A 112,797-nucleotide genomic window follows, 5' to 3' on the forward strand; every position below is an offset into this window, starting at 1 on the left:
GCGATCGCAGCCGTCAGGGTCGTCTTGCCATGGTCCACGTGACCGATGGTGCCGACGTTGACGTGCGGCTTGGTGCGTTCAAACTTGCTTTTTGCCATTTCTGCGCTCCTGAGAAGGACTCGATCAGACTAGAAGAAGAAAAGAGGTGGTGCCCATGACGCGGATCGAACGCGTGACCTCTCCCTTACCAAGGGAGTGCTCTACCACTGAGCCACATGGGCATCGGCACAGGTTTGCAGGCAAAACAACCAACAAACCGGTAACGACACTACCAACAACACTGCGCCTTCCGCCGCTTCGCACCCAACACTGGAGCGGGAAACGGGAATCGAACCCGTGTCATTAGCTTGGAAGGCTAAGGTTCTACCATTGAACTACTCCCGCCCGGGAGCCTTGCGACCTTGCTTGAGATCGAGCTGCCGGACCAGCCGACAGCTCGAATCAAGAAAAGTTTTGCCTTGGTGGAGGAGGCTGGATTCGAACCAGCGTACGCGTAAGCGGGCAGATTTACAGTCTGCTGCCTTTAACCACTCGGCCACCCCTCCGAGGCAAGCCTGCTACTGTAGCACAGCATTTTTCACTCGCCAAGAACTTTTCTGGAATTTGAGACATCCAGCTCCTTTTGGTGAGCCACGGGCCGTGGCCGCACCATCTCGTCCCGCCACCGCTTGGTACCCAACCCTTAAGTACCAATAGATCAAAGACGAAGAGAACTCTCCATCCAATGCACCGAAGTCAATGCCACCCCGCCTGCCCTAGGTGAGATTCAGACAAGGACTCGATGGGCCACCAGGCCTATCTCACTGGCGAATTGAAACGCACCCCACCTTAGCCACCCCAGTCAATACCAATGTGCTACCAAGAGCTGCCGCCATCGTCGCCCCCGTACGACAGTCGACAGTCGCTCTGAAGCCCATTTACAGAAGCAACACAAGTGCCCCAAAACATGGTGGCAACATCGCCACAGCAGGGAAAACACGAACCGAAAAGTGGTAGCAAAGTGGCACTACCGAGCCGTATAGTGGCATGGCATTGGTTGCATTCGTACGTCATAGGAGGCACCAGACACATGCCAATTTGCAGATTGGCATTGCACTGGTTCCGCGTCGTAACAGGCCGACTCATCCATTCCGGCCAATATCGAGGAGCAGTTATGAAGGTCAAGAAGAATCCCGTCGCCGCGGCAGTCGCGCTGACGCTGTTGAGCGCGGCCATTTCGGCGCAGGCTCAGCAAGCCGCCCCGAAGCAGGACACCTCCCAATTGGAGCAGGTGGTCGTGACCGGTATCCGCGCATCGCTGGAGACCGCAGTCAACATCAAGAAGAACGCCAGCGCCGTCGTGGACGCTGTGTCCGCAGAAGACGTGGGCAAGCTGCCTGACTCTGACGTTGGCGAATCCCTGGGACGCCTGCCCGGCATCACCGTGGGCCGCGCTTTCGGCCAAGGTGCCTCCGTGTCGGTCCGCGGTTCTGATCCGCAGATGACCTACACCACCTTGAATGGTCAGACCGTCGCTTCGACCGGCTGGTATGACCAGTCCACCGTGGATCGCTCTTTCAACTACTCCCTGCTGCCCTCCGAGCTGATCGGCGGCATGGAGGTCTACAAGTCCTCGCAGGCTGACCTGACCGAAGGCGGCATCGGTGGCACGGTGATCGTCAAGACACGCAAGCCGCTGGACCTGAAGGCCAACACCATCTTCGGCAGCGTGAAGCTGGGCAAGGGCACTGTCAGCACCGACCTTTCCAAGGACGTTGCTGGCCTGTACAGCTGGCGCAATGACAGCAAGACCTTCGGTGTCTTGATCGCTGGCGCCAAGGAAGACAGCCAGTACATCCGTCGCGGCATCGAGTCAGACGCAGGCTGGGCCGGCGATGTGGCTCCTGCTACCTTTGTGCAGGACCGCAAGCGCAGCTCGATCAACCTGACGGTGCAGGCCAAGCCCACCAGCAATGTCGAACTGGGCCTGAACTACCTGAGCCTGGACCTGACGGGCGATAACACGAACAGCAACCTCTACCTGTTCACCGGCCAGAACGACCCGAACCCCGACCAACCCAATGCGGTGACAAACTGCGTGCTGAAGAACGCAGCGGGCCTGTGCGTGAAGGCGGAAGCCGGCGCTAAGAACCCGGTCAATACCTTCATGCAAACCTGGGCTCGCCAGGGCAAGATGTCCTCGGACAGCCTGGTCCTGAATGGCTCGGTCAAGGGTGACAGCTTCAAGCTGGAAGCCGTGGTTGGCGAAACCAAGGCCAAGGGCGGCACCTCGCACACCATGAACTATGGCGTGGGCTGGTGGGACGCGGGTCAAAGCCTGCCGAAGTTCCAGGGAACGATCGACGGCACCGGCAAGCAGATCGCGATCACGCCGAGCGTGCCCATGGACGTGTCCGTGTCCAATCTGCCCAAGCAACTCGCCCCGACGGGCTGGGCCACCGACCAGCAACAGCCGAACTCTGACAAAGAGCGCTTCGCTCAAGCAGACGCAACGTTTGATCTGGACTGGAACGGCCTGACTTCGTTCAAGGCCGGCGTGCGCAGCACCAGCCACAAGTACGAGCAAAGCGCCTTGCGCGGCAAGTTCTCGAGCACCGTGGTCGTGGGTAACACCAGCGACCTGTACAGCGGCTCCATCAAGATGGGCCCGAATGGCTGGGCCTTCCCGGAAGCCAATCTGAGCGGAATGGCCGCCCTGTACGACAAGAACACGGCTTCCTGGACACCGCAACGTTCGAGCTATGCCGCGATCGATGAAGACAATACCGCGGCCTACGGCATGTTCGAGTTCGAGCAAGGTGGCTGGCGCGGCAATTTCGGCCTGCGCTATGTGCACACCAAGGTGACCGGCAAGGGCTATCTGTTTGACGGTACCCCGCTTGCTGCCAACGATGTTCCCAACAACGACGGCTGGAGTAACAAGATCCGCGAAGAGAACTCGAGCTACAGCGACTGGCTGCCCAGCCTGAACGCCGCTTACAAGCTCGACCGAAACACGGTGCTGCGTGTGGCCGCTTCCAAGGCCATCACCCGCCCCAACTTCGAGTACATGTTCCTGACCAAGCAAGCCGGCTACAACGACGACCGCGTGGGCAACGAGTCCATCACCTTCGGTACCGTGGGCCTGAAGCCCCAGTCGTCCAAGCAGTTTGATCTGGGCATCGAGTACTACTACGGTCGCGGCAATATGGTGTCGGCTGCGTTCTTCCACAAGACGATCGACAACTTCGTGACTGCCAACGTCAAGACCAATCAAAAGGTCGGCGTGGTGGATCCGCTGAGCAAGGTCGACAACTGGACGATCAACAACTACGTCAACGCGGGCGGCGGCAAGATCAACGGCCTGGAAACCCAGATCAACCACAGTCTGGACAACGGCTTCGGTGTTGCAGCGAGCTACACCTACGCGGATGCCAAGGCTCCGGCCTCCAGCTACCCCGACAACCTGGCCCTGTTCACGCAGTCGTCCAAGCACACCCTCAACCTGGTGGGCTTCTACGAAACTGAGAACTACTCGGCTCGCGTGGCTTACAACTGGCGCTCGAAGTACATGATTCGTGAAACGGGCTACTACAGCTACCGTATGCACGATCCCTACGGTTCGCTGGATTTCAGCGCAGGCTGGAACATCAACAAGAACCTGCGCCTGAGCTTCGAAGCCATCAATCTGCTGAAGCAAGACGACATCCAGTACGGCGCCGCAGACGCCAAGAACGCCAACGTCAAGCCCAGCATGCGCGTCGGCTATCCTGCCTGGTCCTTCATGGGCGAGACGACCTATCGTTTCGGCCTGAGCGCCAAGTTCTGATCGAGCATCAAGCTCACAGCAAGACAAAAGCCCGGCTCTGCCGGGCTTTTTTTGTGCGCCAAACGTCCTGGCGCCGATCACCCGGCGAGCAAATCAGGCGGGCTGAGTGCCTCTCGCAGCAGCCGCGCGCAAGCCCTCAAGCCAGGCTCGGTGCCCGGGAAGCTCGCGGATCAAGGCCTGCGTGGCCGCGTCAACATGAGCCAAACGCTGGCGTCCATCCTTGTGCTCGGCTGCCGAGATCGGGAACCCACGGGTCGGATAACGCATGCCGTTCAAAACGTACAGATAGTTCTCCACACTGAACAGATCGAAGCGGCTGAAGAAATCCGTCTGATGCGGATGACCGGCCGACCATTTGGCGAGGCGTCCGCGCAGCACATCCGACAGATGGCAAGCCTGGCGGTTGTCACGCCAGAACTCGGAGTCGCTGCGATCGGAGATGTGATAGTGCAGCTGCACGAAATCGATGATGCGCTCCCAGGCATAGGTCAGCGCATCATTGACATGATCCCGCAAGGGCGGGGCGTCGCTGCCGAAACGTGGGAAGTTGCGCGCAAGAAGCCCCGCGGCAAAGTCGGTCAGCAGAATCGAAGTCGCCTCCAGCGGTTCGACAAAACCCTGGGCCAGGCCCAAAGCCATGCAGTTCTGTGTCCAGCTCTGTTTGCGATAGCCGATCTTCATGGCTATCTGGCGCGGTGCAAAGCTGTCAGCGGGCACGCCAAGATAGCGGGCGAAGGACGTGACCGCCTCCTCATGGCTCATATAGGCACTGGCGTAGACAAAGCCTGTGCCGCGACGCTCAGTGACGGGGATGTCCCAGATCCAGCCGGCCGCATGCGCGGTAGCCAGGGTGTACGGGGGAATCTCAGCACCGGCTTTCAGCGGCACCTGCTGCACAAGCGCCGTGTCAGTCAGTATCTGGTGAGACTTGTCCACGAAGGGCACCTTCAGCGCCCCCTGTGTCAGCAAGGACGCGAAGCCGCTGCAGTCGACAAAAAAATCAAAGACCAAGCGTTCACCGGACTTGGTGATCAGCACTTCGATATCGCCATCGGGGGCGCGCTCGGCACCCACCACAGTGGCGCGAAGATGTTGAACCCCAAAGCGCTGCATGGCATTGCGAGACAGCAGGGCGGCGAACTTGTGCGCGTTGACGTGATAGGCGTAGTCCACCGCGCCCTCGTAGGCAGGCGATTCGATCCGCTTGGGTGAGCGCATCGCCTCCGCCAGGCGGGTGCTGCTCGACACATCAGAGAACGGGCGAACCGGTTCCGACAGCCAATGCGGCGTGACATCCACGCCGCCCGGATACGGTGAAGCGAAGGGGTGGTAATAGAAATGCTCCGCGCCAGGCTTGCCGGCATCCATCCAGTTCTGAAACTTGATGCCGTACTTGAACGTGGTCTCGCAAGACAAGATCAAATCGGCTTCGCTGATGCCGAACTTCTGCATCGAGGTCTTGATGAAAGGCACCGTGCCCTCCCCCACCCCAATGATGGGCACATCTTCCGATTCGATCAGCGTGATCTCAATCTCGGGATCGGCCTGCAACTCACGGCCGAGATGGTTGGCGGCCAACCATCCGGCCGTGCCGCCGCCGATGATGGCAATTCTCTTGTTCTTCATGACACATACCCTTGTTGCTCAACGCAAGCGCAACGAAATCAAGGCCCACAGAAAAACTCATGGCCGTCACCTCATAAGGGTCGCCAGCGATTTCCTGCGATTGCCGATTTCGCCACTTTTTCGAGACTGCCATGATAGGGCGAGCTGAGCTGCCAAAGGGCTGAGGCAAAGCATTTCCAGGGGTTTCTCCTCGCCATGTTTCATCCCGCGCAAGCACACCAACGGCTCCCGGTCAAAACTACATGTTCGCACCCCGCTCAACGCCATAGGAGAAGCGCTCGAGCGCGCCCAGCGCAAGGTGACTCTCAATACTCTCGCAAGCAAGCACAACACTGGTTTTTAATTGGTTTTATCGAGTGTTTTGAGCAAGCGGGGCGCGAGCGGAATACCAAGATCAGCCAGGTCAATGACAGCTAGTACGCCATTCATGGAGGATTCATTCAAACCCGAGAAAATCTGGGCGCGCGCATGATTTCGCGCGCGAAGCAGCGAATACCAGTACTTAGCAAGCAGTATCGGTCAGGCCTGCCGCAAAGAGTATTTCAATACCTATGATCAGGACTTCGGTCGCAGCAGTTTTCGGCCATCTGACATGCTTTCAGAGAAAACCATGAAATTTGCATCCATGGCGATGGCACTGCTGCCTCTGCTGCTGACGGCAGGCTGTTCCACTCTTCCTTCCGGCGCGGGCCATGGTTTGGGCGTCGAGTCTCAGGATATTGAAGCTTGCAAAGCCTACAGCCTCGAAATGGTGAAGCCCCAAATGCGGGTGATCACGCCAGCACTGACCACGCCGGGCCGCACCGTCTGCACTTCAGGTTCGTCGCCGGGGTCGACCAATTGCTCCTACATTCCCGGCATCATTTACCCCGCCGTCGAAGAAGACGTCAGCATCGAAGCGCGCATACAGGTTCTCGCCGAATGCTTGTTGGCAAAACAAGAAACCGCACGCATCGCGCGACTGGCGGCTCAAGGCGAAGCGACCAAACCGGACAAGTCTCAGAACACACCCGAGGCGGTTGCCGCCCGCTCTGCGCAGGCCGAAGCCCTTGCTCGCCAGTTGCTCACGGACAAATCGGGCCCGCCGCCCTCTTCGACCGTAAAGTCGGCGCAGGCCAGCAAAGACTGCGAGTTCTGCCCAGCGATGATCAAGGTGCCAGGCGGCAGCTTCAAGATGGGCAGCAACAACCACTCGTCAGAGCAGCCCATCCGCACGGTCTCCGTCCCCAGCTTCTTGCTGGGCAAGTACGAGGTGACTCAGGGCGAATGGAAGGCCGTCATGGGCAGCAACCCCAGCGCCAACACCTCTTGCGGCAATCATTGCCCCGTGGAGCGCATCAGCTGGAACGATGCCAAAACCTTTGTTCATCGGCTCAACGAAAAGACCGGACTGAAGTTTCGACTCCCCAGCGAAGCTGAATGGGAGTACGCCGCACAACTCAGCAGCAGCGGCCCCAGCAACCCCGAGGCCGAATTGGAGCGGCTCCACCGCAGCGCTTGGTTCAGCAAGAACAGCCGGGGCCAGGTTCACGCCGTGGGACTCAAGGCACCGAATCGGTTCGGTCTGCACGACATGCAGGGCAATGTCTGGGAATGGGTCGAGGACGCCTTTCACGAGAGCTACCAAGGGGCCGCCTTCGACGCCCGAGCGCGGTCGAGCGGCGCGGAACCGGTCAAGCGTGTGCTCCGCGGCGGCTCCTGGTTCAATGAACAGAAGCAGCTGCGCCCCCAGCACCGCAACTCCGAAATGCCGGAGGCCAGCTATGTGTTCTTTGGCCTGCGATTGGCGCGTGATCTGAACTCCGAGGAGCCGGCACCGAGAGCAGATTCCACCGCCTCCGCCATCAAGCCGGCAAGGTCTGCTGAGGCTTCAGGCCTCATCCCTTGACCATAGCCTTGCTCCTGCGCCGATCCAACTCGCTCACCAGGACGAGACCCAAGGCTGCAAGAGCGACGGCGAATGCCAGCCAGGATCTCAAGTGCTCGGTTCACCACGGGTCGCCTTCGAGTTAGCCGGCCGCGCGCGCGACGGGGCGAACGCTCCACACCCATGGATCGAGCAATCAGCGCCCGCTCCGGCCGTAACAGGCGACCGCACTAGCGCAAGACAGGCAGCTTCTGCGGCTGCAGCTCAATCACGCGCCCCGCCATGGCGATGGTCTCTTGGCGATGCGCGATCACCACCCGCGTCAGCTGGAGCGCACGGATTGAGTCATTGACCTCCTGCTCGCGCTTGGCATCGAGGTGGCTGGTCGCCTCGTCAAGAAACAGGATTCGAGGTTGCTTGTACAAGGCGCGCGCCAACAAAAGGCGCTGCTTCTGCCCGCCGGAAATCGCCGCCCCCATGTCGCCGATCAGGGTTTGCCAAGCCATGGGCATGGCCAGCACATCTTCATCCACGGCCGCCATGCGGGCACACAGTCGCACTCGCTCCATATCGACATCAGCGGCCCCAAACGCGATGTTCTCAGCGATCGTGCCGGCAAACAGTTGATCGTCCTGCATGACCGCACCGAGACAATCGCGCCAGGCTCGCAGGCCGATGGCCGAGAGCGGCCGACCCATCACCAGAATCTCGCCCTCGGTCGGCGTCAGCAGACCCAGCATGATCTTCAGCAGGGTGGTCTTGCCGCAGCCCGAGGGGCCCACAATAGCCACCGACTCGCCGGCGGCAACGCGAAGACTGATGCCATCCAGCACCCAGGGCTCATTGGCACCGTAGCGGAATCGCACCTCACGCAGTTCGATATCGGGCACGGTCGCTGCAGGCAGACCACTGCCGCCCGAAAGTTCCGGTTCGCTGAGCACAATGTCAGCCAGTCGCTCACGCTGGATGCGCAGCATGCGCACCTGGAAGGCCAGATCGACCAAGGCGCTGATGCGGCCGCTGAACTGCAGCTTGTAGGCGGCATAGGCAAAGCTCATGCCTATGGACAACTCTCCGCGCATCACCAGCTTCGCACCGAGGTAGATCACCGCGATGTTCTCGACGCCGAACACCAGCGCATTGGCGGATTGGTACAGCGTCGTCAGCCGCTGAGTCGCAAGTTCCCGGTTGCTGGTGTTGACCAACAGGTTCAGCCAGTGGGCGCGCCGCTCGTCCTCGCGATTGAAAAGCTTGATCGACTGCACGCCGCGCACCGACTCGAGCAGATGGCTGTCTTGACGCGCCGCATGAACAATTTGCTCTTCGTTGGCCCGCCGAAATGGCGCATAGGAAAGCACGCGAATCAGCACATAGATGAGCAAGGCGCTCAAGGTCACCAGCGCCAGCTGGACGCTGTAGACCAACATCATCGCGAAAGCCACGCCGGCCATCAGCCCGTCCAGTGCGGCATTCAAAGCGGCCGCTGTCAGGGTCTGACGGATGTTTTGAATGGCGCCGAAACGCGACATCACATCGCCCAGATGACGCCGCATGAAGTAGTCCATGGGCAGGCGCAGCAACTTGCTCAGCACACCAGATGCCCACTGCAAGTTCAGCTGGGTGGAGAAGTAGATAACCATCCAGCTGCGCATGGTGCTGATCAAGAGCTGCAGCACCATCAGCAGGAAGAAGCCGAGCGCAAGCACCTGCAACAGATCCATGTCCTGCTGGACGATCACGCCGTCCAGCACCCATTGCTGGAAGAACGGCGTCACCACGGCCAAGAGCTCCAGGGCCAGGGACAACATCAGCACCTGGGCCAGCGAACGCTTGAGCCCAGTGACTTGCCCGACCAACTGGCCCAAGCCGACTGCCGGCTTGGGCTCGTTGCGCTCGAAGCTGGGCATGGGCGAGAGCTCCAGCGCCACGCCGGTGAAATGCCGAGAGGCCTCGGCCAGACTCAGCTGGCGCACGCCATAGGCCGGGTCGTGGACCGCGAGGCGGCGCGCGCCGACCCGGCGCAGCACCACGAAATGGTTCATGTCCCAATGCAAGATGCAAGGCATCTGCAGCTGCCCGAGATCCTCCAGTTCCAACTGCACCGCCCGCGCTGCGAAACCCAGTTCGTCTGCGAAGCCGATCAGCTGTTTCAGCGTCATGCCCTTGGCCGAGGCCTGGAGACGCTGGCGCAGATCGGGCAGCTCCTGCCATTGCCCGTGGTAGCTGCTGATCATGGCGAGGCAGGCCAGACCACACTCAGCCGTCTCCGTCTGTTGCACCATGGGCAGACGCGCCCCGAAGCCGAACTGCAAACCTTGCATCAGGCTCATAGCCGCCCTTTCAGCGCCAACATGGGCTCGAAGATCCATTCGATCAGACGCCGCTCGCTGAGCATCACGTCGGCCTCCACCTGCATATCGGCTTGCAAGGCCACCGGCTGGCCATAGGCCATCACGGTCTGACTCAAGGGTCGAACCAGCACGCGGTAGCTGCGCTCACCCGCACTGCTGCTGCCCACTTGAGCCAGCAGGGCCGCCCGCGAAACCTCCTGCACCACGCCCTCATGCTGGCCAAACTTTTGATACGGGAAGGCCGCATAGCGCAGGGCCACTTTTTGCCCGGGCCGCACGAAAGCCGCCGCACTTGATGGCAGCTGCAGCTGCGCCTGCAGTGCAGCGCCAGCCGGCAACAAGAGTGCCAACACCTGGCCGGCCACCACTGTCTGTCCGGCATGGGCCTGCAGCGAGGTCAGCACGCCGTCCACCGGCGCACGCAGCTGCCATTCATGCCGTCCCTGGGCTTCGGCCAGCTCCTGTTGCAAAGCCGCCAGCTGACGCTCAACCAAAGCTCGTGGGCTGCCATCGCGCAGCCCCTGGGCGCGCAGTTCCGACTCCACGGCCACCAGCTGCTTGCGAATTTCACGTTCATTGCGTTCCAAGGCAGCCAAGCGAGCCTGCTGATCCAGCACCTCGTCGGCACGCTGCTGCACCTGCAGACCCGACGCGAAGCCCGTGCCCTGCAAGGCCTCAAAGCGCGCCAGGGCTTCTTGCGCCGACTGAAGGCGGCGCCGCAGCAGCAATTGTTCAGCCTGAGCGCGCGGCAACTCCGCCATGAGTTCGCGGCGCTTCTGGCGCAAGGCTTCACCCTGGGTGACGGCCAATGCATCCAGGCGAAGCAGCTCAGCCTGCAGGCTGCCACGCTGCTGCTCCAGGCTGCGCACCGCGCCCTGTGCCAGGTCGCCGGCCTCGGCCGGACGCTCGACACGCAGACGAAACAAGGCCTGGCCCCGGCGCACCGCCGCGCCCTCGCCCACCAAGGCCTCGGCCACCAATCCCGGCTGCAAAGCGGCGAGGTTGACCAGACCTCGGTCCGGCACCAGATGGCCACTGACCCGAGCTCGCTGGGTGTAGCTGACGAAAAACAGCATCAGCAACACGCCCAGCCCCAGGGCCAGAGAAGCCATCGAGATCAACCAAAAGCTGCGTGGGCTGCGCAGCAAAACACGCCCCTGACCATGGCCATGACGCTGATGATCCAAAGCGGCTTGACGGAACTGCATGCGAATCACTCCGGCAAGGTTCAAAGCCCGAAAGGACAGAACCTTTCGGGCCGACCTCGCAGGTCCGGGGCGACTCAGCGCCGCCGCCGGACCCGCGCGATCAGGGCTTCAGCACAGATCGCTGTTGGCGCCACCACAACGCGGCGTGCGGGACGCCGGCGGGCAGGCATTGCTGACGCAATTCGCGCTGGCCGGCGGGCAGCCCTGCGTCTGTGGCACGCCGGTTGGGCAGCCAGTCGCGGCATTGACCGTGATGCAGGGGCGGTTGGTCGGATCGTCGCCACAGGCAGCGATCGAGGTGTAGCCGCCAGCCACATCGCTGAGCTCGGCTTGGCTGAGCTGACGCACCGAGGTGGTGGCCAGATGGAGTTTGTCGATTTTCTTCATGGTCTTGATGGGATTGCTTGTTGAGCGGCCGGCTGGCCGCCCGGGTTACAGGTCGCCAAGGCAGGCCTCGTCAAGAGACCCGCACTCACTCACACGCACCAGCCTTTGGTGGCCCAAGGTGGGCAAGCCGTCGTGTGCGCCGGAGGGCAGGTGGCCGAGACCGGCGGCGGGCAGGTGTTGGTCCGGCACGGATCGTTGCTCGGGCACGGGCCGCAGTAGGCGTTGGACAGCGAGGTGTTGCCCGTCGGGCCGCCATCAGCGCCGACCACCTGGTCGACTTCGGCGGGCGACAGACTGCGCACCGAGGTGGTGCTCAGCTTCAGTCGATCTGATTTGCTCATGGAGTTTCCTTGTCGAGTTGGAATGCGGCCGGCATTGGCCGCAAACGAAGTGCAGGGCTGTTCACGGCAACCCCAAGGCGGCTCCTCTTCGCGCCCCGGGCTCCGTGCAGCCCCGGTCGCGGCCAAGGCCGCCGTCGCTGCTGCACCGTCAGGCCCGGCCGAGCCATCGGGTGCATCAGACGAATTCAAGTCATTGCTGTGTCTGGCTCAGCCACGGCCGGGTCCCACGCTCGGGCGTCACCGATCCACAAAGCCCTTTGGCCGGCCAGAAAGGGCAGGCTCCAGGGCAGCGCCAATGGACCGCTGCCTTGCTCCGCGAGGACCAGGGCAAGACCGGCATAGCCCTCCAGCAGACTGAGATTGGGGTCAGGATCCTGTTCCAGCAGCGTCAACAGACCGGCTTCACCGTCCAGCGGATGACACTGCTCGAAGCGGCCCGCCAACTCCTCTTGGCCCGGCGCCAGCTGGCGCAGCAACCAGGCTGAACCCACGCTGCCATGGCAGAGCCAGGCGTCGACAAAGCCCAGGCCCAACAAGGGCCGCTGGCTCAGGGTCTGCAGCAGGCGCTGGGCCCAGGCTTCCAGCGCGGGTTCGTCGAGGGCCAAGGCGGACAGTTGCAAGGCCGCCGCCGTGCCCAGATCGCCATAGCACCAGGCGCAGCGGGTCAAGCCCGGGGCTTCGACCGCGGCGCCGAAATGTGAGCGCCCGTCTTGTGACTCATGACGGCGCAGGTGGCGCAGTGCGCCATGCAGCAAACCTCGCGCTTCGCCCTGTCCGCTGCGGCCACTGGCCAGTGCAAAAGCCAATGCCGCCAGCACACCCGCCTGGCCGTGGGCCAGGCCCAGATCGGTACAGCCGGTCGGATGCGCGTCACCCATGGGAAAGCCGCGAATCCAGGCCGGCGGGGTGAACCAGAAGACTTCCTCGCCGGCCGCGGTCTGAACACGCGTAGCCCGGCTGCTCAGCCGGGCCAGACAGGCTGCGACCAAAGGCAACCGGCTGCCCTGGCGCTCACGGTAGGCGGCATAGACGAGCAAACCGGCGAGGCCGCTGATGACGTCAAAGTGCTCGGGCAGATCGCGGTCATGTCGCAAACCGTCCAGAAGATGCTCGTCGGCCTCTTGGGCCGCATCCTCGGCCATGCCCAAGCCGTAAGCCCGGTCCAACTCCAGAGCTGCGAAAAGCAGGCCTTGAGCACCCTGGAACAGTCCGTGCGGATAGCGCGGCAGCAACTCCAGCAAACGCATCAACGCCTCGGCCATCCAATCGGCTGCGATGCGTGTATCGGGCGCCGCGCGCGCGTCCAGGGCGGCCAGGCAAAGCAGCTGACCGGCGGCGCCGCAGGCATAGCTGGCATCCGTCCAGGGCTGTTCCAGTCGCTGCAGCAGGCGCGTCCGCAGGGCTGCGATCAGCCGCCCTGATGGGCTCGCTTCGGCCTTCATGCATCGCTCCCTTGCGCCACAGGACGACGCGCCTGACGGGCCCGTTCCAGGCGACGGGCAAAGTCATACAGCAGGGTCTCGTGGCGGCGTGGCTCGCTCGGCGCCAGCCGGTTGCAATGCATATGGAGCAGGCTGTGCATCACGCTCTCACGCTGCACCTCGGGTAGAGCCGACAAGTGCACATTCAGCTCAGCCAAGAGCGCCAGCCGGCGCGGCTCACTGCGCTGCAGCTGCTGCTGCCAGGCGCCCAGGTGGCCCTGGCCCCTCTGCAAACCCTCCAGCTCACGGCGGAACTCGCGGAAGCGTGCGCCGATGGCCACGAGAGCGGCCGAGCGGCCACTGGCACCGGATTGTTCTTCCAGGAACTGACGAGACAAGGTGTCGAGCAGTGCTTCGCGCTGCTGCGGTTCCGGGCTCAGCAATCGGGCATAGGCATCGACCGAGGCCAGAGCGAACAGCCAGCGCGGCGGAGCACCGTCCGGGTCGGTCTCGGTCGCGGCAGCCTCCAGATCGAGCAGGGCCAGAGCATCGTCGGAATCGATGGCGAACAGCTGCTCGCACAGCCGCAGGCCATGCGGGCCGCCATAGCGCTGCGACTCCGGTAGGTAGTCGTCGCCCTGCACGCGCCAGAGCAGGCCCGCACGCTGAGCGTCGGCCAAGCACGCCAGCAATTGCTCGTGCGCCAGGATCAAGGCCGCGCGATCTCGGCCTTGCAGACGCAAGCGCAGGTGCTCGAAACTGTCCTGATAGCGGACGAAGAACCACGTCTTGATCAGCCCTTGCATCTGCAACTGACGCAAGCAGGGCGCCACCCATTCGCGCAACACCCGGTCGGCATAACCGGCACCGGTGTAGAGGCGCAGATAGACCCAGTCCTCCAAGATTGGGCGGCGTTCACCCTCGCCCTGCAGACCGGCACGTTCCGGGTTCCAAGGCTGGGCACGGCGGGTCTTCGCTTGCCGCGGCCGGCGCAGCGGCAGCACCCATTCCTGGCTGCGCTGGCCAAACTCCTGCTGCGCAGCCGCCGTGTTCAGGGCCAGGCATTCATGCAAGGCCACTTGCGGCAATTTGATGATGTCATCGAGCAGCAGGCTGACCGAAGCCGGGTTGTCCAAATCCACCGGCAGATGGTTGTCGTGCTGATCCCAGGTGACAAAGCGGGGCAAATTCAGAGCCTCTCGCCAGGCGCTCAAGCCACCTTCCACCACGGCTTGATTCAAGGCCGCGATCTGCTTGGCATCAAGCAGGCAGCGTGCTCGCGCGAGGATCACACCCTCGAACTCCAAGCGTGGCAGCCACGGCAGGTGTTGGACAGCGGCCGGCCAGGCAAAGCCCAGCCAGGGCCCGTCCTCATCCTGCAATCCAGCCAAAAACTCGTAGGCGCCAAGCTGGCGCGCATGGTAGTTGTGGGCGCTGCTGAGGCGCGGGATGACCCGGCGCCCACTGCGCAGTTCACGCAGCACAAATCGATCACCGAGCAGCTGAATGCTCAGATCCGAGAGCCACAGCTGCTGCTCGCGCGGCCGGTCGCTGCTGCCCGCGAACACCAATTCGTGGCTGGCCAGCGAGGGCCGCCGCAGGATGTTGAGCAGGCGATCCTGCGGGTGGTGGATCAGCTCCGCGTAAATGCAGTCGGGGTTCTCGTCACGATGTTCGCGGGCGTAGTGGGAGGCGGCCTCGCTGAGCTCGGGGCTCAGGTGGCAGAAACGAGCGATCAGCTCCAGGCCATTGCGCCCACCCATGCCGCGCAACTCGAACTGTGGTGCCTGGCCAGGCGCCGTCGGCAACACGCCCAACTGGGCGTAAACGCCCTCAGGCAGGCTCAAGGACGCGGGTTCGCCCAGGCTTTGCAAATCCGCACGCGACAGGGTGATGCAAGCAGCACCCGGCCCCTGGGCAAACAGGCGGCTCAGCACCAGGCGCTCGAAGGCCAGCAGCGGTGCTTGCACGGCGCCGCCTTCGCCGGGACTTGCACCACCCAGGCGCAAGCCCTGCAGCAGTGGCGAAGCCAGGGCACCACGGTTCGGATAAGCAAGGCCCAGCTCCGGATGCAGGGCGAAGGCGAGATTGACCTCGCGATCCTCGAAACGCTCGCGGAACAAGCGCTTGTAGTCCTGCTGCACCGACGAGGGCCTTGCCGTGTGGCGCATCAGCAGTTGCAAGCGCTGCACCAGATCGGCGGCCAGAGCCGGGGCGACCCGGGCCGGGCGCGCATCCAAGGTGTCGATCTGCAGCACGCCGCGACTGAGATCCTCCGGGCCGATCTGACCCTCGATCGTGGCCCGCAAGGCCTGATAGGCCCCGACCAGTGAGGCCGAGCTGTCCGCCTGCGCACGCAGCTCGTGCAGCTGCCGCTGGATCTGGCGCAAGGGCAGCAGGGCAGGATGGTCCGGCGACTGGGCCAGCGCCTGGTCCAGGCTGCAGGCATTGCTGGCCGTCGGCGCCAGCAGGGGCAGGATCAAACGGCGCTCGATCAGCTGATGCAGAAACTCAGCGGCATCGTCGGCGTCGACCTCCAAGCCTAAAGCGAGCTCCTCCCGCAGATCGGCAAAGCTGCGCGGCGACTGAGCCAGCCGCTGCAAAAGCGCCAGTGCTTCGCTGTGAGCCAGTTCTACGGCCCGATAGCTGCGCTGACGATTGGCCTGGTACACCCAGTCGACGTAACTCAGGTGGGCACCGCAGCGGAAGGCCGTGTTGCTGAACTGCCAACGCAGGGCTTCCCGCCAGCTCCGGTCTTGCAAGGCCGCATCGATCAGCCAAGCCTCGACGCCGCTGTCCAGATGAATACCCCGGCGCAGCGCCGGCGCGGCAGGGCCGGAATCGGCGAGCCCGGCCACCTCGGTGCTGATGCGAGCCAGTTGCACCTGAGCAAACAGGCCAAACGGCGTGCAGCGATAGGCCGCTCGGCTCACGAAGCGAGCCAGGCTGGCGATCAGCTTCTTGCGTTCGCTGGCACTTCGGCTGACATCGCCCGTTCCTTGGCGCAGATCCAGCAAGCGCGCATGCAAAGACGGGCTGGACACATACAAGGCTTCGTCCACCAAGGGCAGCGCGCATTGATCCAGGATGTATTGCTCGCGATCCGAGCTCCGGCACCAATCCTCGAACTGCCCCAGTGGCAGCAGCGGATGGCGCAGCAAGGCGAAATCGCCCGGCGCAACGAGTTCTTCCATGGTCTCCCTCCGGCGAATTCGCTCGGTTGCTGGGGTCCATGCCCAAGGGCCGGACCCATCCAGGGCGGCTCAGGGCGCAGACGCGGAACTGCAAAGCTGTACTGCTACTGCTGGAACTGCTACTGCTGGAACTGCTGGAAACGCGGGGCTCGATCGGCCGCGGCAACAAGGCCACGACCGAAGAAAACTTCGGGCGGGACCTGCGCACAAACCTCAATCAAGCGAAGCTGTCGCTCAGGAACGACTTGAATGCCGGGCGAGACCCGACCAGATCTTTCCCCTTTCTGACACTGCATCACGCAAATACCAGGAAGAGTCCAAATCGCTTATTTCGAATACCAATTTAATACCCGATGGGGATTCAGGTAATTGCCGCAAACCCGTAGGCCGAACCGACCGCGTGGTTCTCAGACCCGCCGCCCGGCGACAAGAACAGGCGCTCAGACCTTGATATAGATCCGGCGCGCGTCCAGAACGCGGACGATCAGCGCCCACACCGCCACGAATGCCAGCGCAAACGCCAGTGAGGCGTTGAACGGCCCGGCCAAGCGGCCGATCCAGCCGAAGGCGCCGGCGTAGAGCGGGGCCATCAAGCCGAAACCTTCGAGCACCACCGTGCACATCCAGGCGCCGGCGTATGCGGCGATGGCGTTGACACCAAAGCTGCGACCCAGCGCCGGCCAGCCGGCTTGGTCGATCAGGCGGTGGGCCAGGGCCAGGGCCAGGGCGCCAAGGCCGCCGGTCCAGAGCACGAAGCTCGGGGTCCAGAGTTGCTTGTTGAGCGGCTGGAACTCAGCCACCAACAGGCCCAGACAAGCACTGCCCAGACCAAGCAGCCAGAGGCTTTGCCGCTGGGCGCGGCGCAGGTACTGGCCGGCTTGCAGGCCCAGCAGGCTGGTGGCCAGCGCGCCGAGGGTGCTGACCAAGCCTTCCGGATCGTGACCCAGGCCGGTAGCCGCATTCCACTCATAGCCAAAGCGACCGAACAAGGCGGCGTCCCAGCGCGAGGCGATATTGCCCACCTTGTCGAGGCTGCCGCCCCAGGCCAGCAGCGCGCCATAACCCAGCAGCAGCGCGGCCAAGAGCCACCACAGCTGAGCCTGGCGGCGCAGGTGGAGAACGACCAGGCCCGTCACGGCAAAGCAGATGGCAATGCGCTGCAGCACGCCAGGGATGCGCAGCTCGGGCTTGCCCATCAGCCACCAGGCCAAGAGGTGCAGCACCAGACCCAGGGCCAGGATGCGCAGGGCACGGATCAGCACCGTGCGGCGCAGCGGCGCCAGCGGCGCTTGCGCATCGACACGCGGGCCAAGAGCCAAGGCCAGCGAGACGCCGACGATGAAGAGGAAGAAAGGAAAGATCAGGTCGGTGGGCGTGCAGCCATGCCAAGCCGAATGCTCGAGCGGCGCGTAGACATGACCCCAATCGCCGGGGTTGTTGACCAGCAGCATGGCCGCCACCGCCAGGCCTCGCAAAGCGTCGACCGACCCAAACCGTTGGCTAGCGCTCATCGCGGCCCGCCCTTTCCATCGCATGCAAACAAGAACACAGATTCACTCGACCCAAGAAGCGAACTCGGGCGAACGGTCACGGCGACCGGAATCAGAAATCACACAAGCTGCTCAAGGCCGGCTCGGCCGCCGGCACTGTGTCCAACTGGGCCACGCCGCCGGCGCGCAAACGCTTGACTTCTGCGTCCACCTCGGCCGGGCTCAGCACCTTGTTGCGGGCATGAAAGACCCAGTCCACATCTTGCTCGTACGCACGTGCCTGGCTGCTGGCCGGCAGCAAGCCACCGGGCGAGAACCAGAGGTTGAAGTTGATGGACATCAGCGAGACCGGGTAATTGCGTCCGCCATGCGTGGCCAGCTGCCGGCCATCGAGGAAGAGCTTGACCTGACCGCCCGAGACCTGCATCAAGAGCTGATGCCAGCCGTTCAGGTTCGTGAACTCTTCGTGCGACTGGTTGTAGCTCTTCCAGGGCTCGAGCTGCACAGTCTGCCAGGCAATGCCATAGAGCCGCGTCTTCTCGCTGCCCCAGCCGCCGTTGGGCAGGTACTCCCAGTCGATCTCGCTGAACTCGGGGTCGAAGTCATGGCGCAAGGGCGCCACCACATAAAAGGTCTGGATCACCGGGTCGCCATCGACGCCGCGCACGGGCGCATCGCTGAAGCGCAGGCGGGCCGCATACGTGCCTTCCAGATACTTGCGTTGGTGGCAGATCTGGGCCTGCGCCGTGCCGGCGCCATTGCCGTCGGTGTGTGCGGCCAGACGCAGCAGGCGGTTACCGGCTTGCTGCGGATCATCGACCAGGCTCAGCTGCTCGGCGCTCCAGCGCGCACCCGTCACGCCCGGGTGGCCCGCTTTGCTGCGTGGCGTCCAACCTTGGGCCCAGAGGCCACTCAGTTCGCGGTAGCTGAAGTCATCGAAGAACAGGCCGCCAGGCGCAGGGCTGGCGGCCTGTGCCTGAACCGCGAGCAAACCCGCCACAACACCGGCCAGACCAAGAAAGAACCCGCGCATGACCTCAGCGGCTCGCAGCTGGAGCGGCATCACCCGCCGCTGGGGCAGCCTCTGCCGTTTGCGCGCCCGGGATCTTCACGAAGAACATCAGAACCAAGGCCGGTACGCCGCAAGCAATCGTCCAGAGGAAAAAGCTCTGGTAGCCCATGGCCACCTGGATATCGCCGCTGATGGTCTTGGAAAAAATGAAACCGAGTTGCATGACGCCAGAGCCGAGCGCGTAATGCGCGGTCTGGAACTTGCCCGGCGCGACCGCCTGCATGATGTAGAGAATCATGCCGACAAAACCGAAGCCATAACCGAACATCTCCACGGCCACGGCCGCGCTGATGTGGAACATGTCCTGCGGCAGGCTCACGCTGAGGTAGTAGAAGGTCACATTGGGCACAGCCATCATCAAGATCAGCACCGGCATGGCGCGCTTGAGACTCAGCCAAGACGTGAAGTAACCACCCAGGATGGAGCCGACCAGAAAAGCGGCCGTCCCCACCGTGCCGTAAACGCCGCCAATCTGTTCGGTACTCAGCCCCAAGCCGCCCTTGTCGCGCGCTTCAATCAGGAACAGCGGCCCGATGGTCTGCACCTGCCCCTCGGCAAAGCGGAACAGCACGATGAACAAAATCGCCAGCCAGATGCCAGGCTTGCGCAGGAAGTCGCCGATCACCTCGCGCAAGGTACGTGCCACACCCGCGGCACTGATGTCGGCCGTCTCGGTGTTCAAGGTGCCGGGCAAGGCATAGGCGTTGTAAGCGGCCAGCAGCGCCAGCAGCACCGCCAGCAAGACAAAGATGATGGACCAGGCGTTGAAAACGCCGTAGCGGGTTTCCAGATGCCCGGCCAGAACCAACAAGCCGCCCAAGGTCAGGAACTTGGAGGCATTGAAGAAGGCGCCCTGCCATCCCGCATAGGCGGCCTGCGACTTGGCATCGAGCGCGGCCATATAGAGCCCGTCACAGGCGATGTCGTGGGTGGCCGAGGCATACGCGAGCACGAAGAGCACGCCGATGGAGGCCGCAAACCACATCGGCAACTGCAAGGCCAGCGCCATCAGGCCGAGGCCAGCGGCACCGGTGAACTGCATGGCCACGACGATCAGCTTCTTGCTGCGAGCCAACTCCAGGAACGGGCTCCACAAGGGCTTGATCGCCCAGGCCAGTCCCAGCAAGCCGGTCCAGCGGGCGATCTGGTCGTTGGGCACGCCCATGTTCTTGAACATCAGGCCGGCAATCAGCATGACGACAAAGAACTGCATGCCCTGCACAAAGTACAGGCTGGGAATCCATCGGATCGGGGAACGCCCTGCCGCGGCTGACGACTCTTGGCTCATGGCCGGTCTCCTCATGTGTTGTTCTCAGGCTATCAAGGCGCGCCGGACTCAGGCATCCAGTTGCACAGGCGAAACGGCAACGGCCACATGCTCGCCCTGCAACCATGCCTGCAGGCCGGCCAGAGCGCCATCGGCATAACCCCAGCTCACCACGGTCGGACCCGGCACATCCAGGGCCTGGAAGGGATTCCAGAGCACCAAGTGCAGATCGGGCGTCCAGGCGCGGGCGTTCTGGCCGTAGCGCATGCGGTGGGTCGAGGCAACGATGTTCAGGCGTCCGTCCTGCGGTACCGTGGCCCAGTCCAGGGCCAGGATGTCATCGACGAATTCGATCTGGGCATTCGGGAAGGCGCGGAACAGCTCGACGATCTGCGCGCCCGAGGGGCCGGCTTCCGAGACGCCATCGGTCGGCACTTCGGGTTGCACGTAGACGCGCAGCGCTGCATCGCGAGCCGGCGGCGTGGCGCCGCGCAAGGCGGTCAGGCCGGCAGCCCAGGCCTGGCGCATCAGGCGGTCGTCGGCGGCACGCGGCTCGCCTTGGTAGTCGTCGTGGCGCACCGGGTAGGCGGCGGCCAACTTGTCCAGGCGGGCGGCGGCGATGCGGCCCTGCTCCAGCGTCAGCTCGCCGCGCTCGAAGGCGTCTTTCAAGGCTTGGATGGACCGGCCCTGCTCTTCCAGGTCACCCTGGGCCAGGATCATGTCGGCGCCGGCCTGGATGGCCATCACGGCGGCGCGGGCGTAGCCGTAGCGCTCGAAGATGGCCTTCATCATCAGCGCGTCGGTGATGACCACGCCGTCGTAGCCCCACTCGCGGCGCAGGATGTCGCCCAGGATCTTGGTCGACAAGGTGGCCGGGTGATCGGGGTCGATCTGCGGGTAGACGATGTGGGCGGTCATCACGGCCGGCGCAGCGTCGCGCAAGGCCTTGAAGGGGCGCAGCTCCAGCGCGTCCAGCTCGGCGCGGCTCTTGTCCACCGTCGGCAGGGCCAGGTGCGAGTCCACATGGGTGTCGCCGTGGCCGGGGAAATGCTTGACGCAGCAGGCCACGCCTTCGCGCAGCGAACCGGCCATCCAGGCGCCGGCCAAACGGGTCACATCATCGGCATCTTCGGAGAAGCTGCGCTCGGCGATCACCGGGTTGGCCGGGTTGTTGTTGATGTCCAGCACCGGCGCGAAGTTCCAGTTCACACCGATCGAGGCCAGGCCGCGTGCGACCGCGGCGCCGACCTTCTCGGCCAGGGCCGCATCATCGGCCGCGCCCAGGGCCATGGCCGAAGGCGCTTGCGGCAGGAAGGTGGCGCGCACCACCGAACCGCCTTCCTGGTCGAGGCCGATCAAGGCGCCGGGGCCCATCACCTCGCGCAGATCGCGGGTCAGCTGGCGCACTTCGGCTTCGGTGCCCAGGTTCTTGCGGAACAGGCAGACGGCGCGCACCTGGTTGGCGCGCAGGAACTCGGCGGTGGCCGCGTCCAGGGACTTGCCCTGGATGTCGACCATCACCAGCTGGCCGGGATGAAAAGCAGTCATGACAGCCGGCCCCGATCAGTTCGTCTTGGTGACCTTGGCCAGATGCGGCGGCGCATCCGGGTTGCGGCCGCGGGCGCGGGCCAGGGCTTCCACCATGGGGTAGAAGCTCTGCACCACGGCGATCGGGTCCAGGTCTTCATTGCCGGTGCAGGCCAGGGGCAGCTCGGCGCCGGGCGTACCCACCGGCGCGGCCAGCAGCACGCGGGCACCACGGCCGCGCATTTCCTCGGCCAGAGCGATCAAGCCGGCCTGGGCCGGGCCACGCGGTGCGAACACCAGCATGGGGTAGCCCTCGTCCACCAAGGCCATGGGGCCGTGCTTGACCTCGGCGCCCGAGAAGGCCTCGGCCTGGATGCCGCAGGTTTCTTTGAACTTCAGCGCCGCTTCCATCGCGATGGGCAGGCCCGTGCCACGGCCGATGACGAAGAGCTTGTCTGCGTCCTTGAGCACGTCGACGGCCACATCCCAGCGCTGCTTGGCGGCCTCTTCGAGGGCCGAGGGCAGCTGTTGCAAGGCAGCCTGCAGGTCTTCATCACCGCTCCAGGCGGCCACCACGCGGGCGCCGGCCACCAGCTGGGCGATATAGCTCTTGGTGGCGGCCACGCTCAGCTCGGGGCCCGAGCGCAGCGGGAACACGAATTGCGCGGCATCGGCCAGAGGCGAGCTCTCGGCGTTGACGAAGGCCACGGTGCGGGCACCGCCTTCACGGAAGAATTTCGTCGGTGCGACCAGATCGGGGCTTTGGCCCGATTGCGAGAAGGCCAGGGACACCAGGCCATCGCAGACAATCTTGCTTTGGTACAGCGTTACCAGCGACATCGGCAACGAAGTCACCAGGCGGCCCATGCGCGCCATCATCAGATAGGCCATGTAGTGGGCAGCGTGGTCCGAGCTGCCACGGGCCACGGTCAGCAGGGCCGTGGGCGGCTGCTCGCGCAGGGCCTCGCCGAGCTCGGCGTAGGCATTCTGGTCATGGGCCAGCTGGTTCGCGACAGCGGCGGGGGCACTCAGGGCTTCTTGCAACATGCGCGAGGCATGCACCAACTCAGGCGAGGTCAATTTCTTCTCCTTCAACGACCACGCCTTGCAACTGCAAATCACGGTCCAGTACAACAAAATCCGCCCAAGCACCAGGCTGCAGGCGACCGCGATCTTCCAAACCCATGTAGTCGGCCGCAAAGGTCGACACGCGCCGCGAGGCGTCTTCAATCTCCAGGCCCAGGCCGACCAGATTGCGCAAGGCCTGATCCATGGTCAGGGTGCTGCCGGCCAGGGTGCCATCGGGCAGGCGCACGCCGCCCATGCACTTGGTCACGCGGTGGCGGCCCAAGCTGTATTCGCCATCGGGCATGCCGGCCGCGGCCGTGGAATCGGTGACGCAGAACATGCACGGGATCGAGCGCATGGCCACGCGGATGGCACCGGGGTGCACATGCAGCAGGTCGGGAATGATCTCGGCGTACTTTGCGTGAGCCAAGGCGGCGCCCACCATGCCGGGCTCGCGGTGGTGCAGGCCGGACATGGCATTGAACAGATGGGTGAAGCCGCCTGCTCCATGAGCCAGGGCCTGCACGCCGTCTTCGTAGGTGCCGGCGGTGTGGCCGATCTGCACCTGGAAGCCTTCGGCGCGCAGCTCGCTGATTAGCTCCAGCGTGCCGGGCAGTTCCGGCGCCAGCGTGATCAAACGGATCGGCGCCAGCGCATGCAGGGCGTGGATCTCGGCCAACGTGGCCGGCTTGGCAAAGTCGGGCTGGGCGCCGAGCTTGCCGGGATTGATGTAGGGGCCTTCCAGGTGCACGCCGAGCAGGCGGGCCGAACCCGGTGCGCGCTGAGCGCAAAACGGGCCGAGGGCGCTGAGCGCCGAGCGGATCTCGTCCAGCGGCGCCGTCATGGTGGTGGCCAGCATGGAGGTCGTGCCGTGGCGCACATGCAAACGCGCGATTTCACCGGCGGCGTTGCCGCCTTCCATGGTGTCGTGGCCGCCACCGCCATGGACATGCACATCGATGAAGCCAGGCAGCACGATCTTGCGCGCGCCGGCATCGTGCCGGACCTGGCTTTCTGTGACCGGGCTGCCGTGGATGGCGCTCACGCGCCCTTCCGCGTATTCCAGTCGACCCCGTACAAAGCCTTGCGGCGTGAGGATGTCTGCGTCGATGTGCTGTACTGGGGTCATCCTTCGCCTATCCCTCGCGCCGCATCTCGGCGACAAAGTCGTAGTAATCGCTGCGGCAGTAGGAATGCGTCAGCTCGACGGCATGACCCGATTCCAGATAGCCCACACGGGTGATGAACAAGACGGCCTGCCCCACCGGCACTTCCAGCAGGCTGGCGAGCTTGGTGTCGGCATTGATGGCACGGATGTGCTGCAGCGCACGCACCGGGGCACCGCCGAGCTTGGCCAGGTGTTCATACAAAGAAGCTTGCACCGCGGCCGGGTCCGGCAAGACCGTCTCAGGCAGCACGCTGACCTCATAGGCCATGACCACGGTGTCGGCCAGGCGCAAGCGCTCCAGGCGCGCCACGCGCTCGCCGGTGGACAGGCCCAGGCTCAGCTGCTCGTCCGGCGCGGCCGGCGTGAAGCTGCGGGTCAGCCAGCGCGAGCTGGGCTTGAAGCCGCGTTGCTGCAGCTCTTCCGAGAAGCTGGTCAGGCGCGAGAGCGGCTGCTCCAGCTTGGGCGCGATGTAGTTGCCCGAGCCGCGCTTGCGGATGATCAGGCCTTGCTCCACCAGGCGGTCGATGGCCTTGCGCGCGGTCACGCGCGACAGGTCCAGCGACTCCGACAGCACCCGCTCCGAAGGCAGCGCCTCGTCGGCGTGGTAGACCCCTTCGCGGATGGCCTGCGCCAGCTTGTGGGCCAGCTGCATGTACAGCGGCGAAGCGGCGTCCGGATCGGGCTTGAATTGAAATGCGATGCTCATCACGAAATCCTCAGCGTTGCAGTGCGCTGCGCACCAGGTGCAGCGCACCCTCGGCCGAGTCACCTCGAGGTGACACGCAGCGGGCACGAATGGTGCCTGAGAATTCGGAACTCAAACGCACAGCGATGCTGCCGCACAGCGCCAGAGGCAGTTCAGATTGAGGATCCAGGGCGTGGGCGAGGCGTTCCAGCTCGCTCACGGCGTCGGCCACAAAGCCCGCCGCCACCGGATCGTTCGGGGCGTGATCAAAGACCAGCGGGGCCAGGCTGGCATAACCATGCTGGCCGGCGGCAGCGCACCAGGCCAGGATGGTGGCGCGGTCCTGACCGGCCACAGCCCAGACGGCACGGGCCAGCGCACCAGGCTCGGCGCGGCCGTCCAAGGCCTGCTGGGCGTGGCGCATGGCCTTCAGGCCCAACCAGGCGCCGCTGCCCTCGTCACCGCAAACCCAGCCCCAGCCACTGATGTAGACACGCTCGCCATTGCGGCGCAGGCCTTCACCGACGGTGCCGGTACCGGCCGCGACCACTGCGCCGGGTTCGCCGCCATGGGCGCCCAGCAAGGTCGTGAAACCGTCGTTGTCCAAGGCCACCAGGGCATAGCCGGGCTGCAGGGCAGAGAAGGCCTCGACCTGCGCCTCCACGCCCGTGCCTGACAGGCCCAGACCGATGGCGCAACGCGAAAGGTCCAGCTCACCCAGGCCCGCTTGTGCTGCCGCCGCTTGCACGGCCTGCTGGATGTGGCGCCAGGCTTGCTCCGCGCCTTGTCCCAGGGCCGAGGGGCCGGACTCGCCTTGCCCCAAAAGCACACCGGCCCGGTCGCTCAGGCGCACGCGGGTGCCGGTGCCGCCGCCGTCCACCCCGATCAGGTAGAGCACCGCCGCCGAAAGATCGGAAGCTGTGGCGCCCTGGAGGGCGGGTGAACGAAGGATGACCGTTTTCATATTAATACCAGTTTAGTACCAAAAATGAAGACCCGTCAATTGCTGGAGAACCCTTGTTGCAGCTTTGCGCAAACGCGGCGTCAGAGGTACAAACTGAGGCAGTGTTGAGCGACAACACCATACCAATTTAGAACCAAGCTGGCGACTGGTAGCAGCCCGGAGTGCATGCAAATCTTGAGTCAAGCTTGAGCAGGTCTTGAAGAGGTCTTTAGAGCAAGGCCCTATTGACCGGCAAAACGACAGATTGTCGTTGACGCTGCTTTCGATTCCGGGCGCTTGGCCTCGGGGATAGCCCTGCCCCGAGGCCCTGGAAACTCAGTCCAGCGCCCAGTCCAGAGCGCGGCCGTGCTGCGCCAGAAAGGCCGCCGCAGCGCTGAAATGGCCGCAGCCGATGAAAGGCACAGGCGGCCGCAGGGCCGAGAGCGGCGAGGGATGGTTGGCCTGCAAGACGCAGTGCGGCGCAGCGCCCGGGCCCCGGGCCGCCGCGATCAGCGGCGCCTTGGCCTGCGCGTAGGCGCCCCAGAGCATGAAGACCTTGGGCGCGGGGTCGCGCGCGGCCGCGGCGATCAGGGCGTCGCTCAGGGCTTCCCAGCCCTGCTTGGCGTGGCTGGCGGGCGCGCCGTCTTCCACGGTGAAACAGCTGTTGAGCAGCAACACGCCGCGCCGCGCCCAGGCACCCAGATGCGACGACATGGGCGGCTGCTGGCCCAGGTCGCGCTGCAGCTCCTTGAACAGATTGCGCAGACTGGGCGGCGGCGCGATGCCCTCGGGCACCGAAAACGCCAGGCCCTCGGCTTGGCCAGGCCCGTGGTAAGGGTCCTGGCCCAGGATGAGCACACGGGTCTCGGCCAGGGGCGTGAGGCGCAGGGCACGCAGCGGCTCGGGCGGGTAGATCCGTGCGCCGGCCTCGCGGCGGCGCTGCAAGAAAGTCAGCAGGCGCTGGCCCTCGCCGCTGGCCGCCCAGGCATCGAGCACCGGCTGCCAGCCGGGGTCCACAGGGGCCAGCAGGTCCAGATTCACAGGCCAAAAACAGTCATCAGGCAAACAAGGCGGCCAGCGCCTCACCCGGATCGGGCGCACGCATGAAGGCCTCGCCGACCAGGAAGGCATGCACGTTCGCGGCGCGCATGGTCTGCACATCAGCCGCAGCCAGAATGCCGGACTCGGTCACCAGCAGGCGCTCGGCCGGCACACGGTCCAGCAGGCCCAAGGTCGTATCCAGCGTGACTTCGAACGTGCGCAGATTGCGGTTGTTGATGCCGACCAGCGGGGTCCTGAGGCGCAGGGCTCGGTCCAGCTCGACACCGTCGTGCACCTCGACCAGCACGGCCAGGCCCAGGCTTTGCGCCACTGCCTCCAGATCGGCCATCTGCGCGTCATCGAGGCAGGCGGCGATCAGCAAGATGCAATCGGCCCCCATGGCCCGCGCTTCAAAGACCTGGTACTCGTCAACCATGAAGTCCTTGCGCAGCACCGGCAGCGCGCAAGCCGCGCGGGCCTGCTGCAGGTAGGCGACCGAGCCCTGGAAGAACTGCGCATCGGTCAGCACGCTCAGGCAGGCGGCGCCGTGGCGGGCATAACTCTGCGCGATGGCGGCAGGCTCGAAGTTCGCGCGCAGCACGCCCTTGCTGGGGCTGGCCTTTTTGATCTCGGCGATCACGGCACTTCCCTTCAAGGGATTGCCGGCGACGATCTGGGCGCGCAGCGCCGCTTCGAAGCCGCGCAGGTCAGCGCGGCGCTCGGCGCTCTCTGCCTCCTCGCGCAGGCTGGCCAGCGAGCGCTGGCGGCGCAACACGGCCAGCTCTTCATGTTTGACCGCAACGATGCGGCGGAGGATGTCGGACATGGTGGGAATCGGCAGATGGAAGATGCGAGGGTGCTCAGCTGCGGCCGAGCGATTGAGTCGCCACCACAAACTGGTCGAGCTTGGCGCGGGCCGCGCCGCTGGCAATGGCCGCGCGGGCGCGGGCGATGCCGTCGGCGATCGAGCTGGCCACATTGGCGGCATACAGGGTGGCGCCGGCATTGAGCAGCACGATGTCGCGCGCAGCGCCGTCCTCGTTGGCCAGGGCGCCGAGCAACATCACGCGCGACTCCTCAGGGCCGGCCACGCGCAGGCTGCGGTTGGACACCATGGCCAGGCCAAAGTCCTCGGGGTGGATCTCGTACTCGCGCACCTCGCCGTTCTTCAGCTCACCGACCAGAGTGGCGGCGCCCAGCGAGATCTCGTCCATGCCGTCCTTGCCGTAAACCACCAGCGCATGCTCGGCGCCCAGGCGCTGCATCACGCGCACCTGGATGCCGACCAGATCGGGGTGGAACACGCCCATCAGGATGTTGGGCGCGCCGGCCGGGTTGGTCAGCGGGCCCAGGATGTTGAAGATGGTGCGCACGCCCATCTCCTTGCGCACCGGCGCGATGTTCTTCATCGCCGGATGGTGGTTGGGCGCGAACATGAACCCGATGCCGGTCTGCGCCACGCTCTCGGCCACCTGGGCCGGGCTGAGCATGATGTTGGCGCCCAACTGCTCCAGCACATCGGCGCTGCCGGTCTTGCTGGAGACACTGCGGTTGCCATGCTTGGCCACCTGCGCGCCGGCGGCCGCAGCCACGAACATCGAGCAGGTCGAGATATTGAAGGTGTGGGCGCCATCGCCGCCCGTGCCCACCACATCGACCAGATGCGGGTGCAGGGCAGGCTCCAGCGGCACCTTGTTGGACAGCTCGCGCATCACCTGCGCGGCGGCGGTGATCTCGCCGATGGTTTCCTTTTTCACCCGCAGGCCGGCCAGCAGGGCAGCGGCCATCACGGGCGACATCTCGCCGGCCATGATGCGGCGCATCAGGGTCAGCATTTCGTCGTGGAAGATTTCCCGGTGTTCGATGACGCGGGTCAGGGCTTCGGTGTCGGTGATCGGCATCTCAATTTCCTCTCAAGCGAAGTACTCGCGCACGGCCGCCACAGCGTGGTCCACACCGGCCGCATCCACATCCAAATGGGTCACAAAACGCAGGCGATAGAGGCCGGTGGCCAGCACGCCGCGCGACTTCAGATAAGGCAACAAGCCGGCAGCCCGCTCGCCCTGCGCCACATCCACAAAAACGATATTGGTCTGCGGCGCTTCCACGCTCAAGCCCGCAATGCCTTGAAGGCCTTGGGCCAGGTGCTGAGCCAGGGCATGGTCCTCGGCCAGGCGATGGACGTGATGGTCCAGCGCGTGGTGAGCCGCAGCCGCCAGCACACCGGCTTGCCGCATGCCGCCGCCCAGCATCTTGCGCCAGCGGTGCGCGCGCTGGATCAGCGCCGCCGAGCCGCAGAGCACCGAACCGACCGGCGCACCCAGACCTTTGGAAAAACAGACCGAGACGCTGTCGAAATGACTGCAGATGCGCCGGGCCGCGGCATACGGATCCGCGGCATCCACGGCCACCGCGGCATTGAACAGGCGCGCACCGTCCAGATGGCGCGTCAGCCCATGTTTCTGCGCCAGAGCCGAGGCCGCGGCCAGGTAGTCCAGGGGCAGCACCTTGCCGCCGATGGTGTTCTCCAGCGTCAGCAAGCGGGTGCGGGCGAAGTGAGCGTCATCGGGCTTGATATTGGCCTCGATGTCGGCCAGCGACAGCGAACCATCGGCCTGGTGGGGCAGCGGCTGGGGCTGGATGGAGCCGAGCACGGCCGCACCGCCGCCTTCCCAGCGGTAGGTGTGGGCGAACTGGCCGACGATGTACTCCTCGCCGCGCTGGCAATGCGCCATCAGCGCCGCCAGATTACTCTGCGTGCCGGTGGGCATGAAGAGTGCCGCCTCAAAGCCGAGGCGCTCGGCCAGAGCCTGCTGCAAGGCATTGACCGAGGGGTCATCGCCAAACACATCGTCACCCAATGGAGCCGCCATCATGGCAGCCCGCATCGCGACCGTCGGCTGAGTCACCGTATCACTGCGAAGATCGACAACAGTGCTCATGGTGCTCAAAGGGCCAGTTGGAGAAAGTTCTTGAGCATGGCATGGCCATGCTCGCTGAGGATGGACTCGGGGTGGAACTGCACGCCCTCCATCGGTGTGGCCGTGCCGGCCAGTTCGCGGTGACGCACGCCCATGATCTCGCCGTCCTCGCTGCGGGCGGTGATGTCGAAGACTGCGGGCAGCGTGGCCTCCTCGATCACCAGCGAGTGATAACGGATGACGCTGAAATCACGCGGCAGGCCCTGGAACACGCCCTTCTGATCGGTGCTGATGATGCTGGCCTTGCCATGCATCTGGGTCTTGGCGCGAATGATCTTGCCACCCATGGCCGCCCCCATGCTCTGGTGGCCCAGGCACACGCCCAGGATGGGCAGCTTGCCGGCGAAATGCTGGATGGCCGGCACGCAGATGCCAGCTTCCGCCGGCGAGCACGGCCCGGGCGAGAACACCAGGTGATCGGGACGCAAGGCCTCGATCTCGTTCAGGGTGATCTCGTCATTGCGAACGACTTTGACCTCAGCGCCGAGTTCGCCGAAGTACTGCACCAGGTTGAAGGTGAAGCTGTCGTAGTTGTCGATCATCAGCAGCATTTAGAAGCCCTCCTCAACCAGTTCAGCGGCGCGCAGCAGGGCGCGGGCTTTCGCTTCCGTTTCTTTCCACTCCAGCTCGGGCACCGAGTCGGCCACGATGCCGGCCGCAGCCGAGACGTACAAAGTCTGATCCTGCACGATGCCGGTGCGAATGGCGATGGCCAGGTCCATATCGCCGGCAAAACTCAGGTAGCCGCAGGCGCCGCCGTAGATGCCGCGCTTGACCGGTTCCAGCTCGTCGATGATCTGCATGGCGCGGATCTTGGGCGCGCCCGAGAGCGTGCCGGCCGGGAAGGCAGCGCGGAACACATCCATATTCGACAAGCCCTCGCGCAGCCGGCCTTCGACGTTGCTGACGATGTGCATCACATGCGAGTAGCGCTCCACCGCATAGGCATCGGTCACCTTGACCGAGCCAATCTCGGCGATGCGGCCCAGGTCGTTGCGGGCCAGGTCGATCAGCATCAGATGCTCGGCGCGCTCCTTGGGGTCGGCCTTGAGCTCGGCTTCCAGGGCCAGGTCTTGCTCGGGCGTGCCGCCGCGCGGCCGCGTGCCGGCCAAGGGGCGGATGGTGACCTGCTGGCCCTCGGCCGTGCGCTCATGCCGCACCAGGATCTCGGGCGAGGCGCCGACGATCTGGAAGTCCCCCATGTCGTAGAAATACATATAGGGGCTGGGGTTGAGCGAGCGCAGGGCGCGGTACAGGCTCAGCGGTGACTCGGTGTAGCGCTTGGACAGGCGTTGGCCGAAGACGATCTGCATGCAGTCGCCGGCGGCGATGTAGTCCTTGGCCTTGAGCACGGCCGCTTCGAAATCGGCGCGCGCAAACTCGCGCTGCACCGGGTGCGCCTGGCCGCGCTTCACCTGGGGCGCGCTGACGCTGTAGCTCAGCTTGTCGCGCAGCTCGGTCAGGCGCTTCTTGGCCTTGTGGAAGGCTTCGGGCTGGGCCGGGTCGGCATAGACGATCAGGTAGAGCCGGCCCGAGAGGTTGTCGATGACTGCCAGCTCCTCGCATTGCAAGAGCATCACATCGGGCGTGTCCAGACCGCCGGTCTTTTCGGTCTTGGCCAGCTTGGGCTCGATGTAGCGGACCGCGTCGTAGCCGAAGTAGCCGGCCAGGCCGCCACAAAAGCGCGGCATGCCGGGGCGCAGGGCCACTTTGAAGCGCTGTTGGTAGGCCTCGATGAAGGCCAGCGGGTCGCCTTCATGGGTCTCGATCACAGCGCCGTCGCGGATCACCTCGGTCCTGCGCCCATGACTCTTGAGCACGGTGCGGGCGGGCAGGCCGATGAAGGAGTAGCGCCCGAAGCGCTCGCCACCGACCACGGATTCGAGCAGAAAGCTGTGCTTGCCCGAGTTGCCGCCGTAGGCGCCAGCGCCGGAGCAGAGTTTCAGGTACAGAGACAGCGGGGTCTCCAGGTCCGCGAAGGCCTCGCTGATCAGCGGGATGCGGTTGTAGCCCAGGCTGGCCAGGCTTTGGAATTCAAGTTCAGTGATCATCACGTCAAACCCTTGCAGGCAGGCGACGCGCACCGGGATTCAGGGGGTGGCGGTGGCGCGGCGCATCAACAAAGAAGAGACGACGGGCGCTGGGGCTGGATCAACGACAGGCAACACCCAGGTTTGGGCGCACGTAGAGCAACGTCGATTCAGAGGCCATGGTCAGGCATGGTGTGGCGAGCGGCGCGCATGGCGGCCCGAACATCACGCCTGCGGCAAGCAGCAGGCCAAGCGGCGTCTTCTTCAGCGGAGGAAGGCGAGCGGGCAACGCCAGGGCCAGGCTCCCCGGTCGTGCGACCCCTTGATGTGCTTGCGCGTGATGAACATAGTGCGTTCGAGTGTAGCAGCCCCATTCAAACAGGCGTTGGCAGAGTCTTGAGCTTGCGGCCATACTGCCGCTTACCTTTGCTTACCTCCGGGACAGCAAAGCGGAACACAACAAAGACAACGGAGACAAGACGAATGCGTGGAATTTCTCTTCAGGCCCGCTTGGCCACGGGCCTGTTTGCACTGGCCGGCCTTTTTCTTTCAGCCGCGGGCAGCAGCGCTCAGGCGCAGACAGTGGATCTGGCAGGGGTCAAGTACGAAGCCCAGGCCGACGTCGGCGGCCAGAAGCTGCAGCTCAACGGCGCAGGTATCCGCTACAAGGCCGTGTTCAAGGTTTACACCGCCGGCCTCTACATGGCCGAAAAGACCAGCAATGCCGACGCGGTGCTGGCCGCACCCGGCGCCAAGCGCATCCATCTGGTCATGCTGCGCGAGGTGGACGGCAATGAGCTCGGCAAGCTCTTCACCAAGGGCATGGAACAGAACGCCTCGCGCGAAGAATTCGGCAAAGCCATCAACGGCGTGCTGCGCGTGGCCGAGATCTTCTCCACCCGCAAGAGCCTGACCACGGGCGAATATTTCTGGGTCGATTACGTGCCCGGCACCGGCTCCACCGTCTTCCTGAACGGCAAGCCCATGGGCGCGCCGATCAAGGAACCCGAATTCTTCAGTGCCCTGCTGCGCATCTGGCTGGGCAAGGCGCCGGCCGATGACCAGCTCAAAGAGGCCCTGCTCGGCGTCAAGCGCTCGCTGCGGGAGCGAGGCTGATCTGATCGAGCCGGTCCAGGTGCTGCAGAGCGGGCAGCGCTGTGATCGGCTCGCCATGGTTGTAGCCATAGCTGAGCAGCAACACCGGGCAGCCGGCCGCCGCTGCGGCGCGCGCATCGTTGCTGCTGTCGCCAATCATCCAGGTCTCGGCCGGCGCCGTTCCCAAGGCTTCACAGGTCTTGAGCAGGGGCAAGGGGTCGGGCTTTTTGCGCTCGAAGTCGTCGCCGCCAAAGACGAAATCGAAGAAGCCTGAGAGCTCCTTGCGCGCCAGCAACTCACGCGCGAATGCCGCTGGCTTGTTGGTCAAACAGGCCATGGGTCGCCCGGTCGCTCGCAGCCGCGTCAGGCCTTCGCGCACGCCGGGGTACACCTCGGAGAACTGCCCGTTGAGCTCACGGTAATGCGCCTGGTACAGCGCCCACGCCTGCTCGTAGAGTTGGGCCGGATCGGCGCCGACATGATCCAGAGTGCTGCGGATCAAATGCTCGCTGCCCTGCCCCACCGTGCGTTCGACAAAAGCGCGCCGCACCTCAGGCAGGCCTAACTCCGTCAATACACGGTTCAGGACCGCGACAAAATCGCCGAGGGTATCGACCAGGGTGCCATCAAGGTCGAGGATGAAGGCGGCAGGAAGAGTCATGGATTGGGGCACAGATTCAGCAATCAGGCGATCAGATGAGCGCCAAGCATATCGCCGCGCAGAATCCGCCCTTGCCGACAAGGGCACACTCGCCCCATGACACACGCGCCACTCGCCTTTCTGCACACCTCGCCCGTCCACATCGCCACCTTTGATCGACTGGTTCAGGCACGCGCGCCGGGCTTGCCCGTGGCGCACCATGTCGACCCTGCACTGTTGAGCGATGCACAAACACTGGGCGCTGATTCGCCCCACATTGTCGAACGCGTCGAGACGGCCATGCGGCAGGCGGCGGCTGCAGGAGCGCAGGTCGTGGTCTGCACCTGCTCAACCCTGGGTGGCGCGGCCGAACGCACGCCACTGGGCGCCGGACGCCATGCCGCACGCATCGACCGCGCCATGGCCGACAGCGCGGCTCTGCAAGGACCGCGCGTGCTGGTGGTCGCTGCGCTCGAGAGCACGCTGCATCCAACGGCCGCCCTCATCGAGGATTCGGCAGCACGTTTACAGCGCAGGGTGACACTTGACTTTCTGGCCCTGCCACAGGCATGGGCGCTGTTCCAGCGCGGTGAGCATGCCGCCTACCTCGAATCCATCGTCGCAGCCCTGCGCGCGGACGCTCGACCGGTAGATGTGGTGGTGCTGGCCCAGGCCTCTATGGCTGCCGCTGCGGAAGCGCTGATGCCTTATCGGGTGCCCATCCTGTCGAGCCCGAGCCTGGGCGTGGAACGGGTGCTGGCCCTGCTGCGGTGCTGAGTCCCAAGGCTCAAGCGCTGAAGGTCGGAGTCAGGGCAAGCGCACGCGATCGCGCTCTTCGACCCGAACTTCTTGCGCCCGGCCGCCACCGACCGAGTAGCTGATCCACAAGCTCTTGCGCTCACCCGGCGCGGGGTCAAAGCCGAAGAGGCGATTGCTGACCTCGACATCAAGACGGTCGCGGCGCATCTGAGACTGCAGGCTGTCGGTCACATCGCGGGTCTGACGGCCGACGCCGTAGCGGGCGCTGATGATGCGCAGATCGCCGCGGTTGTAAGCACTGTCATTGCCGGCGCCCTGACCCCAGCCGCCCTGCCAACCGCCATGGCCCCAGTTGCCGCCGCCCCAGCCGGTGAACTGGTTACCGTCCACATGGCTGTATTCGGGGTAGTCGAAGATGCGCGTTTGGCCGTCGCGGCCGCGGGCGTAGATGCGCAAGATCTTGTTGCGACCGGGATCCGGGTCGACACCGAAGACATTGTTCTCCAGCTTGAATCGCCGGTCCTGGCGGGCCAATTGCTTGAGGCGCGGCGTCACATCGACATGGTGCCGCTCGGTGCCATAGCTGGCCTGCAGGATTTGGTACTCGCCGTCATCGCTGTTCTGGCCGCTCTGGCCGTGGCCGTGCCCCCACGCCGACGCCCCCGGACGCACGGGCCCTTCGCCCCAACCGCCTTGCCAGCCGCCCTGTCCCCAATTGCCGCCGCCCCAGCCGGTGAACTGACTGCCGTCTACTTCCCCGTGCTCACGGTATTCGAAGACATGCTGATCGCCGTCGCGGCCCCGTGTGTAAATGCGCAAGGTCTTGGTTTCGCCAGGCGCAGGGTCGACGCCAAACAATTCGTTGACCAGCCTGAAACGGCGATCCTGCCGGGCCAGTTCCTTGAGGCGCTGGGTGACGTCAACATGACGCAGGGCCGTGCCGTAGCTGGCTTGCAGGATCTGATAGTCGCCGTCATCTTCGCCGCGCTCGGCGGCAGCCGGCCCGGGCAGTGCCAGCATCAGCGCAAGAGCCAGCCAGAGACTGCGCGAGAGGAAAAACAGACTCCGAAACACACTCACGACACACTCCTTGATGTTCTGCGCAGTTGCGGCGTCATGCCGCTTCAGGCGCGATGCACGGCAGTATCCACCCAAGCCAGGGACCGGGGCGGGGTCCCAGGAAAGTGTTTCAAATCGGGCCTGACCGCGTGAATAAGACCGGCAAGGCTTGACCCTGGCCTGCCGCGCCGCGACCATGCCTCTGGCTTTGCCCTGCGTCACGTCCGTTGCGCAAACAGGGCCGCACAGGGAGGCTCGCATCATGTTGAAAACGAAGAACCGCTCAGTTTTCTTTGGCCTGGCCGCATGGACCCTGGCGGCCACACTGGCCGGCACAGCCAGCAGCGCCGCGCAGGCACAGAGTTATCAGTTGCTCGACCTGGGCTATCTGGGAGGCGGCCCCGGTGGCTTCTTCTCGCAGGCCACCGGCATCAACGCCCAAGGGCAGGTCGTGGGCATCAGCAGCGCCTTCGACAACGGCGCCTCGCGCCAGTACGGCTTTGTCTGGAACGCCGGCAGCATGAGTCCGCTACTCCCCCTGGGCAACACCGGCTTCACGAGCTACACCGGCGGCATCAACAACGCTGGCCAGATCGCCGGCACCAGCTACACCGCCGGCCAGGCGGCCGTGCACACCGTGCGCTGGCAGCTGGGCAACTCGGCCAGCACCGACCTGGGTACGGGACTGGCCTTCAGCTTCGGCAATGCCATCAACAACAGCGGCGTGATCGGCGGCCATGAGAACAACCAGGCAGCGCGCTGGTCGGCCAGCAACACCAAGCAGCTGCTGCCCTCTTTGGGTGGCAGCCAGGGTTTTGTCTATGGCCTCAATGACGCGGGCCTCGCGGTGGGCGAAAGCCTCACCATCGCGGACGTGACCAGCCGCGCCACCCTGTGGAACGCCGCCGGCCAGGCCAGCGATCTGGGCACGCTGGCGGGTGGCAGCTTCAGCTGGGCCACCGGCATCAACAGTGCCGGCCATGTGGTCGGCGCCAGCGATCTGAACGGCAACCCCAACATCTCGCACGCCACGCTGTGGCGCAACGGCCAAGTCTTGGACCTGGGCACCTTGGGCGGCCAGTACAGCGACGCACGCGCCATCAACACCGGCGGTCTCGTGGTGGGCGGCTCGTACTTGGCGGGCGACACCGTCCAGCACGCCATGCTCTGGAACGGCAGCACCTTGTTGGACCTCAACGCCTTGGTCAATGCTGCGGGCGCGGGCTTTGCCTACCTGGAAGTGGCGACCGCGCTGAACGATTCCGGCCAGATCGTCGGCAATGGCATCACGCTGAACGGCCAGACCCATGCTTTCCTGCTGACCCCGGTGCCCGAGCCGCAGACTTGGCTGCTGATGTTCTGCGGCTTGGCAGGCTTGGCCTTGCTACGCCGTCGGAAGGCGAGCTGAAGTCAGCGTAGCAGGGCAAGCACCCGAGCGGGCCTGCCGCGCGGCACCCACGCCAGAGGGCTGGCTGCCTGCTGAAGAAGCCGGCAGACTGCGCAGCTTCGCTGCATCTCTTCTTGCCCACCATGCCCTCCCCTGCCTTGCTCTCTTCGCCGCAGCTGCGCCGAGCCCTGCTGAGCCTGATCGCTTTGCCTCTGGCCGCCTGCACCGCCGTGGGCGAGGTGGCCTACGACCTGCGACTGGAGCATGAGCGCGATCGCTGCCAGGCCTTGGTGGCCAACAGCGAACGCAACAGCTGCCTGGAACGGGTGCGCAGCACCGAGCGCCAGGCGGAGCAAGTGCGCAAGCAACACGAAGACGGCAAGGACAAGCGCCCCGCCGAGCGTGGCGATCTGTGCTTCACCCGCAGCACGGGCGAACGCGTCTGCCCCAACTAGGCGGTGAAGAAGTGAACAAGTGAACCGGTGAAGGCGCTGCGGCGGATCGGACATTTGTCTTTTAATAAGACATTTGTCTAAAATGCCGGCATGGACAGCAAAAAAGAGCTGCTGCTGGCATTGCTGCAGCAAGACCCCTTCATCAGCCAGCAGGCACTGGCCGAGCGCCTGAGCCTGTCGCGCTCGGCCGTGGCCGGGCATATCGCGGCGCTGACGCGCGAGGGCCGCATCCTCGGCCGCGCCTATGTGCTGCCGCAGCAGGCGCCGGTGCTGTGCATCGGCGGCGCCAATATCGACCGCAAACTGCGCACCCTGGGCGCGCTGCAGATGGGCAGCTCCAACCCGGCCGTGATGAGCGAAAGCCTGGGCGGCGTGGCGCGCAATGTGGCCGAGAACCTGGCCCGCCTGGGCCTGCCCACCCAGCTGATCACCGCCGTGGGCGAGGACGCCGCCGGCCAGGCCCTGCTGGCGCAAGCGGCGGCCGTGGGCCTGTCCACCCAGGGCACGCTGCGCGCGGCGGACGCACCGACGGGCAGCTACACCGCCGTGCTCGATGCGGCCGGCGAGATGCAACTGGCCCTGGCCGCCATGCCCTTGGCCGAGCGCCTGGACCCGGAGTTTCTGCGCCGCAGCTGCGCCCAGCGCCAGCAGGCGCGCCTGATCGTGCTGGACCTCAATCTGCCGGCCGAGAGCATCGCCCTGCTGCTGCGCGAAGCGCAAGAGAACCCGGGCCGGCGCCTGCTGGCCGTGGCGGTCTCCGAGGCCAAGATGCGCAATCTGCCGGCCCAGCTGCAAGGCTTGACGACCTTGCTGCTGAACCGCGGCGAGCTGGCGGCCCTGCTCGGACACGCCCTGCCCGCCCATGACCCTCAGCAGCCCCTGCCCGCCCTGGCCCCGGCCCTGGCCGAGCTCCATGCCCGCGGCCTGCCCCAGCTGGTGCTGAGCCTGGGCGAGGCCGGCTTGATCTGCAGCGAGGCCGGCCAGGCCCCGCTGCATCTGCGTGCCCCGGCCGTGCCGGTCTGCGATGTCACCGGCGCCGGTGATGCCCTGGCCGCCGGCGTCTGTGCCGGCCTGCTGCAAGCCGAGGCCAGTCTGGCCAGTGCCTGCCGCCTGGGCCTGCGCCTGGCCGCCCTGACCGTGCAAAGCCCCCACACCGTTCACCCCGAGCTCAGCCCCGCGCTGCTGCAAGAGCAAGAAGATTTCACGAAGCCACACGCATGAACTCCATCTCCCGCACCACCCCCTCCGCCGATTTCCTGGTCTTCTCCGCCGAAGTGGCCGCCGCGCGCGCCGCCGGCCAGCCCGTGGTGGCCCTGGAGTCCACCATCATTTCGCACGGCATGCCCTACCCGCAGAACGTGCAGACTGCCCGCGAGGTGGAGGCCCTCATCCGCGCCGAGGGCGCCGTGCCGGCCACCATCGCCATCCTGGACGGCAAGATCCGCATCGGCCTGTCCGACGCCGAGTTGGAGCTGCTGGGCCGCTCGCCTGAGGCGATGAAGGTCAGCCGCCGTGACCTGCCCTTTGTGCTGGCCAGCGGCCGCATCGGTGCCACCACGGTGGCGGCCACCATGATCTGCGCCGAGCTGGCCGGCATCGAGGTCTTCGTGACCGGCGGCATCGGCGGCGTGCACCGCGGCGCCGAGACCAGCTTCGACATCTCGGCCGATCTGCAGGAGCTGGCACAGACCTCCGTGGCCGTGGTCTGCGCCGGCGCCAAAAGCATTCTGGACATCGGCCTGACCCTGGAGTACCTGGAAACCCACGGCGTGCCCGTGCTCAGCGTGGGCCAGGACCACTTTGCCGCCTTCTACACGCCGGACAGCGGCTTCAAGGCCGACTTCCGCCTCGACACGGCCGCCGAGCAGGCCCGCTTTCTGCGCTGCAAATGGGACCTGGGCCTGCGCGGCGGCGTGGTCGTGAGCAACCCGGTGCCGGCGGCCGAGGCCATGCCGCGCGAGGAGATAGCCGCCATCACCGCCCAAGCCCTGCAAGAGGCCGAAGCGCAAGGCATCACGGGCAAGGCCGTCACGCCCTTCCTGCTGGCGCGCATCAAAGCCCTGACCGAAGGCCGCAGCCTGGCCACCAACATCGCCCTGGTGAAGAACAACGCCCGTGTCGGTGCGCAGCTCGCCCGCGCCATGCAAGCCCTGGCCTGAAGCCCATCCCCGTTCACGGAGCAGCAATACGCGCCATTTCTTGATCGCGTAAGCTTCGGCACCCCTCTCACAGTGCACCGTTTTCAGGTGCCTGCGCCGAAAGCGAACAAGAAATGCGCCTCAAGCCCGTCGCCCTGAGCACCATCGTCCTGCTGAGCCTGGCCGGCGGCGGCTGGTACCTCCAGCAGCACAAGAAACCAAGCCCGGGCGCCGACAGCGCGGCGCCTGCCAGCCCCGCTTCCGCGGCCAGCGGCGCAGCCGGCAGCTCCAGCAGCAAGAGCCCGCCACAAACCGTGGGCGTCATGGCCGCCCGACTGCAGGACGTGCCGGTGACGGTGGAAGCCAGCGGCACCGTGGCCTCGCTCAAGACCGTGGACCTGCGCGCCCAGACCAGCAGCGTGGTGCGCGAGGTGCTGATCAAGGACGGCGACACGGTGCGCCGGGGTCAGGTCTTGTTCCGCTTCGACGACCGGCCGGACCGGGCCAATGTCGAGCGCGCCCGCGCCCAGCTGGCCCGCGACCGTGCCAGCTTGGCCGATGCCGAGCGCCAGTACAAGCGCGCCCAGGAGCTGCGTGCTCAGAACTTCATCGCCCCCAGCGCCCTGGACAGCAGCCAGGCCGCGGTGGAAGCGCAACGCGCCGCCGTGCAGGCCGACGAGGCCGCGCTGAGAACGGCTGAATTGAGCCTGGGCTACAACGAGCTGCGCGCGCCCATGGACGGCCGCGTCGGCCTGATCAGCGTCAACCCGGGCAGCCTGGTGCAAGGCGGCAGCGCGGCGGCCACGCCCCTGCTCAGCATCGTGCAGATGAACCCCATCGGCGTGAGCTTCAACCTGCCGGAAAGCCAGCTGGCATCGCTGCTGGCGGCCACCCGCGCCGCGCCGGGCGAGAAGAACCCGCCCGCACTCGATGCCCAACTGCTGATGCCCGGCGCGCGCGGGGGCAGTGATCAAGCGGCCAAGGAACAGCCCCTGAAGGGCAAGCTCGGCTTTGTCGACAACCTCGTCGACAGCAGCACCGGCACGATCAAGGTGCGGGCCGAATTCGACAACAGCCAGCAGACGCTCTGGCCCGGCCAGTACGTGCGCATCCGCATGACGCTGCGCACCATCAAGGACGCGGTGGTGGTGCCACAGGCGGCCATCATCCAGCGCGGCAACGAGCGCTCTGTCTACGTGGTGGGCGCCGACAAGGCGGCCGAGATGCGCCCGGTGCAGACCCGCTACCCCTTCGGAGACTGGATCGTGGTCGAAGGCCTGAAGGCCGGCGACAGCGTGGTGGTGGAAGGCAAACAGAACCTGCGCCCCGGCACGCCGCTCAAGCCCCAGCCGGCCCAGCTGAACCCGGCCCAGGGTGGCGGCAAACGCGGGGCTGCGGCGGCAGCTGCAGCCTCTGGCGTGCCTGCTTCCGCATCCGCAGCATCCGCCGCCGGAGCCTGAGCATGCGCCTGACGGAAGCCTTCATCCGCCGGCCGGTCATGACCGTGCTGCTCAATCTCGCCCTGGTGATCGCCGGTCTGGCGGCCTGGAGCAAGATCCCGGTGGCCGCCCTGCCCTCCTACAACACACCGGTCATCAATGTGCAGGCCAGCCTGCCCGGCGCCTCGCCCGAGACCATGGCCTCCTCGGTGGCCCTGCCGCTGGAAAAGCAGTTCTCCACCATCGCGGGCCTGAGCGCAATCTCCTCCAGCAGCATCCTGGGCTCGACCTCGCTGACCCTGGAGTTCGACCCCTCGCGCAATATCGATGCGGCCGCGGTGGATGTGCAGGCGGCGCTGTTCCGCTCGCTGCGCGCCCTGCCCACCGAGATGACCTCGCCGCCCAGCTACCGCAAGGTCAACCCGGCCGATGCGCCGGTGCTGCTGGTGGCGCTGACCTCGCCCTCGATCAATCTGTCCGAGCTGAACGATTTCGCCGAGAACCTGATCACCCCGGCCCTGTCCACGCTGGACGGCGTGGCGCAAGTCTCCATCTTTGGCCAGAAGCGCTATGCGGTGCGCATCAAGGTCAACCCCGAGCTGCTGCAGCAACGCAACTTGACGCTGGAAGAGCTGCAAGCCGCGATCCGCGGCGCCAATGCCAACACGCCGGTGGGCGTGCTTGACGGCACCCGCCAGACCCTGACCATCCAGGCCAACAAGCAGCTCAAGAACGCGCGCGAGTTCGGCGCCATCGTGGTGGGCAGCCGCAATGGCGCGCCCATCTTTCTGCGTGATGTCGCCGAGGTGCAGGACAGCTTCGAGACGGTCAAATCCTTCGCCAGCTTCAACGGCGAGCGCTCCATCACCCTGGCCGTGCAGCGCCAGCCCGATGCCAACACGGTCAAGGTGGTCGATGCGGTCAAGGCCATGCTGCCGCGCTTCCAGGCCCAGCTGCCGGCTTCGGTGCAGATGAGCACGCTGAACGACCGCTCGCTCTCGGTGCGCGAATCGCTGCACGACGTTTATTTCACCCTGGCCCTGACCGTGGCCCTGGTGGTGATGGTGATCTTCATCTTCCTGCGCAAGGCGGTGGCGACGCTGATCCCGACGCTGTCGCTGCCGATCTCGCTGATCGGCGCCCTGACCCTGCTCTACGCCCTGGGCTACAGCCTGGACAACATCTCGCTGCTGGGCATCACCTTGGCTGTGGGCCTGGTGGTGGACGATGCCATCGTCATGCTGGAGAACATCGTCCGCCATGTCGAGGACGGCATGGAGCCGTTTGCGGCCGCCGTGCGCGGCGCGCGCGAGATGGCCTTCACCATCGTCTCGATCTCGATCTCGCTGGTGGCGGTGCTGATCCCCATCTTCTTCATGCCGGGTGTGATCGGCCTGCTGTTCCACGAGTTCGCGGTGGTGGTCAGCCTGTCCATCCTGGTCTCGGCCGTGGTCTCGCTGAGCCTGGTGCCCATGCTTTGCAGCCGCTTTCTGCGCCACCACGAGCCGCAGGAGGAAGGCCGCTTCGGCCGCCTGTTCGAGCGCGGCTTCAACGCCGTGCTGGGCGCCTATACCCGCAGCCTGGATACCGCCCTGCGCCACCGCCGTTGGGTGCTGGCCGTGGCCCTGCTGAGCTTTGCCGCCAGCGCCTGGCTCTACGACCGCATTCCCAAAGGCTTCTTCCCCGAAGAGGACATCGGCCAGATCCAGGCCAGCACCGAGGCCTCCGAGGACATCTCCTTCAACGCCATGCAGGTGCTTCAGGAGCAGGCCGCCGAGATCGTGCGCAAAGACCCGGCCGTGGCCAGCGTTTCGGCGGCGCTGGGGGCTGGCGGTGGCGGCGGCAATGCGGTCAACACCGGTCGCATGTTCATCAACTTGAAAGCACGCGGCGAGCGCCCGCCGATGAAAGAGGTGGTCGAGGGCCTGCGCAAAAAGCTGCGCGCCGTGCCCGGCCTGGCCGTCTACCTGCGCCCGGTGCAGAACCTGCAACTGGGCGGGCGGCAGAGCAAGAGCCGCTACCAGTACACCTTGCAATCGGTGGCGGCCGGCGAGCTGAACAGCTGGGCCAGCAAGCTGCAGGAGAAGCTGCGCGGCGACCCCATGTTCCGCGATGTGACCAGCGATTCCCAGCTGCGCGGCCTGCAGGCCAACCTCATCATCGACCGCGAACGCGCCGCCGTGCTGGGCGTGCAGATGCAGGACCTGCGCAGCGCGCTCTACGCCGCCTTCGGCGAGCGTCAGGTCAGCAGCATCTATGCCGAGAGCAACACCTTCCAGGTCATCATGGAGGCGGCCGACAGCGAGCGCCTGAACGAAGAAGCCTTCGGCAAGATCTATCTGCGCGGCAAGGGCGGCGTCTTGGTGCCGCTGACGGCCTTTGCCAACGTGCAGCGCGGCCTGGGGCCCACCTCGGTCAACCACCAGGGTCAGCTGCAGGCCATCACCCTGTCCTTCAATCTGGCACCCGACGTGCCCCTGGGCAATGCCACGGCCAAGCTGGACGGCTACGTCAAGGAGATCCAGCTGCCGGCCAGCATCATCACCAGCTACGGCGGTGATGCCGCGGTGTTCCAGGATTCGCAAGGCGGCCAGCTGCTGCTGATCGGCCTGGCGATTGCGGTGATCTATGTGCTGCTGGGCGTGCTCTACGAGAGCTACATCCACCCCATCACCATCCTGGCCGGCCTGCCTTCGGCGGCCGTGGGTGCGCTGATCACGCTGGAGCTCTTCGGCATGGACCTGACGCTGATCGCCACCATCGGCATCCTGATGCTGATCGGCATCGTCAAGAAGAACGCCATCATGATGATCGACTTCGCGCTGGAGGCGCAGCGCCACGGCGGCATGAGCCCGGCCCAGGCCATCCGCGAGGCCTGCATCCTGCGATTCCGCCCCATCATGATGACCACCCTGGCCGCCTTGATGGGCGCCCTGCCCATCGCCCTGGGCCTGGGCGCCGGCGCCGAGCTGCGCCAGCCCCTGGGCCTGGCCGTGGTCGGTGGCCTGATTCTGTCGCAGGCGGTGACGCTCTACATCACGCCGGTGATCTACCTGGCCCTTGACCGCTTCAGCGGCAAGGGCCCAGACACCCGGGTGGTCGAGGACACGCCAGCCCCCCCGGCGCACGCCCATGCAAACACGGCCTGAACCGGGCGCGGCTAGCGCAAAATCACCACGCGCGCTGCGGCAAGTTCTTTGCCTCGGTGCTACCTTGTCGCACCTGCTGCTTTTGGCAGCGCCAACGAAATGAACACATCCATGCTTTTTTCTGCCCTCCAAGTCGGCGCCCTGACCCTGCCCAACCGCATCCTGCTGGCCCCGCTGACGCGCACCCGCGCGGACGCCGGCCACATGCCCAATGCGCTGATGGCCGAGTACTACGCCCAGCGCGCCAGCGGTGGCCTCCTGATCACCGAATGCACCATGGTGGCCCCCAACACCTCGGCCTTCATCAACGAGCCCGGCATCTACAACGCCGAGCAGATCGAAGCCTGGAAGCAGGTCACCGCCGCCGTGCACGCCAAGGGCGGCCGCATCTTCATGCAGATCTGGCACGCCGGCCGCGCCGCACACCCGGCCATGAACGAAGGCACGACCCCGGTGTCCTCAGGCTCGGTCGCCATCGACGGCGAGGTGCACACCCCCAATGGCAAGGAAGCCAATGCCCAGCCGCGCGAGCTGCGCGCTGATGAAATCCCAGCCCTGGTCGAGGCCTATGCCCAGGGCGCGCGCAATGCCATCGCCGCCGGCTTTGACGGTGTCGAGGTGCATGGTGCCAACGGCTACCTGATCGACCAGTTCCTGCGCGACGGCGTCAACAAGCGCAGCGATGCCTACGGCGGCTCGCTGGAGAACCGCGCCCGCTTCCTGTTCGAGGTCCTGGATGCCGTGACGGCCGCCATCGGCGCCGATCGTGTGGGCCTGCGCCTGTCTCCGCTGAACAGCTACAACAGCATGGTCGACAGCGATCCCGTAGGCTGGATCGGCTTCCTGGCCGAGAAGGTCAGCGCCTACAAGCTGGCCTACCTGCACGTCATGCGCGCCGATTTCTTCCAGGTGCAAAAAGCCGATGTGATGCCCGTGGCCCGCGCCAAGTACCAGGGCGTGCTGATCGGCAATATGGGTTACAGCGGCGAAGAGGCGAGCCAGGCCATCGAGGCGGGCCAGCTGGATGCGGTGGCCTTCGGCACCAGCTTCCTGGCCAACCCGGACCTGCCGGCCCGCCTCAAGGCCGGCGCCGCGCTCAATGCACCGGACCCCAGCACCTTCTACACGCCGGGCGCCAAGGGCTACACCGACTACCCGACGCTCTGAGTGAGGCTCCGGCGCTCGCGCTGAGCTGAGCCAAACTCCACACATTTGCGGGCAGCCTTCGGGCTGCCCGCTGTGTTTTGGGACCAGCGTCCGCGCCGCTGGGTAGGATGACGAAACTCCATGGAGGGCGGCCGGGCATGGTCACGACGATCAAACGCGAAGATTTCTGTTTTCTGGTGGTGGACGATTTCTCGACCATGCGCCGCATCATCTCGGGCCTGCTGCGCGAGCTGGGCTTTCGCAAGATCCTGGAGGCCGAGGACGGCCAGGTCGCGCTGCGCACCCTGGAGCTGGCGGCCGAATCGGGCGAGCCGGTGCACTTTGTGCTCAGCGACATCAATATGCCGGTGATGAATGGCTTCCAGCTGCTGGAAGCCCTGCGCCAGAAGCCCGAGGGCACCGCGCTGCGCCAGGTGCCGGTGCTGCTGGTCACGGCCGAGGGCCGCAAGGAAGACATCGTGCGCGCCGCCCAGCTGGGCGCCAGCGGCTATGTGGTCAAGCCTTTCAACAAGGACACCATCGGCGACAAGATTCATCTCGTCCTGAAGAACCGCCACGTCATGGTCGCTTGAGCGCAAGCGACCCGGCTTGGCTGTCTTTGCTCACTCAAGCCCGCGGCAGCGCCCCTTTGCGCCAGGCCTGACCCAGTGTTACCAAGCCGCGCTCCAGCAGCATCAACACCTGATCAAAACCGCTGGCCGGGCCAAAGTATGGATCGGGCACATCCTGGCCGGCCATGCCGGGCACCAGGTCCATGAACAGGTGCAGGCGATGCTGCAGCTCGGGGGGGCAGATCTTGCGCAGGGCGACCAGGTTGTCGGTCTCCATGGCCAGGATCAGCTCGTAACGCTGGAAATCCTCGGTGCGCACCCGACGCGATCGCCACTTCTTGTCGATGCCCAGGCGCACGCGCTCGAGCGCCGCGGCCGCCCGTTTGTCGGCCGGCTCACCGCGCGAACCGGCATGGACACCGGCCGAAGCCACATCGACAAAGGCCGCATCAGCACCCGGGCCGAAGCCGGCCCGACGCGCCTTCAGCAGCGCCTCGGCCATGGGCGAGCGGCAGATATTGGCCGTGCAGACAAAGAGAACGGCAGGCACGGCGATCAGCGCGCGAGTTCGGCGCGCATGGCGTCGATCACGGCCTTGTAGTCGGGCTTGCCGAAGATGGCGGAGCCGGCGACAAAGGTGTCGGCGCCGGCATCGGCGATCTGGCGGATGTTGTCGACCTTGACGCCACCGTCGATCTCCAGGCGGATGTCACGGCCGCTCTTGTCGATGATCTTGCGCGCGGCCTCCAGCTTCTTGAGCGCGCTGGGGATGAAGCTCTGGCCGCCGAAGCCGGGGTTGACGCTCATGATCAGGATCAGGTCGACCTTGTCGATCACCCACTCGAGCACATCCAGCGGCTCGGCCGGGTTGAACACCAGGCCGGCCTGTTTGCCCTCGGCCTTGATCAGTTGCAGGGTGCGGTCCACATGCTTGGAGGCATCGGGGTGGAAGCTCACCAGATCGGCGCCGGCCTTGGCAAAGGCCACGGCCAGAGCATCGACCGGCTCGACCATCAGGTGCACATCGATGGCGGCAGGCGTTCCGTCCGGCTTGACCGAATGCTTGCGCAGCGCCTCGCAGACCATGGGCCCGAAAGTCAGATTGGGCACGTAATGGTTGTCCATCACGTCGAAGTGAATCCAGTCGGCGCCGGCGGCCAGCACATTTCGGACTTCTTCGCCCAGGCGAGCGAAATCGGCGGACAGGAGGCTGGGGGCGATGCGGTATTGAGGGGTGCTCATGGCTGGCTGCTGGCGCGCGGGCGCTCGGTGGGGCGGATGGGGGATTTTAGAAGGTAGAAGGCCGGCGGCTCAGCCCGCGTACCGCTTGAGATCGCCAGCGCAGCCCGGCTCGGCTAGGGCCGACGAATGCTGCCCGGCTTGGCGAACAGATCCCGACCCTTCCTGGCCAGACTCATGAACAAGCGCAGCACCAGGGCGAAGACGATCACCGCGATCACAAGCACCACCAGCAGAAAGGTCAACAGCTTCTGATTGTCGATGTCGGCGTGGATCGAGGCCTGAGCGCCGGAGCTCAGGGCCAGGGCGCACAGTCCGGCAAGCAGACTTCTGACACGGCGGTTCATCGACTCGGTCTTTCTTGGCCGCGCGGGCCATGGCTCCAACACCCACACAGGCGTTGGACTCGGTTTCAAGACCCGCATTGTCTGACGCTTTGCAAGGACCTCAGCCTGGCAGGTGGCAGACCGCCTCTATATTGTTGCCCTCGGGGTCGAGGACGAAGGCGCCGTAGTAATTGGGGTGGTAGTGCGGGCGCAGACCCGGCGCGCCGTTGTCGCGGCCGCCGGCGGCGATGGCGGCGGCGTAGAAGGCATCGACCTGCGCCCGGCTGGCGGCGCGCCAGCAGAGGTGGCAGCCTGTTGTCACCTCCGGGCCGCCGTAGGGCGAGGGGCCGTCGATGAACCAGACGTCGGTACGCTTGCCTTCGGGTTCGCTGGAGTCCGGGTGGCCGAAGCCAACGATATTGGCGCCGAAATTACCCTCCAGGGCCAGGGTGTAGCCCAGTGGCGCCAGCGCGGCGGCGTAAAAGGCTTTGGCTTGGGCGATATCGCGCACGCGAAAGGTCATGTGGTCCAGCATGGTTGGGCTCCTGGCGTTGGGTTTCAAGGCCAAGCTGAAAGCCAGCAAGGCGCCCAGCACTGTATGTTCATACAGCAATGCAAGGCAATAGGCCCAACTCCCGTTTACACAGACTCTTGTGCGATTGCCGCCGCGGGCGCGGCACCGGCGGCTGGCGGCGTGCCTCAGCCCTTGCGCATCCGCTTGGGGCTGGCGGCGGCAGGGGCCTCTTGCCCTGAGGCCAAGCCACCGAAGCAGCTGAGCAGTAGGATGTCGATGATCTGCGCATCGCTGTACTGGCCGGCGGCCTTGAGCAGGCCCAGCACCGGGTCGCAGGCGCGAGCAAACAAGGTGTAGAGCAGCACCTCGGGCGGCAGCTCGGCGCGCAGGCTGCCGTCGGCCTGACCGGCTTCGATCCACTCGCCCAGCAGGTCGGACAGGCGCAGCAGCCGGTCCATATAGCCCTTGTGCGCCACCAGGGCGGCGCGCAGCGTCGAGTTTTGCGAGGGCAACGAGGGCATCTCGCCCGCCAGCTGCACCTGCATGGTCCAGCGGGCCACGGCGCGCAACTGCTCCAGCGGCGCCGCGGGCTGCTGGAGCAAGCGCTCCACCTCGGCCAGGGCCAGATCCAGCACGCGCACCATGGCGGCGGCGGCCAGTTCTTCCTTGGACGAGAAGTGCTTGTAGAGGCTGGCTTTGGCGATACCGACATCGGCCACCACCTCGTCCACCGTCATCAGGTCAAAGCCTTTTTCGGCCAGCAGGCGATTGACGGAGGCCACGATGGCGTCCTCACGCACTTGCAACACTTGTTCGCGAAAAGAGACTCTTGCCATGGCGCGATTCTAGGCGCCATCGGCCGCGGAAACGACAGCGCCGTTTCCAAACACCCGAATTCGTAACTTTTTAAACGCAACAGTTGACTTTGTGAACTACTCAGTTCACATTTCATCCCAAGCGGTACAGATCACTCACGGCCCACGGGCCTCACACCCAGCACATTCGGCAAAACCTTCGCCCACCCACCCGGCACGCAGACGCAGCACAGCCCACGGAGACCCATCCATGTTGAACTGGCTCATCAATCCCTCCCGCCTGGCACGCCTGGCACGCAGCGAGCTGTTGCCCGACAGCAGCGCCTGCGTGTCGCCGCTCGCGCCTACCCAAGCCGACATGCCGCGCCTCGAACGTTGGCGCGAGGCGGTGCGCCTGGCCGGCATGGAGCGTGCCCTGGACCCGGCCGCCACCCAGGGCCAGCTCAGCCTGCTGGTGCCCGAGGACACCGCCTTTGCCGCCTTCGAGGCCGAGCTGGAACAAAGCGGCAGCAGCTGGGCGGCGTTCTGCGAAGACCGTGCCGGCCTGCGCCGCTGGCTGCTCGGCCATGTGCTGCCCCAACCCTGCACGGCGCAAGCGCTGCGCAGCCACCGCGGCGCGGCGCTGGACACCCTCGGCGCCCACGCCCTGCGCCTGGCCCCCGCCTCCGACAGCCTGACCGCGCCCACCCTGCTCGACGCCAGCGGACGCCGCGCCCAGCTGCTGAGCAGCCGCCAAACCGGGCCGCAGCGCCATCTGCATGTGATCGACCGGGTGCTGCAGCCAGCGGCGCAGGGTCTGCTGGATCTGCTCGCCCAGAACCCCGAGCACCGGGATTTCCTGGCCGCCCTTCGCAGCACCGGCCTGGACGCGCTGCTGGCCGGCAGTGGCCCCTTCACCGTGCTGGCGCCCAGCAACGCCGGCATGGCACGCCTGGCCCCGCGGCTGGGCCTGCGCGAGCGCGAGCTGGCCCGCCAGCCGGCGCTGCTGCGCCAGGTCTTGCTGCAACACCTGCTGCCGGGTGACTGCCCCGTGAACGATCTACCCTGGGGCGGCCAGTTGCGCACCGTAGCCGGCGAGGCCTTGAGTTTCAGTGCGCTGGGCCTGCTGGGCGAAGGCGAACAGCTCCAGCCCCTGCTGCCCGGCAGTGATCAGCTGGCCCGCAACGGCCGCTTGCATCAGGTGGAGCAGCTGCTGATCCCGCCCTCGCTGCAGGACGAACACGAAGCGAACGCTGCCGCCGACGAGCTGACGGCGATTCCGCTGCCGCTCTGGCGAGCGCCGCCCTGCGCGCCGCGCAGCCACGCGCACTGAGGCCGGCACCGCAGCCGCGGTTCATCTCCTCTCACTTTTCCTTTTCTCTTCAGCCGCGCCTTCCAGGCGAGGCCGGGTGGGCGCGAGCCTGCCTGTCTTGTTGCTTGACTCTCGCATGGGCTTTGCCCTCGTTCCTCAACCTCTCTTTTGTTCAATTCAAGTAAGGAGCACGACGATGTCCCTCATCAATTGGCTGAAACCTTGGGTCCTGCTGGGCTCTGCCGCCCTGATGCTGAGCGCCTGCGGCGGCGGCGATGACCCTGCACCGCCACCCAAGCCGGAACCAACCCTGGTCGATGTGGCCAAGGCCGATGCGCGCTTCAGCATCCTGGTCGAAGCGGTGGTCGCCGCCGACCTGGCCACCACCTTGTCGGGCGCTGGCCCCTTCACCATCTTTGCGCCGACCAACGACGCCTTCGCCGGCCTGCTGACCGAGCTGGGCGTGAGCAAGGAACAGCTGCTGGCCAACAAGGACCTGCTCAAGACAGTGCTGACCTACCACGTGCTGCCCGCCCGCGTCGCCAAGGCCAATGTGCCGGCCGGCAAGGCGATCAGCACCGTGCAGGGCGGCATCTTCAAGGTCGATGCCGTGGGCAATGACCTGGTGATCACCGACGGCCGCAACCGCAAGGCCAAGATCACCGCCACCGATGTGGCCGGCAGCAACGGCCTGATCCACGTGATCGACAAAGTGATCCTGCCCGCCAATAAGAATCTGGTGGAAACGGCCATCGCCACGCCCGATCTGAGCATCCTGGTCGAAGCCGTGGAGGCCGCAGACCTGGGCGCCACCCTCAGCGGCACCGGCCCCTTCACCGTCTTCGCGCCAACCAACGCCGCCTTCGCCGCGCTGCTGACCGAGCTGGGCGTCACCAAAGCGCAGCTGTTGGCCAACAAGCCGCTGCTGACCAAGGTGCTGACCTACCACGTGCTCTCGGGCCGCGTCCTCAAGGCCGATGTGCCCATCGGCACCGCCGTCAACACCGTGCAAGGCGAGAGCCTGACGGTGGACGCCAACCTCGACATCACCGACCGCAACGGCCGCAAAGCCCGCATCACCGCCACCGACGTGATGACCAGCAACGGCGTCGTTCACCTGATCGACAAGGTCATCCTGCCCAAGCAGTGAACCCCATTCACACGTTCACCCACCCAAGCACCACCACCAAAGGCAACACCATGAAGCACTTCATCGCCATCACCGCCCTGAGCCTGAGCGCCCTGTCTGCCCAAGCCAAGGACATCGTCGACACCGCGGTTGCCGCCGGCAACTTCAAGACCCTGGCCACCGCCCTGCAAGCGGCCGGCCTGATCGACACGCTCAAGGGCAAGGGCCCCTTCACCGTCTTCGCCCCGACCGACGAGGCTTTCGCCAAAGTGCCCAAGGCCGATCTGGACGCTCTGCTGAAGGACAAGGCCAAGCTGACCGCCGTGCTGACCTATCACGTCGTGCCGGGCAAGGTCATGGCCAAGGACGTCAAGGCCGGCAAGGTCAAGACCGTGCAAGGCAGTGAGCTGACCATCGGCACCATGGGCGGCGTCACGGTCGACCAAGCCAAGGTCACCGCCACCGACATCGCCGCCGACAACGGCGTGATCCACGTCATCGACAGCGTGATCATGCCCAAGTAAGACAGCGCATCGCAGCGAAAACCGCCAGGGGTGATGGACCACCTTGGCGGTTTTTCGTTTTTCTGTTCAATCCTCAGCACGGGGAGGACTGAAACCGGCACAGAACCGTCGTACGTTGAGATTTGAATACGAACGCAGAGTGCGCGGAGGCTCGCAGAGGTCGCAGAGAGAGAAGAAGAGCGAGGATCGTGTTGTGAGCGTCCTCTGCGGTCCTCTGCGAACTCTGCGTGCTGAAACTCCTCCGCGAACGACGCCTCAGTGCCGCCTTCAGCCCGCCGCTGGCGAACGAAACGCCGCACGCGCTGTTGCCACCTTCTCGCGCGTGATGCATCCCGGCGCGTGGTCATTGATCAATCCCATGGATTGCAAAAAGGCGTACATGGTGGTGGGCCCGACAAACTTCCAGCCGCGCTTCTTCAGGTCCTTGGACAAGGCACGCGAAGCATCGGATTCGGTGACGATTTCGCCGGGCAAAGGCTCGGCGTGATGGCTGGGCTCGAAGCCCCAGATGTAGCGCGAGAGCGAACCCTGCTCCGCGACAAGTTCCCGCGCGCGGCTGGCGTTATGGATGACGGCCTCGATCTTGCCGCGGTGGCGCACGATGCCGGCGTCCTGCAGCAGGCGCTCAACGTCGGCCGGGCCGAATCGCGACATGCGCTCGATCTCGAAGTTGGCAAAGGCCGCGCGAAACGCCTCGCGTTTATTGAGGATGGTGCGCCAGGACAGGCCCGACTGAAAGCCCTCCAGGCAAAGCTTCTCGAACAGGCGCCGGTCGTCCGCGACCGGAAACCCCCACTCGGTGTCGTGATAGTGCAAATAGGCCGCATCGCCGGCGGCGGCCGCGCACCAGCGACAGCGCGGCCAGCCATCAGCGGGCAAATAGAGGGTTTGTTGCGGGGTCATGACGCGATCCGGAAAAAGCGGCCAAGCCGGCAGCCGCGCAGGGGAATGGCCCGCAGCATAGCGCCGCCCGGCAACGAAGAACCTAGAATCGGCCTCATGCCAAACCCTCAATTCAAATGCACGGTGCTTGTGCAAGTCCTGCCCGAGCAGACCGACGTCGCCCAGGGCGTGCACGCCTTCAGCTACACGATCACGATTGAGAACATCGGTGATGTCAGCGCCCAGCTGATCGGCCGGCACTGGCACATCGCCGATGCGCGCGGCCACGAGCAGGAAGTCCATGGCCTGGCCGTCGTCGGCCACCAACCGCTGCTGGCGCCGGGCCAGAGCTTCCAATACAGCTCCTGGGCGCAGATCGCCACGCCGCAAGGCAGCATGCGCGGCCGCTTCCTGTGCGCCACCGAAGACGCCACGGTGTTCTACGCCGAGGTGCCCGAGTTCATGCTGGCCGACAGCGGCGCCCTGCATTGATGCTGACGCTGCGCCCCGCCCCGAGCTGGGACCTGACGGCGCTGCTGAATGCCACCGACGCGCGCGCCGAACTGGCCGCGCGCAACCTCTGGTTGGCCCGCCTGCTGGAATGGCTGCGCCACCCGGCCAGCCAGGAGGAACTGCGCAGCGGCGCCACCTTGCTGCCGGTGCTGCGCCTCAAGCACTTGCTCAATGTGCTGGAACGCAACCCGGCCCATGCCCAGGCTGTGACCCAGCTGCTCAATTCGATCTGGCGCGATGTTGACGCCAGCGGCCTGTTCGCCGATGTCGGCTTTGCGCCGCGCGTGGCGCTCTGGGCCGAGTTCCAGCACCGCCTGCAGCAGCGCCTGCTGCCGCGCACCGCCGACACCCGCGATCTGGCCGAGCTGTTCGGCCTGCTCTTCCCCGAGCGCAGCGACGAACAGTGGCTGCTGGCCCTCGATGAAGCGCTGCTGCTGCGCCTGGCCGCCCTGCTGAACCCGGCCCTGCCGGCAGCCGCAGAAAGCGCCACGGTCGACGCCGCCCCGCAATGGCGCGAAGCCATGCTGCGCGGCCTGACCGTGCTGGTCAGCAGCGTGCGCGCGGCCGGCCTCTCTGGCCCCTTGCGCCGGCGCATGAGCCCCGATTTGCTGGCCGACCAGCCCTTCGAGCAGTTGGCCGGCGCCTGCGACGGCCTGATCCTGGCCCTGCAAAGCGGCGACGCCGCGCGCAGCGCCCAAGCCCTGCAGCTCCTGCGCGCCCTGCTCGACGTCTGCCAGCGCGCCGCCTCCAGCGTGCCCGAACATCTGGAAGCCTTCGGCGTGTCGGTGGACATCGTCTTTGCGGTCGAACAGATGCTGGCTCGCATCGAACGCATCGAAGCCCTGCTGGACTGCCTGGGCGCCGAACACCATCCGCGCGAGCTGGCCCGCCTGCTGGCCGGCCTGGTGCGCGTGGGCCATGAGCGGCGCAGCATCCGCACCCTGTTCTCCCACCATTACTCGCTGCTGGCCCGCAAAGTGGCCGAGCGCAGCGCCGAAACCGGCGAACACTACATCACCCGCAGCCGCGAGGACTACCGCCAGATGCTGCGCCACGCGGCCGGCGGCGGCGCCATCATCGCCGGCACCACCTTCGCCAAATTCATGGTCATGGCCCTGGGCCTGACCGCCTTCTGGGCCGGCTTCTGGTCGGGCGTGAACTACGCCGCCAGCTTTGTGATCATCCACCTGCTGCACTGGACCGTGGCCACGAAGCAGCCGGCCATGACGGCACCGGCCATGGCCGCCAAGTTGCAACACATCAACACGCCTGTGGGTCTGAGCAGCTTTGTCGACGAGGTGGCGCATCTGCTGCGCTCGCAGATCGCGGGCATCCTGGGCAATCTCGCCGTGGTGGCGCCGGTGGTGCTGGCCGTGCAAGGGCTGAGCCAGGTCCTGACGGGCGCGCCCCTGGTGGGCAAAGAGAGCGCCGAGTACGTGCTGCATTCGCTCAGCCTGCTGGGCCCCTCGCCGCTGTTTGCGGCCTTCACCGGCGTGCTGCTGTTCGCCAGCAGCTTGATTGCCGGCTGGGTGGAGAACTGGTTTGTGCTGCACCGGGTTGAAGCCGCCATCGGCTGGAACCCTGGCCTGATCGCTCGCCTGGGCCAGGCGCGTGCGCAACGCTGGGCGGCCTGGTGGCGTGGCAATGTCTCGGGCCTGGCGGCCAATATCTCACTCGGCCTGATGCTGGGCCTGGCACCGGCCCTGCTGTCCTTTGTCGGCCTGCCGATTGAGGTGCGCCATGTGACCCTGTCCACCGGCCAGCTGGCAGCCGCCGTCGGCACCCTGGGCTTCGATGTGCTGCAGCAGCCCGCGTTCTGGTGGTGCGTGGCCGGCATTGCCTTGACCGGTGTGCTGAACCTCGGCGTCAGCTTCTACCTGGCCTTGCGCGTGGCCCTGCGCTCGCGCGGCATTCAGCTGGCCGACCAGGCCTTGCTGCGCCGCTCAATCTGGCAGCGCTTCCGGGAACAACCGCGCAGCTTCTTCCTGCCGCCGAAAGACTGATCCGGCCAGCCGACTTATTTTCCCTGTTCGTCCTGTTCCGGCAGGCGACGCTCGCCACCCTTGCGACCGGAAAACATGGTCCACCAGATGATGAACACGAACAGCGCCAAGGCCCCCAAAGCCTCCAGCAAAAGCAATCCCATCGCAGCCTCGATTCCCAGCAGTCAGTGGCTGCGGCAGGGCGCAGCCGGCGCGATTCTAGGCCTGCTGGCCGCTTGCTCCAGCACGCCACTGCCGCCCGAGCCACCGGCTCGCCCGCCTGCACCGGAAATGACGCCCGAACGCGAAGCGGCCAGCCCGAGCCGGCCGCGCCAGGTACTGCAGCGCGAACGCTCGCGCTGGGTGGCGGTCGACTGGAGCGAGCTACCCGGCTGGGGCGAGGACCGTGCGGCCGAGCTCTGGCCGGCCCTTTTGCAGGGCTGCGCCCGGCCGGCCGCCGGCTGGGCCGAGCTGTGTGCGCGCGCGCTGCGCAGTTCTCCGGGGGACGACCACGCGGTCACGCTGTGGCTGATGCAGCATCTGCAAGCCTTTCGGGTCGAATCACCCGAGGGCGAGACCCAGGGCCTGCTGACCGGCTACTTCGAGCCCATGCTGGACGCCACGCGCAAGCCTCAGGGCGACTACCAAGTGCCGGTGCATGCAGCGCCGGCCGATTTGCAGCAGCGCCGGCCCTACTTCAGCCGCCAGCAACTCGAGGGCGAGCAGCGCCAGCGCTTACGCGGCTTGGAGCTGGCCTATCTGGACGACCCGCTGGACCTCTTGATCCTGCAGATCCAAGGCTCGGGCCGGCTGCGCATCAAAGCCAACGCGAACGACGACAGCGGCACTTGGGTGCGCCTGGCCTTCGCCGGCCACAACGACCACCCGTATCAATCGATCGGCAAGGCCTTGATCGAGCGCGGCGAGCTGCGCCCGGGCGAGGCCTCCTGGTCCGGCATCCGCGACTGGATGCGCCGCAAGCCGCAGCAGGCGCGCGAACTGCTGTGGGGCAACCCGCGCTATGTCTTTTTCCGCGAAGAGCCGCTGGTCGACCCCAATGTCGGCCCGCGCGGTGCCCAGGGCGTGCCGCTGACGCCCGGCCGCTCCGTCGCGGTGGACCGCGCCAGCATTCCCTATGGCACCGCGCTCTGGCTGGAAGCGGGCGACCCGCTGCAAAGCGGCAACTCGCCGCTGCGCCGCCTGGTCATGGCCCAGGACACCGGCAGCGCCATCACCGGCGCCGTGCGCGCCGATTTCTTCTGGGGCTGGGGCCGCGAAGCCGAGGCCCAGGCCGGCCGCACGAAACAGCCGCTGCGGCTGTGGGCGTTGTGGCCGAGGGGCGGCGGGTGAATGGTGAATGGTGAATGGTGATTGGTGATTGGTGATTGGTGGACAAGCGAACGGGTGAACGCCGGGTGTTCCCCACGATTCACCATTCACGACTCACCAATCACCCATTCACCAACTCACTCCCCCACCACCACACCCTTCCAAAACGCATAACGCCCCCGAATGGCGGCAGCGGATTCGCTGGGCTCGGGGTAGCTCCAGACCGCGTCGGCGTTCATCTCGCCGTTGACAAACAGGCTCAGGTAGTGAGCCTGGCCTTTGTCGCTGCTGCTGCGGTGGTTGCTGAAGCTGGTGTACTCGCGCTTGAGCGAGTCGGCGGGGAAGTAGTGGTTGCCGTCCATCAGCACGGTGTCATCGCTTTCGGCGATCACGACGCCGTTCCAGATTGCTTTCATGCTTGCGGGCCTCCCCGAGTTGGATCAGGCCGGCATTCTAGGAGGCCCTCCCCCGCACACGGCGGTTTCAGTTGCGCCCGGCCATCACACCGCCGTCCACATCCCAGACCGCTCCGGTGACCCAGGCCGCGCGCTCTGACAGCAAGAAGGTGATGACTTCAGCCACGTCCTGCGGCGTGCCCACCCGGCCAATCGGGTGAAAGCTGTTGAAGCCTTGCAAGGCGCTCGCCACCTCGGCCTTGGGAATGAAGCTTTCGTAGATCGGCGTCTGCACCACCGCCGGCGACACCGCGTTGACGCGGATGCGATGCGGCGCCAACTCCATGGCCAGATGCTGGGTCAGCGCATGCAAGCCGGCCTTGGCCATGGAGTAGGCCGAGGACGGCGTCGCCGCAATCGCCTGCTGGGCCCACATGGAGCCAATGTTGACGATGACTCCGGGGCGCTGCAGCGCCACCCACTGGGCGGCCACCGCCTGGGTGATGAAGAAGGTGGCCTGATTCAGGCTCATGTATCGCTCGTAATCCGCCAACTGGTGCTCGAGAAAGGGCTTGGGGGCAAACACGCCGGCGGCGTTGACCAGCAGGTCGATGTCGCCATGCTCGGCCCTCAGGGTTTCGATCAGCGCCGCGGTTCCGGCGGGGCTGGCAAGGTCGGCATTCAAAGCGCTGACCGGGCCCAGGCGGGCCAACTCCTGGCGCGCCGCCTCCGTCTTCTCGGGGTGCCGACCGACGATCAGCACCTTGCCGCCAGCGACCAGCACCTGGCGGGCGACTTCCAAACCCATGCCGCTGCTGCCGCCCACGACGCACAGCTTCTTGCCTTCGAACTCTGGCTTGCTCATCTGAAAACTCCAATGCTTGAATTTGAATAAAGAGGAAAGTACGAGCTCGGCTTGAGCTTGGCCACAGAACAAGAAATACTTTCTGTAAACCCAGCCTGACTCTGTGATCTCGCCAGGCCGTATAAAAACGAAACCCCGAAAAGATGGGCGTATTCTTCGCAATCGAGGCCACGCCCACAAACCATAAAAACCTCAGCGACGAGATAGAAAAAGTTTTTGATCATGAAGCTGCCAGTTCACTTGAATGCCTTGCGCGCCTTCGAGGCGAGCGCTCGCCACCAGAGCTTTTCAGCCGCCGCCACCGAGCTCCATGTGACGGCGGCCGCGGTCGGTCAGCTGGTGCGTTCGCTGGAGGACTGGCTGGGCATGCCGGTGTTCCAGCGCGCCAGCAGCGGGCGCACCCGGCTGATACCGACCGAAGCGGCCGAACAGGCCTTGCCCGAGATTCGCGCCGGCTTCGAGCGCCTGGCGAGCGGCCTCGCCCGCCTTCAGGACGCCAGCCCCAGTCGCGGCGCGCTGACGGTGACCTGCAGCCCGGCCTTCGCCGCCAAATGGCTGCTGCCTCGCATCGAGCGCTTTCAAACCGCCTGGCCCGAGATCGAGCTGCGCCTCGACACCAGCCACAAGCCCGTCGACTTCATCGCCCAGCGCATCGACCTCGGCATCCGCTACGGTGCCGGTCGCTGGCCCGGCCTGCAGGCCGAGAAGCTGATGGACGAGGAGATCTATCCGGTGTGTTCGCCGCGCCTCATGGCGCAGGCGCCGGAGCGCTTGCGCCAGCCGGCCGACTTGCTCGGCCAGGTGCTGATCCATGACCTGTCCATGGACGGCCATGCCGACTTCCCCAGTTGGGAGCGCTGGCTGCAGCAAATGGGCGTTGCCGGCGCGAATGCGCCCTTGCGTGGACTGAGCATCAACAACTCCGCGGCGGTGCTGCAGGCAGCCGCCGAGGGTCAAGGCGTGGCATTGGCCCGCAGCGTCATGGCCCACGATGACCTGGCCGCAGGCCGATTGCTGCGGCTCTTTCCCGCCCTGAGCTGGCGCACGCCCTTGGCCTACCACCTCGTGCACCGTGGTGAAGGCCGCTTGCCGCCCAAGCTCATGGCCTTCCGTGACTGGCTGTTCGCCGAGGCTGCTGCGGCCCCCGCTGCCTCCGCAGCGACAATGCCGGTGTGAAACGCTATTACTCGCACCAGAACAGAGACATCTTCGTCACGGCCGGCTCGGCCAAAGAGCTGGCTCCAGGCAGCTTTGGCGTCTGCGCCATCGGCGGCGGCGCGGAAGGTTGGGCTGTGGTGCACATCGGCCCCGAAGGCGATGTCGCCGACCTCGGCGGCGAGTACTACTTCGCCACACCCGAAGAAGCGTTGGAGTTCGCCCGCGACTTGATCGACCTGATGGTCGGCACCGCCTGAACGACTGACCGGGCTTCGTGCCGGCCTTCGCACAAGCGTGCTGGCTCAAGGGCTAAACCCTGAGCGCGACGCACAGTGCCGGCCGCTATGCTCGGCCGCCCTTGCCCAGTCCCCGCTGCTTCCCCCGCCTTCGTGAGATTCCGCCTGCCCGCCCGCTTTCTCTGCATCTTGGCCTTGCTTGGCAGCGCACCGTGCTGGGCGACGTCTTCTGCGGTCGAAAAGGACGCAGCCAACACCATCACCTGGCTGATGCCCGACAGCCTGAGCGTTGGCGGCGGCGCGGCCAGCCTGGGCTTCTCGGACCAGCTGGTCGACTATCTCGCCCAGGCCCTGCCACAGGTCCATCACCGCAAGGTGGTGGCCAATGTCAAGCGCAGCTGGCAGATGCTGGCGCATGGTGAGCCAGTGTGTGTGAGCTCGGCCGTGCGTACGCCCGAGCGGGCCACGCAGGCCTATTTCCTGCCCGCTCAATGGGTTCTCCCGCCCCAGCTGATCGTGCGCCAGGACCGGCTCGCGGCGCTGCCGCGCGCACCGGGCGGCGAGGTCGACCTGCCAGCGCTGATGCGGCAGGCCCGCTTGCGCGGCGCCCTGTTCGAGGGCCGCAGCTACGGCCGCGCCATTGACGAGCAGTTGGCCCAAGAGCGCGAAGCAAGCCCGCGCATGAACCACTATGCGCAAGCCGGCGCCGCCGACAAGCTGCTGCAGATGCTGCGTCTGGATCGCGCCGACTACACCATCGACTACGACTTCGCGCTGAAGCTGGTCAGCCAGGATGCCCGCACCCCCGGCGCTGCGCTGCTGAGCCTGCCCATCCTGGGCGCCAGCGAACCCGTGATCGGCAGCCTGGCCTGCCCCCGCAACGCCTGGGGCTGGGCGACCTTGCTGCGCATCGGCCAGGTGCTGGCCGCGCCCGCCGGCACCGAGTTCTTGCGCGAACGCATGGCCGCCCGACTCAGCCCGGAGGCCCGGCGGCAACACAGCCACAGGCTGGAGCAGTTCTACAAAGACCGCAGCCAGCGCAGCCGGCCTCAGTGAGGCCACCGCCGCACTCGCTCAGCTCACAAGCGCATCGAATCTCGCTATGCTGGCTGCACTCCAGCAGCGAGCGCAAGTGATGAAATTGCCCTGGACCTTCCTGTTGTATACCTTGTTGGCGGCTCCGGCGCTGGGCCTAGAGCCGCCCCGGCCACGCATGCAGTGGTTGATGGGCAGCCAGGCTTTGGACCCGCAAGGCCGCCCGATTGCCAGCCCCGGGCAGCAGTTGGTCGAGTTCATGCAGAAGGCTTGGCCTGAGGTCCGCCACGAGATCCTCTACGCCAACGGCAAACGCAGCGTCCAGCTCTTGATGGACGGTGAGCCGGCCTGCCATGTCTCCCTGGTCCGCACCCTGGAGAGGGAACGTCAACTGCTGTTCACCAGCACCGCCCTGATGCCGCCGCCCAGCGTGATCGTTCGCCGCGACAGCCTCGCCCGCCTGCCCCGCGACGCCCAAGGCGCCGTGGACCTGCCGGCCCTGCTGCGCAATCCGGCCTTCAAAGGCGCCTTGGTCAGCGGCCGCAGCTACGGCAGCGCCATCGACCCACATCTGCAAAGAGCCGCGGCGGCCTTGCCCAAGACCATGAGCTACTTCTCGCCCAATGACTTCGGCGGCAAGGTGCTGCTCATGCTGCAAAGGCAGCGTATCGACTTCACGATCGAGTACGAGTGGATTCTGGGCATGATGGACGAAGCGGGCCAGAGCACGAGCCAGCTGTTCGCCTTGCCCATCCAGGGCGCCATGGCGCTGAGCCCCAGCGGCATCGCCTGCCCGCGTACGGCCTGGGGTGAAGCGGCTATGCGCGGCATCGACAAAGCCTTGAGCACCCCGGCCGGTGCGGCCATGCTGCGCAAGAGTTTCATGCCTTCTTTAAGCCCCGCCCTGCAAGCGCGTTATGGGCCGGCGCTCGAAGCCTTTTATAAGCGGCGCGCCCTGGGCCGACCGGACGCCTAGACCGCAAGGCGCGCGCGGCTGAGTCCTGTTTTGCCGGTGCGATGCTGGCGTCACAACCCAGAAGACAAAAGCAAATCAAGCCGGCTATGCTTCGCCCTGTTTGCACTGCCACGCGCACGCACCATGCCTCAGCACGACGAAAAGCCGCCGCCACGCTGGACTCATGTGTCAAGTTGGGTCGCCACCACGGGCCTGCTGTCGCTCTTGCTGAATCTAGGCAGCGCGTCTGCTGCGATACAAGCTGCGTCGGCGTCGCGCCCAAGCGAGGGGAAGATGCGCTGGCTGCTCGTCGGTCAAACCGTGAGGGATCCCAAGGCCACAAGCGAGAACCCGGAGTCAGCCACACCGCCTGAGCTCATACTCCGTGAGCTGCAGCAGCACTGGGCCGATCAGGGCCACGAGATTTTGCATGCCGAAGGCACAAAGATGCACAAGCAGACCTATCAAGTCTGGTACAGCCCCGAGCGTCTGCATCAATACGCAAGCCAACTGGATCAGTTCTATCGGCAACGTGCGCGTGCTGAGGCTTTGCCATGAGCAGGACCGCGCCATTTCGCCGTCTGTTCGGACTGGCCGTCCTGGTGAGCGTGATGTTGGGCTGGGGGCAGGCTAGCGCCGAAACCAAGCAGGCGCCACCGAGCCTTGACCACATCGTGTGGCTGCAAGGCAGTACAGCTCGCCTCAACCCCATCGTGGCCTTTCTGAAAGAGCAAATGCCCGGCATCCGCCACGAGCCACTGGACACCAATGCCGTGCGCAGCTGGCAGATGATCCAGCGCGGCGAACCCGCCTGCCGGCCAAGCACGGTGCGCACCCGTGCGCGCGAGGCCGAGGCCTACTTCGCCGACACCCTGCTGGCCTTGCCGCCCGAGCTGGTACTGCGGCGCGACAAGCTGAATCTGCTGCCGCGCGATGCCGAGGGCGCTGCCGACCTTGGCCGCCTGCTGGAACAGAAGCGCTTGCGCGGCGCCTACGCGCGCGGCCGCAGCTTCGGCGACATGATCGACGCGCTGCTGGCCGCTCAGCAGAAGAACAAAAACCCCATGCTGGCCGACTACGCCACTGTCGCCTGGGGCGACCGCATGCGCGACATGCTGGCCAAAGACCGCACCGACTATCTGATCGATGCGCCGGGCGCCTTGGCCCAACTGCAAAAACTGGGTCTGGCGGCCGAAGACTACGTCTCACTGCCCATTCACGGCGCCACCGAGCCCCTGGTGCTGGGCATCGCCTGCCCGCGCAACCCCTGGGGCCGCGTCGCCATCCAGGCCATCGACCAGGCCTTGGGCACGCCGGCCGGCGCCGCCCGCCTGCGCGAGATCACCAAGGATTGGCTCGACGCAGCGGGTCGCGAACGCTTAGCGCCACAGCTCGAACAGTTCTTTCAGCGCCGCAGCAAGCCGCTGAATCCAGGCTGAGGCCCGGCGGGCTCAGCCCTGACCCAGCAGCGCCGCCCCCAAGGCCTCCGCCACCTCGATGCCATCGACACCGGCCGACATGATGCCGCCGGCATAACCAGCACCTTCACCGGCGGGGTAGAGCCCCTTGATGTTGAGGCTTTGGTAGTCGCGGCCACGGGTGATACGCAGGGGCGAGGAGGTACGGGTTTCGACGCCGGTGAGCACAGCGTCGGGGCGCGAGAAGCCTTTGATCTGGCGCTCAAACGCGGGCAAAGCCTCGCGGATCGCGTCCAGGCAGTACTCGGGCAGGCTGCCGCGGCCTTTTTGCTGCAAATCGGTCAGGGTCACGCCGGGCTTGTAGCTGGGCTCGACATTGCCCAGCACCTTGGAGCGCTGGCGCTTGATGAAGTCACCGACCAGGGCGCCGGGAGCCAGATAGCCGCCCTCGCCCAGCTCGTATGCGCGGCTTTCCCAGATGCGCTGGAAGGCCATGCCATCGAGCGGGCTGACCGGGCCTTCGTGCTTGCCGTCCTGGCGGTAGTCCTGCGGGCTGATGCCGACGACGATGCCGGCATTGGCATTGCGTTCGTTGCGCGAGTACTGGCTCATGCCGTTGGTGACGACGCGCTCGGGCTCGCTGGTGGCGGCCACCACGGTGCCGCCGGGGCACATGCAGAAGCTGTAGACCGAGCGGCCGTTCTTGGCGTGGTGCACCAGCTTGTAATCGGCCGCGCCGAGGATGGGGTTGCCGGCGTTGGGCCCGAAGCGGGCCGCGTCGATCACGCTTTGCGGATGCTCGATGCGGTAACCGATGGAGAACGGCTTCGCCTCCATGAACACACCGCGCTGATGCAGCATGGTGAAGGTGTCGCGGGCACTGTGGCCCAAGGCGAGCACCACATGGTCGCTGCGGATCTGCTCGCCCGACTCCAGCGTCACACCGCGGATGTGCTCGCTGCCATCGGCGCCCTTTTCGATGCGCACATCGCTGACCTTTTGCTCGAAGCGGATCTCGCCGCCCAGAGCCTCGATCTCGGCGCGCATCTTGATCACCATGCTGACCAGGCGGAAGGTGCCGATGTGAGGCTTGCTGACGAACAGGATCTCCTCCGGCGCGCCGGCCTTGACGAATTCGGTCAGCACCTTGCGGGTCAGGTGGCGCGGGTCGGAGATCTGGCTCCAGAGCTTGCCATCGGAGAAGGTGCCGGCGCCGCCCTCGCCGAACTGCACATTCGATTCGGGGTTCAGGCGCTGCTCGCGCCACAGGCCCCAGGTGTCCTTGGTGCGCTCGCGCACCTGCTTGCCGCGCTCCAGCACGATGGGACGCAAGCCCATCTGGGCCAGGATCAGGGCGGCAAAGATGCCGCAGGGGCCGAAGCCGATGACCACGGGCCGCGGGCGCTCGCCGCCGTTGAAGAAGTCCACCGGCGCATGGCCGACGAATTTGTAGCCGGTGTCGGGCGTGGGCTTGATGTGCGGGTCGCCGGCGAACTGGGCCAGCAAAGCCGCTTCGTCGCTGAGTTCGCAGTCGACGGTGTAGATCAGCTGGATGGCCGACTTCTTGCGCGCGTCATAGCTGCGCTTGAAAACGGTGAAGCCCAGCAGCGCCGCATCGCTTTGCAGCCCCAGGCGCTGCAAAACAGCCGGGCGCAATGCGTCTTCGGCGTGGTCCAGCGGCAAGCGGAGTTCGGTGATGCGGAGCATGGTGTCTTGGGGTGGTTCAGGGTGAGCGCAGGGCAAAAATGTGCGGCTCAAAAAAACACAGGCCCCACCGGGAGGAAGGGCCTGTTGTCAGCGCAGAAGGGGCCGTCAGTCATTGCAAGCAAGACCTGGCTCCCTCGGCCACGGGGCTTCAGCCGCCGCTGCTGGGGCGCTTGCCCGGGTTCTTCTTGCTGCGGGTGTGCGCGCCGCGCTCCAGGCTGGACTTCTGGCCGTGCGGGGCGGTGAAGGTCACGCCCTTGGGAGCGGCGGGACGGGGAGTGGCGCGTGCTGCGGCTTCGGTGATGATTTTGTTGCCCATGATGGCTCCGGTACGGAAAAAGAAATCGGAAAAAACTGCAAAACCCGGGGTCTTGCCCACCAATCCACTGCCGCCGCCCGCACAGACTTTGAGCGGCTGCGGCAGGGTGGGTCGTGGATCGAACCTGGGATTTTACTGTGTTATCACGCGCGCCGGGCTTTTTGTCCCCTCAGGCCCTGCCTGGAGCCTGCAGCAACTGCTCCAGGGCGACCGGCCGGTGCAGCAAATAGCCCTGGCTGAAATCCACTCCCAACGCACTCAGACGGCTGAGCGCGGCAGCGCTGTCGACGCAACCGGCCACGGTGCGCAGGCCGATGATCTGGGCCACGTCAACAAAGGCGCGCACGGCCGCTTCGTCGAGTGGATCTTCGGCCAGGTCGCGGCTGAACTGGCCGGCAATCTTCAGGTAGTCGAGCGGCAAGCTCTTGAGGTAGCCAAAACCCGAGGCGCCGGCGCCAAACTCATCAAGTGCCGCGCTCGCCCCCAGAGCCCTCACCTGCTCCAGGAACAGGGCGGCGTCGGCCAGGCCGGCCACGGCGGTGTGCTCGCTGATCTCGAAGCAGAGCTGGCGGCAGACCTCGGGCCCGGCCGCCTGCAGCAGCTCCAGCGCCCAGCGGTGGAAGGCGCGGTCGCCGATGGCCTGCTCCGACAAATTGATGCTCAGCTCGCCGACGCTGCGCGGCAAAAGAGCCTGCAAGCGTTGCACCACTTCAGCGAGCACCCAGCGGTCGATCTGCGCCGCCAGCTGGAAGCGCGCCGCTGCGGGCAGGAAAGCGCCGGGCAGCAAAAGCGGGTCGCCCGCCGGCGCCGGCTCTCCGACCATGCGCAGCAGCACTTCGGCACGCACATGGCCGGGCGCCAGGCGGTGACCCGGCCGCAGGGGTACGCGCTCCTGCGCCTGGTGCAGGTCCTCGATGCGCTGGCCGTGCAGGACAAAGCGGCCTTCACTGAGCGCCCGGGCGATGCGCTCGTTCCACTGCAGCTCGCCCGCGCGAGCGGCGGCGGCGGCATTGCTGTCCTGCCAGACATGGACGCGGTTGCGACCGGCCTGCTTGGCGGCATAGCAAGCGCCATCGGCGGCCTTCATGGCCAGGTCGAGGTGGCTCCAGCGTGCATCGAGCGGCACCAGGCCGACGCTGGCGCCGACGGCAAAACGCCGGCCGTCATGAATGAACTGGAACGCCTCCATGCGCTCGCAAATCTGTTGCGCCACCCGTTCGGCCTGCAGCGGCGGGCAATGTTCCAGTAGCACGGCGAACTCGTCCCCGCCCAGGCGCGCCAGGCTGTCGCGGCTGCGCACCACGCCCAAGAGCAGGCGCGCCACCTGCTGCAGCAGCAGATCGCCGACGGCATGGCCGCAGGCGTCGTTGACCGCCTTGAACTGATCGAGGTCGATGCACATCAGCGCATGTTGGGCGGGCGCCGCCTGTGGCTGCGAGGCCTGCGCCTGCTCCAAGGCGGCCCGCACGCGCTGTTCGAACTCGCTGCGATTGATCAGGCCCGTCAAGAGATCGTGGCTGGCCCGGAAGCTCATCTCGCCGGCCTGGCGCCGCTGTTCGGTGACGTCGTGAAAAACCAGCACCGCGCCGAGCAGTTCGCCGCGCTCATTGCGAATCGGTGCGGCCGAGTCGGCCACGCCCAAGCGGCGGCCGTCGAGCGCGATCAGCTGGGCTTGGCCTGCCAAGCCGGCCGGCTCACCGGTGGCCAGGCAGCGCGCCACCGGGTTCTCGACCAGCTCACCGCTGAGTTCATGGACCACATGGAAGACCTGCTCCAGCGGCCGGCCGAAAGCCGCCTCGCCGCGCCAGCCGGTCATGCGCTCAGCGGCCGGATTCAGCCAATGCACGCGGCCGCGGGCGTCGGTGGTGATGACGGCATCGCCGATCGAACGCAGGGTCACCCGCAGCAGCTCATGCTGCTCGGCCAGCTCAGCCGCCAACTGCTCGGCGAGCTCGGCCGCCAAGCGGCGCATCTCGGTCAGGTCCCAGTTACAGCCAACCAGGCGCAGGGCGCGGCCCTGGCCATCGCGGATGACGCGGCCGGAGGCGCGCAGATGATGGATGCTGGCGTCCGGCCAGACGATGCGGAACTCGATCAGAAAGGGCTGGCTGCCCTCGATGGCCTGCAGCACGGCCTGATGCACGGCCGCCAGGTCCTGGGGGTGGATATGGCGGGTCCAGAGCTCGTAGCCGTTCAGCCCCTCCTGGCCCTGGGCCGGCGGCGACAGGCCGTACAGCCGGTACATCCAAGCGTCCCAATGCAGATAGCCGCTGCTCAGGTCCCACTCCCAGATACCGATCTGGCCGCTGTCGGCCGCCACGGCCAGACGCTCCTCGCTGGACTTCAGCCGCGCCTGCATCTGCACCTGCGTGCTGACATCCTCGACCGTGCCGACGAAACCGAGCAGCTGCTGATCCGGCCCCAGCACCGGCCGCGCCCGTGAATGCACATGGCGTTCGCTGCGGTCAGGCCGGCGCAGGCGGTATTGCTGGTCGAATTCGCACAGTTCCTTGGCGCAGCGCTGCCATTCGTCCAGCACGCGGGCGGCGTCGTCGGGGTGCAAGGTGGACGGCCAGCCCCGCCCTAGGCTCTGAGCAAGACTGAGGCCATAAATCTGCTGCCAGCGCGGGTTGGTGTAGCTGCATTCGCCCTGTGGGTCGGTGGCGTAGACACCGAGCGGCGAGGACTCGCTCAGGGTCCGCAACCAGGCCTCGCGGCGCGTCAGCTCGCGCGCATTGGCCCGGGCATCCAGCTCGGTGCGCCGGCCCTGCAGGGCCAGCGCAGCCGCCACGGCGAGCTGGCGCAGCACACCGGCCTGCGCCTCGCTGAGCCGGCGCGGCTCATGGTCGAGCACGCACAAGGTGCCGACCAGATGGCCATCGCGCAAACGCAGCGGCATGCCGGCATAGAAGCGCAGGCCGCGGCGCCCCGGGCCGCCGCGCACCACCGGGCTGTCGGCGAAACGCGGGTCCAGCGCCGCATCGGCCACCTCGAACAGATCGCTGCCCAGAATGGCGATGTCGCAGCAGGTCAGCTCGCGCGGCAGCTCGCCCACCTCGGCCAGACCGACGCCAGCCTTGAACCAGACCCGCTGCGCGTCCACCAAGGCCAGGCGTGCCACCGGCGCCGCACAAGCCAGGGCGGCGGCCTGCACCAGGGCGTCAAACTCAGGCTCGGGTGCGCTGTCCAGCACCTCCAAAGCGTACAGCGCGGCCAGACGCTCGGTCTCGGCGGCAGGCGCTGGCATCTGTGTCATGGCGGGCTCCCCCGGCTGGCAGGTCGGAGCCACCGCCCCCGCCAACAAATTGTTACGACTGATTGTGAGCCGGGGCGTCGCCGCCGACATGCGGGTTCGCCCTGATGGGCCAGGCCTCGTCCGCCCGCCGTGCCGGTGCGCTGGCGTACCGACGCCAGACCGGGCCCGCGCCACATTCGAATGCATTCACACTCAGCCACCAGGATGGACCCCATGACCCACGCTTTCCAGCCCCTCGCGACCCACCGCCTCGTGCCCGCGGCCGTCGCCGCTTCACTTTTGCTCTTGCTCGGTGCCTGCAACCGTGCGCCCGAGACGCCGGCCACGCCCACGACGTCGGTGGGCAACCAGATCGACGACACGGTGATCACCAGCCGCATCAAGACCGCCTTGCTCGAAGACCCCAGCATCAAGAGCCTCAGCATCGATGTCGAGACCCGCAAGGGCGAAGTCATCCTCAGCGGCCATGCCGATCAGCAGAGCCAGATCGACTTGGCCGGTCGCATTGCCACCGCGGTGGTGGGTGTGAGTTCGGTCGACAACCATCTGGCGCTCAAGGGCCCGTCCGCCTCGGTCGGTCAGACCACCGACGATGTGATCGTCACCAGCCGGGTCAAGACCGCCCTGCTCAATGAACCCCTGGTCAAGAGCTTTGACATCTCGGTCAGCACCCTCAAGGGCGATGTGCGCCTGACCGGTTTCGTCAACAACCAGGCCCAGATCGACCGCAGCATCGCCGTGGCACGCGCCGTCGAGGGCGTGCACAGCATCCACGACGAGCTGACGATCAAGAAGTAAGCGATGCGGCCCGGGCGTTGAGCAGGGCCTGGGCCAAGGCCCGGCCGCTGCGCCAGGCGCCTTCGACTTTTCCGCCCATCAGCCAGTCACCACACAGACCCAGGCCGGCGGCCGCATCCCAGTCGCAGCCCAGGGTCAGGGGCGGCGCGCTGTCGGCATAACGCCATCGATGCACGGCCAGTTGATCGGGCGAACGGCCACCCAGCTCGGCGAACGCGGCCAGCAGGGGCTCGCTGGCCTGTTCGAGCGTCAGCTCCAGATTCGCCTCGCTCCACTCGGCCTCGGCATGAAGCAACCAGGTTTCGCCGCTGCCCGCCAGCGCACGGCCCGGCTTGCTGCTGTCGCGAGCCACCCAGCGCAAAGGGCCCTGGTTGACGAAGGCGGCATCGAAATCCAGATCCAGCGCCTGCTCGTAGCGCAGCATCAGCGCCCAGCTGCCACGCATTCGGGCGGCAGCGGCACGGGCCCGCAAAACTTCGCTGTGGCCGGCCAGCAAGGGCGCGGCCTGCGGCGCGGGCACGGCCAGCAGCACGGCGGCGAAAGCCTGGGTGGCCAGCACCTGATGCTCCGCTTCGGCCAGCTGCAACTGCCAAGCGCCATCGGCGCGGCGCTGCAGGCCTTGCACGGTAGCCTGGACATGAAGCGGCAAGGACTGCGCCAGCCAGCGCGCCGGCGCCGTCATCTGCGGCAAGCCGACGAAGCGCTCCGTCTCACTCGCCCCGCGCTCCGCTGGGCTGGGGCCGAACACGCGCAGGCGCGGCTGCCAGGGCGCGGCCACGCCGGCCGCCTGCCAGCGCGCCAGCTCGGCGCGGAACTCAGGGTCGCGGGCGGTGAAGTACTGGGCGCCATGGTCGCATTGCCAGCCCTCGCCGCGGCGTGTGCTCATGCGGCCGGCCGGGCCACGGCTTTTCTCGAACAGCTGCACGGGCACGCCGGCCGCCTGCAAAGCCTGGGCGCAAGACAGGCCAGCCAGGCCAGCGCCGACGATGGCCACGGAGGCATTGGAGGAGAGAGACATGGGCGGCGGAGCTCCAGAAGACGGGCTGCTGATTGTGCGGTTCCAGGTGGTCGAAGGTTGGACGCACTCGGCATGCGCCGGGACCCGGGTCGGGCATTGCCGGACGGCGCTGCGGCGCGGCCACGCTTGGGCTAGGCTGCAGCCCATGTCATCCCCACACCCCGCCCCGCCCCTGCACCCCAAGAAGCTGCTGCACAGCAAATGGACCGCGTTGCAGCCGCAGCAGCGCGAGCGTCATTTCATGGTCAGCCGGGTGATCGCGCCCGAGATCGGCCCCAGCGGCCAGCCCGGCCCGGTCGAGTGGATCGAGCTGGAGGCGGTGCTGTCCAAGCGCGTGCAGCGCCTGGCCTGGCGCGACTTGCGCGACAGCGAGCGCTGGCGCCAGGGCTGGCTGGCATGAACGACAACACCCCGTTTCAGGGCATGAGCAGCCTGCCCGAGGGCTACCGTGCCCTGGTGATCGGCGCCTCGGGCGCTCTGGGTGCTGCCTTTGTGGCGCACTTGCAGGCCGACCCGCGCTGCGCCGGCGTCATCGGCCTGCACCGGCAGTCCGCGCCAGCCCTGGACTTTGCCGACGAAGCCAGCATCGCCAGGGCCGCGCAGGCCCTGCGTGAACAGGCGCCCTTTCACCTCCTCATCAATGCCGCCGGCCTGCTGCACAGCGCCGACTTCATGCCCGAGAAAAAGCTCGGCGAGCTCAGCTACGCCCAGTTGCAAGCCACCTTCCTGGTCAACACCTTCGGCCCGGCCCTGCTGCTGCGCCACTTCTTGCCGCTGATGGACAAGCAGCGCAGCGTGCTGGCCCTGCTCTCGGCCAAGGTGGGCAGCATCGAGGACAACCGACTGGGCGGCTGGTACAGCTACCGCGCCTCCAAGGCGGCCCTGAACATGCTGCTCAAGACCGCCGCCATCGAAGCCAAACGCAGCCTGCCGGGCGCGGCCCTGATCGCCCTGCACCCAGGCACGGTCAGCTCGGCCCTGTCACGCCCGTTTCGCGGCGACGAGATCGGCCGGCCGCCGGCCCTGGCCGCGCAAGAAATGCTGGCCGTGCTGGACCGCGTGCAGGCCGAAGACAGCGGCAGCTTCTTGAGCTACCAGGGCGAGCGCCTGCCCTGGTGAGCGGCGACCAGGCATTTCGCCTGGGCGATGGGGTACCGCGCCGCAGCCATCCTGGCTATGCTGTGCGCCTACCGCCCTCATGCCCTCTTTGCGATCAGGAGCCGAAACATGCCTGGGTTCACGAGGAACTGGATGCCGCTGACCGCAGCGCTTTGGGCGATCTTGCTGGCGCTTGTCCTGCTGCCCCGCCCGGCACAAGCCGCGCCCTGCAGCCGGCCGCTGCGCATCGCGATGATGGAGTGGCCGCCCTACTTCTATCCCAATGACAAGGGCGAGGCGGTGGGCGCCGACATTGAACTGATACGTGCCGTCTTCAAGGAGGCCGGCTGCAGCCTGGAATTGGGCGAGGCGCTGCCGCGCAACCGCCGCTACGCCATGTTCAAAGCCGGCGAGCTAGACATCATCCCCGGCGCCTCGGACACACCCGAGCGGCGCGAGTTCGCCTGGTTCGGCCGCGCCTACCGCATGGAGACGGTCAGCCTCTTCACTCTGCCGGCCAAGTTGCCCCTGTACCGCGATGTCAGTGGCTTTCAGGACCTGCTGAACCGGCGCATTCCCTTGCTCAGCCTCAATGCCGGCTGGTTCGGCGCCGACTACGAGCAGTACATCGGCCGCCTGCAGGAAGCGCGCCTGAGCTCCACCTTCGAGACCTTCGAGAAAGGCCTGTTGATGCTGGCCCGCGAGCGCGGCGAGCTGGTCATGGCCGACCATGCCACCCTGCTCTTTGAAGCCGGACGGCTGAAGATGGAGCTGGCGCCTTTGCCCTACCACCCCTCGAACGCGCCCGTGCACCTGATGTTCAGCAAGAAGACCGTCAGCGAGGACGAGGTACTGCGCCTCAATGCCGCACAGGAGCGGCTGGAGGCGCGCGGCCTGCTGCGCGCCATCCGGGCGCGCTACGGTGTGCAGTACTGAACCCGCTGCCCCTGCCCTCAATCAGGGAAGGACACGGTTACCCACGCCGTGGTTCATGGCATTGAGCAGATCACCGTTGTCCTGGGTCAGCTCCCAGGCAAACAGGCCGGCCAGGCCCTGCTTGACGGCGTACTGGCCCTTGGCGATCACGGCGCGCGGGTCGTCGTAGCCCATCCAAAGCTTGTGCTTGGGGTGGAACAGGCTCCAGGACTGGGTCTGGGCATCGAACTGGGCCAGGTAGCCGTTCACGCCTTTGCCCTTGGGCCCGAGGTAGCGAGCGGCGATTTCGCGGTAGCCGGCCGAGCCATCGGCGCCGGGGTAGCCGCCGGTCTTGAAGGCACCCGTCTGCGGGCGATCAACGCCGGCAAAGCCACGGCCGTACATGGCCACGCCGCCCACCAGCTTGGCACGTGGCACACCGGCGGCCTCGAGGTTGCGCACCGAGCGGTCGAGGCTGTCGTCGGCCTCGATCCCGGCGGCGTTGCGGCTGCTCATCAAGCTGCTGTGGTGGCCCGCGCCCCGTGACCAGTTGCCGTAGAAGTCGTAGGTCATCATGAAGATGAGATCCAGCGCAGGCGCCGCCTGCTTGAAGTTGATCCGCTGGACCACTGCCTCGCCACTGTTGATCGCGGTGCTCAGCAGATAGGGCCGGCCAGTCTCGGCCTCCAGGCGCTGCAGGCCACGGCGCAGGCCGACCATCAGGTCGGCATAGGCCTGGCCATCGGTCGGGCTGCCCAGGGGCACGCCGTTGGCGGAACCGTTGTCGCCCGGGTGCTCCCAGTCGATGTCGATGCCGTCGAAGCTCGGGTGATCGCGCAGGAACTGCAGGGACGACTCGACAAAGACCGCGCGCTTGGCAGCATCCGGTGCCATGTAGAAAAAACCGTCCGAGCCACCCCAGCCGCCGACCGAGGCCAGCACCTTGACTTGGGGCTCGCGCGCCTTCAAGCGCGCAAAGGCGGTGTCGAAAGTTTTCTCGGCGCCGCCGGTGCTGAGCTGGAAGTCCTTCTTGCCCACGCAGCGCGCCGCGTCCTTGGCGATCTGGCCCGGGCCGCAAAGGCGCAAAAAGGAGTACAGCAGGTGGGTGACGCTGCCGGCCGGGATGCGGTCGACGTGGCCGGCGCTTTCCCACATGGGCACATAGACACCCACGACCTTGGCGCTGGTGCGCTCGACCGGCAACGGCTTGCCGCCGAAGCGGGGGTAGGACGGCTCCGCCGCCTGGACGAAGCTGGCCAACAGGGCCAGCGCAAGACTGGTGGCGACGAAGAAGGGACGGCGGGCAGACAACAGCATGGTGGAAAGAAGGGGCTCAAACGATGACGCTTGAGCCTAGCAGGGACACCGCCAGATCAGGCTCACCGAACCCTCAAGATTGGCTTAAGCAGTGCACGATGGGCGGCGCATTGCGCCCATCACTCAGGGCGCCAGATCGACGCGCAGTTGCAGCTCGCGCTGGGTCTGGGATTCGGCCGCCCGGGTGCTGAGCACGCCGCGTTCCTGCGCCTGCACCGCCACACCGGTGCGCGCCACCGTCAGCCATTCGCCCAGGCGCAGCTGCACGCTGCTGTCGAGCTGGGTCTGGCCGGCCGGCTGGCCGTTCGGGCCGGGCTCGCCCGAGGGGGTTTGCACCTTGAGGTCCAGGCGCGCCGGCTGCTGGCCGCCGGGCCAGAACACGGCCACGGTGAAGCCGCGCGTCTGTTCGACAAAGCCGCTGCGCGGCTGAGCGCGCACGCGGGCGTCGGCCATATTGGGCACGCCACCCCCGGCCGCCGCCGCGCCGTCCATTTGCACCGAGACATCAACCCACTGCACCGGCACTTTCTCGTTGAGCTGGAACTGCGCCTGTCGGCCGTTCAGCACCAGCACACGCTGGGTCTGCTGGCCGCTCTGGCTGTGGCTGCTGGTGCTCAGGCTCACACCGGGCGTGGGCGAGACGCTGCCGCCCGTGCCCACCACCACGGCGCCGTCGCGCACGCCGGCCAGGCTGGCGCCGTCCATGCGGCTTTCCACCCAACGCATCTCAACCCAGAGGTTGCGAGACGGCAGCTTGGCCGCGGGCTGAGCCAGCGCGAGCATCGGCATCAAGCCCAGTGCACTCAGAAGCAAGCAGGCACGGCGGGGAAGCAAGTGGGATGCGTTCATGCGCCCAGCATAGGCCGACCCGGCCTAGCGCGCCAGCGCGGCCAGAGCCGGAATGCCGACCGGCGGCTGCGCGCACCAGGGCAGCCAGAAGAGGCGCTGGGCCAGATGCTCGTCCACGATGCGCTGCATCTGCCTTTGCTCGCCGGCCAAGCGGGCGCTCAAGAGCGGGTCGTGCGCGCCGGCGGCCAGCAGACTGCGGTTCATGATCCAGGCAAAGGGCTCAATGCCGGCGCGGCGCAGATCGCTTTGCAGCGCCGCCGCTTGCGAGACCGGCGTCTGCTCGGCCAGGGTGACCAAGAGGATGCGGGTGTAGGCCGGGTCTTGCAGGCGCATCAGCGGTGTGATCAGTCTTGCGGCCGCAGTTCCACCACCCTGCAATTCACGGCGCATTTGGCGGTCGTAGGCGCCGGTGGCATCCATCAGCAGCAACGAGTGGCCGGTTGGCGCGGTGTCCAGCACGACGAAGGCGCTGCGCGCCTCGCTGACCACGCGCGAAAAGGCGTGGAACACCGCCACCTCTTCGGTGCAGGGCGATTGCAGGTCTTCCAGCAGCAGGGCGCGGCCGGCCTCATCCAGATCGCGACCCTTGTGGGCCATGACCTTGGCGATGTAGGCCTCGGTCTCGCGCTTGGGATCGATGGCATCGACGCGCAATCCGGGCACTTCGCCCTGCAGCGTGGGCAGCACATGGGCGGCCGGGTCGGTGGTGCTCAGGTGCACCGCATGGCCGCGCTGCACCAGGCCTATGGCCAGGGCGGCGGCGATGGTGGTCTTGCCCACGCCGCCTTTGCCCATGACCAGGATCAGACCCCGGCCGGCGGCGGCCAGCTCATCGCACAAGGCCGAAAGGCGGGCGGCCTCATCGGGCGCCGCCAAGGCGGAAGCGCCCAAAGCTTGGGCCGGCAACGTTGTGGAGGGATCTTGAAACAAGGCGCGCATCGCGGCCAGGCCCACCATGTCCATTGGCCGCAGCGGCAACTCGCGGCGCGGCAGTGCGGCCAAGGCCGCGGGCATGGCGGCCAGCGCCGTCTGGCCCTGGGCCTCGAGCGCGGCCGCCACCGTGTCATCCGAAACGCTGGCATGGAAGACGCCGTTGACCAACAAGCGCTGGCGCTTCAGCCCCAAACTCTGCAGCTCGACGGCACTGCGCGCGGCCTCGTCCAGCGCGCCACGCTCGGGTCGGGCCACCAGCACCACCTCGGTCAGCGCCGGGTCGCACAAGGCCGCCAGCGCGGCCTGGAACCGTGCCTCCTGCATCTTCAAGCCCGAGTGCGGGCCAAGGCAGGAAGCGCCGCGATCGTTGTCGGCCAGAAAGCCGCTCCAGGCCTTGGGCAGGCTGAGCAGGCGCAGGGTGTGGCCCGTGGGTGCGGTGTCGAAGACGATGTGGTCATAGCCCGGCGCGCCTTCGGCCAGCAGGCTGGCGAACTCGTCAAAAGCAGCAATCTCGGTGGTGCAGGCGCCACTGAGCTGCTCGCGCACGGTGTCGCGCTCGGCGGCGCTGGCACCGGCGCCCAGCTGCGCCAGCACGCGCTGGCGGTAGTCCTCGGCGGCCTGGTTGGGGTCGATGTTCATGACCGACAAGCCCGGCGCTCCGGGCACGGCCACCGGCTGCTGTCGCAGCGGGATGGCCAGCATCTCATCGAGGTTGGAGGCCGCGTCGGTGCTGACCAGCAGCACGCGCCGGCCGGCGTCGGCCAGGGCCAGGGCGGTGGCGGTGGAGCAAGAGGTCTTGCCGACACCGCCCTTGCCGGTGAAGAACTGGAAGCGTGGGGTAGTCGAGATGTCCATGAACTCAGCCTAAGGCATCATCAGGGCCTTGACTGTGCGTTGGGTCATGCCGCCTGCGTTCTTCCTTTGCGCAAAGGCCACAGCAGATTCAACCCCAGGCCGGCCAGCACCAGGCCGGCGGCGATCAACTTCCAGGCAGGCAGGCTTTCACCCAAGACCAGGGCCGCGGTGCTCATGCCGAAGACCGGCACCAGCAAGGCCATGGGGACGACAGTGGCCGGCGCATGGCGAGCCAGCAGCCAGCCCCAGGCGGCGTAGCCAAACAAGGTGTTGCCCAGAGCCTGCCAGAGCACGGCCGCCCAGGTGCCGAGATCCGATTTGTGCAAGCCTGCCGCCATGGCTTGCGGCCCCTCGACCAGCAGGGAAAGCAGCAGCAAGGGTGGCACGGCGAAGACACTGGTCCAGACCATATAGGCCAGCATATTCACCCGCCCGGCCTGCTTGCCCACCATATTGGCGCAAGCCCAGCTGAAGGCAGCGGCCAGCACCATGGCCAGGCCCAGCGGCGTGGCACTGCCATCGGTGTGGCTGGCGATCAGGGCGATGCCCGAGGCCGCCAGGCCCAGAGCCAGCCACTGATAGCCCCGCACCGGCTCACGCGTCACGCGCATGGACAGCATCAAGGTGAAGAACACCTGCGTTTGAATCACCAGCGAAGCCAGGCCGGGCGAGATGGCGGGCTGCGGCCCGCGCATGGCCAGAAAGAGCAGGCCGAACTGACCAACGCCGATCAAGAGTCCATAGCTGGCGAGATTGCGCCATGGCAAGTCAGGCCGCTGGATGAAGAACACGGCCGGCAGCACCGCCAAGCTGAAGCGCAAGGTGGCGAACAACAAGGGCGGCAAGGCGTCGAGTCCGAGGCGGATGACGACGAAATTGCTGCCCCAGATGGCCACCACGGCCAGGGCGAGCAGGAAATGCTTGAAAGGCAGGCGGGCGCTGGCGCTCATGTCCGGGAGTTCGCGAAGTGAAGACCCAGACTATCAGGCTGGCCCCGGCTGCAGGGCCGGCATTGGGCGCTGTGCGCGCATCGCGCCCTGAAGCGCCTGCCTGCAGGGACCAAAGCCGGCAGCCCCGGCCCAGACTCAGGCGTCGCGTCGCCGCGTGGCCACGACGACAGCCAAGGCCAGCAGCCCGGCCAGCAACAAAGCCGCAGCACCGGGCTCCGGCACCGGCGACACCTGACCGGCACCGTTGATGGTGTTGACGAAGCTGCCCATGTCCTTGTTCAGATAGCCGCTGGTCACCAGCACATAGCGGCCGCCCGTGTTCAGGTCAAAGTTCATGGTCGCCGGGCCGAAGCCAAGGCCGCTGACGCCCTTGAGGATGTTGACGCGTGCGTCAGCCGGGTTGAATGCGGTCTGGTAGAGGAACAGGTAGTTGTCCCAGACGCCGCCGGTCGTGCCGGTGTCGCCGGGCACCAGGCTCTCGAAGCTGTAGCTGCCGGCTTGGTCGACACTGAACTCGAAGGCATTGAAATGCACCGCATTGGCCACGGAGGACAAATTGGGGCCGCTGCCGATCAGGCGTTGGAAGGTCGGGCTGGCGCTGATGTCGCCGCTGAACTGGTAGCTGGCAGCCTGCGCGGCACCGCCGGCGCTCAAGGCGCCAGCGGCACAAGCCAGGGCTGCAAGACGAAAACGGCTGTGGGTCTTGAGTTTCATGGAAAAGGTCTCCTCCTCGATCGATGTTGTGAGCGCGGGCCCCTGCGTGCAGACAAGGCACGAAGAAAAAGCCCGCGACGGTTCCAGCCAAGCTCCGCCCTAACGGTCGGTTCAGCCGGGGAGCGGAATATAGAGTTGTTCCGCCTCACTTCGCGTCAGGGAAAACCAGCCTACGCCGACAGAGAAGCTTCAGAGCCGCCGCGCCGCCCGATCGGCCGGATAGATGACCACGCGCTGCAGCCAGAGCGCGAACTTGTGGCCGCGCGGCTGGGCCGTGCCCTGCAGGCCGGCCAGCAAGGCGTCCGCCCGAAGCTGCAGGCGGCGGCCGCTGGCGTCCATGCGGCAGCGGGCCGGGTCGAGCCGGGCTTGCACGACCCAGGATTCAGGCAGGTCCACCCCGGCACGGCGCACCTCCTCGCAGCTCAGCCAGGGCTGACCGTCCAAATCGCGTTCGATGTGCAGGTAGGCGCCCAGGAAGCTGTAGCGCTGCCCCTGGACATCGGCCCAGCGCGCCGGCGCGGCCCAGGCCCAGAGTTCGGCCAGGCCGGACAGCAGGGCCGGCAGCAGCAGATAGGTCAGCGACAGGGCGCTGAACAGCGCGCCCCACAGGCCCAGCCACCAGATGGGCAGCACGCAAAGCAGCAAGCCCAGCAAGAACTGGCCCAGCAGACGTGCGCCGGAGTGCTTGCCATCCGCCCGTCGCCATGCCGCCTTCATGGCCCGGCTCAAGGCGCGGCTGCTGCGAAAAGCGATGCGGTCAAAAGGGGCCACGAGGTGACGATCCAGCCCGCGGTGAATCGGGCGAATGGCTGATGAAGCGCACCAGCGTAGCAGGGCCAGCGGCGCAGCAGCAGGGCAGCCCACCCGCATGAGCGCCGGCATGCCTGTCAGCCGGGCAGCGCGAAATCCACAGTCCGCGGCGGCTTGCCGTATTCCTGAACTTCAAGAATCACACGCTGCCGCGTGGGGTCGAATCGCATGGCATTCACGACCTCTCGGTCGAACTGGGTCAAGGCCGTCTCGGTGTAGAACAGACCCAGGTAGCGATGGCGCACGGACAGGATCTGCCAGTAGCTGCCGAAAGCGCCTTGGTTCTGCACCCGGCACTCCAGTGGCGCACCACAGTCGACGCGGCGCGCTTCGGGCCTCAGCCCTTCCAGCAGCAGCAGGACCGCGATCAGCAGCATGAGGACGATCAACTGGAGGGACAGACCTGCCAGCAGCAGCCCGCTCAGGAGCTTGTTCCAGCCACGCTGGGCGGCGGCCACGCGCACCCGCAAGAACATGAAGATGCTGCAGACAAACAGCAGGAGGAAGGGCGTGAGGTGAAAAGGCTCTTGCAAGGACAGCGGCCCAAAGATCATGAACAGGCTCACGCCGGCCAGCCCCCAAGCCACCGCCCCAGGCCCAGCGGGCACCCACTTCAACGCATCGATCCGGCGCATCGCCTGCTCCCCCTGCTTTCTTCTGTAGTCACGACTTCGCCCGCCCGCCAGGCAGGCGCTGCGCAGCGGCTCCGGGCGCCTTCAGCCGCCGCGCAAATGCCGCAGCGGCACGCCGCCCCCGGCCTTCACTTCACCGAGCGAAAAACTGGTGTGCACATCCTTGACGTTAGGCAGGTGCAAGAGGGTGTCGATGGTAAACCGGCTGAAGGCCTCCAGATCGGTGGCCAGCACTTGCAGCTCAAAGGTGCCGGCGCCCGAGATGTAGTGGCAGGAAATCACCTCGGGCAGCTTGCGGATGGCGTCCTCCAAGGGCTTGGTCGAGGTGCCGGTGTTGCGGTCGGCGTCCACGCGCACAAAGGCGAGCACGCCGAGGCCGATCTTGCGGCGGTCGATCTCGGCGCGGTAGCCGGTGATGAAGCCCTGTTCCTCCAGCCAGCGCACGCGCCGCCAGGTGGGCGCGGTGGACAACCCGATGCGCGCCGACAGCTCGGCATTGGAAAGCCGCGCATCCTTCTGCAGCTCGGCCAGGATGGCGATGTGATAGCGGTCCAGGGTGTCACCCTGGGGCTGATCACCGGCCAGGCCGGCATCTCCCGGCGCCGCTGGAGCCTCGTCGGTGGACTGCGGGTTTTTACCAGACGACGACCTTCTGATTGCCATTTGTTTCCCGAATTTAGATTTCCAGAAAGATTATTGCTCAAGCAGCCGATTTGCAAGCCCAAATAGCAAGCACCGCTCGCCGCCATTTCCCTACACTTCTGCCTGCCTTCTGACGCGGGCGCGGCCGGGCCGCGCCCTCTGTACATCAGGCCCCAGCACCGGACATACTGCCGGTCACCCGCACACGGGAGCATGGCCGCCACAAGCGGCAGCAGCCAGCCCGGTTCAACCCCGAGACAAGCCGAGACACCCCACATGAATGCTCCCCTGCCCGACCACATCCTGCGTGCGCTAGAGAAGGTCACGCTGGACGACAAATACGCGCTCGACAGCGGCCGCGCCTTCATGAGCGGGGTGCAAGCCCTCGTTCGCCTGCCCATGCTGCAGCGCACGCGCGATGGCATCCAGGGCTTGAACACCGCCGGCTTTGTGTCGGGCTACCGCGGCTCGCCGCTGGGTGGCTATGACCAGGCCCTGCAAGCGGCCAAGAAGCATCTGGCCAAGCAGAACATCGTCTTCCAGCCCGGCGTCAACGAAGAACTCGGCGCCACCGCCGTCTGGGGCACGCAGCAGCTGGACCTGTTCAAGGAAAAAGCCAAGTTCGACGGCGTTTTCGGCATCTGGTACGGCAAGGGCCCGGGCGTGGACCGCTGCATCGACGTGTTCAAGCACGCCAATATGGCCGGCACAGCCAAGCATGGCGGCGTGATCGCCATTGCCGGCGATGACCACATCGCCAAGAGCTCCACCGCCGCCCACCAGAGCGACCACGTCTTCAAGGCCGCCGGCTTCCCGGTGTTCTTCCCCAGCAGCGTGCAGGACATCCTGGACATGGGCTTGCATGCCTTTGCCATGAGCCGCTTCTCGGGCCTGTGGTCGGGCATGAAGACGATCCAGGAGATCGTCGAGTCGTCCGCCTCGGTCAGCGTCGATCCGGACCGCGTCAACATCATCCTGCCGGAAGACTTCCGCATGCCGGCCGGCGGCCTGCACATCCGTTGGCCCGACCCGCCGCTGGACCAGGAAGCGCGCATGATGGACCACAAGTGGTACGCCGCCCTGGCCTATGTGCGCGCCAACAAGCTGAACTACAACGTCATCGAGACCAAGCAGGACCGCTTCGGCCTGATCGCCTCGGGCAAGGCCTACAACGACACCCGCCAGGCTCTGCATGACCTGGGCCTGGACGACGACACCTGCCGCCGCCTCGGCATCCGCCTGCACAAGGTCAATGTGGTCTGGCCGCTGGAAGCGACCATCACCCGCGATTTCGCCGACGGCCTGCAAGAGATCTTGGTCGTTGAAGAAAAGCGCCAGGTCATCGAATACCAGATCAAGGAACAGCTCTACAACTGGCGCCCCGATGTGCGCCCGCATGTGCTGGGCAAGTTCGACGACGACGCCGACAGCGGCGCCCTGGGCGGCGAATGGGGCATGGCCAACCCGAGCAAGAACTGGCTGCTGCGCCCGCAGGCCGACCTGACCCCGGCCATCATCGCCCGCGCGATTGCCAAGCGCCTGAAGAAGCTGGGCGTGGACGCCGATGTGGCGGCCCGCCTGGACGCCCGCGTGGCCCTGATCGACGGCAAGGAAAACGCACTCAAGGCCGAAGAGAAGACCGCCGGCGGCGCCGACCGCACGCCCTGGTTCTGCTCGGGCTGCCCGCACAACACCAGCACCCGCGTGCCCGAGGGCTCGCGCGCCGTGGGCGGCATCGGCTGCCACTACATGGTCACCTGGATGCCGGGCCGCAACACCGCCACCTTCACCCAGATGGGCGGCGAGGGCGTGCCATGGGTGGGCCAGTCGGCCTTCACGAATGAGAAGCACATCTTCTCCAACCTCGGTGACGGCACCTACTTCCACAGCGGCATCCTGGCGATCCGCCAGAGCATCGCCTCGGGTGTGAACATCACCTACAAGGTGCTCTACAACGACGCCGTCGCCATGACCGGCGGCCAGCAGGTCGGTGAGCGCGCCGAAGGCCACAGCGTGCTGCAGATCATGCAAAGCCTGATCTCGGAAGGCGTGGCCAAGCTGGTGATCGTGACCGACGAGCCCGAGAAGTACATGGGTGTGTCCCTGATCGCCGGCGTCACCGTGCACCACCGCGACGAGCTCGACGCCATCCAGCGCGAGTTCCGCGAGATCCCCGGCACCACGGCCATCATTTACGACCAGACCTGCGCCACCGAAAAGCGCCGCCGCCGCAAGCGGGGCAAGCTGGTAGACCCGGCCAAGCGCGTGGTCATCAACGAGCTGGTCTGCGAAGGCTGCGGCGACTGCAGCATCCAGTCCAACTGCCTGTCCATCGAACCGCTGGACACCGATTTCGGCCGCAAGCGCCAGATCAACCAGAACAGCTGCAACAAGGACTACAGTTGCGTCAAGGGCTTCTGCCCCAGCTTCGTCACCGTCGAGGGCGGCGAACTGAAGAAGCCCAAGAAGGACAAGCGCCTCAACCCCTTCGATGCCTCGCTCGGCGCCGTGCCTCAGCCCATCATCCCTAACGCCGAAAAGGCCTGGGGCATTGTGGTCGCCGGCGTGGGCGGCACTGGTGTCATCACCATCGGCCAGCTGCTGGGCATGGCCGCCCACCTGGAAGGCAAGGGCGTGATCACGCAGGACGCGGCCGGCTTGGCGCAAAAGGGCGGCAGCACCTGGAGCCACATCCAGATCGCCAACAGCGCCGACGCCATCCACTGCACCAAGGTGGGCACGGCCGAGGCCGATCTGGTGATCGCCTGCGACTCCATCGTCGCCGCCAACAAGACCACCCTGGCCGTCATGCGCGAAGGCCACACCTTTGTGGCGCTGAACACCCACGGCTCGCCGACCGCCAGCCTGGTCAACAACGCCGACTGGAGCTTCCCCGGCGCCGCCTGCGAAGCCGCCGTCATGGCCGCGGTGGGCAAGGATCATCTGGGTCTGTTCGACGCCGAAGAAGTGGCCGTCAAGCTGATCGGTGATTCGCTCTACACCAACCCCCTGATGCTGGGCTATGCCTGGCAAAAGGGCCGCGTGCCCCTGAGCTATGCCGCCCTGATGCGCGCCATCGAGCTGAACAATGTGCAGATCGACAACAACAAGGCCGCCTTCGAGTGGGGCCGTCGCTGCGCCATTGATCTGGCTGCCGTGCAAGGCCTGTACGCCGCCCGCCAGGTCATCAACATCGTCAAGCGCCCCAGCGTGGACGAGCTGGTGGCCAAGCGCGTGGACTTCCTGACCGGCTACCAGAACGCGGCCTATGCCGAGCAGTACAAGGCCTTCGTCGAGAAGGTGCGTGCGGCCGAGGGCAGCCTGAACAGCTCGGCGCTGACCGAGGCCGTAGCCAAGTACCTGTTCAAGCTGATGGCCTACAAGGACGAGTACGAAGTCGCCCGCCTGCACACCGACAAGAGCTTTATCGAGAAGGTGGCCGGCCAGTTCGAAGGCAATTACAAGCTGGTGCACCACCTGGCCCCGCCGCTGCTGGCCAAGAAGAACGCCAAGGGCGAGCTGGTCAAGCAGCAGATGGGCGCCTGGGTTCGCCCGGCCTTCGGCCTGCTGGCCAAGCTCAAGGGCCTGCGCGGCACGGCACTCGATGTCTTCGGCTACACGGCCGAGCGCAAGATGGAGCGCGCCCTGATCGGCGAGTACCGCGCCGCCATCGAGGCCATCCTGTCCAAGGGCCTGACGGCCGATCGCCTGAAGCTGGCCACCGAGATTGCCCGCATCCCCGAAGAAATTCGCGGTTATGGCCATGTCAAGGAACGCCATGTCCACGCGGCCAAGGCCAAGTGGGAATCGCTGATGCAGCAGTGGAAGCAACAGGCCTGATCGCTAGGCACTCACCTGCACGCAGAAACCCGCCCTGATACGGCGGGCTTTTTCTTTGGGCCTTCGGGCGTTTGTGTTTGATCAGCCGGAACCGACCAATTAGTCATGGAGACACGGACGATCTCAGTGGCGACGCGGGTGTCGACTTGTCGTTTGCAGTGCAGTCGATGATCGGCATAGATCTCAGCGCATGTTTGCCCTGAGCAAGCGCTTGGGCATGACGTTGCGGCAGCTACGGCTTTGCAGCGATTGCGGACACCCGGGTGCACGTTGATGATCGGCCGCTGTCGGCCAGGAGCCGTCACTCAGGATTGCATTCGGCAGGTCTGCTTCGTGCCCGGAACTGCCGTTCGAGGTTGTTGCCGGCCAATCCAAAAAGCTAGTGCTGTGCAACATACGCCTGCCCTTGCAAGCTGTTGGCAAACGGGAAGTACTAGAGACTAAAGAATTGACCATCGGCTTACCAATAGTGGCGAGCATGGCCACGGGCTGATTCGGCCACTGGTTTCGGCAGCACGGAATTTGCAGGTCCGACCCCTTAGGTGAAGGGTGCCCTGAATCAGCCCGAACGGGGAGAATCTATTCGCGATCTGTTGCTTGCGTTAGCACATTGTTTGCAATCTAAGGGTTATGCGCCCTATTCTCGATTTCACAATTCTGTTTGGCCTACTTTTTACTTTAGGATTTACGAATGCCCTCTGCGAGCCGTGCATATTTTTGGCGCTCATTACTGACTTCAAGCCTGTTGATAATTCCATCGCTCGCACATTGTCAATGGCGACCGGAGCTGTTTTATCCACTCGATAACAAAATGAGGAATGGTCAGACTGGTAGTGCAATAACAAGCATGCTTGGGAGCGCTGGCTATATTGGCGGAATCTGGTTTGATGGGACTGTATCAAACTATTCGTCCGGTCAGGATGGGTGGGGTCGCGTTTCCCATAGCCAGCTTCTTGATAGTCAAAACAATATCACAACCGAGTTGCCGTACTCCCATACTGTGACTCCGCTGTATGAAAGTGGTTTTGGTCACGTTGCCAGTCAAGCGTTACCTGGTGGCCGGCTTCAAAGTATCATGCAATATCAAGGGCCCACCTATCTTGGTCAATATGCCTTTAATGAGAGCAAGAGTGCTATCGGCTGGAACTGCACGGCGCGTTTGCAGTTGGCAGGCGTATCATGCATTGAAAATCAAAAGTCATTTTCCAGTGCGGAATACTCTGACATTATTCGCGCGCGCGGTGACGGGACGCTGACATTAACGGGGCGTGTCAGTGGATTTTTCACTAATGGTTCAGAGGTCTTGGGAACCAAAGAGTCGGGCTATAAAGATACCGCATTCCAACTCAAGGTTTGGAAAGACTGGGGTACCGGTAACTTTTCAGGCGTCGATGACGTGAGAGAAGATTTTTGGCTTGAAAGCGGTGAAGCCGTCAAATACAGTAATAGCGTCTGGGGTAGTAATTACCAGCACGATGTGAGAATTGCCGACGCAGCGCTTTTTAGTGAATTCCATGTGGATTTTTCATACACGGTCGATTTGAAATCTGGCGAAAGTGTCGGAGTTATCGGTCGACTTACGAACTCGATGGGAGCCACTCCCGGCTTTGGCAATAGCATGTTGCTGTCCACGGCCACGATCGACGGCTTTTCATTCAGCAACGCAGCCGGAATTGACTCCAGCAGCGGATTGTTGAGGTATTCAGAGGCTGACAAATTGTGGCAGTACCCGACGCCAGTACCCGAGCCTGAAACTTACGCCATGTTTATCGCCGGCCTGGCCCTTATGGGTTTTGCAGTTCGTCGCCGCAACAAGCAACAGTAACCGCAGGCCTCGGCCTACCGACAGAGCCGACTTAAGTGGTCAGTTTTTTGTTGTCTGGTGCGAGGCAAGACGGTTGGCAGCGAGCGCCAAGTCTAAATTCTGTTTGGCTGGTTTGGGCACGAAGCAGCCATCGACGACGAAAGCGTCAGCGGCTCCTTTAGGTCGATAGCAGTCGGCTGTCGGTATGCGCTCCAACGACCGCACCTTACCTAAAGCCGGCACATCGGTTGCCCCGAGCCCGCCAGCGAGTTGCGCTGCCTTGGTCAGTGCAACCCAGGATGCAGGGCCCACCAGGTCGGAATCCGCACGCCCTGGCGCGGCCCGCCCACTCACCGGACACAAGACAACAGCAGCGTCGTCGTGAACATTCAACGCCTGCGCGTCAGAAGCAATCGGCCTGATTGCGGGCTGAAAACTCAGCCGCCTGGCTGCCCAAGCAAGGCCCGCCGCTTGGACCCACGCCGCGGGCCTTGCTTGCTCTTTTCGGGCGATGATGTCGCCCATCCGCCCCAGAGCCCTCGCATGAGCATGAGCAGCGACAACCACAGCAACAGCACCCCCGCCGCCCCCTTCGACCGCATCCACGCCCGCAGCACCCAGCTCGGCGAGGGTCTGACCATCCGCCGCGCCCTGCCGACCAAGCAGCGGCGCCGTGTCGGCGCCTGGTGCTTTCTGGACCACATCGGCCCCGTGCAGTTTGAGGGTCAGGCGCTGGCGAACGGCGGCCTGCATGTCGGCGGCCATCCGCACATCGGCCTGCAGACCTTTACCTGGATGATCGAGGGCGAGATCCTGCACCGCGACAGCCTGGGCAGCGAACAGCTGATCCGGCCCGGCGAAGTGAACTTGATGACGGCCGGCCACGGCATCGTCCACACCGAGGACGCGCCCGCCGGCACGGCGCGCATCCACGCGGCCCAGCTCTGGATCGCCCTGCCCCCGGGCGAGGAAGACCGGCCGCCGGCCTTCGAGCACCACGCCAGCCTCCCGCGCTGGCAAGAGCAGGGCGCGCAATGGACCCTGCTGGCCGGCAGCCACGCCGGCCGCACGGCACCGCCGCAGGTCTACACGCCGCTGCTGGGCCTGGAGATCCATGCACCAGAGGAAGCCGTCGAGCTGCAGCTGGATCTGCGCGGCGATTTCGAGCACGGCCTGCTGCCGCTGGAAGGCGAGCTGGGCCTGGACGGCGAGACCCTGAGCACGGGCGAGCTCGCTTATCTGGCGCCGGGGCAGGCGCCCGCGTCCTTGCGCCTCAGCGCCGGTGGCCGCCTGCTGCTGCTGGGCGGCGAACCCTTCCCGGCCGAGATCGAGATGTGGTGGAACTTCGTCGGCCTCAGCCGCGCCGCGGTGGCCCAGGCGCAAGCCGATTGGGATGCGCAGCGCGAAGGCGGCGGCCCGCGTTTCGGCCTCGTGCAAGGCGATGAAGGCCGGCGCCTGGAGGCACCGCGACTGCCGGCCAGCGGCTACTGAAGCCCGCTCCAGCGGGCCCCGGGTTTGCCTCCAGAGCTCGCGTGAGCGAGCGCAGCTAGACTCGGCCGCCGCCCAAGGCCACCACCTACATCTTCAACAGGCCTTGGCGCAGGAATCAGGGAGCCCCAACCATGAACCGCGTTTTTCTTTCTTTTTCTCCGCGCCTGACCGGGGCGCTGCGCCTGGCCTTGCTCTGCAGCGCCCTCAGCCTGAGCGGCCTGCCCGCCACGGCCGCAGACACCGGCGGCAGCACCAGCGCCGCAGCCGCTGCCCCCGCGCGCACCGACGACCCGCAAGCCGTCTTTCTTGAAGCACAGCAAGCGGCCCAGACCGGCCCCAAGGACATCGCCATTGCAGGCCAGGCCGTGCTGCATCTGCCGGCCAACCGCCAGTTCATTCCGCAGCCTCAAGCCGCACGCCTGCTGCGCGCCATGGGCAACCCCGGTGAACACCAGGAACTGGCAGGCCTGATCTTCCCCACCGGCAAGGACGGCGAGGCCGACTGGTTCGCCACCCTGCGCTTCGAGCCCGCCGGCTACATCAAGGACGACGACGCCAAGGACTGGAACGCCGACGAGATGCTCACGTCCTTCCGCGAAGGCACAGAAGCCGCCAATGAAGAGCGCGCCAAGATGGGCGTGCGCGCGCTGGAAATCGTCGGCTGGGCCGAGAAGCCGCTCTACACCTCGGACAGCCACCGCCTGGTCTGGGCCATGTCCTCGCGCGGCAAGGGCGCGCCGGCCGATGAGGCGCAAGGCGTCAACTACAACACCTATGCCCTGGGTCGCGAGGGCTATCTGAGCCTGAACCTGATCACCGGCCTGGCCCAACTGCCGCAATACAAGCCCGAGGCGCAGGCCTTGCTGGGCGCGCTGGAGTTCAGCGAGGGCAAGCGTTATGCCGATTTCAACAGCAGCACCGACAAGGTGGCCGAGTACGGCCTGGCCGCCCTGGTGCTGGGCGTGGGCGCCAAGAAGCTGGGCCTGCTGGCGGTGGTGTTCGCTTTCGTGGCCAAGTTCGCCAAGGTGATTTTTGTGGCCGTGGCCCTGGCTGGCGCCGGCGTGCGCAAATGGTTCCAGCGCAAGAAGCCCGAGGCGGTCGAAGCGCCGCCGCAGGCATGATCAAGCTGCTCCTGCTGGCCTTTTCCGGCCTGAAGTTCGGCAAGCTGCTGGCCAGCGGCGGCACCATGCTGCTGTCGCTGATCGTCTACGCCTTCATCTACGGCTGGCGCTATGCGGCGGGCTTCATCGCCCTGCTCTTTGTCCATGAAATGGGCCATTACCTGGCCGCACGTCAGAAAGGCTTGAACGTGGGCCTGCCCACCTTCATTCCTTTCGTCGGCGCCTGGATCGAGCTCAAGGACCTGCCGCACAACGCCGAGACCGAGGCCTATGTCGGCCTGGGCGGCCCGCTGCTGGGCACGGTGGGCGCCCTGCTCTGCTATTTCATGGCGCGCTCCTGGGGCGCGGACTGGCTGCTGGCCGTGGCCTACAGCGGCTTCTTTTTGAACCTGTTCAATCTGATCCCGCTTTCGCCCTTCGACGGCGGCCGCATCACGGCCGTGCTCTCACCCCGCATCTGGTTCCTCGGCGTGCCGGTGCTGGGCGCGCTGCTCTGGTGGCGGCCCAGCCCCATGCTGCTGCTGATCGCCCTGCTCGCTTGGCCGCAACTCTGGAAGGCCTGGAAGTACCGCAGCGACAGCGCCGAGGCACTGAGCTACTACGCCGTGCCTGCCGCCACCAAATGGGAGTACGCCAGCATCTACATCGCCCTGGCTGGCTTTCTGGCGGTGATGACGCACGATGTCCATGAGATGTTGGGCCAATCCGGGGCCCGCTAGCCAGGTCCAGCGCTGATGATGTCTTGCGCTGGGTTTGGAGGTGTTCGCGTTTGGCTTTGAATTGCAAGGTCGGCGTACGGCCCTGGCCGTACGGCGCCCTTGCCAGCATCCGGGCTCAGATGGTGTTTGCTACTGCCGGCCGGGCCGGTCATTCAGACGTCCAGATTGAGCGGCAGCAAGGTGCCCATAGCTGAATTCCAGAGCCGCAGCACCTTCGTCAAGTGGGGACTCGCCGCTGACCTTCGCGGTGCCAGTTTGGTCGCCGAAAACCGGTCGTTGGATCTGACGAGCCGCAGAAGGCAAGTTTCGGCCGTTGCGGTCATCGGTAGGGCCAGATCGGCAGCCGAAAACTGGTCGGTCGGTCCGGCGAGCAGTGGCCGGCAAGTCCTGAGTAGATTCAGAACGTTTCAGCAATATTTCAGGTCTTCTAAGGACAGGTCAGTGCGCGTGGGAGAACACTGGGGCCTCATCAAACGGGGAAGAACCATGTCGGACAGCTCAAATTCGTGGATCCAGATCGCCAGCGCTATTGACGGTGGAAACGACTATGTGCTGCAGGTGGAGGCGCCCGCCGTTGCGGGCACACCGGTGGTGCTGAGCACGCCCGGCACGAACGGCGGCTCCCGTTGCCTCTGGCAATTTACCTCTGACGGCCGCATCCTGAGTCAGTTGATGGGTCAGCTTGTGCTTGGCGCAAACTCCGATGGCACGCTGGTCGTCGTCCCCTACGACACCAGCCCGACGCCAGACCCGACGCAACTCTGGGATGCAGGCGGCACCAACACATCCAACGTCATTCAGTTGAGAAACCGCAACTTGCAGCTTTACATGGTGCCGCAGGGTGGCGAGTCAGGGCCCTTCACGCCATCGGGCGGGCTCACCGTGCTGTGCGCTCCCGGCACGGGCGTTGACGCTGGCAACATCAGTTATGGCTGGGAGCAAGTGCCGGGCACGCCGCCGACGATCCCGGCCCGCTTCTCGCAGTTTCTCGGCCACGGCATCCCCTTCGATATCTCGAAGCTGGGCTACTGCGCGAACACTGCGGTGCAATTGCAGTTCCTGCCTGAGATCCCTGATGTCACCCCGACAGCCGAGGCAATCCCGCCGGCCAATGCATCCAATCGCAAGCGATTCGAATCTGCCGAGCACACCTTCCTGGGCGGCAGCGTCTCGCTGCAGTACCCCGACGGCACGACGGTTTCCGGTGCCACCCAATGCTTCCAGACCGCCGCCGGCCGAACGCTTTCCTATGGCCAGATCACGGCCCTGGCCGGCGATTTCTACGGTGTGCCCGATCAGCCCGTCTGCATGTATGGAGCCCCCGCCTTCTTAGCCGGCTTCAGCCTGCTATGGAACGCCACAACGGAATTGGACCGCCTGCTCATTACGATGGGTCGGGAAAGCTACGCCATCTATGAGAAGTACCTGAAGGGAGGATCTACTGCCGAGGAGTACGGAGACATTGGCAGCAACCTTGAGAACGAGTACGCGAACATCACAGCGGGTCAGGAGCCACGTGTTCCCTTGTTGAGGCCATTCCATTGGCAAGACTTTCTCCATGCAGTCTTGTACGGATCGCGTTTTCTGAAGCTAGCCCAGAACAACGTTGACCACTTCGGCATCAATGCCTATCGAGCCTACTCGGTCGCGCACATGTGGGCCTGCAGGATGGCGAAGCAAGCCAATGGCGATGCCAGCCAGTTGCCCCTTGCCTACGCAATGAATGCCTTTGCCGACCACTACCTGAGTGACCTTTTCTCGGCCGGCCATCTGCGGGTGCCGCGAGTGCAACTGGGCAGCGAGAACAAGCTGCTTGCCGAGCAACTCAACCTTGCCGACCCCACCGCAGCGCAGTTCAACAGCAATGTGGGCAACCTCGTCTTCAAGACCACCGCGGTAGGTGGACTGCTAGCCAAACTGATGCATGACGAGGACAGCCATTGGGGCCTGCTGGTGCGCAATCAAAAGGGCCAGTCTTGGCGTTGCTTCGGCGATGGTCGATACCTCGACAACGTCAACAGCGTGAACCGCTCCATTGCCGCGACGGCATTGCAGGCCTCCGCCGACGAGGTCTATGCCGCCTTCAAAGGCACGCTGCCCAAGGTGCCGGCAGCACTGGCCTACACGCCGATACTGAGCGACTTTGACGACCCGGTGAACGGGCCAGCCAGCAAGCTCAACTTCCCCGGGCTGTATGTGTGGCTGGACGGCCAGTTGCAGCGCCGCACGCCCGATAACGATCTGAACAGCCGGAAGTGGATGACCAAGTGGGTCTACAGCAGTGGTTGGGGGTTCTACGGCGTGTACAAGGGCCGCACCACGCCCACCTACTACCTGCTGGGGTCGTCTGCTGCGCCGACCTTCAGCCTCATCTCAATCAATCAGAGCAGCACCATCTGGAAGCCCGGAGACAAGGTGCGCTACGCCTTCGCGTACCGCAATGGGCTGATGGAAACAGACATGAGCCCGTGGGCGGAATGGCAAACCATTCCCGACGGCATGGGCGGCGCAACAGTGTCGATGCCTGTCGCCACCGTCCCGGTATCGGGCTACCCGATCCAGTACTACGTGGTGTACCGGCAGTTCTCTTCGGCCAGGCAGCCTGGGCCAATCGAAGGGATCGCGCTGATTAAGTATGCCAAAGCAGCGCTGACCTTTAACGATACAACCCCCTAAAGCGCTTGCGCCCCTGCGCAGCTCCGGCAAGGTCCCCAACTCGAGAGGCATGAATCATGAGTTTCGACTCCAACAGCTTTACCCTGCAATTGCTCTCCGCCGACGGCACGAGCTTCCCAGCGGGCATTCCCGTCGCCTTGATTGCGGGGGACGACCGGAAGAACCCCGAGGCCCGAGGAAGCACCGATGCCAACGGCTACGTCACCTTTGCGATGGACCCGGCAACCATCACCCAACCAAGGCTCCTGTTCGATCGCAGTGCCATCCCCGCGGAACCGCCGGCACCTGACCGGGTGAAGCCGCCCGCGCCGTCGGCCGGTCAGACAGTCACGATAGCCAACCCGGCAGACGGCGGCTGGCAGTACCAGGCGGACGCGGGCACCAGCTTGCAGTACGGCATCTTCTGGAACGAGGGCAACACCGTCGCGTATGCCTTCAGCTTCGTCACCATCTCCGGCGAGTCCGCCCTGTCCGGCTGGGCCAGCACTACGCTGACGACATACGCGCTTCCCACGCTGACTGTGCCCAGGGATACGAGCGGCGTGGCGCTGGGCCGGATCGTCTACCGGCAATTCACCATCGACGGGCAGCCTCAGCCGCTGGAGACGGTGACGCAGATTGCCGACAACACGACGACGAGCATCGTGGATACCCTGCAATAGCTCGTCCACACCGCTCGTACGTCAATATCGGATCGGCAAGGACATTTTCTTTCGCTCCGACGAACTGCGAATTTCGGCTTTGGGCACATTGCCGCCACTTACAACTGAAGTCCGACCGGCTCCTTTAGGCCGCTGGACAGGGTTAGGAAACAGCGCTCGTCGCCCCCGCCCTCCAAACCCGCTGCGCAGTTCTCCTGCCACGGGCTCTCTAATCTGTTGTGTCCATACTGGGATTGGCGCTCCGCTTGAAGCGCTTCCCACATCGCCAAGTTTCAAAGCCTGCCGCCCCGTTCGATGCAAATTGCTTGATCAGCGCCGGCTTTCAATCTTGGGCCCCTGGCAAACCGAACAGCGGATCCACCACCCGCCCACCGGCTGTCACAAACCACGATCCCAGTAAGGCAGCTCCGGGTCAAAACGCGCGGCCAGGAAGTCCACAAAGCTGCGCAGCAGCAGTGGCTGGTGGCGGCGGCTGGTGTAGACCGCATGGATGCCCAGTTGCTCGGGCTCCAGGCTGGGTAGGATGCGCTGCAACTCGCCGCATGCCAGGGCCGGGCCGACCAGATAGGTGGGCAGCAAAGCCACACCAGCACCAGCCCGTACCGCGTTCAGCAGTACCGTGGTCTCGTTGGCGCGCAGCCGCGGTTCGCCCAGGCTAACGTGCCGCTCGAGCGGCCCCGCCGGTGTCTGCTCGAACAAGCTCCATTGTTCGCGGCCATAGTGGGCATGGCCAAGAAAGGCATGGCCGCTCAGGTCCGCGAGCGTCTCGGGCCGGCCGGCCCGCTGCAGATAGGCCGGCGCCGCACACAGCACCGAGCGGCAGACGCTGAGACGCCTCGCGATCAGGGCTGGGTCCAGCTGATTGCTGATGCGCAAGGCCAGGTCGATGCGCTCCTCGACCAGGTTCAGCGCATGCTCGGCCACCTGCACCTCGACCTGCGTCTGCGGATGCAGCAGCAGAAAGGCCGCCACCGCCTCGGCCAGGTGCTGCTGGGCAAAGCTGCTGCTGGCGGTGATGCGCAAACGCCCGGCCACTTCGCGCTGGCCCTGGCGCGCCGACTGTTGCGCCTCCTCGGCGAGCTCCACCATCTGGCGGCAACGCGGTAAGGCGTCCAGCCCGGCTTCGGTCAGGCTGAGCCGGCGCGTGCTGCGCTGCAGCAGGCGAGCGCCCAACCATTGCTCCAGCGCCTCCAAATGGCGCGAGGCCATGGCGCGCGACATTTCCAAGGCCTCGGCCGCCGCCGTCAAGCTGCCCCGATCCACCACCGCCACAAAGACCTGCATCGCCCGCAAGGCATCCATCGCCACTCCAATTCGATCGATTCATGCAACAAATACGGCAACGATACGCTGTTTATCAAACGAACCGGTGCAAATAGAGTTCAGTCATCGCAACAAGACGGGGCGCCAGCCCCAGACAGGAAGAATCATGAACAGCAACTCACGCCACACCCAAGCCGTGTTCCGCCTGCCTCGTTTGATGGGCGCCCTCGGACTGGCCAGCACCATGGCCTTGACAGTGATGGCCAGCTCTGGCGCCCAGGCCCAGGCCGGCAAGCCCGCGCCTGCACAGGCGCCGCTGGAGCTCAAGGTCATCAACCACGGGCCGGCCAGCTTCCATGTCAACTCGGTGCTGGTGCAGGGCGAGAAGGAAGCCGTGCTGCTGGATGCCGGATTCACCCGGGCCGACGCCTTGCGCGTGGCCGCCGCCGTGCTCGACAGCGGCAAGACCCTGAGCACCATCTACGTCTCGGCCGCCGACCCCGACTACTACTTCGGCCTTGAGGTGCTGCACGCGCAGTTCCCGTCCGCCCGCATCGTCACCACGGCGCAGAACCTGAAGAAGATCGAGGCCTCCCTGCCGACCAAACTGCAGGTCTGGGGCCCACGTCTGGGCGCCAATGCGCCGCGCACGCCGGTGCTGCCCGAAGCCTTGAGCGGCAACACCCTGCAGTTGGAAGGCCGCACGCTGGAAATCCTCGGCCTCGACGACGCCTTGGCCCACCGCAGCCATGTCTGGATTCCCTCGATCCAGGCGGTGGTCGGCGGCGTCAGCGTTTTCGGTGGCCTGCATGCCTGGACCGCCGACACCCAGACCGCCGCCGAGCGCGCCACCTGGCTGGCCAAGCTGGACGCCATCGCTGCGCTCCACCCCAAGACCGTGGTGCCTGGCCACATGCAGCCGGGCACGGCGCTCGATGGCAGCGCCCTGGCCTACACCCGCGGCTATCTGCAACGCTTTGAGGCCGAGCTGCCCAAGGCCGGCAATTCCGCCGAGCTGATCAGCGCCATGAAGGCCGCCTACCCGCAGGCCGCCCTGGGCATGGCCCTGGACATTGGCGCCAAGGTCAACAAGGGCGAGATGAAGTGGTGAGGCACTGAATTGGCCAGGCCGCCCGGCCTGGCCTCGCCCTCATTTGGGCTGCCGGCAGACCATCTCCGGCGCCTGATAGCCCCAGACGATGCGGGCTTCCCCCTGGTGCTCCCAGAAGCTCTCATTGCGCCCGACATAGCGGCTGCCGCTGGCGCTGCGCTCGGCGAACATCAGTGAGCTGCTGTCACCAAACTCGGCCACCAGGGTCGGCGGCTCGGTGGCAAAGAAGTTCACCACCACCTCCTTGGCCGCATTGCCATCGCAGGCCCAGCGGATCGGCCCCTGCGCAGGCAGCAGGCGATAGCGCGCTTGCAACTCGGCAATGCGATGGACGTAGCTGTCTTTCACGCAAGCCGGCTTGTCCTGGCTCTTCCAGCACTCGTCCCGACCCTTGACCCAGCCGCGCTGCTCGGCCTTGAGCAGAGGCGGCCGCTCCTTGGCGGCCTTTTTCAAAGCCAGGCTGTAGACCTGACTCAGCTGCTGGTCCAGTTGCGCGAGACCGGCATCGGCGCAAACCAGGGCCGCCATGCTGCCAGGCTGGACCTTGACACAGTCGAAGGCCGGCCGCGGCCCCGCCTGCACCGCGGGCGCTGCGCCACAGAAGAGCGCCAGCAGCAGGCCGACCTGGCCTCGCCGCATGCGGCTTAAGCTACGCTGAGCGAGGACCAGGGAACGCAGGGAGAAGCAGAACATGGCAGGGGCTCCGAAAGTTAGCAGCGATCACAGATTAAGCGATCTTCCCGCCCGCCCGGCGCTGGGCCGGCGCCGGCTCCTCCTGGGCCTGGCACAGGCCGGACTGCTCAGCCTGCTGCCCACCGTGGTTCACAGCGCGCGAGCGCTCTGGGTGCACAACGTCACCCGCCTGTACAGCGTGCCGGTCGCCGGGATCGAACACCCCCGCTCGGCCGCCGACATCGCGGCTGCTTTGCGCGCCTGGCCGGGGCAAGTCGCCGTGGGCGGCGGGCATTTCAGCATGGGCGGGCAGGTGGCGATTGCCGGCGGCCTGCAGCTGGATTTGCGCGGCATGAAGGCCTTGGTCTGGCTGCGCCCGGATCAGATGCGCGTGCGGGTGCAGGCCGGCATGTGCTGGCGGGATCTGCAAGACCATCTCGACCCGCTGGGCCTGGCCGTCAAGACCATGCAGAGCTATGCCAACTTCAGCATCGGCGGCTCCGTTTCGGTCAATGCCCATGGCCGCTATGTCGGCCATGGCCCGGTGGGCCGCACGGTGCTGGCGCTGCAATTGGTGCTGGCCGATGGCCGCATCGTCGAGGCCAGCCGCAGCGAGAACGCCGAGCTGTTCCGTGCGGCACTGGGCGGCTACGGGGCGCTGGCGGTGATCAGCGAGGTGGAGCTGGAGCTCGCCCGCAACTGCAAGATTCGCCGCGAAGTGAAAAGCGTGGCGCTGGCCGACTACCCGGCCTACTTCCAGCGCGAAGTGCTGGCCCGCGAAGGCTGCGTGCTGCACAACGCCGATCTGCTGCCGCCACGCTTCGATCGGCCGGTCGCGGTCAGCTGGCGGCGCTGTCCGGACGGCACTGCGCTGACCGAGACTGCCCGTCTGGTGCCACGAGGCGCCAGCTACCGGCTGGAGCAGAGCCTCATCTGGGTGATGAGCGAGCTGCCCGGTGGCGCCTTGTTGCGCAGCCAGGTCGTGCATCCCTTGCTCAGCGCCGGCGAGGCCGTGCAATGGCTGAACCATGAAGCCAGCCTCGATGTGGCCCAGCTGGAGCCGCGGCAGCGCACCCTCTCCAGCTATGTGCTGCAGGAGTACTTCATCCCGCCGCGTCACTTCCTGGGCTTTGCCCGCGCCATGGCGGCCTTGCTGCGCCAGCACCGGGTGATGGCGCTGAATGTGTCCATCCGCCACGCGCCGGCCGACACCGACAGCCTTCTGCCCTGGGCCCGGGAAGAGGTCTTCTGCTTCGTGCTGTACTACAAGCAAGGCACGGCCGAAGAAGCTAAGACCCAGGTGGCCGGCTGGACGCGCGAACTGATCACCCTGGCCCTGGAACACGAGGGGCGCTACTACCTGCCCTACCAGTTGCACGCCAGCCGCGCGCAGTTCGAGCGCGCCTACCCGGAGGTGAGCGAGCTGCGCCGGCTGAAGCAGATTCACGACCCCGCCGGCAAGCTCAGCAATGAGCTGTGGTCGCGCTATCTTTGAAACCCAGCGCCTGTCGCTGCAAGCACACTGAACTCAATGGCCGATTTGCACACAAGCGCTCTTGCCCCGTGGCTGACACCATGGCTGAGTGCATTGCTGGCCCTCGCCCTGGCCCAGAGCCTGTTCCTGGCCACGGCCTTGTTGTGGGGCCGCGCCGGAGAACGGCGGCGGGCGAATCGATGGCTGGCCGCGCTGCTGCTCCTGCTCTCGGTCTTCATCGGCCATGCCTGGCTGGACCTGGGCGGCCATCTGGCACAGGCGCCGCGCTTGCAGCGCCTGCTCGGCCCCCTGCCCTTGCTGCTCGGGCCGCTGCTGTGGCTCTATCTGCAAAGCCTCTTGCAGCAGGGCCGGCCGCTGGACCGGCCGCTGGATCGGCGGACCGCTGGCCACGCCCTGCCCTTCCTGCTGGCAACCCTGGCCTGGCTGCCGCTGTGGATCTGGCCGGATGCCCTGGCCAGCCGCTTTGGCGCGCCCAGCAGCCCCGGCCTGCTGCCCCGGCCGCTGCTGCTGTTCGCGGGGTTCAAGGCGCTGCACCTGGGCGTCTATCTCTTCCTCAGCCTGCGCCTGCTGCGCCAAGCCCGGGCCTGTGAACACGGGGCGGCCGAGGCGGGGCTGATCCGCGGCCTGAGTCACTTGAGCCACCTGCTGAGCGGCGGCCTGGCGCTGGCCGCCCTGCTCCTGGTGGCCGACAACCTGGGGCTGGCCAGCCCGCTCAGCCCGGACCTGTGCGCGGCGGCAGCCTTCACGCTGTTTGTCCATGGCCTGGCCTTCGTCGCCATGCGCCTGCCCCTGGGCTACCAGCCGCCGCTGGCGCCTCGGTCTGAAAGTACGCCACCCCGGCCCAAGACGCCGCCCCGCCTGAACCCGGACGAGCGCGAGCAATCGCTGGCCCGGCTGCAGGCCAGCATGGCGCAGGAGCAGCGCTTCCGCGACGGCGAGCTGAGCCTGGAACAGCTGGCCGCGCATCTGGCGCTGACGCCGGCCGAGCTCTCGCAGCTGATCAACCAAAGCTGCGGCTTGAACTTCCAGGAGTTCCTGAACGGCCATCGGGTTGAGGCGCTCAAGCTCAGCATGCGTGCGCCCGAGAACCGGGACAAGGCGATTCTTGACCTGGCCTTGGAGGCTGGTTTCAACAGCAAAAGCTCGCTCAACCGGGTGTTCAAAAAGCACACCGGCCTGACGCCCAGCCAGTACCGCGAAGGCGCCGAGCCGCCCTGAAACCGTGTCCCAGGTCTCGATTTGACTGGGGCGCAGGGCTCAAAACACGATTTGGGGCGCCTCAGAACGGCGCTCCGGCAAGACTGGCGGCACCAAGAACCCCGCCACCCGGGGTCCGCTTCACAGCCAGGAAGACCATGCCACCCTTTGCCCAAGCCCTTCATCTCGCCGCCCTCGTTCGTCGCCTCGGCAGACAAGTAGCGCGGCTGCTGCCGCTCCTGATCGCCGCCTTCGCCACCGGCTTTATGGGCCAAGCCGCCCACGCCGGCCCGCCAGTGCATGAAGAAAGCTTCCGCCGCATCGGCGGCATCGAGCAATGGGTGACCGTGCACGGCGAAGACCGCGAGCAGCCCCTGCTGCTTTTCCTGCACGGCGGGCCTGGCAATCCGCTCAGCCCTTTTGCCAAAGCCATGTACGGCGCCTGGAGCCGCGACTTCGTGCTGGTGCAATGGGACCAGCGCGGCGCCGGCCAGACCTTTGCCCGCCGGCCCGAGCAGGAGGCCGAGGCCTTGAGCATCGAGCGCATGGCCCAGGATGGCCTGGAGCTGGCCGCTCAGCTGAAGCAGGAGTTCGGCGGCCGGCCGCTGATCCTGATCGCCAGCTCCTGGGGCTCGGCCCTGGGCGTGCACATGGTGCAGCGCCAGCCGGAGCTGTTTGCCGCCTACCTCGGCACGGCCCAGCTGGTCAGCGGCCGCGCCAATCTGCTGGCCAGCTACCAGCAGACCGTGGCCCGCGTTGAAGCGGCAGGGGACTCGGCCACCGCTGCCGCCTTGCGCGCCCTGGGCCCGCCGCCGCACCGCGACCCGCGTGCCTTCGGCGTGCTGCGCCGCGCCATCCGCAAGCTCGAAGCGCAAGCCTGCACGCCGGCGCCCCGCCACTGGTGGCAGCCCGAGGCGCCGTACCAGGAGGCCCGTACCCAGGCCGCGCTCGAAGCGGGCGAGGACTACTCCTTTCTGCAGTTCGTCGGCCTGGCCGGCGACGGCATGCTGTCCACCTTGGACCTGCACCGCCTGGGCCGGGTCTACCGCCTGCCCCTGCACTTCATCCAGGGCGAGCAAGACCTGCTGACCACCCCAGACGTCACCGAGGCCTGGGTGAATACCTTGAGCGCGCCCGAGAAAACCCTGACCCGCGTGCCCCGTGCCGGCCACGACCCCAACCCCGAGCTGCTGCAGGCCCAGTGGCAGCGGCTGCTGCTGATCAAGGCAGGGCCGAAGCGCTAAAGCGTTGAGGTGGTGGCGGCACTGCGCCGCGCCGAAGTCCTGACCATCGAGGCGCGCGCCAAGCAGGCGGCCGCCCTGGCCGAAGCCGAAGGCCGGCGCGCCATCAACGAGGCGCTGAACACCTTGTCGGCCGCGCAGATCGACCTGCAGGTGCGCACCTTGCTGCTGCAGCAGCTGCCGCAGATCATCGAGCAGGCGGTGCGGCCGATGGAGAAGATCGATTCGATCCGCATCTTCCAGGTCAATGGCATGCCCGGTGCCGCCGGGGACTCGGGCGGCACGAGTGGTGGCGCCAACGGCGGCACGCAGGCAAACGGCACCTTCCCCGAACAGGTGATGAACTCGGCCCTGCAGTACCAGATCGCCAAGCCCATCGTCGACGCGGTGATGAAGGACGCGGGTCTGAGCAACGAGGGCATCACGGGCATGGCGCACAGCCTAGCCGGCATGCTGCAGCCACCGGCCGAGCTGCGCAGCTGATTGGACGCCGCCGCGGGAACGCTGCGGCCTACGCTCAGGCCTGCAGCTCCCGGTGCAACCAAGCCCGGGCCAGAGCCCAGTCGCGCTTGACGGTGGCGGGCGAGAGGGCCAGCAGCTCGGCGATTTCCTCGATCTCCAGCCCACCGAAGAACTTCAGTTCGACCACCTGGGCGGCGCGCGCGTCGACCTGCTCGAAAGCCAGCAAGGCTTCGTGGACGCGCAGCAGCTCCGGGCTTTCGCCCTCCGCAGCCACTTGCTGGGCCTCGGTCAGAGTCAGGGAAACCAGGGGCACATCGCGCTTGAGCGCCTGCTTGGCCACCGCATGGTTGACCAGGATGCGCCGCATCATCAGCGCGGCCATGCCCAGGAAATGGGCCCGGTTCTGCCATTGGGTGCGGGTCTGGGCGGCCAGGCGCTCCCAGGCCTCGTGGGTCAGCGCCGTGGCGCTGAGGGTGTGGCCGGCGTATTCCTTGCGCATCTGGGCTCGGGCGCCGCGCTTGAGCTCGTCGTACAGAAAGGTGAACAGCTCGTTCACGGCTGCAGCGGGCGGACCGGCCGGCTCTTGGCTGGCCAGCCAGCGGGTGATCTCCTGCGGGTCGAGCACAGGACGAGATGGGGCCGGGCTGCTCATGAAAACCATTATCAAATGAGCGGAGCGCGGTCCGCTTGCGGGTGGACCCGCAGGCCCATGAGCCTTTTCGAACGGCCAGCCTGCGTTAGCAGGCAAGACCACCCGTTGGTGGTTGCTGCGAAAGACGCCCATGAACTCTCTGTCACCCTTGTCTGCGTTGGCCAACTCATCCGGCCTGCCGCAATTGCTTTTGGCCCTGGCCCTGCTGCTGTTCAGCCTACCCAGCCCGGCGCGCGAACAGCCCGATCCGGTGGCCTTGGACGCCGCCTTCAAGCCCGCCGAGCAAGCGGCGCAGTTGCTCAGCCTCACCGAGGCCAAAGCACTGAAGGGACTCAAGCGGGTGGCGGTGTCGCAGTTCAGCGTCGAGTTCGTCACCAGCGACAGCGTCAGCGCCGAAACCTCTGGCTTTGCCGCCGCCGGGCGCGCCCGCGTCACGGCCCATCACCGCCTGATCGGCGTCGGCCAAGCTGAGTTCCAGGCCCTGGGAGATGCCATGCATGCTGAGTTCCTGCGCCAGCTGCAGGCCAGCGGTCTGGAGGTGGTGCCGAGCGAGCAAGTGCTGGCCGCGCCCAGCTACCGCAAGCTGGCGGCCACGGGCTTGGCAATGCCGGACGTCCAGGACGGCGCCATCACCGTAGCCCCCACCGGCATGACGCTCTACGGCGCCAACCGCCTGGCAGCACAGACAAGCCAGTCTGCAGGGCTGCTCAGCGGCTTGCAGGCCTTCGGCAGCGCCATGTCGGCGATCGGCAATATCAGCGAGCAGCAGGCCCTGCAGGCCGAACTCGGCGACGCCGCCTTGCTGGACGTGCATCTGCGCGTGCATTTCGTGCAATTGACCAACCAGAACAAGGGCTTCTTTGGCCGCCTGGCCAGCCAAGCCTCGGTGTCGGCCCAGACCGCGCCCAGCATTCGCAGCGCCCGCATGGGCGTGCAGGTCGGCGCCTACAGCGCCCAGTTGGCGCTCAAGCAAGCCCTGACCCTGGACACCAGCGCATTCAGCGAAGTGCGTGAGTCGGCCAGCAGCAAGGCCGAGATCGCCGGCGCGGTGCTGGCCGGCCTGATCAGCCTGGCTTCCGGCAGCAAGAACAACAGCGACAGCCAGCGCTTCGAAACCGTGGCCGAACCGAACCGCTACCGCGAGGTGCTCAGCACCGGCCTGGCCCAGACCCAGGCGATGCTGGTCGCGCGGCTGCAGGCGGAGCGCTGAGTCGCCGCATCAGCATCTCCAGTGGCCCTTGCGGAAAGCGGCGCAGCCAGGCCCAGCTGCCCACCAAGGCCAGGGCACCGAAAAGCAGCCCGGCGGCCGCCACCTCGGCCAAGCTGCGCCCGGACAGCCAGCCCATGGCCTCCAGCGTGCCCATGCCCAGCACGATGTGGGCGAGATAGACACTCAGGGTGCTGCGCCCGAGCGCACGCAGGGCGGGCCAGTTCGGTGCCCACAGAAGCGCGGCCCCGATCAAGGCCGTGGCCAGCCCGCCGGCGCTGAACATATAGAGCGGCGTCGGTGGCAAGGGCGAGCTGCCCAGCCAGGGCGCAGCGGCCGGCCAAAGCTTGGGCAGCGCCTCGCGCAAGGCCAGGCAGGTCAGGAAGACTAGCGCGCCGCCCCAGGCCAGGCGCAAGTGCCAGTGGCGTTCGCCCAGAGGCAGGCCGGCCAGCGCCATGCCCCAGAGGAAGAACGCCATCCAGGGCAGGATCGGATGAAAGCCGTTGAACAGCAGATGGCACACAAAGCCCTCGGCCTGCCAGAAGTCCACATAGCTGAGCGTGGCCCAGTCCCAACCTTGCTCGTAGTTCCAGTTCAGCAGCGCCAGCACATAGAGCCAGGGCAAGAGCAGGGCCAGTGCCATGCAGAAGCGCGCCGGCACGCCCAGAAAGAAAGCGCCGAGCGCGAAGTAGCAGGCATAGAAATGCAAGATGTCAGCCGGGAACACCGTGACATTGAGCAAGCCAAGCAGGGCCAGCCAGAACGCCCGGCGCCAGGCCTGGGCACGCGCCTGGGCTGGACTCTGGCGGACGGCGCCCAGCACCAGGCCCATGCCGGCCAGAACCACAAAGATGGCGGCGGTGCGCCCCTCCAGGGCCAGGAAGGCTCGGCCCAGAAGGCTGGACGCCGGAGCGTCCACACCCATGGCGAGGCGGAAGTTCACCAGGACCATGCCAAGCATGCTGAGCCCGCGGAGCAGGTCCAGCCCCGGCAGGCGTGACTGGCGAGCCAGGGGGGAAGCGGTCGTTGCCGTGGTCGTATCGGTCATGGGCGGTTGCTGCAGCACGGCGGGGCGCCATCAAGGTAGAAAGTTCGGCAGCATAGGGTCGGCACAGCGGCTCGCGCGCGACTGCCGCATGCTGCAGCCGAGTCGCTCGCCTTGCGACCTTGAGTAGCACGAGCCGGCGAATCAGGCCACTTGGCGCTGAGCCAACCAGGCCAGCAGCGCATCCAGGGGCATGGGTCGGGCATGCAAATAGCCCTGGATCAGATGGCAGCCGAGCTCCTGCAGGCGCTGCTGCTGCGCCTCGGTCTCGATGCCTTCGGCAATCACCTGCATGCCCAGCTGCTCGGCCAAGGAGATGATGGCGCGAGCAATGCGGGCGTCACCTTCGCCCAGCATGACAACGAAGGAACGGTCCAGCTTGAGAGTGGAAAAGGGCAGGCTCTGCAAGCGGTGCAGGGAGGAGTAGCCGGTGCCGAAATCATCGAGGTGCAGATGGAAGCCGGCGGCGGCCAGGGCGTCGAGCTGTTGCTTGGCGAAGTCGGCATTGCTGGCCAGGGCCGATTCGGTCAGCTCGAAGTGGATGCTGTCGCGGGACAGCCCGGCGCCATCGACCAGGCTGCACATCTGCTCGACCAAATGCCGGCTCATCAGCTGGCGCGGCGACAGGTTGACATTGACCACATGCCGGGCCTTGACGGCCAGCAGGGCCGGCAAGGCAGCGATCACCTTGCGCGCGACCGCAGCGCCGAGCTCATTGATCAGCCCGGTCTCCTCGGCCACAGGGATGAAACGCGTTGGCGAGCAATAGCCACCGTCCAGCGGCCAACGCGCCAGGGCCTCGAACATGGCGACCTCGCCGCTGCGCACATCGATGATGGGCTGGAACCAGACCTCGAGCTGATCCTGGCGCAGGCACTCACGCAGCTGCTGCTCCAGCAACATGCGTTCCTGCACATCGCCGAGCAAGGCGTCGTTGAACAAGCTGTAGCGGCCCTTGCCGGCGCGCTTGGCGGCATACATGGCCAGCTCGGCATTGCGCAGCAGATCGTCCTTGTTGAGCGCCTGGCCGGCTTGAGTGGCGACGTAGGCAATGCCAATGGAGCCGGTCACCGTGACCTCCAGGCCCTGGTAGCTGACCGGCTGGGCCAGGGCCTGCTGCACCCGGCGCACAAAGCTCAGCACGCCCAGCTCGCCCTTCTCGGCGACATAAATCAGGGCGAACTCGTCGCCGCCCAAACGCGTCACCACATCGGAAGCTCGCACCAGTTCTTTCAGCCTGCGCCCGGTCTGCACCAGCAGGTGGTTGCCCAGCTCATGGCCCAGGGAGTCGTTGAGCAGCTTGAAGTCGTCGAGGTCGATCAGCAGCAGGGCCAGGGTCAACTCGCGGTGCCGGGCCTGCTGACCGAGCAGATGATCGAGCTGCTCGTAGAGCTGGCGCCGGTTGCCCAGGCCGGTCAGCGCATCGGTGCGCACATCGCGCTCCAGCTCATCGCGCGCCTCGTCCAGGCTGCTGACCATGGTGTTGAGCGCCAAGGCCAGCTGATCCAGTTCGTCCTGGCCCTGCACCGGCCAGTGCGGCGGCGAGGCCGCAGCGCCATGGCGCTGCCGGCGTGCCAAGCGGGCAAAGTCGGCCAGGCGCCGCAGGATCAAGCGATCCAGCAAGAGCACGGCGGCTGCGGCTGCCAACAGCACCAGCACAAAGCTGTTCAGCAGCAGCACCAGCAGGCCGGTCTGGCGCTGCCGCTCCAGGGCCGGCGGCAGGTCCACCTGCAGCAGCAGCTCGCTCACGCCCAGCGCGTCGCGGATGGGCTGGGTGACTTGGGCCGCGCTGTTGTGCACCGGCGCCGCCGCCGCGCCCAGAGCCTCGGCGCGCGCCGGCAAGAAACGGAAGTCGACACCCGCGCCCTGCGAAAGCTCGCGCAGATTGGGCTCGTCCAGCACCTGAACCAGCACCAGCCAACCGACTTGGGGCGACAGTCGCTCGGCCCGGCGGACCGGGCTGAAGACCATCAGCAGGGGCTGGCCATCGGCCCAGCGCTTGGCATCACCGCCAATGCTGCGTCCGGCCAGGGCCGGGTCCATGACCAGGGCCCGCATGTGCTGCACCAGCGGCCGGCTTTCGTCGAGCCGCTCGCGCTGCCCTTCGCGCATCTCGACCCCAGCATGCAAATGCCCGTCGAGGGCCAAGAAGGCCACCGCGCTGACCTGCGCATTGCGCAAAGATTCGACGGTGAAGTTGACGCTCAGGAACTTCTCGTCCTGCTGCTCCATGAACGCGGCGGCGTCATCCCAGAAACCGTAGTCGCTTGCCACCCGCACCCGCGCGGTGACGTCTTGCTGGATGGCGGAGCTCACGCGCGCAACCCGCTCGCTGACCGCACGCTGCTCGAACTCAACCAGGCTGCGGTCCAGCATCCAGGCACTGGCAGCAAAGCTGAGTGCGCCCACCACGCAGAGCAGCAGCACCAGGATGCCCAAGGTCTTCAAGCGCAGGCTGCGACGACTCCAGAGGTACATGCGGTATCCGGCGAAGGTGCGGTGGTCTTGGCTGTCGCCAAGGCGGCTGAGCGCATCTTAGGGGCGCCCAGCAGCTCGTCAAAACATGGGGCGCAGTGGACGCGCCGCAGCGCTCAGGCCGTGCCCGCCAACACCCGGCTGATGGGGCTGACGCCACCCGCTTCCATCAAGGCCGTATGGATGGCGGCCACCAGTTGCTCTTCGAGCACCGGTTTGTGCAGCAACACCAAGCCCGCGGCATGAGCTTCACGCAGGCGCTCGGGCGCGGTGTCGCCGGTGATCAGCACGGCCGGCAGACCGGGCAAGGCATTGCGCAGGCTGTTCAGGGCCGAGATGCCGTCGTCGCCGTCGCGCAGGCGGAAATCGGTCAGGACGATGTCGGGGCGGCGCACCATGCACTTGAGCAAGGCCTCACGCGTGCTGCCAGTGGTGACGACCTCGCAGCCATGGCTGCTCAGCAAGGCCCTCATGGCCTCGCGAACCGGCGCCTCGTCGTCCAGCACCAGCACGTAAAGATGCGGCAAACGCCTTGCCGTGTCGGCCGGCGCCAGCTCGGGCACGCCGCTGCCTTCGGCCGCGGCGATGCTGAGGCTGAAGCAGCTGCCCTGGCCGAGCGTGGAACAGAGATGCAGCGGCAGGTCCAGCAGGTCGACCATGCGGCTGACGATGGACAGGCCCAGACCCAGGCCCTTGGCACGGTCGCGCTCGGCATTGCCGATTTGGTAGAACTCTTCGAAGATGCGCGCCTGCTCGGCCGGCGCGATACCGCGCCCGGTGTCGCGGACATTGATGCGCCAGATCAGATCCTCGCCGTCCTCGTCGTCGGTCTCGGCCACCACCTCGACATGCACGCCGCCCTGGTCGGTGTACTTGATCGCGTTGTCGATCAGATTGCGCAGCACCCGCTCCAGCAGCAAGGGGTCGGTGTCCACATAGACAGCGGCCGGGCAGTCCAGCTTCAGGCTCAAGCCCTTGCCTTCGGCCGTCTGCGCCATTTCCTGGCACAGGCGCTGCAGCCAGCTGCTCAGGCAGAACACCTGGTTGGCCACCGGCACCACCTGGGCATCGAGCTTGGAGATATCGAGCAGGCCATCCATCTGCGAAGCCAGGGACTGCAGGGCGAGGTTCATATGCCGGCCAATTTCGCTGCTCTCGCTGTCCAGCGGGCGCCGCACCAGGGCCGAGCCGAGCAGGGGCAGGGTGTGCATGGGCTGGCGCAGATCATGGCTGGCCGAGGCGAGGAAGCGGGTCTTGGCCTCCATGGCCTGCTCGGCCTTCTGCAAGGCCAGGCGCAGCTGCTGGTTGGTCTGGGCCTGCTGCTGGCGGATCAGCACCGACTCGACGAACACGCGGTAGGCATCGCGACCGAGGCTGGCCAGAATCCAGGCGAAGCCAAGAATCAGTGCGCCCAGAGCGACTTCCAGCCAGCTGCTGTCCCGGCCACCGGCATGCCAAACCAGCCAGGACAGGCTGTTGGCCAGGCTCACCGGCAGCAAAAAGGCCAAGAGCACCGGCGCATAGCCGGCCGTGGTCGCGACCGAGCCGGCACACAGGCCCAGCAGCAGCATGGTCTGCACCATGCGCTGGTAGTCATCAAAAAACGGCACGAAGCCCAAGGAAGCACTGAAGACCAGACCGTTGAGCAGGCTCAAGCCAATGGCAGCGTGCAGGCGGCGCGTCAGGGACAGATGGCGCCAGCTGGCCAAGCGGCCCAGGCCCCACCAGCGCAGCGCCAGCACGGCCAGCACCACGGCCAGCCAGAGCAGGGTCAGCCAGTGGCCGCTGCCCTGCCAGGCCATCACGCTGATCACCGCGGCGCTGATGCCCACCGGATAGGGCATGCGACGGCCTTGCTGCGCCAGCAGGCGCAGCAACTCCTCGTCAACACTGGCCTGTTCGGCCTCGATCGGTCGGTTCATGAAAAAGAGGCTGCCCGCAGGGCGATCACCAGGTGCTAACGATCAACGCGGTGCCACCAAGTGCATGCCGGTGATCAGGGCGCGCAGGCGCAGCTGATCGCTGTCCAGCCGGCGCATTTGGGCGCGGACATTGGCGCGCTCCTCGTCGGTCTTGGCATTGCGCAAGACCTGCTCCAGGCGCTGCAGCTCGCCGTCATTGCGTTGCACTTGCTGCTGCAGGGCGTAGAGATGCTGGCCCAGCTGGTAATGGTTCATGAAGGCGTCTTCGCCGGCCTGGCCGCGGCAGCCGCCCCAGTAGGTCTGGTTGCGCGAGCCCTCGCGCCAACCCGAGCTGGCCGTGCAAAAGCTGCGAATGCCTTGCTCCCAGGCCTGATTCCAGGCGGCGCGATCGGGTGCGACACCGATCTTGGCGCAGGCCTCCACATGGTCATCCAGGCGCTGCGCGCTGCGGCCTTCGCGCCCGTCGGCCAGGCCGCGGGCCGACCAGTCGGCCTGCCGGCATTGAGATTCGCTCATGCTGGCGCAGCCGCTCAGCGCGAATGCCAGCAGCAGACAGACCGTCGCGCCGGCGGCACGGTGACAAAGCATGTTTTTCATGGGCAGGATGCTAGCCCAAGGACAAGGGCCGGAACGCGAGTTTCGTCAAGCCAACATCACGCGCGCGGGTTGCCGTGCATCTTGCAACACCCCGTCGAGCAGGTCGAGGTAATAAGCCAGGGGCGGCGTGCGCTTGCCCGGGTGCTTGGCCAAGTCATCCCAGCGACGCAGCTGGATGGCGCGCGAGGCCTGCGGCTGGGCCAGGAAGAGCAAGCGCTCCTCGGCGTTCATGCGCCCGCCCTGCAAGGACAGCGAATGCAGGGAGGCCGCCGACAAGCTCTCGGCATAGGCCGGGTCACTGCCGACCAGAAAGCGCTTGGCCTGCACATGGAGGCGGATGGGCTCCAGCACCTCGGCGCCGAAGCCGCCGCTGGACAGCAGCACCAAGGCGCGGCTTTCATGCTGGTCATCGTGCAGCACCGCCTCGGCTGGCGCGTCGAGCAGCTGGCCGAGATCGTGCAGAAAGGCAGCCGCCACCAAGGCATTGTCGGCATGGGCCCATTCGGCCAGCTGCGCACATTGCAGCGCGTGCTCAAGCGCACTCACGGCCTCACGGCGCTCCAGGCGCTGACCCGTGTACAACAAGGCGCCACGGCGCTGAAACAGGGCTTCGATCTTTCTGACGACGTCCATGGCAGGCACTCCGGTAAACACAACTTCCAGTGGCAGGCATCTTGCGCCCGCCACCGTGACCGCCGCGTGACGCGGCTGTGAGCGAGCCGTGAAGGTGAAGAATGACCTAGGGCGGCATTCAAATTCCCTGAACCCTGGCATCAAGCGCCATGAACCGCCGGGCCGAAGTCACGGCGCACACTGCCGACATCGCGACACACCGGCGCCACGCGCCAGCCCGCCATGACGACTTCAGCAACTGCTTACGCCCCTGACTCCGCTGTACAGCGCTACAGCCCGCTGGCCATGGCCTTGCACTGGCTGCTGGCCGTACTGATCATCGCCACCTTCGGCTTCGGGGTGTACATGGCCGACCTGCCCTTCTCGCCCAGCCGCATCAAGCTCTACAGCTGGCACAAATGGGCCGGCGTGACCATCCTGCTGCTGTCCACCGTTCGCTTGCTCTGGCGCCTGGGCCACCGACCGCCCGCCGATGCACCCATGCCGGCCTGGCAGGCTCGCGCCGCGCACGCCACCCATCTGCTGCTTTACCTGCTGTTCTTTGCCGTGCCTCTGGCGGGCTGGGCCTACAGCTCGGCGGCCGGCTTCCCCATCGTCTGGTTCGGCGTGTTGCCCCTGCCCGACTTTGTGCCGGTGGACAAGGCCCTGGCCGACACCCTCAAGGAAACCCACAAGCTGCTGGCCTTCGCCATGGCCGGCCTGGTGCTGATGCACATTGCCGCGGCCCTGAAACACCAACTGCTGGACCGCGACGGCCTGCTGCTGCGCATGATGCCGGCGCGCCGCTGAACCCAACCGAAAGCCCGAGCCATGAAATCCACACGATTGATGCACGCCCTGCTGGCCGCCAGCCTGTTCACAGCCCTGCCCGCCAGCTGGGCGCAGAGCAAACCTGCGGCCACCAAGCCCTCGGCCCCAGCGGCGGCGGCCGTGGCCGCCACGCCTCAGCTGCAGGCCGCGGGCAGCGAGTTGCTGTTCGTCAGCCGCCAGATGGGCGTGCCGGTGGAAGGCCGCTTCAAGAAGTTCGACGCCCAGCTTGCCTTCGACCCCAAGAAGCCCGAGACCGGCCGGGTCACCTTCAGCATCGAGCTGGCCAGCGCCAGCATCGGCGCACCCGAGTTCGACGCGGAACTGGCCAAGGCCGCCTGGTTCGACAGCAAGCGCCTGCCCCAGGCCAGCTTCCAGAGCAGTGCCATCAAGGCCATGGGCGGCGGCAAGTTCGAGGTCAGCGGCAAACTCAGCATCAAGGGCCAGAGCCGGGACCTGAGCGTGCCCATCAGCCTGACCCAAGCCAGCGGCGTGACCACGGCCACCGGCGCCTTCGTGCTCAAGCGTCTGGAATTCAAGATCGGTGACGGCGAATGGGCCGACACCTCCATGGTCGCCAACGAGGTGCAAGTGAAGTTCAAGCTGCTGTTCAGCGGCATCGCACCGCTCTGAGGCCGACCGCCGCCACGTTTCCCTCCTGAAAACCACCGTCCACCCTGCTTTTTACCCAAGGAAGTCCCGAGATGAAAAAGACCCTGATCGCCGCCCTGACCCTGGCCACCGCCGGCTTCGCGCAAGCTGAATCGGCCACCTACGCCATCGAGCCGACCCACACCTACGCCACCTTCGAGATCTCGCACTTCGGCGTGTCCACCAACCGCGGTCGCTTCGACAAGAAGGAAGGCACGGTCACCCTGGACCGCGCTGCCAAGACCGGCCGCGTTGAGCTGACCCTGCAGATGGCCAGCATCAACAGCGGCTCGGCCGCCTTCGACAAGCACCTGCAAAGCGAAGACATCTTCGACGCCGCCAAGTTCGCCACCGCCAAGTTCGTGGGCGACAAGTTCAGCTTCGCTGGTGACAAGGTCACCGAGGTGGCCGGCGAGCTGACCCTCAAGGGCAAGACCGCCCCGGTCACGCTCAAGGCCGTCGGTTTCGGCTGCTATCAAAGCCCCATGCTCAAGCGCGAAGTCTGCGGTGGCGACTTTGAAGCCACCATCGACCGCACCCAATGGGGCGTGGACTACGGCCTGGCCTGGGGCTTCCCCAAGACCGTCAAGCTGGTGATCCAGGTGGAAGCCGTCAAGCAGTAATTCGGCACCGACGCCCGACCGCCTGCCCGCCCGCCGAGCCCTCGGCCGGCGGGCTTTTTCATGGCGCTTCGTGAAGTCCGTCACAGAGGGCCGCAAGCGGCTTGGCGGTGGCTTCTGTACAGCCTGCCGGACTGTCGCCCGTTCCTGCAATTCAGCCGTCCGCCCACACGGTGTGTCGCGGGCACATCGCCCGCCCGGTGCGGCTTGCGTACAGTGCGAGCAAAGACCCAAGGTATTCCCCAAGCCCATGCCCCCCTCGCCCGCCTCATCTCCGACGCCCTACCAACGCTGGCAGCAGATCTCCGCGCTGGTGCTGCGCTGGTTTCACATCTACGCCGGCTGGCTGGTCAGCATCAGCTGGAAGAACTTCATCATCCTCGCGGTGCTGCTGCTGATCGGCGCCAATATGGTGTCGAATCTGCCACCCTTCACCTGGCGCATCACCGAACAGGTCGAGGAAAGCTCCGTGCCGCGCAGCAAGCTGCCGCGCCTGCCGCCGGCGCACAAGGCCGAAAAGCCGGAGAAAGCCGAGAAGGCGGCCAAGCCCGCCGACAGCCGCGGCATCCATTACGAGATCAGCATCGACGAGCGCGGCGTGCGCGTGGTGCCCAAGGAAAAGGGTAGCGACAAGAGCGGTGACAAGGCCGCATCGGAGGCCGCCGGCGAGGAAGGCGGTGTGAACATCCCCTTCCCCGCCTCGGGCGATCGCGCCGAAATCCGCCGGGCTGTCGAGGAAGCCCGAGCCTCACTGGAAAAGATTGCCGAAAACGCCCGCGACGCCCAGGAGCGCGCCGAGCAGGAAGCCCAGGAGGCGCTGGACGCCAAACAGGCCGCCGAAGAAGTGCGCGCGGAAACCGAGCGCCTGATCGAGCAGGCGCAGAACAGCGGCCCGCAGTCACGTGTGCGAGTCATCCATTTCGGTGACTTCCTGGTCGACCTGGCCGCGCTCTGGGTGCTGGGCTCGGTGCTGATCAAAATCACCTACAAGGGCCGCATCCAGGCCGAGGTGAAAGCCGCCCAGGCGACCGAGACGGCCGAGGCCGAGTCGCTCAAGCGCCAGGTCATCGAGGCACGCATGGCCGCCATGCAGGCGCAGGTGGAGCCGCACTTCCTCTTCAACACCCTGGCCTCCATCGACCATCTGATCGAAACCGACCCGCCGCGCGCATCGCAGATGCAGAAGAATCTGATCGCCCTGCTGCGCGCCTCCATGCCCACGATGCGCGAAGCCAACGCCAGCGGCGTGCGCGATCTGGGCCGCGAACTGGCCGTCATCAAGCCCTACCTTGAAATCCTGCAGATGCGCATGGAAGAACGGCTGCAGACCGAGATCGCCGTGCCGGAGGGCCTGCTGTCGGCCGAGTTCCCGCCCATGATGATCCAGAGCCTGGTCGAGAACGCGATCAAGCATGGTCTGGAGCCCAAGGCCGAGGGCGGCAGTCTGCTGGTCAAGGCCGAAGTCACGCATGGCAAGCTGGCCGTGACCGTGGCCGACACCGGCCTGGGCTTTGGCCGCGCGGCCACCGCCGGCACCGGCGTGGGCCTGGCCAATATCCGCGAGCGCTTGATGATCCTCTACGGCTCGCGCGCCAGCGTCACCGTCACCGAAAACCAACCCAGCGGCACCGTGGTGACCATCACCGTGCCTTACCGCAGCCGTGCCGACGATCAACAAGGAGCATCCGCATGAAGAGCTTTGCCAAATTCACTCTGGCCCTGAGCCTGGTTCTCGCCCTGGTGGCTGCGGTGTCAGGCATCTGGCTGTGGCAGGAGATGCTGGCCCACCCGGGCGTCAGCGTCAGCATCAACGGTGAAGACCTGGGCCTGCAGGAACTCGGACTGCACGAGTTCGGCGCCGGCCACTGGGGCGAACTCGTGCTGGGCGGCTTGGCCGTGGGCTTTGTGATGGTGTTCGTCCTGCCCTTTGTGCTGCTGCTCGGCGTCGGCCTGCCGCTGCTGATTGTCGGCGGCGTGCTGCTCGGTGTCCTGGGCATGGGCCTGGCGGCCATGTTCAGCGTCGGCGCCTTGCTGGGTTCGCCCTTCATCCTGCTGGGCCTGCTGATCTGGCTGCTGCTGCGCGACCGCCGTACCAAACCGCAAGCCCGTGCTTGAAGCCCGAATCCCGACATAACATCCGCGCATGAACACGCCGAACACCTCCAACGCCCCCACCCGCGTGCGCGCCATCCTGGCCGACGACGAACGCCTGATGCGCGAGCAGCTGCGCAGCCGACTGACCGAGGTCTGGCCCGACCTGGACATCGTGGCCGAGGCCAAGAACGGGCTGGAAGCGGTGGAGCTGGTGCGCGAGCACCGGCCGGATCTGGTGTTCCTGGACATTCGCATGCCGGGTCTGACCGGCGTGGACGCCGCGCGCCAGATCGCCCAGCTGCCCGAGGATGACAGTTGGCTGGTGCCCGAGATCGTCTTCATCACCGCCTACGACCAGTACGCTGTCGAAGCCTTCGAACAAGGCGTGGCCGACTATGTGCTCAAGCCCGCCGAACGCGAGCGCCTGCTGGTGACGGTGGAGCGCATCAAGAAGCGCCTGGCCCAGCGCAGCGAGGCCGCCGTGCCCGACACCGCCGAGCCGGCCGGCGCACCGCTGCAGCAACTGCTGCACAAGCTTTCCGGTCAACTCAACCCTGGCACCAAGCCCGACTATCTGCAGTGGATCCAGGCCACGGTGGGCCCGGCCATCCAGATGATCCCGGTCGAGGACGTGCTGTTCTTCATCAGCGATGAAAAGTACACCCGGGTGCAGACCGCCCGGGTCGAGGCCCTGATCCGCAAGCCCATCAAGGAACTGGTGGACGAGCTCGACCCCAGCCTGTTCTGGCAGATCCACCGCTCCACCCTGGTCAATGCCCGCGCCATCGATGGCATCACGCGCGACTTCCGCGGCCGCCAGATGGTGGGCGTCAAGGGCCTGAGCGAAAAGCTCGAAGTCAGCCGCAGCTACACGCATCTGTTCAAGGGCATGTAAGCCCGGCGGCCTTGCAGATGGGCCGCTAGGTTCTGCTTCCGGCACTGAATCGTCGTTCGCTGAGTTTTGAATACGAACGCAGAGTGCGTGGAGGCTCGCAGAGGTCGCGGAAAAGAGAGCAGGATTTCTAGTCTCAGCGTCCTCTGCGGTCCTCAGCGAGCTCTGCGTGCTGAAACTTCTCCGCGAACGACGGTTCTGTGCCGCCAGTAGACCTTCGCAACCTCATCTCACCCCCATCCCGCCCCGATTGACAATCCGTCAATTGAGATTAAAGTGATATCACCTTTAATCGGAGGACGCGATGAGAACCCAGCAAGAATTTCGCACCGAAACGGCCGCACGCACACACAGCGGCGCCCTGGCCGTGACCCTGGCGCTGATCGGCCTGGCCGGCGGCACCGCCCTGGTGATCAGCACGGTCAGCCTGGGGCCCTGGGCCTTGCTGCCCGGCTTGGCCCTGGTGCTGGTCGGCATCCTGGCCTTGGCCGGCCTCTATATGCAGCAGCCCAATGAAGCGCGCATCCTGACCCTGTTCGGCCGTTACTGCGGCAGCGACCGCCGCGAAGGCCTGCGCTGGGCCAACCCGTTGATGCTCAAGCGCAAAATTTCGCTGCGCTCGCGCAATTTCAATGCGCCCACGCTCAAGGTCAATGACAAGCGCGGCAACCCGGTGGAGATCAGCGCGGCCGTGGTCTGGCGGGTGCGCGACACAGCG

Annotated in this window: 101 protein-coding genes and 3 tRNA genes (1 of these 104 only partly in view); 48 read left to right on the plus strand and 56 right to left on the minus strand. The window is 66.0% G+C overall.

Features of this window, described 5'->3' with window-relative positions:
* The 4 genes from LNV28_RS11370 to LNV28_RS11385 all read right to left on the minus strand — a co-directional run.
* Positions 1-98: GTP-binding protein (locus LNV28_RS11370; RefSeq protein WP_263518129.1), on the minus strand; the 98-nt coding region annotated here is incomplete at its 3' end.
* Between the two features lie 48 nt (positions 99-146).
* Positions 147-221, minus strand: a tRNA-Thr gene (locus tag LNV28_RS11375).
* A gap of 89 nt (positions 222-310) precedes the next feature.
* Positions 311-384 (minus strand) — tRNA-Gly (locus tag LNV28_RS11380).
* A 75-nt stretch (positions 385-459) separates the two neighbouring features.
* Positions 460-545, minus strand: a tRNA-Tyr gene (locus tag LNV28_RS11385).
* A 608-nt stretch (positions 546-1,153) separates the two neighbouring features.
* Here LNV28_RS11385 and LNV28_RS11390 point away from each other — a divergent pair.
* The gene (locus LNV28_RS11390; RefSeq protein WP_263517667.1) at positions 1,154-3,808 is read left to right on the plus strand and encodes a TonB-dependent receptor; all 2,655 of its coding nucleotides are present in this window, start codon (positions 1,154-1,156) and stop codon (positions 3,806-3,808) included.
* A gap of 93 nt (positions 3,809-3,901) precedes the next feature.
* On the opposite strand, the gene LNV28_RS11395 is transcribed toward LNV28_RS11390, so the two are convergent.
* The gene (locus LNV28_RS11395) at positions 3,902-5,434 is read right to left on the minus strand and encodes a tryptophan halogenase family protein (RefSeq protein WP_263517668.1); all 1,533 of its coding nucleotides are present in this window, start codon (positions 5,432-5,434) and stop codon (positions 3,902-3,904) included.
* Positions 5,435-6,182: 748 nt separating this feature from the next.
* On the opposite strand from LNV28_RS11395, the gene LNV28_RS11400 reads away from it, so the two are divergent.
* Positions 6,183-7,322 carry a formylglycine-generating enzyme family protein gene (locus LNV28_RS11400; RefSeq protein ID WP_263517669.1) on the plus strand — a complete coding sequence of 380 codons (1,140 nt, stop codon included), beginning with the start codon at positions 6,183-6,185 and terminating at the stop codon, positions 7,320-7,322.
* A gap of 209 nt (positions 7,323-7,531) precedes the next feature.
* Here LNV28_RS11400 and LNV28_RS11405 read toward each other — a convergent pair whose 3' ends face one another.
* From LNV28_RS11405 to trpE, 20 genes are all read right to left on the minus strand, one after another.
* Entirely contained in the window at positions 7,532-9,631 is a 2,100-nt protein-coding gene (locus LNV28_RS11405) for a peptidase domain-containing ABC transporter (protein ID WP_263517670.1), read from the minus strand.
* Positions 9,628-10,860, minus strand: coding sequence for an HlyD family secretion protein (locus LNV28_RS11410; RefSeq protein WP_263517671.1), 1,233 nt, complete (start codon positions 10,858-10,860; stop codon positions 9,628-9,630). Before LNV28_RS11410 ends, LNV28_RS11405 begins: the two co-directional genes overlap by 4 nt.
* A 108-nt stretch (positions 10,861-10,968) precedes the next feature.
* The gene (locus tag LNV28_RS11415; protein ID WP_263517672.1) at positions 10,969-11,247 is read right to left on the minus strand and encodes a hypothetical protein; all 279 of its coding nucleotides are present in this window, start codon (positions 11,245-11,247) and stop codon (positions 10,969-10,971) included.
* 89 nt (positions 11,248-11,336) lie between these two features.
* The gene (locus LNV28_RS11420) at positions 11,337-11,588 is read right to left on the minus strand and encodes a hypothetical protein (RefSeq protein WP_263517673.1); all 252 of its coding nucleotides are present in this window, start codon (positions 11,586-11,588) and stop codon (positions 11,337-11,339) included.
* Positions 11,589-11,773: 185 nt separating this feature from the next.
* Positions 11,774-13,030: a lanthionine synthetase LanC family protein gene (locus LNV28_RS11425; protein WP_263517674.1), complete on the minus strand. Its 1,257-nt coding sequence runs from the start codon at positions 13,028-13,030 to the stop codon at positions 11,774-11,776.
* Positions 13,027-16,203 carry a lantibiotic dehydratase gene (locus LNV28_RS11430; RefSeq protein WP_263517675.1) on the minus strand — a complete coding sequence of 1,059 codons (3,177 nt, stop codon included), beginning with the start codon at positions 16,201-16,203 and terminating at the stop codon, positions 13,027-13,029. The genes LNV28_RS11425 and LNV28_RS11430 overlap by 4 nt, the downstream gene beginning before the upstream one ends.
* Positions 16,204-16,643: 440 nt before the next feature.
* The gene (locus tag LNV28_RS11435; protein ID WP_263517676.1) at positions 16,644-17,714 is read right to left on the minus strand and encodes an acyltransferase family protein; all 1,071 of its coding nucleotides are present in this window, start codon (positions 17,712-17,714) and stop codon (positions 16,644-16,646) included.
* A 91-nt stretch (positions 17,715-17,805) separates the two neighbouring features.
* Complete coding sequence (locus tag LNV28_RS11440; RefSeq protein WP_263517677.1) at positions 17,806-18,726, minus strand: glycoside hydrolase family 16 protein; 921 nt, start codon at positions 18,724-18,726, stop codon at positions 17,806-17,808.
* 4 nt (positions 18,727-18,730) lie between these two features.
* A complete protein-coding gene (locus tag LNV28_RS11445) occupies positions 18,731-20,053 on the minus strand; it encodes an MFS transporter (RefSeq protein WP_263517678.1) in 1,323 nt (440 codons plus the stop codon).
* A gap of 48 nt (positions 20,054-20,101) precedes the next feature.
* A complete protein-coding gene (gene nagZ, locus LNV28_RS11450; protein ID WP_263517679.1) occupies positions 20,102-21,580 on the minus strand; it encodes a beta-N-acetylhexosaminidase in 1,479 nt (492 codons plus the stop codon).
* 15 nt (positions 21,581-21,595) lie between these two features.
* Positions 21,596-22,606: an SIS domain-containing protein gene (locus LNV28_RS11455; RefSeq protein WP_263518130.1), complete on the minus strand. Its 1,011-nt coding sequence runs from the start codon at positions 22,604-22,606 to the stop codon at positions 21,596-21,598.
* Between the two features lie 19 nt (positions 22,607-22,625).
* Entirely contained in the window at positions 22,626-23,756 is a 1,131-nt protein-coding gene (gene nagA / locus LNV28_RS11460; RefSeq protein WP_263517680.1) for an N-acetylglucosamine-6-phosphate deacetylase, read from the minus strand.
* A gap of 7 nt (positions 23,757-23,763) precedes the next feature.
* Positions 23,764-24,501: a GntR family transcriptional regulator gene (locus LNV28_RS11465; protein ID WP_263517681.1), complete on the minus strand. Its 738-nt coding sequence runs from the start codon at positions 24,499-24,501 to the stop codon at positions 23,764-23,766.
* A 10-nt stretch (positions 24,502-24,511) separates the two neighbouring features.
* The gene (locus LNV28_RS11470) at positions 24,512-25,444 is read right to left on the minus strand and encodes a glucosamine kinase nucleotide-binding domain-containing protein (RefSeq protein WP_263517682.1); all 933 of its coding nucleotides are present in this window, start codon (positions 25,442-25,444) and stop codon (positions 24,512-24,514) included.
* A gap of 315 nt (positions 25,445-25,759) precedes the next feature.
* The gene (locus LNV28_RS11475; protein ID WP_263517683.1) at positions 25,760-26,464 is read right to left on the minus strand and encodes a uracil-DNA glycosylase; all 705 of its coding nucleotides are present in this window, start codon (positions 26,462-26,464) and stop codon (positions 25,760-25,762) included.
* Between the two features lie 16 nt (positions 26,465-26,480).
* Positions 26,481-27,290: an indole-3-glycerol phosphate synthase TrpC gene (trpC, locus tag LNV28_RS11480; RefSeq protein ID WP_263517684.1), complete on the minus strand. Its 810-nt coding sequence runs from the start codon at positions 27,288-27,290 to the stop codon at positions 26,481-26,483.
* A gap of 34 nt (positions 27,291-27,324) precedes the next feature.
* Positions 27,325-28,365: an anthranilate phosphoribosyltransferase gene (gene trpD, locus LNV28_RS11485; RefSeq protein ID WP_263517685.1), complete on the minus strand. Its 1,041-nt coding sequence runs from the start codon at positions 28,363-28,365 to the stop codon at positions 27,325-27,327.
* A gap of 12 nt (positions 28,366-28,377) precedes the next feature.
* Positions 28,378-29,406: a low-specificity L-threonine aldolase gene (gene ltaE / locus LNV28_RS11490; protein WP_411969963.1), complete on the minus strand. Its 1,029-nt coding sequence runs from the start codon at positions 29,404-29,406 to the stop codon at positions 28,378-28,380.
* A gap of 5 nt (positions 29,407-29,411) precedes the next feature.
* Entirely contained in the window at positions 29,412-29,996 is a 585-nt protein-coding gene (locus tag LNV28_RS11495; protein WP_263517687.1) for an anthranilate synthase component II, read from the minus strand.
* A complete protein-coding gene (trpE, locus tag LNV28_RS11500; RefSeq protein WP_263517688.1) occupies positions 29,997-31,496 on the minus strand; it encodes an anthranilate synthase component I in 1,500 nt (499 codons plus the stop codon).
* Positions 31,497-31,958: 462 nt separating this feature from the next.
* Here trpE and LNV28_RS11505 point away from each other — a divergent pair, with 462 nt between their 5' ends.
* Positions 31,959-32,591 (plus strand): chalcone isomerase family protein, encoded by a 633-nt coding sequence (locus tag LNV28_RS11505; protein WP_263517689.1) that lies wholly within the window; start codon positions 31,959-31,961, stop codon positions 32,589-32,591.
* On the opposite strand, the gene gph is transcribed toward LNV28_RS11505, so the two are convergent.
* Positions 32,563-33,231: a phosphoglycolate phosphatase gene (gene gph, locus LNV28_RS11510; protein WP_263517690.1), complete on the minus strand. Its 669-nt coding sequence runs from the start codon at positions 33,229-33,231 to the stop codon at positions 32,563-32,565. The two genes, LNV28_RS11505 and gph, sit on opposite strands and share 29 nt — an antisense overlap.
* A gap of 96 nt (positions 33,232-33,327) precedes the next feature.
* Here gph and LNV28_RS11515 point away from each other — a divergent pair, with 96 nt between their 5' ends.
* Positions 33,328-33,987, plus strand: a complete 660-nt coding sequence (locus LNV28_RS11515) for an aspartate/glutamate racemase family protein (protein WP_263517691.1) — start codon at positions 33,328-33,330, stop codon at positions 33,985-33,987.
* A gap of 30 nt (positions 33,988-34,017) precedes the next feature.
* Here LNV28_RS11515 and LNV28_RS11520 read toward each other — a convergent pair whose 3' ends face one another.
* The gene (locus tag LNV28_RS11520) at positions 34,018-35,049 is read right to left on the minus strand and encodes a DnaJ-like protein C-terminal domain-containing protein (protein WP_263517692.1); all 1,032 of its coding nucleotides are present in this window, start codon (positions 35,047-35,049) and stop codon (positions 34,018-34,020) included.
* Between the two features lie 241 nt (positions 35,050-35,290).
* Here LNV28_RS11520 and LNV28_RS11525 point away from each other — a divergent pair, with 241 nt between their 5' ends.
* The 8 genes from LNV28_RS11525 to LNV28_RS11560 all read left to right on the plus strand — a co-directional run bounded on the left by LNV28_RS11525 (position 35,291) and on the right by LNV28_RS11560 (position 45,335).
* Positions 35,291-36,436 (plus strand): PEP-CTERM sorting domain-containing protein, encoded by a 1,146-nt coding sequence (locus LNV28_RS11525; protein WP_263517693.1) that lies wholly within the window; start codon positions 35,291-35,293, stop codon positions 36,434-36,436.
* Between the two features lie 122 nt (positions 36,437-36,558).
* Complete coding sequence (locus LNV28_RS11530) at positions 36,559-36,870, plus strand: hypothetical protein (RefSeq protein WP_263517694.1); 312 nt, start codon at positions 36,559-36,561, stop codon at positions 36,868-36,870.
* Positions 36,871-36,960: 90 nt separating this feature from the next.
* Complete coding sequence (locus LNV28_RS11535) at positions 36,961-38,091, plus strand: PfkB family carbohydrate kinase (RefSeq protein WP_263517695.1); 1,131 nt, start codon at positions 36,961-36,963, stop codon at positions 38,089-38,091.
* The gene (locus LNV28_RS11540) at positions 38,088-39,029 is read left to right on the plus strand and encodes a pseudouridine-5'-phosphate glycosidase (protein ID WP_263517696.1); all 942 of its coding nucleotides are present in this window, start codon (positions 38,088-38,090) and stop codon (positions 39,027-39,029) included. Before LNV28_RS11535 ends, LNV28_RS11540 begins: the two co-directional genes overlap by 4 nt.
* 113 nt (positions 39,030-39,142) lie before the next feature.
* Positions 39,143-40,468 carry an efflux RND transporter periplasmic adaptor subunit gene (locus LNV28_RS11545; protein ID WP_263517697.1) on the plus strand — a complete coding sequence of 442 codons (1,326 nt, stop codon included), beginning with the start codon at positions 39,143-39,145 and terminating at the stop codon, positions 40,466-40,468.
* 2 nt (positions 40,469-40,470) lie between these two features.
* Entirely contained in the window at positions 40,471-43,596 is a 3,126-nt protein-coding gene (locus LNV28_RS11550; protein WP_263517698.1) for an efflux RND transporter permease subunit, read from the plus strand.
* A gap of 111 nt (positions 43,597-43,707) precedes the next feature.
* Positions 43,708-44,763, plus strand: coding sequence for an alkene reductase (locus LNV28_RS11555; RefSeq protein ID WP_263517699.1), 1,056 nt, complete (start codon positions 43,708-43,710; stop codon positions 44,761-44,763).
* 137 nt (positions 44,764-44,900) lie between these two features.
* Positions 44,901-45,335 (plus strand): response regulator, encoded by a 435-nt coding sequence (locus tag LNV28_RS11560; protein WP_263517700.1) that lies wholly within the window; start codon positions 44,901-44,903, stop codon positions 45,333-45,335.
* 34 nt (positions 45,336-45,369) lie between these two features.
* On the opposite strand, the gene LNV28_RS11565 is transcribed toward LNV28_RS11560, so the two are convergent.
* The 5 genes from LNV28_RS11565 to LNV28_RS11585 form a co-directional block, all read right to left on the minus strand.
* On the minus strand, positions 45,370-45,864 hold the full coding sequence (locus LNV28_RS11565; protein ID WP_263517701.1) for a low molecular weight protein-tyrosine-phosphatase: 495 nt from the start codon (positions 45,862-45,864) through the stop codon (positions 45,370-45,372).
* A gap of 5 nt (positions 45,865-45,869) precedes the next feature.
* Positions 45,870-46,556: a ribulose-phosphate 3-epimerase gene (rpe, locus tag LNV28_RS11570; protein ID WP_263517702.1), complete on the minus strand. Its 687-nt coding sequence runs from the start codon at positions 46,554-46,556 to the stop codon at positions 45,870-45,872.
* 113 nt (positions 46,557-46,669) lie between these two features.
* A complete protein-coding gene (locus LNV28_RS11575; RefSeq protein ID WP_263517703.1) occupies positions 46,670-46,900 on the minus strand; it encodes a hypothetical protein in 231 nt (76 codons plus the stop codon).
* A 100-nt stretch (positions 46,901-47,000) separates the two neighbouring features.
* Entirely contained in the window at positions 47,001-47,414 is a 414-nt protein-coding gene (locus LNV28_RS11580; protein WP_263517704.1) for a VOC family protein, read from the minus strand.
* 164 nt (positions 47,415-47,578) lie between these two features.
* Positions 47,579-48,229 (minus strand): TetR/AcrR family transcriptional regulator, encoded by a 651-nt coding sequence (locus LNV28_RS11585; protein ID WP_263517705.1) that lies wholly within the window; start codon positions 48,227-48,229, stop codon positions 47,579-47,581.
* Positions 48,230-48,458: 229 nt separating this feature from the next.
* On the opposite strand from LNV28_RS11585, the gene LNV28_RS11590 reads away from it, so the two are divergent.
* The 3 genes from LNV28_RS11590 to LNV28_RS11600 all read left to right on the plus strand — a co-directional run bounded on the left by LNV28_RS11590 (position 48,459) and on the right by LNV28_RS11600 (position 51,152).
* On the plus strand, positions 48,459-49,520 hold the full coding sequence (locus tag LNV28_RS11590; RefSeq protein ID WP_263517706.1) for a fasciclin domain-containing protein: 1,062 nt from the start codon (positions 48,459-48,461) through the stop codon (positions 49,518-49,520).
* 175 nt (positions 49,521-49,695) lie between these two features.
* Positions 49,696-50,649, plus strand: a complete 954-nt coding sequence (locus LNV28_RS11595; protein ID WP_263517707.1) for a fasciclin domain-containing protein — start codon at positions 49,696-49,698, stop codon at positions 50,647-50,649.
* A 50-nt stretch (positions 50,650-50,699) separates the two neighbouring features.
* Entirely contained in the window at positions 50,700-51,152 is a 453-nt protein-coding gene (locus LNV28_RS11600; protein WP_263517708.1) for a fasciclin domain-containing protein, read from the plus strand.
* Between the two features lie 267 nt (positions 51,153-51,419).
* Here LNV28_RS11600 and LNV28_RS11605 read toward each other — a convergent pair whose 3' ends face one another.
* A complete protein-coding gene (locus LNV28_RS11605) occupies positions 51,420-52,055 on the minus strand; it encodes a DNA-3-methyladenine glycosylase I (protein ID WP_263517709.1) in 636 nt (211 codons plus the stop codon).
* Positions 52,056-52,151: 96 nt separating this feature from the next.
* On the opposite strand from LNV28_RS11605, the gene apaG reads away from it, so the two are divergent.
* The 3 genes from apaG to mltA all read left to right on the plus strand — a co-directional run bounded on the left by apaG (position 52,152) and on the right by mltA (position 55,879).
* Complete coding sequence (apaG, locus tag LNV28_RS11610) at positions 52,152-52,526, plus strand: Co2+/Mg2+ efflux facilitator ApaG/CorD (protein WP_263517710.1); 375 nt, start codon at positions 52,152-52,154, stop codon at positions 52,524-52,526.
* Positions 52,526-54,550 carry a transporter-like protein TlpB gene (gene tlpB, locus LNV28_RS11615; protein ID WP_263517711.1) on the plus strand — a complete coding sequence of 675 codons (2,025 nt, stop codon included), beginning with the start codon at positions 52,526-52,528 and terminating at the stop codon, positions 54,548-54,550. Before apaG ends, tlpB begins: the two co-directional genes overlap by 1 nt.
* An 87-nt stretch (positions 54,551-54,637) precedes the next feature.
* The gene (mltA, locus tag LNV28_RS11620) at positions 54,638-55,879 is read left to right on the plus strand and encodes a murein transglycosylase A (RefSeq protein WP_263517712.1); all 1,242 of its coding nucleotides are present in this window, start codon (positions 54,638-54,640) and stop codon (positions 55,877-55,879) included.
* Between the two features lie 116 nt (positions 55,880-55,995).
* Here the strand turns inward: mltA and LNV28_RS11625 are convergent, their stop codons facing one another.
* Positions 55,996-56,274 carry a DUF427 domain-containing protein gene (locus tag LNV28_RS11625; RefSeq protein ID WP_263517713.1) on the minus strand — a complete coding sequence of 93 codons (279 nt, stop codon included), beginning with the start codon at positions 56,272-56,274 and terminating at the stop codon, positions 55,996-55,998.
* A 67-nt stretch (positions 56,275-56,341) separates the two neighbouring features.
* Entirely contained in the window at positions 56,342-57,118 is a 777-nt protein-coding gene (locus LNV28_RS11630) for an SDR family NAD(P)-dependent oxidoreductase (protein ID WP_263517714.1), read from the minus strand.
* 222 nt (positions 57,119-57,340) lie between these two features.
* Between LNV28_RS11630 and gcvA the strand changes: the two genes are divergently transcribed.
* The 6 genes from gcvA to LNV28_RS11660 all read left to right on the plus strand — a co-directional run bounded on the left by gcvA (position 57,341) and on the right by LNV28_RS11660 (position 61,941).
* Positions 57,341-58,294, plus strand: coding sequence for a transcriptional regulator GcvA (gcvA, locus tag LNV28_RS11635; RefSeq protein WP_263517715.1), 954 nt, complete (start codon positions 57,341-57,343; stop codon positions 58,292-58,294).
* Positions 58,291-58,533 carry a hypothetical protein gene (locus LNV28_RS11640; protein ID WP_263517716.1) on the plus strand — a complete coding sequence of 81 codons (243 nt, stop codon included), beginning with the start codon at positions 58,291-58,293 and terminating at the stop codon, positions 58,531-58,533. The genes gcvA and LNV28_RS11640 overlap by 4 nt, the downstream gene beginning before the upstream one ends.
* A gap of 132 nt (positions 58,534-58,665) precedes the next feature.
* Positions 58,666-59,568, plus strand: a complete 903-nt coding sequence (locus tag LNV28_RS11645; protein ID WP_263517717.1) for a hypothetical protein — start codon at positions 58,666-58,668, stop codon at positions 59,566-59,568.
* A gap of 79 nt (positions 59,569-59,647) precedes the next feature.
* Entirely contained in the window at positions 59,648-60,523 is an 876-nt protein-coding gene (locus tag LNV28_RS11650; RefSeq protein WP_263517718.1) for a hypothetical protein, read from the plus strand.
* Between the two features lie 273 nt (positions 60,524-60,796).
* Positions 60,797-61,060, plus strand: a complete 264-nt coding sequence (locus LNV28_RS11655; protein ID WP_263517719.1) for a hypothetical protein — start codon at positions 60,797-60,799, stop codon at positions 61,058-61,060.
* A complete protein-coding gene (locus LNV28_RS11660; RefSeq protein WP_263517720.1) occupies positions 61,057-61,941 on the plus strand; it encodes a hypothetical protein in 885 nt (294 codons plus the stop codon). Before LNV28_RS11655 ends, LNV28_RS11660 begins: the two co-directional genes overlap by 4 nt.
* 12 nt (positions 61,942-61,953) lie before the next feature.
* Here the strand turns inward: LNV28_RS11660 and LNV28_RS11665 are convergent, their stop codons facing one another.
* The 3 genes from LNV28_RS11665 to LNV28_RS11675 form a co-directional block, all read right to left on the minus strand.
* Positions 61,954-63,627, minus strand: a complete 1,674-nt coding sequence (locus tag LNV28_RS11665; protein ID WP_263517721.1) for an NAD(P)/FAD-dependent oxidoreductase — start codon at positions 63,625-63,627, stop codon at positions 61,954-61,956.
* A gap of 148 nt (positions 63,628-63,775) precedes the next feature.
* Positions 63,776-63,943 carry a hypothetical protein gene (locus LNV28_RS11670; protein ID WP_263517722.1) on the minus strand — a complete coding sequence of 56 codons (168 nt, stop codon included), beginning with the start codon at positions 63,941-63,943 and terminating at the stop codon, positions 63,776-63,778.
* A 169-nt stretch (positions 63,944-64,112) separates the two neighbouring features.
* On the minus strand, positions 64,113-67,199 hold the full coding sequence (locus tag LNV28_RS11675) for an EAL domain-containing protein (protein ID WP_263517723.1): 3,087 nt from the start codon (positions 67,197-67,199) through the stop codon (positions 64,113-64,115).
* Positions 67,200-67,412: 213 nt separating this feature from the next.
* Here LNV28_RS11675 and LNV28_RS11680 point away from each other — a divergent pair, with 213 nt between their 5' ends.
* A complete protein-coding gene (locus LNV28_RS11680) occupies positions 67,413-67,997 on the plus strand; it encodes a BON domain-containing protein (protein ID WP_263517724.1) in 585 nt (194 codons plus the stop codon).
* On the opposite strand, the gene LNV28_RS11685 is transcribed toward LNV28_RS11680, so the two are convergent.
* Positions 67,987-69,015 (minus strand): NAD(P)/FAD-dependent oxidoreductase, encoded by a 1,029-nt coding sequence (locus tag LNV28_RS11685; protein WP_263517725.1) that lies wholly within the window; start codon positions 69,013-69,015, stop codon positions 67,987-67,989. The two genes, LNV28_RS11680 and LNV28_RS11685, sit on opposite strands and share 11 nt — an antisense overlap.
* Positions 69,016-69,160: 145 nt before the next feature.
* On the opposite strand from LNV28_RS11685, the gene LNV28_RS11690 reads away from it, so the two are divergent.
* From LNV28_RS11690 to LNV28_RS11700, 3 genes are all read left to right on the plus strand, one after another.
* Positions 69,161-69,415 carry a TIGR02450 family Trp-rich protein gene (locus LNV28_RS11690; protein WP_263517726.1) on the plus strand — a complete coding sequence of 85 codons (255 nt, stop codon included), beginning with the start codon at positions 69,161-69,163 and terminating at the stop codon, positions 69,413-69,415.
* Positions 69,412-70,134, plus strand: a complete 723-nt coding sequence (locus LNV28_RS11695) for an SDR family NAD(P)-dependent oxidoreductase (RefSeq protein WP_263517727.1) — start codon at positions 69,412-69,414, stop codon at positions 70,132-70,134. The genes LNV28_RS11690 and LNV28_RS11695 overlap by 4 nt, the downstream gene beginning before the upstream one ends.
* A gap of 108 nt (positions 70,135-70,242) precedes the next feature.
* Positions 70,243-71,049, plus strand: a complete 807-nt coding sequence (locus LNV28_RS11700; RefSeq protein ID WP_263517728.1) for a substrate-binding periplasmic protein — start codon at positions 70,243-70,245, stop codon at positions 71,047-71,049.
* A gap of 21 nt (positions 71,050-71,070) precedes the next feature.
* Here LNV28_RS11700 and LNV28_RS11705 read toward each other — a convergent pair whose 3' ends face one another.
* The 8 genes from LNV28_RS11705 to LNV28_RS11740 all read right to left on the minus strand — a co-directional run bounded on the left by LNV28_RS11705 (position 71,071) and on the right by LNV28_RS11740 (position 78,751).
* Entirely contained in the window at positions 71,071-72,345 is a 1,275-nt protein-coding gene (locus tag LNV28_RS11705) for a glycoside hydrolase family 18 protein (protein WP_263517729.1), read from the minus strand.
* A gap of 123 nt (positions 72,346-72,468) precedes the next feature.
* Positions 72,469-73,194, minus strand: coding sequence for a hypothetical protein (locus tag LNV28_RS11710; RefSeq protein ID WP_263517730.1), 726 nt, complete (start codon positions 73,192-73,194; stop codon positions 72,469-72,471).
* 24 nt (positions 73,195-73,218) lie between these two features.
* Positions 73,219-74,982 (minus strand): arsenical pump-driving ATPase, encoded by a 1,764-nt coding sequence (gene arsA, locus LNV28_RS11715; RefSeq protein ID WP_263517731.1) that lies wholly within the window; start codon positions 74,980-74,982, stop codon positions 73,219-73,221.
* A gap of 44 nt (positions 74,983-75,026) precedes the next feature.
* Positions 75,027-75,914 carry an EamA family transporter gene (locus tag LNV28_RS11720; RefSeq protein WP_263518131.1) on the minus strand — a complete coding sequence of 296 codons (888 nt, stop codon included), beginning with the start codon at positions 75,912-75,914 and terminating at the stop codon, positions 75,027-75,029.
* Between the two features lie 153 nt (positions 75,915-76,067).
* Positions 76,068-76,646 (minus strand): PEP-CTERM sorting domain-containing protein, encoded by a 579-nt coding sequence (locus LNV28_RS11725; RefSeq protein WP_263517732.1) that lies wholly within the window; start codon positions 76,644-76,646, stop codon positions 76,068-76,070.
* Positions 76,647-76,835: 189 nt separating this feature from the next.
* A complete protein-coding gene (locus tag LNV28_RS11730; RefSeq protein ID WP_263517733.1) occupies positions 76,836-77,417 on the minus strand; it encodes a hypothetical protein in 582 nt (193 codons plus the stop codon).
* A 116-nt stretch (positions 77,418-77,533) separates the two neighbouring features.
* On the minus strand, positions 77,534-78,091 hold the full coding sequence (locus LNV28_RS11735) for a hypothetical protein (protein WP_263517734.1): 558 nt from the start codon (positions 78,089-78,091) through the stop codon (positions 77,534-77,536).
* Positions 78,092-78,172: 81 nt separating this feature from the next.
* The gene (locus tag LNV28_RS11740) at positions 78,173-78,751 is read right to left on the minus strand and encodes an Lrp/AsnC family transcriptional regulator (protein WP_263517735.1); all 579 of its coding nucleotides are present in this window, start codon (positions 78,749-78,751) and stop codon (positions 78,173-78,175) included.
* A 255-nt stretch (positions 78,752-79,006) separates the two neighbouring features.
* Here LNV28_RS11740 and LNV28_RS11745 point away from each other — a divergent pair, with 255 nt between their 5' ends.
* Together LNV28_RS11745 and LNV28_RS11750 are read left to right on the plus strand one after the other, a co-directional pair.
* A complete protein-coding gene (locus LNV28_RS11745; RefSeq protein WP_263517736.1) occupies positions 79,007-82,570 on the plus strand; it encodes an indolepyruvate ferredoxin oxidoreductase family protein in 3,564 nt (1,187 codons plus the stop codon).
* Between the two features lie 691 nt (positions 82,571-83,261).
* Positions 83,262-84,395 carry a PEP-CTERM sorting domain-containing protein gene (locus LNV28_RS11750; protein ID WP_263517737.1) on the plus strand — a complete coding sequence of 378 codons (1,134 nt, stop codon included), beginning with the start codon at positions 83,262-83,264 and terminating at the stop codon, positions 84,393-84,395.
* 39 nt (positions 84,396-84,434) lie between these two features.
* Here the strand turns inward: LNV28_RS11750 and LNV28_RS11755 are convergent, their stop codons facing one another.
* Entirely contained in the window at positions 84,435-84,899 is a 465-nt protein-coding gene (locus LNV28_RS11755) for a hypothetical protein (RefSeq protein WP_263517738.1), read from the minus strand.
* A gap of 18 nt (positions 84,900-84,917) precedes the next feature.
* On the opposite strand from LNV28_RS11755, the gene LNV28_RS11760 reads away from it, so the two are divergent.
* The 5 genes from LNV28_RS11760 (at position 84,918) to LNV28_RS11780 (ending at position 91,043) form a co-directional block, all read left to right on the plus strand.
* Positions 84,918-85,865 carry a pirin family protein gene (locus LNV28_RS11760; protein WP_263517739.1) on the plus strand — a complete coding sequence of 316 codons (948 nt, stop codon included), beginning with the start codon at positions 84,918-84,920 and terminating at the stop codon, positions 85,863-85,865.
* Positions 85,866-85,996: 131 nt separating this feature from the next.
* Positions 85,997-86,986 (plus strand): DUF2167 domain-containing protein, encoded by a 990-nt coding sequence (locus tag LNV28_RS11765; protein WP_263517740.1) that lies wholly within the window; start codon positions 85,997-85,999, stop codon positions 86,984-86,986.
* Positions 86,983-87,705 (plus strand): site-2 protease family protein, encoded by a 723-nt coding sequence (locus LNV28_RS11770; protein WP_263517741.1) that lies wholly within the window; start codon positions 86,983-86,985, stop codon positions 87,703-87,705. Before LNV28_RS11765 ends, LNV28_RS11770 begins: the two co-directional genes overlap by 4 nt.
* Before the next feature lie 486 nt (positions 87,706-88,191).
* Entirely contained in the window at positions 88,192-90,381 is a 2,190-nt protein-coding gene (locus LNV28_RS11775; protein ID WP_263517742.1) for a hypothetical protein, read from the plus strand.
* A 56-nt stretch (positions 90,382-90,437) separates the two neighbouring features.
* Positions 90,438-91,043 carry a hypothetical protein gene (locus LNV28_RS11780; RefSeq protein WP_263517743.1) on the plus strand — a complete coding sequence of 202 codons (606 nt, stop codon included), beginning with the start codon at positions 90,438-90,440 and terminating at the stop codon, positions 91,041-91,043.
* A 378-nt stretch (positions 91,044-91,421) separates the two neighbouring features.
* On the opposite strand, the gene LNV28_RS11785 is transcribed toward LNV28_RS11780, so the two are convergent.
* Entirely contained in the window at positions 91,422-92,345 is a 924-nt protein-coding gene (locus tag LNV28_RS11785; RefSeq protein ID WP_263517744.1) for a LysR family transcriptional regulator, read from the minus strand.
* A gap of 205 nt (positions 92,346-92,550) precedes the next feature.
* Here LNV28_RS11785 and LNV28_RS11790 point away from each other — a divergent pair, with 205 nt between their 5' ends.
* Complete coding sequence (locus LNV28_RS11790; RefSeq protein WP_263518132.1) at positions 92,551-93,417, plus strand: MBL fold metallo-hydrolase; 867 nt, start codon at positions 92,551-92,553, stop codon at positions 93,415-93,417.
* Between the two features lie 39 nt (positions 93,418-93,456).
* Here LNV28_RS11790 and LNV28_RS11795 read toward each other — a convergent pair whose 3' ends face one another.
* A complete protein-coding gene (locus LNV28_RS11795; protein WP_263517745.1) occupies positions 93,457-94,110 on the minus strand; it encodes an MliC family protein in 654 nt (217 codons plus the stop codon).
* Between LNV28_RS11795 and LNV28_RS11800 the strand changes: the two genes are divergently transcribed.
* The 4 genes from LNV28_RS11800 (at position 94,109) to LNV28_RS11815 (ending at position 98,505) form a co-directional block, all read left to right on the plus strand.
* Entirely contained in the window at positions 94,109-95,584 is a 1,476-nt protein-coding gene (locus LNV28_RS11800; RefSeq protein ID WP_263517746.1) for an FAD-binding oxidoreductase, read from the plus strand. The genes LNV28_RS11795 and LNV28_RS11800 overlap by 2 nt on opposite strands.
* Before the next feature lie 36 nt (positions 95,585-95,620).
* Entirely contained in the window at positions 95,621-96,802 is a 1,182-nt protein-coding gene (locus LNV28_RS11805; protein ID WP_263517747.1) for a helix-turn-helix transcriptional regulator, read from the plus strand.
* A gap of 137 nt (positions 96,803-96,939) precedes the next feature.
* Positions 96,940-98,025, plus strand: a complete 1,086-nt coding sequence (locus tag LNV28_RS11810; protein ID WP_263517748.1) for an alpha/beta fold hydrolase — start codon at positions 96,940-96,942, stop codon at positions 98,023-98,025.
* 12 nt (positions 98,026-98,037) lie between these two features.
* Entirely contained in the window at positions 98,038-98,505 is a 468-nt protein-coding gene (locus LNV28_RS11815; RefSeq protein ID WP_263517749.1) for a flotillin domain-containing protein, read from the plus strand.
* A 34-nt stretch (positions 98,506-98,539) separates the two neighbouring features.
* Here the strand turns inward: LNV28_RS11815 and LNV28_RS11820 are convergent, their stop codons facing one another.
* Positions 98,540-99,136, minus strand: a complete 597-nt coding sequence (locus tag LNV28_RS11820; RefSeq protein ID WP_263517750.1) for an ECF-type sigma factor — start codon at positions 99,134-99,136, stop codon at positions 98,540-98,542.
* 130 nt (positions 99,137-99,266) lie between these two features.
* On the opposite strand from LNV28_RS11820, the gene LNV28_RS11825 reads away from it, so the two are divergent.
* Positions 99,267-100,346: a hypothetical protein gene (locus LNV28_RS11825; protein ID WP_263517751.1), complete on the plus strand. Its 1,080-nt coding sequence runs from the start codon at positions 99,267-99,269 to the stop codon at positions 100,344-100,346.
* Here the strand turns inward: LNV28_RS11825 and LNV28_RS11830 are convergent.
* From LNV28_RS11830 to LNV28_RS11850, 5 genes are all read right to left on the minus strand, one after another.
* On the minus strand, positions 100,285-101,391 hold the full coding sequence (locus LNV28_RS11830; protein WP_263517752.1) for a DUF418 domain-containing protein: 1,107 nt from the start codon (positions 101,389-101,391) through the stop codon (positions 100,285-100,287). The two genes, LNV28_RS11825 and LNV28_RS11830, sit on opposite strands and share 62 nt — an antisense overlap.
* A 141-nt stretch (positions 101,392-101,532) precedes the next feature.
* Positions 101,533-103,866 (minus strand): putative bifunctional diguanylate cyclase/phosphodiesterase, encoded by a 2,334-nt coding sequence (locus LNV28_RS11835; RefSeq protein WP_263517753.1) that lies wholly within the window; start codon positions 103,864-103,866, stop codon positions 101,533-101,535.
* A gap of 113 nt (positions 103,867-103,979) precedes the next feature.
* Entirely contained in the window at positions 103,980-105,785 is a 1,806-nt protein-coding gene (locus LNV28_RS11840) for an ATP-binding response regulator (protein WP_263568955.1), read from the minus strand.
* 42 nt (positions 105,786-105,827) lie between these two features.
* Entirely contained in the window at positions 105,828-106,382 is a 555-nt protein-coding gene (locus tag LNV28_RS11845; protein ID WP_263517755.1) for a DUF2799 domain-containing protein, read from the minus strand.
* Positions 106,383-106,427: 45 nt separating this feature from the next.
* Positions 106,428-107,015, minus strand: a complete 588-nt coding sequence (locus tag LNV28_RS11850) for an HD domain-containing protein (RefSeq protein ID WP_263517756.1) — start codon at positions 107,013-107,015, stop codon at positions 106,428-106,430.
* Between the two features lie 222 nt (positions 107,016-107,237).
* On the opposite strand from LNV28_RS11850, the gene LNV28_RS11855 reads away from it, so the two are divergent.
* From LNV28_RS11855 to LNV28_RS11885, 7 genes are all read left to right on the plus strand, one after another.
* Positions 107,238-107,804 (plus strand): cytochrome b, encoded by a 567-nt coding sequence (locus LNV28_RS11855; protein WP_263517757.1) that lies wholly within the window; start codon positions 107,238-107,240, stop codon positions 107,802-107,804.
* Positions 107,805-107,825: 21 nt separating this feature from the next.
* Complete coding sequence (locus LNV28_RS11860) at positions 107,826-108,455, plus strand: YceI family protein (RefSeq protein ID WP_263517758.1); 630 nt, start codon at positions 107,826-107,828, stop codon at positions 108,453-108,455.
* Between the two features lie 71 nt (positions 108,456-108,526).
* Positions 108,527-109,096, plus strand: a complete 570-nt coding sequence (locus LNV28_RS11865; RefSeq protein ID WP_263517759.1) for a YceI family protein — start codon at positions 108,527-108,529, stop codon at positions 109,094-109,096.
* Between the two features lie 247 nt (positions 109,097-109,343).
* Entirely contained in the window at positions 109,344-110,786 is a 1,443-nt protein-coding gene (locus LNV28_RS11870; RefSeq protein ID WP_263517760.1) for a sensor histidine kinase, read from the plus strand.
* Entirely contained in the window at positions 110,783-111,208 is a 426-nt protein-coding gene (locus LNV28_RS11875; RefSeq protein ID WP_263517761.1) for a hypothetical protein, read from the plus strand. The genes LNV28_RS11870 and LNV28_RS11875 overlap by 4 nt, the downstream gene beginning before the upstream one ends.
* A 28-nt stretch (positions 111,209-111,236) precedes the next feature.
* On the plus strand, positions 111,237-112,082 hold the full coding sequence (locus LNV28_RS11880) for a LytR/AlgR family response regulator transcription factor (protein ID WP_263517762.1): 846 nt from the start codon (positions 111,237-111,239) through the stop codon (positions 112,080-112,082).
* A gap of 301 nt (positions 112,083-112,383) precedes the next feature.
* A protein-coding gene (locus LNV28_RS11885) for an SPFH domain-containing protein (RefSeq protein ID WP_263517763.1) crosses the window boundary here: on the plus strand, positions 112,384-112,797 show its 5' portion. 480 nt of this gene lie beyond the right edge of the window; the window shows 414 of its 894 coding nt (coding positions 1-414); it begins with the start codon at positions 112,384-112,386; its stop codon lies beyond the right edge, outside the window.

It is taken from the genome of Paucibacter sp. DJ2R-2 (assembly GCF_025717675.1).
GTDB lineage: Bacteria > Pseudomonadota > Gammaproteobacteria > Burkholderiales > Burkholderiaceae_C > Paucibacter_A.

Excerpts from the sequence above, each read along its gene's own strand:
- gph (WP_263517690.1), bottom strand. The coding sequence starts at position 33,231 with ATGACTCTTCCTGCCGCCTTCATCCTCGACCTTGATGGCACCCTGGTC.
- gcvA (WP_263517715.1), top strand. The coding sequence starts at position 57,341 with ATGAAGCTGCCAGTTCACTTGAATGCCTTGCGCGCCTTCGAGGCGAGC.
- LNV28_RS11555 (WP_263517699.1), top strand. The coding sequence starts at position 43,708 with ATGCTTTTTTCTGCCCTCCAAGTCGGCGCCCTGACCCTGCCCAACCGC.
- LNV28_RS11705 (WP_263517729.1), bottom strand. The coding sequence starts at position 72,345 with ATGCTGTTGTCTGCCCGCCGTCCCTTCTTCGTCGCCACCAGTCTTGCG.
- LNV28_RS11390 (WP_263517667.1), top strand. The coding sequence starts at position 1,154 with ATGAAGGTCAAGAAGAATCCCGTCGCCGCGGCAGTCGCGCTGACGCTG.
- LNV28_RS11590 (WP_263517706.1), top strand. The coding sequence starts at position 48,459 with ATGTTGAACTGGCTCATCAATCCCTCCCGCCTGGCACGCCTGGCACGC.
- LNV28_RS11580 (WP_263517704.1), bottom strand. The coding sequence starts at position 47,414 with ATGCTGGACCACATGACCTTTCGCGTGCGCGATATCGCCCAAGCCAAA.
- LNV28_RS11780 (WP_263517743.1), top strand. The coding sequence starts at position 90,438 with ATGAGTTTCGACTCCAACAGCTTTACCCTGCAATTGCTCTCCGCCGAC.
- LNV28_RS11850 (WP_263517756.1), bottom strand. The coding sequence starts at position 107,015 with ATGGACGTCGTCAGAAAGATCGAAGCCCTGTTTCAGCGCCGTGGCGCC.
- LNV28_RS11755 (WP_263517738.1), bottom strand. The coding sequence starts at position 84,899 with ATGGGCGACATCATCGCCCGAAAAGAGCAAGCAAGGCCCGCGGCGTGG.
- LNV28_RS11415 (WP_263517672.1), bottom strand. The coding sequence starts at position 11,247 with ATGAAGAAAATCGACAAACTCCATCTGGCCACCACCTCGGTGCGTCAG.
- LNV28_RS11695 (WP_263517727.1), top strand. The coding sequence starts at position 69,412 with ATGAACGACAACACCCCGTTTCAGGGCATGAGCAGCCTGCCCGAGGGC.
- LNV28_RS11845 (WP_263517755.1), bottom strand. The coding sequence starts at position 106,382 with ATGAAAAACATGCTTTGTCACCGTGCCGCCGGCGCGACGGTCTGTCTG.
- LNV28_RS11405 (WP_263517670.1), bottom strand. The coding sequence starts at position 9,631 with ATGAGCCTGATGCAAGGTTTGCAGTTCGGCTTCGGGGCGCGTCTGCCC.
- LNV28_RS11465 (WP_263517681.1), bottom strand. The coding sequence starts at position 24,501 with ATGAGCATCGCATTTCAATTCAAGCCCGATCCGGACGCCGCTTCGCCG.
- LNV28_RS11455 (WP_263518130.1), bottom strand. The coding sequence starts at position 22,606 with ATGTTGCAAGAAGCCCTGAGTGCCCCCGCCGCTGTCGCGAACCAGCTG.
- LNV28_RS11775 (WP_263517742.1), top strand. The coding sequence starts at position 88,192 with ATGTCGGACAGCTCAAATTCGTGGATCCAGATCGCCAGCGCTATTGAC.
- LNV28_RS11795 (WP_263517745.1), bottom strand. The coding sequence starts at position 94,110 with ATGTTCTGCTTCTCCCTGCGTTCCCTGGTCCTCGCTCAGCGTAGCTTA.
- LNV28_RS11670 (WP_263517722.1), bottom strand. The coding sequence starts at position 63,943 with ATGGGCAACAAAATCATCACCGAAGCCGCAGCACGCGCCACTCCCCGT.
- LNV28_RS11880 (WP_263517762.1), top strand. The coding sequence starts at position 111,237 with ATGAACACGCCGAACACCTCCAACGCCCCCACCCGCGTGCGCGCCATC.
- LNV28_RS11515 (WP_263517691.1), top strand. The coding sequence starts at position 33,328 with ATGACACACGCGCCACTCGCCTTTCTGCACACCTCGCCCGTCCACATC.
- LNV28_RS11825 (WP_263517751.1), top strand. The coding sequence starts at position 99,267 with ATGAACTCTCTGTCACCCTTGTCTGCGTTGGCCAACTCATCCGGCCTG.
- LNV28_RS11470 (WP_263517682.1), bottom strand. The coding sequence starts at position 25,444 with ATGAAAACGGTCATCCTTCGTTCACCCGCCCTCCAGGGCGCCACAGCT.
- LNV28_RS11630 (WP_263517714.1), bottom strand. The coding sequence starts at position 57,118 with ATGAGCAAGCCAGAGTTCGAAGGCAAGAAGCTGTGCGTCGTGGGCGGC.
- LNV28_RS11395 (WP_263517668.1), bottom strand. The coding sequence starts at position 5,434 with ATGAAGAACAAGAGAATTGCCATCATCGGCGGCGGCACGGCCGGATGG.
- trpE (WP_263517688.1), bottom strand. The coding sequence starts at position 31,496 with ATGATCACTGAACTTGAATTCCAAAGCCTGGCCAGCCTGGGCTACAAC.
- trpC (WP_263517684.1), bottom strand. The coding sequence starts at position 27,290 with ATGTCCGACATCCTCCGCCGCATCGTTGCGGTCAAACATGAAGAGCTG.
- LNV28_RS11575 (WP_263517703.1), bottom strand. The coding sequence starts at position 46,900 with ATGAACCGCCGTGTCAGAAGTCTGCTTGCCGGACTGTGCGCCCTGGCC.
- LNV28_RS11585 (WP_263517705.1), bottom strand. The coding sequence starts at position 48,229 with ATGGCAAGAGTCTCTTTTCGCGAACAAGTGTTGCAAGTGCGTGAGGAC.
- LNV28_RS11680 (WP_263517724.1), top strand. The coding sequence starts at position 67,413 with ATGACCCACGCTTTCCAGCCCCTCGCGACCCACCGCCTCGTGCCCGCG.
- LNV28_RS11550 (WP_263517698.1), top strand. The coding sequence starts at position 40,471 with ATGCGCCTGACGGAAGCCTTCATCCGCCGGCCGGTCATGACCGTGCTG.
- LNV28_RS11805 (WP_263517747.1), top strand. The coding sequence starts at position 95,621 with ATGGCCGATTTGCACACAAGCGCTCTTGCCCCGTGGCTGACACCATGG.
- LNV28_RS11425 (WP_263517674.1), bottom strand. The coding sequence starts at position 13,030 with ATGAAGGCCGAAGCGAGCCCATCAGGGCGGCTGATCGCAGCCCTGCGG.
- LNV28_RS11840 (WP_263568955.1), bottom strand. The coding sequence starts at position 105,785 with ATGAACCGACCGATCGAGGCCGAACAGGCCAGTGTTGACGAGGAGTTG.
- LNV28_RS11685 (WP_263517725.1), bottom strand. The coding sequence starts at position 69,015 with ATGTCTCTCTCCTCCAATGCCTCCGTGGCCATCGTCGGCGCTGGCCTG.
- rpe (WP_263517702.1), bottom strand. The coding sequence starts at position 46,556 with ATGAGCACCCCTCAATACCGCATCGCCCCCAGCCTCCTGTCCGCCGAT.
- LNV28_RS11790 (WP_263518132.1), top strand. The coding sequence starts at position 92,551 with ATGGCCTTGACAGTGATGGCCAGCTCTGGCGCCCAGGCCCAGGCCGGC.
- LNV28_RS11445 (WP_263517678.1), bottom strand. The coding sequence starts at position 20,053 with ATGAGCCAAGAGTCGTCAGCCGCGGCAGGGCGTTCCCCGATCCGATGG.
- tlpB (WP_263517711.1), top strand. The coding sequence starts at position 52,526 with ATGCTGACGCTGCGCCCCGCCCCGAGCTGGGACCTGACGGCGCTGCTG.
- LNV28_RS11665 (WP_263517721.1), bottom strand. The coding sequence starts at position 63,627 with ATGCTCCGCATCACCGAACTCCGCTTGCCGCTGGACCACGCCGAAGAC.
- LNV28_RS11870 (WP_263517760.1), top strand. The coding sequence starts at position 109,344 with ATGCCCCCCTCGCCCGCCTCATCTCCGACGCCCTACCAACGCTGGCAG.
- LNV28_RS11525 (WP_263517693.1), top strand. The coding sequence starts at position 35,291 with ATGTTGAAAACGAAGAACCGCTCAGTTTTCTTTGGCCTGGCCGCATGG.
- LNV28_RS11830 (WP_263517752.1), bottom strand. The coding sequence starts at position 101,391 with ATGACCGATACGACCACGGCAACGACCGCTTCCCCCCTGGCTCGCCAG.
- LNV28_RS11875 (WP_263517761.1), top strand. The coding sequence starts at position 110,783 with ATGAAGAGCTTTGCCAAATTCACTCTGGCCCTGAGCCTGGTTCTCGCC.
- LNV28_RS11440 (WP_263517677.1), bottom strand. The coding sequence starts at position 18,726 with ATGCGCGGGTTCTTTCTTGGTCTGGCCGGTGTTGTGGCGGGTTTGCTC.
- ltaE (WP_411969963.1), bottom strand. The coding sequence starts at position 29,406 with ATGAGCACTGTTGTCGATCTTCGCAGTGATACGGTGACTCAGCCGACG.
- LNV28_RS11865 (WP_263517759.1), top strand. The coding sequence starts at position 108,527 with ATGAAAAAGACCCTGATCGCCGCCCTGACCCTGGCCACCGCCGGCTTC.
- LNV28_RS11820 (WP_263517750.1), bottom strand. The coding sequence starts at position 99,136 with ATGAGCAGCCCGGCCCCATCTCGTCCTGTGCTCGACCCGCAGGAGATC.
- LNV28_RS11675 (WP_263517723.1), bottom strand. The coding sequence starts at position 67,199 with ATGACACAGATGCCAGCGCCTGCCGCCGAGACCGAGCGTCTGGCCGCG.
- LNV28_RS11435 (WP_263517676.1), bottom strand. The coding sequence starts at position 17,714 with ATGAGCGCTAGCCAACGGTTTGGGTCGGTCGACGCTTTGCGAGGCCTG.
- LNV28_RS11530 (WP_263517694.1), top strand. The coding sequence starts at position 36,559 with ATGCCCTCCCCTGCCTTGCTCTCTTCGCCGCAGCTGCGCCGAGCCCTG.
- LNV28_RS11560 (WP_263517700.1), top strand. The coding sequence starts at position 44,901 with ATGGTCACGACGATCAAACGCGAAGATTTCTGTTTTCTGGTGGTGGAC.
- trpD (WP_263517685.1), bottom strand. The coding sequence starts at position 28,365 with ATGCCGATCACCGACACCGAAGCCCTGACCCGCGTCATCGAACACCGG.
- LNV28_RS11690 (WP_263517726.1), top strand. The coding sequence starts at position 69,161 with ATGTCATCCCCACACCCCGCCCCGCCCCTGCACCCCAAGAAGCTGCTG.
- apaG (WP_263517710.1), top strand. The coding sequence starts at position 52,152 with ATGCCAAACCCTCAATTCAAATGCACGGTGCTTGTGCAAGTCCTGCCC.
- LNV28_RS11740 (WP_263517735.1), bottom strand. The coding sequence starts at position 78,751 with ATGGCAATCAGAAGGTCGTCGTCTGGTAAAAACCCGCAGTCCACCGAC.
- LNV28_RS11545 (WP_263517697.1), top strand. The coding sequence starts at position 39,143 with ATGCGCCTCAAGCCCGTCGCCCTGAGCACCATCGTCCTGCTGAGCCTG.
- LNV28_RS11505 (WP_263517689.1), top strand. The coding sequence starts at position 31,959 with ATGCGTGGAATTTCTCTTCAGGCCCGCTTGGCCACGGGCCTGTTTGCA.
- LNV28_RS11400 (WP_263517669.1), top strand. The coding sequence starts at position 6,183 with ATGGTGAAGCCCCAAATGCGGGTGATCACGCCAGCACTGACCACGCCG.
- LNV28_RS11540 (WP_263517696.1), top strand. The coding sequence starts at position 38,088 with ATGAACTCCATCTCCCGCACCACCCCCTCCGCCGATTTCCTGGTCTTC.
- LNV28_RS11410 (WP_263517671.1), bottom strand. The coding sequence starts at position 10,860 with ATGCAGTTCCGTCAAGCCGCTTTGGATCATCAGCGTCATGGCCATGGT.
- LNV28_RS11710 (WP_263517730.1), bottom strand. The coding sequence starts at position 73,194 with ATGAACGCATCCCACTTGCTTCCCCGCCGTGCCTGCTTGCTTCTGAGT.
- LNV28_RS11650 (WP_263517718.1), top strand. The coding sequence starts at position 59,648 with ATGAAATTGCCCTGGACCTTCCTGTTGTATACCTTGTTGGCGGCTCCG.
- LNV28_RS11595 (WP_263517707.1), top strand. The coding sequence starts at position 49,696 with ATGTCCCTCATCAATTGGCTGAAACCTTGGGTCCTGCTGGGCTCTGCC.
- LNV28_RS11430 (WP_263517675.1), bottom strand. The coding sequence starts at position 16,203 with ATGGAAGAACTCGTTGCGCCGGGCGATTTCGCCTTGCTGCGCCATCCG.
- LNV28_RS11810 (WP_263517748.1), top strand. The coding sequence starts at position 96,940 with ATGCCACCCTTTGCCCAAGCCCTTCATCTCGCCGCCCTCGTTCGTCGC.
- mltA (WP_263517712.1), top strand. The coding sequence starts at position 54,638 with ATGATGAACACGAACAGCGCCAAGGCCCCCAAAGCCTCCAGCAAAAGC.
- LNV28_RS11700 (WP_263517728.1), top strand. The coding sequence starts at position 70,243 with ATGCCTGGGTTCACGAGGAACTGGATGCCGCTGACCGCAGCGCTTTGG.
- LNV28_RS11835 (WP_263517753.1), bottom strand. The coding sequence starts at position 103,866 with ATGTACCTCTGGAGTCGTCGCAGCCTGCGCTTGAAGACCTTGGGCATC.
- LNV28_RS11725 (WP_263517732.1), bottom strand. The coding sequence starts at position 76,646 with ATGAAACTCAAGACCCACAGCCGTTTTCGTCTTGCAGCCCTGGCTTGT.
- LNV28_RS11855 (WP_263517757.1), top strand. The coding sequence starts at position 107,238 with ATGACGACTTCAGCAACTGCTTACGCCCCTGACTCCGCTGTACAGCGC.
- arsA (WP_263517731.1), bottom strand. The coding sequence starts at position 74,982 with ATGGACATCTCGACTACCCCACGCTTCCAGTTCTTCACCGGCAAGGGC.
- LNV28_RS11750 (WP_263517737.1), top strand. The coding sequence starts at position 83,262 with ATGCCCTCTGCGAGCCGTGCATATTTTTGGCGCTCATTACTGACTTCA.
- LNV28_RS11660 (WP_263517720.1), top strand. The coding sequence starts at position 61,057 with ATGAGCAGGACCGCGCCATTTCGCCGTCTGTTCGGACTGGCCGTCCTG.
- LNV28_RS11760 (WP_263517739.1), top strand. The coding sequence starts at position 84,918 with ATGAGCATGAGCAGCGACAACCACAGCAACAGCACCCCCGCCGCCCCC.
- LNV28_RS11765 (WP_263517740.1), top strand. The coding sequence starts at position 85,997 with ATGAACCGCGTTTTTCTTTCTTTTTCTCCGCGCCTGACCGGGGCGCTG.
- nagA (WP_263517680.1), bottom strand. The coding sequence starts at position 23,756 with ATGACCCCAGTACAGCACATCGACGCAGACATCCTCACGCCGCAAGGC.
- LNV28_RS11625 (WP_263517713.1), bottom strand. The coding sequence starts at position 56,274 with ATGAAAGCAATCTGGAACGGCGTCGTGATCGCCGAAAGCGATGACACC.
- LNV28_RS11535 (WP_263517695.1), top strand. The coding sequence starts at position 36,961 with ATGGACAGCAAAAAAGAGCTGCTGCTGGCATTGCTGCAGCAAGACCCC.
- LNV28_RS11420 (WP_263517673.1), bottom strand. The coding sequence starts at position 11,588 with ATGAGCAAATCAGATCGACTGAAGCTGAGCACCACCTCGGTGCGCAGT.
- LNV28_RS11745 (WP_263517736.1), top strand. The coding sequence starts at position 79,007 with ATGAATGCTCCCCTGCCCGACCACATCCTGCGTGCGCTAGAGAAGGTC.
- LNV28_RS11860 (WP_263517758.1), top strand. The coding sequence starts at position 107,826 with ATGAAATCCACACGATTGATGCACGCCCTGCTGGCCGCCAGCCTGTTC.
- LNV28_RS11785 (WP_263517744.1), bottom strand. The coding sequence starts at position 92,345 with ATGGATGCCTTGCGGGCGATGCAGGTCTTTGTGGCGGTGGTGGATCGG.
- LNV28_RS11605 (WP_263517709.1), bottom strand. The coding sequence starts at position 52,055 with ATGACCCCGCAACAAACCCTCTATTTGCCCGCTGATGGCTGGCCGCGC.
- LNV28_RS11735 (WP_263517734.1), bottom strand. The coding sequence starts at position 78,091 with ATGCGCCGGATCGATGCGTTGAAGTGGGTGCCCGCTGGGCCTGGGGCG.
- LNV28_RS11800 (WP_263517746.1), top strand. The coding sequence starts at position 94,109 with ATGGCAGGGGCTCCGAAAGTTAGCAGCGATCACAGATTAAGCGATCTT.
- LNV28_RS11655 (WP_263517719.1), top strand. The coding sequence starts at position 60,797 with ATGCGCTGGCTGCTCGTCGGTCAAACCGTGAGGGATCCCAAGGCCACA.
- LNV28_RS11495 (WP_263517687.1), bottom strand. The coding sequence starts at position 29,996 with ATGCTGCTGATGATCGACAACTACGACAGCTTCACCTTCAACCTGGTG.
- nagZ (WP_263517679.1), bottom strand. The coding sequence starts at position 21,580 with ATGACTGCTTTTCATCCCGGCCAGCTGGTGATGGTCGACATCCAGGGC.
- LNV28_RS11770 (WP_263517741.1), top strand. The coding sequence starts at position 86,983 with ATGATCAAGCTGCTCCTGCTGGCCTTTTCCGGCCTGAAGTTCGGCAAG.
- LNV28_RS11600 (WP_263517708.1), top strand. The coding sequence starts at position 50,700 with ATGAAGCACTTCATCGCCATCACCGCCCTGAGCCTGAGCGCCCTGTCT.